The sequence below is a fragment of the Pseudomonas entomophila genome, assembly GCF_013523165.1.
GTDB classification, from domain to species: Bacteria; Pseudomonadota; Gammaproteobacteria; order Pseudomonadales; family Pseudomonadaceae; genus Aquipseudomonas; species Aquipseudomonas entomophila_A.
Genome location: NZ_JAAMQI010000010.1, coordinates 57,672 through 163,850 on the forward strand (window position 1 = coordinate 57,672; position 106,179 = coordinate 163,850).

The 106,179-nt window shown below is 64.7% G+C and carries 104 protein-coding genes and 1 riboswitch (1 of these 105 cut by a window edge); of the genes, 63 read left to right on the top strand and 41 right to left on the bottom strand.

The window, feature by feature from the left end; genetic code table 11:
- The 9 genes from G7Z99_RS10355 to G7Z99_RS10395 all read left to right on the top strand — a co-directional run.
- Window positions 1-182, top strand: the final stretch of a protein-coding gene (locus G7Z99_RS10355) for an electron transfer flavoprotein subunit beta/FixA family protein (RefSeq protein ID WP_181093612.1). The gene continues 568 nt to the left of window position 1, outside the view; the window shows 182 of its 750 coding nt (coding positions 569-750); its start codon lies off the left edge, out of view; it ends in the stop codon at window positions 180-182.
- 1 nt (window position 183) lies between these two features.
- A complete protein-coding gene (locus tag G7Z99_RS10360) occupies window positions 184-1,113 on the top strand; it encodes an electron transfer flavoprotein subunit alpha/FixB family protein (RefSeq protein WP_181093613.1) in 930 nt (309 codons plus the stop codon).
- A 98-nt stretch (window positions 1,114-1,211) separates the two neighbouring features.
- Entirely contained in the window at window positions 1,212-2,021 is an 810-nt protein-coding gene (locus G7Z99_RS10365) for a transporter substrate-binding domain-containing protein (protein ID WP_181093614.1), read from the top strand.
- 160 nt (window positions 2,022-2,181) lie between these two features.
- Entirely contained in the window at window positions 2,182-2,535 is a 354-nt protein-coding gene (locus tag G7Z99_RS10370; RefSeq protein WP_181093702.1) for a DUF4398 domain-containing protein, read from the top strand.
- A complete protein-coding gene (locus tag G7Z99_RS10375; protein ID WP_181093703.1) occupies window positions 2,535-3,347 on the top strand; it encodes an OmpA family protein in 813 nt (270 codons plus the stop codon). Before G7Z99_RS10370 ends, G7Z99_RS10375 begins: the two co-directional genes overlap by 1 nt.
- 176 nt (window positions 3,348-3,523) lie before the next feature.
- Window positions 3,524-4,966, top strand: coding sequence for an aminotransferase-like domain-containing protein (locus G7Z99_RS10380; protein WP_181093615.1), 1,443 nt, complete (start codon window positions 3,524-3,526; stop codon window positions 4,964-4,966).
- Window positions 4,967-5,027: 61 nt separating this feature from the next.
- Window positions 5,028-5,525 (top strand): hypothetical protein, encoded by a 498-nt coding sequence (locus G7Z99_RS10385; protein ID WP_181093616.1) that lies wholly within the window; start codon window positions 5,028-5,030, stop codon window positions 5,523-5,525.
- Between the two features lie 112 nt (window positions 5,526-5,637).
- Window positions 5,638-5,892 (top strand): YkgJ family cysteine cluster protein, encoded by a 255-nt coding sequence (locus G7Z99_RS10390; RefSeq protein WP_181093617.1) that lies wholly within the window; start codon window positions 5,638-5,640, stop codon window positions 5,890-5,892.
- 32 nt (window positions 5,893-5,924) lie between these two features.
- Window positions 5,925-6,530: an START domain-containing protein gene (locus G7Z99_RS10395; RefSeq protein WP_181093618.1), complete on the top strand. Its 606-nt coding sequence runs from the start codon at window positions 5,925-5,927 to the stop codon at window positions 6,528-6,530.
- 8 nt (window positions 6,531-6,538) lie between these two features.
- Here the strand turns inward: G7Z99_RS10395 and asnB are convergent, their stop codons facing one another.
- On the bottom strand, window positions 6,539-8,533 hold the full coding sequence (asnB, locus tag G7Z99_RS10400; protein ID WP_181093619.1) for an asparagine synthase (glutamine-hydrolyzing): 1,995 nt from the start codon (window positions 8,531-8,533) through the stop codon (window positions 6,539-6,541).
- Window positions 8,534-8,575: 42 nt separating this feature from the next.
- The gene (locus G7Z99_RS10405) at window positions 8,576-9,574 is read right to left on the bottom strand and encodes an aromatic ring-hydroxylating oxygenase subunit alpha (RefSeq protein ID WP_258197003.1); all 999 of its coding nucleotides are present in this window, start codon (window positions 9,572-9,574) and stop codon (window positions 8,576-8,578) included.
- 383 nt (window positions 9,575-9,957) lie between these two features.
- Between G7Z99_RS10405 and G7Z99_RS10410 the strand changes: the two genes are divergently transcribed.
- The 13 genes from G7Z99_RS10410 to G7Z99_RS10470 all read left to right on the top strand — a co-directional run bounded on the left by G7Z99_RS10410 (window position 9,958) and on the right by G7Z99_RS10470 (window position 22,266).
- Window positions 9,958-10,206, top strand: a complete 249-nt coding sequence (locus G7Z99_RS10410; protein ID WP_181093621.1) for an acyl carrier protein — start codon at window positions 9,958-9,960, stop codon at window positions 10,204-10,206.
- Entirely contained in the window at window positions 10,199-10,990 is a 792-nt protein-coding gene (locus tag G7Z99_RS10415; RefSeq protein WP_181093622.1) for an alpha/beta hydrolase, read from the top strand. Before G7Z99_RS10410 ends, G7Z99_RS10415 begins: the two co-directional genes overlap by 8 nt.
- Complete coding sequence (locus G7Z99_RS10420) at window positions 10,987-11,289, top strand: phosphopantetheine-binding protein (RefSeq protein WP_181093623.1); 303 nt, start codon at window positions 10,987-10,989, stop codon at window positions 11,287-11,289. Before G7Z99_RS10415 ends, G7Z99_RS10420 begins: the two co-directional genes overlap by 4 nt.
- Window positions 11,286-11,738, top strand: a complete 453-nt coding sequence (locus G7Z99_RS10425; RefSeq protein ID WP_181093624.1) for a 3-hydroxyacyl-ACP dehydratase FabZ family protein — start codon at window positions 11,286-11,288, stop codon at window positions 11,736-11,738. The genes G7Z99_RS10420 and G7Z99_RS10425 overlap by 4 nt, the downstream gene beginning before the upstream one ends.
- On the top strand, window positions 11,735-12,718 hold the full coding sequence (locus tag G7Z99_RS10430) for a beta-ketoacyl synthase N-terminal-like domain-containing protein (RefSeq protein ID WP_181093625.1): 984 nt from the start codon (window positions 11,735-11,737) through the stop codon (window positions 12,716-12,718). Before G7Z99_RS10425 ends, G7Z99_RS10430 begins: the two co-directional genes overlap by 4 nt.
- Window positions 12,719-12,722: 4 nt before the next feature.
- Window positions 12,723-13,715 carry a Rieske 2Fe-2S domain-containing protein gene (locus G7Z99_RS10435; protein ID WP_181093626.1) on the top strand — a complete coding sequence of 331 codons (993 nt, stop codon included), beginning with the start codon at window positions 12,723-12,725 and terminating at the stop codon, window positions 13,713-13,715.
- A gap of 61 nt (window positions 13,716-13,776) precedes the next feature.
- A complete protein-coding gene (locus G7Z99_RS10440; RefSeq protein WP_181093627.1) occupies window positions 13,777-14,088 on the top strand; it encodes an isochorismate lyase in 312 nt (103 codons plus the stop codon).
- The gene (locus G7Z99_RS10445) at window positions 14,085-15,515 is read left to right on the top strand and encodes an isochorismate synthase (RefSeq protein WP_181093628.1); all 1,431 of its coding nucleotides are present in this window, start codon (window positions 14,085-14,087) and stop codon (window positions 15,513-15,515) included. The genes G7Z99_RS10440 and G7Z99_RS10445 overlap by 4 nt, the downstream gene beginning before the upstream one ends.
- Window positions 15,516-15,552: 37 nt before the next feature.
- Window positions 15,553-16,401, top strand: a complete 849-nt coding sequence (locus G7Z99_RS10450; protein WP_181093629.1) for a metal-dependent hydrolase — start codon at window positions 15,553-15,555, stop codon at window positions 16,399-16,401.
- Between the two features lie 28 nt (window positions 16,402-16,429).
- A complete protein-coding gene (locus G7Z99_RS10455) occupies window positions 16,430-18,220 on the top strand; it encodes a non-ribosomal peptide synthetase (RefSeq protein ID WP_181093630.1) in 1,791 nt (596 codons plus the stop codon).
- Entirely contained in the window at window positions 18,201-19,430 is a 1,230-nt protein-coding gene (locus tag G7Z99_RS10460) for a beta-ketoacyl-[acyl-carrier-protein] synthase family protein (RefSeq protein WP_181093631.1), read from the top strand. Before G7Z99_RS10455 ends, G7Z99_RS10460 begins: the two co-directional genes overlap by 20 nt.
- A complete protein-coding gene (locus G7Z99_RS10465) occupies window positions 19,427-20,692 on the top strand; it encodes an acyltransferase (RefSeq protein WP_181093632.1) in 1,266 nt (421 codons plus the stop codon). The genes G7Z99_RS10460 and G7Z99_RS10465 overlap by 4 nt, the downstream gene beginning before the upstream one ends.
- Window positions 20,689-22,266, top strand: coding sequence for a (2,3-dihydroxybenzoyl)adenylate synthase (locus G7Z99_RS10470; protein WP_181093633.1), 1,578 nt, complete (start codon window positions 20,689-20,691; stop codon window positions 22,264-22,266). Before G7Z99_RS10465 ends, G7Z99_RS10470 begins: the two co-directional genes overlap by 4 nt.
- 84 nt (window positions 22,267-22,350) lie before the next feature.
- Here G7Z99_RS10470 and gltA read toward each other — a convergent pair whose 3' ends face one another.
- On the bottom strand, window positions 22,351-23,643 hold the full coding sequence (gene gltA / locus G7Z99_RS10475) for a citrate synthase (RefSeq protein WP_181093634.1): 1,293 nt from the start codon (window positions 23,641-23,643) through the stop codon (window positions 22,351-22,353).
- A gap of 363 nt (window positions 23,644-24,006) precedes the next feature.
- Between gltA and sdhC the strand changes: the two genes are divergently transcribed.
- The 11 genes from sdhC (at window position 24,007) to G7Z99_RS10530 (ending at window position 37,921) form a co-directional block, all read left to right on the top strand.
- On the top strand, window positions 24,007-24,381 hold the full coding sequence (gene sdhC / locus G7Z99_RS10480; RefSeq protein ID WP_181093704.1) for a succinate dehydrogenase, cytochrome b556 subunit: 375 nt from the start codon (window positions 24,007-24,009) through the stop codon (window positions 24,379-24,381).
- Window positions 24,375-24,743, top strand: coding sequence for a succinate dehydrogenase, hydrophobic membrane anchor protein (sdhD, locus tag G7Z99_RS10485; RefSeq protein WP_181093635.1), 369 nt, complete (start codon window positions 24,375-24,377; stop codon window positions 24,741-24,743). The genes sdhC and sdhD overlap by 7 nt, the downstream gene beginning before the upstream one ends.
- A 3-nt stretch (window positions 24,744-24,746) precedes the next feature.
- Window positions 24,747-26,519, top strand: coding sequence for a succinate dehydrogenase flavoprotein subunit (gene sdhA / locus G7Z99_RS10490; protein ID WP_181093636.1), 1,773 nt, complete (start codon window positions 24,747-24,749; stop codon window positions 26,517-26,519).
- Window positions 26,520-26,530: 11 nt separating this feature from the next.
- A complete protein-coding gene (locus G7Z99_RS10495; RefSeq protein WP_060394215.1) occupies window positions 26,531-27,235 on the top strand; it encodes a succinate dehydrogenase iron-sulfur subunit in 705 nt (234 codons plus the stop codon).
- Between the two features lie 242 nt (window positions 27,236-27,477).
- Window positions 27,478-30,309 (top strand): 2-oxoglutarate dehydrogenase E1 component, encoded by a 2,832-nt coding sequence (locus tag G7Z99_RS10500; RefSeq protein WP_181093637.1) that lies wholly within the window; start codon window positions 27,478-27,480, stop codon window positions 30,307-30,309.
- 38 nt (window positions 30,310-30,347) lie between these two features.
- The gene (gene odhB, locus G7Z99_RS10505) at window positions 30,348-31,571 is read left to right on the top strand and encodes a 2-oxoglutarate dehydrogenase complex dihydrolipoyllysine-residue succinyltransferase (protein WP_181093638.1); all 1,224 of its coding nucleotides are present in this window, start codon (window positions 30,348-30,350) and stop codon (window positions 31,569-31,571) included.
- 109 nt (window positions 31,572-31,680) lie between these two features.
- Window positions 31,681-33,117, top strand: coding sequence for a dihydrolipoyl dehydrogenase (gene lpdA / locus G7Z99_RS10510; RefSeq protein WP_181093639.1), 1,437 nt, complete (start codon window positions 31,681-31,683; stop codon window positions 33,115-33,117).
- 171 nt (window positions 33,118-33,288) lie between these two features.
- Window positions 33,289-34,455, top strand: a complete 1,167-nt coding sequence (gene sucC / locus G7Z99_RS10515; protein ID WP_181093640.1) for an ADP-forming succinate--CoA ligase subunit beta — start codon at window positions 33,289-33,291, stop codon at window positions 34,453-34,455.
- Window positions 34,455-35,339 (top strand): succinate--CoA ligase subunit alpha, encoded by an 885-nt coding sequence (sucD, locus tag G7Z99_RS10520; RefSeq protein WP_181093641.1) that lies wholly within the window; start codon window positions 34,455-34,457, stop codon window positions 35,337-35,339. Before sucC ends, sucD begins: the two co-directional genes overlap by 1 nt.
- A 353-nt stretch (window positions 35,340-35,692) precedes the next feature.
- Window positions 35,693-37,006 (top strand): branched-chain amino acid transport system II carrier protein, encoded by a 1,314-nt coding sequence (gene brnQ / locus G7Z99_RS10525; RefSeq protein ID WP_181093642.1) that lies wholly within the window; start codon window positions 35,693-35,695, stop codon window positions 37,004-37,006.
- 171 nt (window positions 37,007-37,177) lie between these two features.
- Complete coding sequence (locus G7Z99_RS10530) at window positions 37,178-37,921, top strand: DUF599 domain-containing protein (protein WP_181093643.1); 744 nt, start codon at window positions 37,178-37,180, stop codon at window positions 37,919-37,921.
- Window positions 37,922-37,996: 75 nt separating this feature from the next.
- On the opposite strand, the gene G7Z99_RS10535 is transcribed toward G7Z99_RS10530, so the two are convergent.
- Window positions 37,997-38,272, bottom strand: coding sequence for a hypothetical protein (locus G7Z99_RS10535; protein WP_060394207.1), 276 nt, complete (start codon window positions 38,270-38,272; stop codon window positions 37,997-37,999).
- A gap of 295 nt (window positions 38,273-38,567) precedes the next feature.
- Between G7Z99_RS10535 and htpG the strand changes: the two genes are divergently transcribed.
- A complete protein-coding gene (gene htpG, locus G7Z99_RS10540; RefSeq protein WP_181093644.1) occupies window positions 38,568-40,475 on the top strand; it encodes a molecular chaperone HtpG in 1,908 nt (635 codons plus the stop codon).
- An 87-nt stretch (window positions 40,476-40,562) separates the two neighbouring features.
- A complete protein-coding gene (locus G7Z99_RS10545; RefSeq protein ID WP_181093645.1) occupies window positions 40,563-41,288 on the top strand; it encodes a dienelactone hydrolase family protein in 726 nt (241 codons plus the stop codon).
- A 223-nt stretch (window positions 41,289-41,511) separates the two neighbouring features.
- On the opposite strand, the gene G7Z99_RS10550 is transcribed toward G7Z99_RS10545, so the two are convergent.
- The 3 genes from G7Z99_RS10550 to mfd are packed head-to-tail and all read right to left on the bottom strand — an operon-like array spanning window position 41,512 to window position 48,856.
- Window positions 41,512-44,823, bottom strand: a complete 3,312-nt coding sequence (locus tag G7Z99_RS10550; RefSeq protein ID WP_181093646.1) for a DEAD/DEAH box helicase — start codon at window positions 44,821-44,823, stop codon at window positions 41,512-41,514.
- A 1-nt stretch (window position 44,824) separates the two neighbouring features.
- Window positions 44,825-45,397, bottom strand: a complete 573-nt coding sequence (locus G7Z99_RS10555; RefSeq protein WP_181093647.1) for a CsiV family protein — start codon at window positions 45,395-45,397, stop codon at window positions 44,825-44,827.
- Window positions 45,398-45,406: 9 nt separating this feature from the next.
- Window positions 45,407-48,856 carry a transcription-repair coupling factor gene (mfd, locus tag G7Z99_RS10560; protein ID WP_181093648.1) on the bottom strand — a complete coding sequence of 1,150 codons (3,450 nt, stop codon included), beginning with the start codon at window positions 48,854-48,856 and terminating at the stop codon, window positions 45,407-45,409.
- 167 nt (window positions 48,857-49,023) lie between these two features.
- Between mfd and G7Z99_RS10565 the strand changes: the two genes are divergently transcribed.
- Window positions 49,024-50,487, top strand: coding sequence for a glyceraldehyde-3-phosphate dehydrogenase (locus G7Z99_RS10565; protein ID WP_060394203.1), 1,464 nt, complete (start codon window positions 49,024-49,026; stop codon window positions 50,485-50,487).
- Window positions 50,488-50,799: 312 nt separating this feature from the next.
- On the top strand, window positions 50,800-52,194 hold the full coding sequence (gene sthA, locus G7Z99_RS10570; protein WP_060394202.1) for a Si-specific NAD(P)(+) transhydrogenase: 1,395 nt from the start codon (window positions 50,800-50,802) through the stop codon (window positions 52,192-52,194).
- A 42-nt stretch (window positions 52,195-52,236) separates the two neighbouring features.
- On the opposite strand, the gene G7Z99_RS10575 is transcribed toward sthA, so the two are convergent.
- Together G7Z99_RS10575 and G7Z99_RS10580 are read right to left on the bottom strand one after the other, a co-directional pair.
- Window positions 52,237-52,959, bottom strand: a complete 723-nt coding sequence (locus G7Z99_RS10575; protein WP_181093649.1) for a glycerophosphodiester phosphodiesterase — start codon at window positions 52,957-52,959, stop codon at window positions 52,237-52,239.
- Window positions 52,960-52,993: 34 nt separating this feature from the next.
- Window positions 52,994-53,581 (bottom strand): PilZ domain-containing protein, encoded by a 588-nt coding sequence (locus tag G7Z99_RS10580; protein WP_181093650.1) that lies wholly within the window; start codon window positions 53,579-53,581, stop codon window positions 52,994-52,996.
- A gap of 94 nt (window positions 53,582-53,675) precedes the next feature.
- On the opposite strand from G7Z99_RS10580, the gene G7Z99_RS10585 reads away from it, so the two are divergent.
- From G7Z99_RS10585 to G7Z99_RS10600, 4 genes are all read left to right on the top strand, one after another.
- Entirely contained in the window at window positions 53,676-54,926 is a 1,251-nt protein-coding gene (locus G7Z99_RS10585; protein WP_060394200.1) for a lipoprotein-releasing ABC transporter permease subunit, read from the top strand.
- A 7-nt stretch (window positions 54,927-54,933) separates the two neighbouring features.
- Entirely contained in the window at window positions 54,934-55,617 is a 684-nt protein-coding gene (lolD, locus tag G7Z99_RS10590; protein WP_172798464.1) for a lipoprotein-releasing ABC transporter ATP-binding protein LolD, read from the top strand.
- 72 nt (window positions 55,618-55,689) lie between these two features.
- Window positions 55,690-56,934: a lipoprotein-releasing ABC transporter permease subunit gene (locus G7Z99_RS10595; RefSeq protein WP_181093651.1), complete on the top strand. Its 1,245-nt coding sequence runs from the start codon at window positions 55,690-55,692 to the stop codon at window positions 56,932-56,934.
- A gap of 336 nt (window positions 56,935-57,270) precedes the next feature.
- Complete coding sequence (locus G7Z99_RS10600; RefSeq protein ID WP_181093652.1) at window positions 57,271-58,353, top strand: aldo/keto reductase; 1,083 nt, start codon at window positions 57,271-57,273, stop codon at window positions 58,351-58,353.
- 58 nt (window positions 58,354-58,411) lie between these two features.
- Here G7Z99_RS10600 and G7Z99_RS10605 read toward each other — a convergent pair whose 3' ends face one another.
- Window positions 58,412-59,170: a class I SAM-dependent methyltransferase gene (locus tag G7Z99_RS10605; RefSeq protein WP_181093653.1), complete on the bottom strand. Its 759-nt coding sequence runs from the start codon at window positions 59,168-59,170 to the stop codon at window positions 58,412-58,414.
- Window positions 59,171-59,314: 144 nt separating this feature from the next.
- Between G7Z99_RS10605 and bla the strand changes: the two genes are divergently transcribed.
- The 3 genes from bla to G7Z99_RS10620 all read left to right on the top strand — a co-directional run bounded on the left by bla (window position 59,315) and on the right by G7Z99_RS10620 (window position 63,300).
- Window positions 59,315-60,187: a class A beta-lactamase gene (bla, locus tag G7Z99_RS10610; protein ID WP_181093654.1), complete on the top strand. Its 873-nt coding sequence runs from the start codon at window positions 59,315-59,317 to the stop codon at window positions 60,185-60,187.
- Window positions 60,188-60,702: 515 nt separating this feature from the next.
- Window positions 60,703-62,556, top strand: a complete 1,854-nt coding sequence (locus G7Z99_RS10615; RefSeq protein WP_181093655.1) for an ABC transporter ATP-binding protein — start codon at window positions 60,703-60,705, stop codon at window positions 62,554-62,556.
- A gap of 237 nt (window positions 62,557-62,793) precedes the next feature.
- The gene (locus tag G7Z99_RS10620; protein WP_375139146.1) at window positions 62,794-63,300 is read left to right on the top strand and encodes a cell division protein; all 507 of its coding nucleotides are present in this window, start codon (window positions 62,794-62,796) and stop codon (window positions 63,298-63,300) included.
- 145 nt (window positions 63,301-63,445) lie between these two features.
- On the opposite strand, the gene G7Z99_RS10625 is transcribed toward G7Z99_RS10620, so the two are convergent.
- From G7Z99_RS10625 to G7Z99_RS10640, 4 genes are all read right to left on the bottom strand, one after another.
- Entirely contained in the window at window positions 63,446-64,363 is a 918-nt protein-coding gene (locus G7Z99_RS10625; RefSeq protein ID WP_181093706.1) for an alpha/beta hydrolase, read from the bottom strand.
- A gap of 126 nt (window positions 64,364-64,489) precedes the next feature.
- Window positions 64,490-65,797 (bottom strand): APC family permease, encoded by a 1,308-nt coding sequence (locus tag G7Z99_RS10630; RefSeq protein WP_181093656.1) that lies wholly within the window; start codon window positions 65,795-65,797, stop codon window positions 64,490-64,492.
- 85 nt (window positions 65,798-65,882) lie between these two features.
- Entirely contained in the window at window positions 65,883-66,404 is a 522-nt protein-coding gene (locus G7Z99_RS10635) for a DUF4142 domain-containing protein (RefSeq protein ID WP_181093657.1), read from the bottom strand.
- A gap of 128 nt (window positions 66,405-66,532) precedes the next feature.
- Window positions 66,533-67,192: a DUF2238 domain-containing protein gene (locus G7Z99_RS10640; RefSeq protein ID WP_181093658.1), complete on the bottom strand. Its 660-nt coding sequence runs from the start codon at window positions 67,190-67,192 to the stop codon at window positions 66,533-66,535.
- Between the two features lie 222 nt (window positions 67,193-67,414).
- Between G7Z99_RS10640 and G7Z99_RS10645 the strand changes: the two genes are divergently transcribed.
- Window positions 67,415-68,161 carry a hypothetical protein gene (locus G7Z99_RS10645; protein ID WP_181093659.1) on the top strand — a complete coding sequence of 249 codons (747 nt, stop codon included), beginning with the start codon at window positions 67,415-67,417 and terminating at the stop codon, window positions 68,159-68,161.
- 46 nt (window positions 68,162-68,207) lie between these two features.
- Here the strand turns inward: G7Z99_RS10645 and G7Z99_RS10650 are convergent, their stop codons facing one another.
- The 5 genes from G7Z99_RS10650 to G7Z99_RS10670 form a co-directional block, all read right to left on the bottom strand.
- Window positions 68,208-68,384, bottom strand: coding sequence for a hypothetical protein (locus tag G7Z99_RS10650; RefSeq protein ID WP_181093660.1), 177 nt, complete (start codon window positions 68,382-68,384; stop codon window positions 68,208-68,210).
- A 560-nt stretch (window positions 68,385-68,944) separates the two neighbouring features.
- Window positions 68,945-69,859: a DUF3618 domain-containing protein gene (locus G7Z99_RS10655; protein WP_181093661.1), complete on the bottom strand. Its 915-nt coding sequence runs from the start codon at window positions 69,857-69,859 to the stop codon at window positions 68,945-68,947.
- Entirely contained in the window at window positions 69,856-70,284 is a 429-nt protein-coding gene (locus tag G7Z99_RS10660; protein WP_181093662.1) for a phage holin family protein, read from the bottom strand. Before G7Z99_RS10660 ends, G7Z99_RS10655 begins: the two co-directional genes overlap by 4 nt.
- Window positions 70,284-70,925: a hypothetical protein gene (locus tag G7Z99_RS10665; protein WP_181093663.1), complete on the bottom strand. Its 642-nt coding sequence runs from the start codon at window positions 70,923-70,925 to the stop codon at window positions 70,284-70,286. The genes G7Z99_RS10660 and G7Z99_RS10665 overlap by 1 nt, the downstream gene beginning before the upstream one ends.
- A gap of 194 nt (window positions 70,926-71,119) precedes the next feature.
- Entirely contained in the window at window positions 71,120-71,680 is a 561-nt protein-coding gene (locus G7Z99_RS10670; protein ID WP_181093664.1) for a WYL domain-containing protein, read from the bottom strand.
- A gap of 170 nt (window positions 71,681-71,850) precedes the next feature.
- Window positions 71,851-71,956: riboswitch (TPP riboswitch) on the top strand.
- A 79-nt stretch (window positions 71,957-72,035) separates the two neighbouring features.
- On the opposite strand from G7Z99_RS10670, the gene G7Z99_RS10675 reads away from it, so the two are divergent.
- Window positions 72,036-72,683: a TenA family protein gene (locus G7Z99_RS10675; RefSeq protein WP_181093665.1), complete on the top strand. Its 648-nt coding sequence runs from the start codon at window positions 72,036-72,038 to the stop codon at window positions 72,681-72,683.
- Between the two features lie 3 nt (window positions 72,684-72,686).
- Window positions 72,687-73,340 (top strand): TenA family protein, encoded by a 654-nt coding sequence (locus G7Z99_RS10680; RefSeq protein WP_181093666.1) that lies wholly within the window; start codon window positions 72,687-72,689, stop codon window positions 73,338-73,340.
- A 306-nt stretch (window positions 73,341-73,646) separates the two neighbouring features.
- Here the strand turns inward: G7Z99_RS10680 and G7Z99_RS10685 are convergent, their stop codons facing one another.
- Complete coding sequence (locus G7Z99_RS10685) at window positions 73,647-75,068, bottom strand: aminotransferase-like domain-containing protein (protein ID WP_181093667.1); 1,422 nt, start codon at window positions 75,066-75,068, stop codon at window positions 73,647-73,649.
- A gap of 454 nt (window positions 75,069-75,522) precedes the next feature.
- Between G7Z99_RS10685 and G7Z99_RS10690 the strand changes: the two genes are divergently transcribed.
- Together G7Z99_RS10690 and chrA are read left to right on the top strand one after the other, a co-directional pair.
- Window positions 75,523-76,935 carry an amino acid permease gene (locus tag G7Z99_RS10690; protein ID WP_181093668.1) on the top strand — a complete coding sequence of 471 codons (1,413 nt, stop codon included), beginning with the start codon at window positions 75,523-75,525 and terminating at the stop codon, window positions 76,933-76,935.
- Between the two features lie 182 nt (window positions 76,936-77,117).
- Window positions 77,118-78,329, top strand: coding sequence for a chromate efflux transporter (gene chrA, locus G7Z99_RS10695; protein WP_181093669.1), 1,212 nt, complete (start codon window positions 77,118-77,120; stop codon window positions 78,327-78,329).
- 114 nt (window positions 78,330-78,443) lie between these two features.
- Here chrA and G7Z99_RS10700 read toward each other — a convergent pair whose 3' ends face one another.
- Window positions 78,444-79,766, bottom strand: coding sequence for an APC family permease (locus G7Z99_RS10700; RefSeq protein WP_181093670.1), 1,323 nt, complete (start codon window positions 79,764-79,766; stop codon window positions 78,444-78,446).
- A gap of 94 nt (window positions 79,767-79,860) precedes the next feature.
- Window positions 79,861-80,685 carry a carbon-nitrogen hydrolase family protein gene (locus G7Z99_RS10705; RefSeq protein WP_181093671.1) on the bottom strand — a complete coding sequence of 275 codons (825 nt, stop codon included), beginning with the start codon at window positions 80,683-80,685 and terminating at the stop codon, window positions 79,861-79,863.
- A gap of 184 nt (window positions 80,686-80,869) precedes the next feature.
- On the opposite strand from G7Z99_RS10705, the gene G7Z99_RS10710 reads away from it, so the two are divergent.
- A complete protein-coding gene (locus G7Z99_RS10710) occupies window positions 80,870-81,649 on the top strand; it encodes a helix-turn-helix transcriptional regulator (protein ID WP_181093672.1) in 780 nt (259 codons plus the stop codon).
- A gap of 120 nt (window positions 81,650-81,769) precedes the next feature.
- On the top strand, window positions 81,770-82,003 hold the full coding sequence (locus G7Z99_RS10715; protein ID WP_181093673.1) for a hypothetical protein: 234 nt from the start codon (window positions 81,770-81,772) through the stop codon (window positions 82,001-82,003).
- Window positions 82,004-82,051: 48 nt separating this feature from the next.
- Here the strand turns inward: G7Z99_RS10715 and G7Z99_RS10720 are convergent, their stop codons facing one another.
- A complete protein-coding gene (locus G7Z99_RS10720; RefSeq protein WP_181093674.1) occupies window positions 82,052-83,266 on the bottom strand; it encodes an aldose 1-epimerase family protein in 1,215 nt (404 codons plus the stop codon).
- Between the two features lie 292 nt (window positions 83,267-83,558).
- Between G7Z99_RS10720 and G7Z99_RS10725 the strand changes: the two genes are divergently transcribed.
- From G7Z99_RS10725 to G7Z99_RS10740, 5 genes are all read left to right on the top strand, one after another.
- Window positions 83,559-83,813 carry an AbrB/MazE/SpoVT family DNA-binding domain-containing protein gene (locus tag G7Z99_RS10725; RefSeq protein ID WP_144938890.1) on the top strand — a complete coding sequence of 85 codons (255 nt, stop codon included), beginning with the start codon at window positions 83,559-83,561 and terminating at the stop codon, window positions 83,811-83,813.
- Complete coding sequence (locus G7Z99_RS10730) at window positions 83,810-84,157, top strand: type II toxin-antitoxin system ChpB family toxin (protein ID WP_181093675.1); 348 nt, start codon at window positions 83,810-83,812, stop codon at window positions 84,155-84,157. Before G7Z99_RS10725 ends, G7Z99_RS10730 begins: the two co-directional genes overlap by 4 nt.
- Before the next feature lie 108 nt (window positions 84,158-84,265).
- Window positions 84,266-84,679: an alternative ribosome rescue aminoacyl-tRNA hydrolase ArfB gene (gene arfB, locus G7Z99_RS10735; protein ID WP_181093676.1), complete on the top strand. Its 414-nt coding sequence runs from the start codon at window positions 84,266-84,268 to the stop codon at window positions 84,677-84,679.
- A gap of 268 nt (window positions 84,680-84,947) precedes the next feature.
- Window positions 84,948-85,256, top strand: coding sequence for a hypothetical protein (locus G7Z99_RS19870; RefSeq protein WP_258197004.1), 309 nt, complete (start codon window positions 84,948-84,950; stop codon window positions 85,254-85,256).
- Window positions 85,257-85,277: 21 nt separating this feature from the next.
- Window positions 85,278-85,775, top strand: a complete 498-nt coding sequence (locus G7Z99_RS10740) for a helix-turn-helix transcriptional regulator (RefSeq protein ID WP_181093677.1) — start codon at window positions 85,278-85,280, stop codon at window positions 85,773-85,775.
- Window positions 85,776-86,001: 226 nt separating this feature from the next.
- Here the strand turns inward: G7Z99_RS10740 and pncB are convergent, their stop codons facing one another.
- Both pncB and G7Z99_RS10750 read right to left on the bottom strand, forming a co-directional pair.
- Complete coding sequence (gene pncB, locus G7Z99_RS10745; protein WP_181093678.1) at window positions 86,002-87,201, bottom strand: nicotinate phosphoribosyltransferase; 1,200 nt, start codon at window positions 87,199-87,201, stop codon at window positions 86,002-86,004.
- Window positions 87,198-87,848 carry a nicotinamidase gene (locus G7Z99_RS10750; protein ID WP_181093679.1) on the bottom strand — a complete coding sequence of 217 codons (651 nt, stop codon included), beginning with the start codon at window positions 87,846-87,848 and terminating at the stop codon, window positions 87,198-87,200. Before G7Z99_RS10750 ends, pncB begins: the two co-directional genes overlap by 4 nt.
- A 131-nt stretch (window positions 87,849-87,979) precedes the next feature.
- Between G7Z99_RS10750 and G7Z99_RS10755 the strand changes: the two genes are divergently transcribed.
- Window positions 87,980-88,690: an NUDIX hydrolase gene (locus G7Z99_RS10755; RefSeq protein ID WP_181093680.1), complete on the top strand. Its 711-nt coding sequence runs from the start codon at window positions 87,980-87,982 to the stop codon at window positions 88,688-88,690.
- Between the two features lie 93 nt (window positions 88,691-88,783).
- Entirely contained in the window at window positions 88,784-89,710 is a 927-nt protein-coding gene (locus G7Z99_RS10760) for a bestrophin family protein (protein ID WP_181093681.1), read from the top strand.
- A 287-nt stretch (window positions 89,711-89,997) separates the two neighbouring features.
- Here the strand turns inward: G7Z99_RS10760 and csgH are convergent, their stop codons facing one another.
- The 6 genes from csgH to G7Z99_RS10790 form a co-directional block, all read right to left on the bottom strand.
- On the bottom strand, window positions 89,998-90,300 hold the full coding sequence (gene csgH / locus G7Z99_RS10765; RefSeq protein ID WP_219854167.1) for a curli-like amyloid fiber formation chaperone CsgH: 303 nt from the start codon (window positions 90,298-90,300) through the stop codon (window positions 89,998-90,000).
- Window positions 90,297-90,806 carry a curlin-associated protein gene (locus G7Z99_RS10770; RefSeq protein WP_181093682.1) on the bottom strand — a complete coding sequence of 170 codons (510 nt, stop codon included), beginning with the start codon at window positions 90,804-90,806 and terminating at the stop codon, window positions 90,297-90,299. The genes csgH and G7Z99_RS10770 overlap by 4 nt, the downstream gene beginning before the upstream one ends.
- A gap of 16 nt (window positions 90,807-90,822) precedes the next feature.
- Window positions 90,823-91,692: a CsgG/HfaB family protein gene (locus G7Z99_RS10775; RefSeq protein WP_181093683.1), complete on the bottom strand. Its 870-nt coding sequence runs from the start codon at window positions 91,690-91,692 to the stop codon at window positions 90,823-90,825.
- A 70-nt stretch (window positions 91,693-91,762) separates the two neighbouring features.
- The gene (locus tag G7Z99_RS10780; RefSeq protein ID WP_181093684.1) at window positions 91,763-92,911 is read right to left on the bottom strand and encodes a hypothetical protein; all 1,149 of its coding nucleotides are present in this window, start codon (window positions 92,909-92,911) and stop codon (window positions 91,763-91,765) included.
- Between the two features lie 121 nt (window positions 92,912-93,032).
- Complete coding sequence (locus G7Z99_RS10785) at window positions 93,033-93,461, bottom strand: curli assembly protein CsgF (RefSeq protein WP_181093685.1); 429 nt, start codon at window positions 93,459-93,461, stop codon at window positions 93,033-93,035.
- 11 nt (window positions 93,462-93,472) lie between these two features.
- Window positions 93,473-93,916, bottom strand: coding sequence for a CsgE family curli-type amyloid fiber assembly protein (locus G7Z99_RS10790; protein ID WP_181093686.1), 444 nt, complete (start codon window positions 93,914-93,916; stop codon window positions 93,473-93,475).
- A 308-nt stretch (window positions 93,917-94,224) separates the two neighbouring features.
- On the opposite strand from G7Z99_RS10790, the gene G7Z99_RS10795 reads away from it, so the two are divergent.
- The 5 genes from G7Z99_RS10795 to G7Z99_RS10815 all read left to right on the top strand — a co-directional run bounded on the left by G7Z99_RS10795 (window position 94,225) and on the right by G7Z99_RS10815 (window position 97,427).
- Window positions 94,225-94,629, top strand: coding sequence for a hypothetical protein (locus G7Z99_RS10795; protein WP_181093687.1), 405 nt, complete (start codon window positions 94,225-94,227; stop codon window positions 94,627-94,629).
- Between the two features lie 122 nt (window positions 94,630-94,751).
- Window positions 94,752-94,976 carry an MbtH family protein gene (locus G7Z99_RS10800; protein WP_181093688.1) on the top strand — a complete coding sequence of 75 codons (225 nt, stop codon included), beginning with the start codon at window positions 94,752-94,754 and terminating at the stop codon, window positions 94,974-94,976.
- A 5-nt stretch (window positions 94,977-94,981) separates the two neighbouring features.
- Window positions 94,982-95,701, top strand: coding sequence for a thioesterase II family protein (locus G7Z99_RS10805; RefSeq protein WP_181093708.1), 720 nt, complete (start codon window positions 94,982-94,984; stop codon window positions 95,699-95,701).
- A 95-nt stretch (window positions 95,702-95,796) separates the two neighbouring features.
- Window positions 95,797-96,348 (top strand): hydrolase, encoded by a 552-nt coding sequence (locus tag G7Z99_RS10810; protein WP_181093689.1) that lies wholly within the window; start codon window positions 95,797-95,799, stop codon window positions 96,346-96,348.
- A 20-nt stretch (window positions 96,349-96,368) separates the two neighbouring features.
- Window positions 96,369-97,427: a DUF1615 domain-containing protein gene (locus tag G7Z99_RS10815; protein WP_258197009.1), complete on the top strand. Its 1,059-nt coding sequence runs from the start codon at window positions 96,369-96,371 to the stop codon at window positions 97,425-97,427.
- Between the two features lie 537 nt (window positions 97,428-97,964).
- Here G7Z99_RS10815 and G7Z99_RS10820 read toward each other — a convergent pair.
- The 10 genes from G7Z99_RS10820 to G7Z99_RS10865 all read right to left on the bottom strand — a co-directional run.
- Entirely contained in the window at window positions 97,965-98,867 is a 903-nt protein-coding gene (locus tag G7Z99_RS10820; protein ID WP_181093691.1) for a metal ABC transporter substrate-binding protein, read from the bottom strand.
- On the bottom strand, window positions 98,864-99,763 hold the full coding sequence (locus G7Z99_RS10825; protein ID WP_181093692.1) for a metal ABC transporter permease: 900 nt from the start codon (window positions 99,761-99,763) through the stop codon (window positions 98,864-98,866). The genes G7Z99_RS10820 and G7Z99_RS10825 overlap by 4 nt, the downstream gene beginning before the upstream one ends.
- Window positions 99,763-100,521, bottom strand: coding sequence for a metal ABC transporter ATP-binding protein (locus G7Z99_RS10830; protein WP_181093693.1), 759 nt, complete (start codon window positions 100,519-100,521; stop codon window positions 99,763-99,765). Before G7Z99_RS10830 ends, G7Z99_RS10825 begins: the two co-directional genes overlap by 1 nt.
- A complete protein-coding gene (locus tag G7Z99_RS10835) occupies window positions 100,518-101,435 on the bottom strand; it encodes a metal ABC transporter substrate-binding protein (protein ID WP_181093694.1) in 918 nt (305 codons plus the stop codon). The genes G7Z99_RS10830 and G7Z99_RS10835 overlap by 4 nt, the downstream gene beginning before the upstream one ends.
- 15 nt (window positions 101,436-101,450) lie before the next feature.
- On the bottom strand, window positions 101,451-102,020 hold the full coding sequence (locus tag G7Z99_RS10840) for a DUF6162 family protein (protein WP_181093695.1): 570 nt from the start codon (window positions 102,018-102,020) through the stop codon (window positions 101,451-101,453).
- Window positions 102,017-102,337 (bottom strand): hypothetical protein, encoded by a 321-nt coding sequence (locus G7Z99_RS10845; RefSeq protein WP_181093696.1) that lies wholly within the window; start codon window positions 102,335-102,337, stop codon window positions 102,017-102,019. The genes G7Z99_RS10840 and G7Z99_RS10845 overlap by 4 nt, the downstream gene beginning before the upstream one ends.
- Window positions 102,334-102,873 carry a thiamine pyrophosphate-binding protein gene (locus G7Z99_RS10850; protein ID WP_181093697.1) on the bottom strand — a complete coding sequence of 180 codons (540 nt, stop codon included), beginning with the start codon at window positions 102,871-102,873 and terminating at the stop codon, window positions 102,334-102,336. Before G7Z99_RS10850 ends, G7Z99_RS10845 begins: the two co-directional genes overlap by 4 nt.
- Entirely contained in the window at window positions 102,870-104,060 is a 1,191-nt protein-coding gene (locus G7Z99_RS10855; RefSeq protein ID WP_181093698.1) for a PepSY-associated TM helix domain-containing protein, read from the bottom strand. The genes G7Z99_RS10850 and G7Z99_RS10855 overlap by 4 nt, the downstream gene beginning before the upstream one ends.
- Window positions 104,061-104,560: 500 nt before the next feature.
- Window positions 104,561-105,490 (bottom strand): D-alanyl-D-alanine endopeptidase, encoded by a 930-nt coding sequence (gene pbpG / locus G7Z99_RS10860; protein ID WP_181093699.1) that lies wholly within the window; start codon window positions 105,488-105,490, stop codon window positions 104,561-104,563.
- 372 nt (window positions 105,491-105,862) lie between these two features.
- Window positions 105,863-106,179, bottom strand: a 317-nt coding sequence (locus G7Z99_RS10865; protein WP_181091894.1) for a transposase, incomplete at its 5' end; no start/stop codon positions are given.

The window sequence follows — 106,179 nt, forward strand, 5'->3', positions numbered from 1 at the left end:
ACATCATGAAGGCCAAGAAGAAGCCGCTGGACACCGTCACGCCCGACGCGCTCGGCGTGTCCATCGCCTCGACCACCCAGACCCTCAAGGTCGAAGCCCCGGCCGCCCGTGGCGCCGGCATCATGGTCAAGTCGGTGGAAGAGCTGGTCGAGAAACTGAAGAACGAGGCGAAGGTAATCTGAAATGACAGTCCTGATCATCGCTGAACACGAAAACGGCATCCTCGCGCCGTCCACGCTCAACACCGTGGCGGCTGCCGCCAAGATCGGGGGCGAGGCGCACGTGCTGGTCGCCGGCCAGAACGTCGGCGCCGTCGCCGAAGCCGCTGCCAAGATCGTTGGTGTCGCCAAGGTGCTGGTCGCCGACAACGCCGCCTACGGTCACGCCCTGCCGGAAAACGTCGCGCCGCTGATCAAGGAGCTGGCCGCCGGCTACAGCCACGTGCTCGCGCCTGCCACCACCAACGGCAAGAACATCCTGCCACGCGTCGCCGCGCTGCTGGACGTCGACCAGATCTCCGAGATCATCTCGGTCGAGTCGGCCGACACCTTCAAGCGTCCGATCTACGCCGGCAACGCCATCGCCACCGTGCAATCCAGCGCGGCAGTGAAGGTCATCACCGTGCGTGCCACCGGTTTCGATGCCGTGGCGGCCGAAGGGGGTTCGGCCACCGTCGAAGCGGTCGGCGCCGCCCATGACGCCGGTCTTTCGTCGTTCGTCGGCGAAGAGCTGGCCAAGTCCGACCGTCCTGAGCTGACCGCCGCCAAGGTGGTGATCTCCGGGGGGCGTGGCATGGGCAACGGCGACAACTTCAGCCACCTGTACAGCCTGGCCGACAAGCTCGGCGCTGCCGTCGGCGCCTCGCGCGCGGCGGTCGATGCCGGCTTCGTGCCCAACGACATGCAGGTCGGCCAGACCGGCAAGATCGTCGCGCCGCAGCTGTACATCGCCGTCGGCATTTCCGGGGCGATCCAGCACTTGGCGGGCATGAAGGACTCCAAGGTGATCGTCGCGATCAACAAGGACGAAGAGGCGCCAATCTTCCAGGTCGCCGACTACGGCCTGGTCGCGGACCTGTTCGAAGCGGTGCCGGCGCTGGAAAAGCTGGTCTGATTCGTTCGCGTCACTTATAAAGAGGCCCGGCGTTCCCACGAACGCCGGGCTTTTTTGTCAGTGCGAAGGAGACCGGGATGGCGGGGTTGGGCCGAATCATGATCGTGACTGCCCTGTGGGGCCTGGCGCTGTCGCCCACGGCCGGGGCGGCGGGGCGATGCGAGCGTCTGGTGGCCACGGGCAGCCCTGACAACCCGCCCTACGTCTGGCAGGACCCGCTTCATCCCGGCCGCCTGATCGGCGCCGACGTCGACCTGCTGGAACAGATCGCCCGCGACATCGGCGTGAGCGTCCGCGTGCTCTCGGCCGGGACGCGCGAGCAGGCCCTCGACGAGGTACGCAGCGGGCGCATGGACCTGTTGCTGGACGTGCCCCCCGAGGCCCTGTACCTGACCGCATTCGACACTGTGCACCCGGCGCTGCACGTCGAGGGTCATTACGTCTGGACGCGCCACGACGCAGCGATTGCCTACGCATCGCTCGATCAATTGCAGCCGCTGAAGGGCAGCCTGGTCGACGCTGGCAGTGCACCTGAAGCCGCTCAATGGTGGGATGAGGCAGGGCTCGACCTCACGCGTGCCCAGACGCCGGTGGAGGCCTTCCAGCGCCTGGCACTGGGGCAGCTGGACTACGTCATCGCCAACCGCTTCGTCGGCATGGCGACGGTGCAGCGATTGGGGCTGAGCGCCGACGTGATCGCCAGTGGCGTGCCCGCGCACCGTGCAGAGCGCTACCTGGCGATCTCGCACAACTCGGCCTGCAACGAGGCCTGGTTGCAGGACGCGCTGTCGCGACGCCTGCTCGACGGTGCCTTCGAGCCAGCCCGGCAACGTGCCTTGCAGCGCAATCTGCACCGCTGGCAGGCGCAGACAGCGACGGCGGCCGATACCCGTGATGGGGTCGAATGATTGGCCGGCACCTGTGCTCGTCGGCGCGCAAAGCGGGTTACTATGCGCGACCTGCGGTGCGCCACCGCTTCGCGACCCCGTGTCGCCCACCGCTTACCCGTCAGGAGCTGAAGCCGTTTTGAACAGATTGGATTTGACCGTGGCCCGGCGCGTGACGCGCGTGCCTGTGCGTGCACTGGGCCTGGCCCTGATGCTCGGCGTCATGGCCGGTTGCGCCACGGACCCCGCCCCCCATGAGCAGATGCGCCTGGCCGAGCAGGCCCTCGAGCAGGCCAAGTCGGTCGGTGCGACCGACCAGCAGCCAGCGCTCACGCTGGCCGAAGACAAGCTGGCCCGTGCCCGTGCGGACATGTCGGCCGGTCAACACCGCGAAGCGCGGATGCGTGCCGAGCAGGCCGAGCTGGATGCACGCCTGGCCGAAGCCCAGGTGCTGACGCAAAAGCGCGATGAGCAGGTGCAGGCGCTGCAGGCGCGCATCCAGCGCTTGCGCAAGCAATTGGAGGCTCGCCCATGATGCGTGTGTCGAACCCTTGGCGGGTGGCAGTGCTGCTGGCCTCGATCGGTGGCCTGCACGGTTGCGCCAGCCAACGCAGCGAAGCGGCGCTCGACCAGGCGTCCGCCGCGTTCCAGCAGGTCAAGGACGATGCCGACGTGCTGCGCAGCGCGCCACGTGACGTGATTCGTGCCGGCGAGTCCCTTGGCCGTGCCGAGCGCCTGGCCACCTACGTGGGCAGCGGCAGCGACGTGCGCCAGTACGCCTACCTCAGCCAGCGTTACAGCGAGATCGCCCGCGAGCACACGCGCCTGGCCCTGAGCGAAGAGCGGCTGGTCAAGCTCGACCTCAAGCGCCAGCAACTGCAACTGGCCCTGCGTGAGGCCAAGCTGGCCAGCGTTCAGCAGCAGGGCAAATGGCTGGAGGCGGAAATCGCCGCCCTGGCGTCGGAAGACAGCGACCGCGGTCTGGTCCTGACCCTGGGCGACGTTCTGTTCGACACCGGCCGGGCCGAGCTGAAGAACTCGGCCAGCCGTACCGTGCTCAAGCTGGTGCAGTTCCTCCAGCTCAACCCTCGGCGGGTGATCCGCATCGAAGGCTACACCGACAGCACCGGCGCGACCGAAGACAACCTGCAGCTGTCGCGTGATCGCGCGCAGTCGGTGGCCGACATGCTGATCGACCTGGGCGTCGAGGAAAAACGCGTCCAGGTCATGGGCTATGGTGACCAGTACCCGGTCGAGGCCAACGCATCCGAGCGGGGCAGGGCCAAGAACCGTCGCGTGGAAGTGGTGTTCTCGGACGACAAGGGTCGGCTGGCACCCTTGCGCTGACCCGCGTGCGCCAACGCAAGGCCCGGCGCACTGACCGGCCTTGCGTGGCGTGGCGCGGCGGTGTGCTGTACGGTCGATGAATCGACGATCTGTATCAGTACACTTCGCGACTGTTACGGTATTCTGCGTCTCTGAGCTACATAAGAACAATGAAGCCTGCGCATCGAGACATTGCCATGACCAACCTGCTGCTCTACCAGCGCATCGCCCAGCAACTGGCGGACGACATCCGCCGTGGTGTCTACCGTCCAGGCGAGCGGGTGCCGTCGGTGCGCAAGATGAGCGCGCAGCTCAACGTCAGCCATGCCACGGTGCTCCAGGCGTACGCCAACCTCGAGGACCAGGGGTTGATCCGGGCCCGCCCGCAGTCGGGCTACTACGTGCACCAGACGCCGGCGCTGACTGCCCCCACCCCGGACATCGCCCGGGTCGAGCGCCCTGGGCTGGTGACGCGCGCCAGCATCATCCAGCAGGTGCTGGCCGAGGCGCGCCGCGACGGCGTCTTCGCCTTCGGCGCCGCCGTGCCTCACGTGGATTACCTGCCGGTGCGTGCCCTGCACCAGCAACTGGCCAAGGTCACGCGGTTCCACAGCCCGCGCGCCTTCAGCTACATGTTCAGCCCCGGTTACGAACCGCTGCGCCGGCAGATCGCCATTCGCATGCGCGATGCCGGGGTGCTGGTCGATCCACGGGAGATCGTGGTGACCCATGGGTGCGTCGACGCCTTGCAGATGTCGCTGCGGGTGCTGACCAAGCCGGGCGACCTGATCGCAGCCGAATCCCCGACCTACTATGGCCTGTTGCAGCTGGCGGACCTCCTGGGCCTGAAGGTCATCGAGATCCCCAGCGACCCGTCCACCGGCATCAGCCTCGAGGCCTTGCAGCTGGCGGCCAATCAATGGTCGATCAAGGCCCTGGTGCTGACCGCGCGCCTGAGCAATCCCCTGGGCGGCACCATCCCCGAAGAGCGGCAGAAGCAGCTGCTGCGCCTGGCCTCGGACTTCGACATCCAGATCGTCGAGGACGATATCTATGGCGAACTGATGTTCGAGCAGGGGCGCAGCAAGGCGCTCAAGGCCTACGACCGGCTCGACCGGGTCATCTACTGCTCGAGCTTCTCCAAGACGTTGTCGCCCGGTGTGCGCGTGGGCTGGATGGTGCCTGGCCGCTATCAGGACGACATCCAGCGCTTGCAGACCTTCACCACGCACTCGGCCTGCAGCGTGACCCAGATGGGGGTGGCGGCCTACCTCGAGAACGGCGGCTACGACCGGCACCTGCGCTACATCCGCCAGGAATACCGCAAGAACCTCAGCGCCTACCAGCTCGCCGTTCAGCAGTACTTCCCCGAAGGCACGCAGATGACCCGGCCCACCGGTGGGTTCATCCTCTGGGTGAGCCTGCCGGGGCGGGTCAACACCCAGGAGCTGCACGTGCGGGCGCTGGAGCAGGGCATCAGCATCGCGCCAGGGCTGATCTTCAGTAATACTGAACAATTCAATCACTGCATCCGTCTGAACTGCGGTATTCCCTGGAACCGCGAGGCGGAACGCGCGCTCGTGACATTGGGGATGCTGGCCCGACAACTGTGTACAGAGCCCACGGCACTGGCGTTTTAGCCTTGCCAGGCGTGCGACAAACGGCCAGCATCCAGATTTAGGCAAAGACGTTGTGGTGCCCATGAAACGTATTCGGTTGTTCGCGCTGGTGGTGGGGCTGGCCTGCGGGTTGGGTGCGGTGAGCGTGACTCAAGCTGCGCAGGCCGGTGCTGCCCCGCGTGCCGAAGGCAAGCAGGGCCAGACCCAGAAGGCGCCTGCTCAGTCTTCCAAACAGGCTGCCGCCAAGTCCAGCAAGGCCAGTGTGGCGGCCAAGAGGGCGCGCGAGAAAAAGGCCAGGCGCAAGGCGCTGCAAAGCAAGGCGGTCGCCACGCCGGTGGCCAAGGCGCCTCTGGACCTGAGCATCCCCAGGGAAATGGTCAAGGAGCTCGAGCCGGCCGTGGGCAACAACACGCCCAAGCACAAGACGCTGCTGCCGGCGATGTTCCCGGAGAACCCCTCCCAGGACAGTGCGTTTCAGCTCAACGGGCGCCTGATCAGCAACGAAATGCAGCTACAATTGCGCAACGACAGTCAGCGCGACGTCGAAGGCGCGGCCATCGAATTCCAGTTCCGCCAGTGAACTGCAACTGACTGCTCGGTCATTCCCTTTTTCCCGGTGCGGGCAATGTCAAACGCCCGTTTCGCCGGTTACTATCCCAGGACGTCCCGTCCCGCTCCAGGAGTCGTGTTTCATGATCTGCCGTCAAGGCTGTGGTGCCTGCTGCATCGCACCCTCCATCAGCTCGCCCATTCCTGGCATGCCGCAGGGCAAGCCGGCGGGCGAGCGCTGCCTGCACCTGTCGCCCGAGAACCTCTGTGGCCTGTTCGGTCGGCCCGAACGGCCGGCGGTGTGCGGCGGGTTCAAGGCCGAGGCCGAGGTCTGTGGCAGCGACCGTGAGGAGGCGATCAGGATCATCAGCTGGCTGGAGCGCATGACGGCGGCGTGAACCCTTGGATCTTCGATAAAAGGAACAACACGATGAGATCTTACACGCGAGTCGCGCTGGTGGTTGCCCTGGGGCTGTCGATGGCGCCCAGCGCCTGGGCCGAAGACTGGAAAGTGGCCAAGGACGAAGACGGCATCCAGGTGTCGCTGAGCGAGGTGCCAGGCTCCAAGTACAAGGCCTACCGCGGTGTGACCCTGATCAAGGCGCCGTTGGCCAAGGTGCGTGCACTGCAGGAAGACGTGGCAGGCGCCTGCGCCTGGATACACGAATGCCAGTCGCAGAAGCTGCTCAAGCACGAAGGCGACCAGAGCTGGACCTACAGCCGCTTCAATACCCCGTGGCCGGTCACGCCGCGTGATTCGGTGGTGCATGTGGTCAGCACCCAGGGCGCCGATGGCAGCCTGACCCGCACGCTGACGGGCGAGCCAGGCTACGTTCCGCCAGAGCAGGGGTATGTGCGGGTAGCCGAAGTGAAAGGGTTCTGGAAGCTGGTGCCCAAGGGCGAGGCGACCGAGGTCACCTACCAGGTGCACACCGAGCCAGGCGGTAGCGTGCCATCGTGGCTAGCCAACAAGTTCGTGGTCGAAGCGCCGTTCAATACCTTGAAGCACCTCAGGGCGCGTGCCGAGCGCCCTTGAGGGCTAGGTCAGGAGACGTTCAAGGCGTGGGCGGCTGTGTCGACAGCGCTCGTGCCTGGCTCGGGGCCGGGCCGGGCCGCCTGACGCCGGGCCTGTAGATGGTGATCGAATTGCTGCACGTATTGTTTCTCCAGAATTTGCACGCTCAGGATGAACAGCAGCAAGTTGTTGAATTTTTCGCGCAGCCTACCTGGGATCAGGCCGGTCCTGACGGCCAGCAGCATCACCCGTACGATTCCCGGCGCGAACAGGCCGGACGCTGTCAACGCCTCTTTGCTCAGGTAGGTTTCGATCAAGCCGGCCATGGCCGCGCCTGATCGCTTGCGTACCCACAGCGGTGGTGTGATGTAAGGCCATTTTCGGCGGCTGTACACTTCTTCGGGGATGATGTCCTTCACGGCTTCACGCAGCAGGTATTTCTCCACGTCACCCCGTAACTTCCACTCGTTCGGGAGTTTGGCCAGCCACTCGAAAAGTCGATGATCGAGGAAAGGCGTACGGCCTTCGATCGAGTGCGCCATCTCCTGACGGTCGCCCAGATTCGCCAGGATGAATGGACTGAGCAGGCCACGGATGCTGAACGTCTGCAGCTTGTTGAGCAGCGGCAAACGATCGAGTTCGGCTCGGTTCAAGCGGCGGCGCAACGCATGCAGGGGCGAGGTGAGGCCCAGGTGTCGACGGTGGCGAGAGGCGAACAGCCGGTTGAGCGTATTCTGGGCGGGCGAGGTGAACAGCTCGGCCATTTCCGGCTGCGGAACGAACCCGAAGGCCTCCTCCAATTCGATGGCGCCGCTGGGGCGTGTCGAACGTGTCCGCTCAGCATGGCGCCCATAGGCGTGACTGGACAAGCCCTGTCCTTCAGCCTTGAAGTAGCCATACCCCAGCAGCGCCTCGTCCGCGCCTTCGCCGGTGAGTACGCAGGTGACGTGCTGACGGGCGAGCCTGGAGAGCAGGAACTTGCCCACTCCGTTGTAGTTGACGGCGGGGGTCTCGGAGAACCAGAGACTGTCTTCCAGGTGGGTCAGCAGGTCCTCGCGCGTGCACTCGATCTTGTGAAAGCGCGCGCCCAGATGGCGTGCGGTACGTTCGGCGATCAGGGCTTCGTCGAACTCGGCGTGATCGCTGAACGAGATGCAAAACGCGTCGATTGGCTGATCACGCAACTGCGAGGCGACGGCCGCCACGGCGGTGGAGTCCAGGCCCCCGCTCAAGTAGACACCAACGGGCACATCGGCTTGCAATCGCAGCGCTACGGCTTCTTCCAGATGAGCGCGCATCGTCTGGCATAGGTCGGACTCGCTGCAGTGTGCTGGCAGTGGCTCGGGCAACAGGTCGAGCGGCCAGTAAGGAATCGATTCGCTCTCCAGAGTCTCGATGTCCACCACCAGGCAGTGACCTGGCGCGACGGCACTGACGTGCTCGAACGGGCTGTCCATGGGCACGAAGCTGAGCATGTCGCGCAGCTTGACCGGATCGATCGAGGCTGCGGCCAGCCCACTGGCAAAGAGGGCCTTGGCTTCGCTGGCGAACATCAGCCCACCGGGACGATCAGGCGCCTGGTGCAGGAACAACGGTTTGATACCGAAGCGGTCACGGCAAGCGATCACGCGGCGCAGGCGTCGGTCCAGCAGCACGAACGCGAACTCGCCGCGCAGTTGACGGGTGAAATCCAGGCCATCACGCTCGTACAGGGACAGGATGAGTTCCGAATCCGATCCCGTCGCGAAGGTGAAGCCATCGGCCATGAGTTCAGCGCGCAGACGGGCGTGGTCGTAGATTTCGCCGTTGCACACCAGTACGTTCTGCCCGTCCTGACTGAACAGGGGTTGCGCGCCTGTGGCCAAATCGATGATCGAAAGCCGGGTATGCCCCAATACCACCGCGTGTTCGGGATCGCGATACCCTGCGTGTCCATCCGGTCCACGGTGAGTCAATGCCGTCAGCGCGGCCTCCAGGTCGACCTGCTCGGGGTCATGGCCGACAGATGCGAAAATTCCGCACATCCTGTGCTCCTCATGGGGTAGTGGCGAACGAAACTGCAGGCGTCAGGCGTCGCCGAGATAGATCTGCTCAAGCATCTTGCGGTGCACGACCAGTGGCTTGTCGTACTTGCCCAGCCGAGTGCCGTTCAAGGCGTACGGCAGGTGCGCGAGCTGGCTGGAAAACGCACCATCCGCCTCGAATTCCTTCTTGATGAAACGCAGCATGAACGAGCGGAAATGCTTCTGGAAAAACGCCGACTTGCGATCGCTGGCTTGCGCGTAGACGAAGCTGTACAGCGTGGTCCGGTTGGCGGCGTTGGGTACGAAGAAGATTGTGGTCTTGACGTGCCCGCCGATACTGGTCTGTCGCGTCTTGCACGTGACCCAGGACTCGTAGGTGCTGCGCACCGGGTTGAACAGCGTGTGGAAGCGGTTGTGCGAGATGTCGCCAGGCTTGACGCCGGTCAGGAACATGAACGGAAATTTGCGGATGGGGCCCCGGTAGTAGTTCAGGGTGCTGTGGTCATCCTGTTCGAACTCGTACTCGACGTGCTTGGCGCCCTCGCGGTCCCAGCCGAAGGTCTGGTGCACATAAGGGAAGTGCTCGTCCTCGGAGAAATTGTCCAAGGCCACGTGCAGCGGGCAGTCGAAGACTACCGGGAACTGGCCCATGAACGTATAGGCAGGGTCGGCGAAGTCGTCGAGCGGCTCGGCGTCAGCGCCGCCCACCCAGATCACGCCATGGCGAGTGAAGGTCTTGAGGACCTCGATCTTGCACTTGCGCGACTCGGGCATGGTCGGGATATGCCCCTGGCCCTGTGCATCGAAACTCCAGCCGTGGTAGGGACATTCGATGTGCCCCTGCTCGTTCACACGACCCATCGACAACGGCGTGAAGCGGTGAGGGCAGCGGTCCGGCATGGCCACGAGACGGCGCGCCTGATCGCGAAACAAAACGATCTTGAAACCACCGATTTCCACACTGATCGGGGTATCGCGCACTGTTTCTTCTGCGCAAACAGGATGAAAGAAACGTGAAATCTTAGTCCAGCCAAAGTCCATGGCACGCGCATCCTTGAATAGTGTTTTTAATAACCCGTTCCATCGGGAGTTCTATTTCGAGCGGGCCAGCCTAGTGGATACACTCGCTCAGCGCAACGTACGTTTCATGAAGTTTGTGTGGGGGGAGACTGGCGCCGGTGTTCGACTTCGGGAGCACTTGACAGGACTTTGTAAATGCTGCTGAAGTAAAAAAAGATCGTACACAGCACTTCAGGACGAAGCGCTCGTTCCCCGTCGACAGGATGTCGGTTCATTGCAGTCTGACGTGGCACGCCGCCTTTTCCCAAGTGCTCCAGCCCAATTATCGGGCGGACCGCGCGCAGGGTTGCGAATGCCTGGACATTCGACGCGCCGGCACGTCTCGCTTGCAGGAGCCACACGTCATGGATGAATCTTCAGTGCGCCTGAAACTCAGGTCGCTGTGGGGTGCTCTGTTGCCGGACGAACCCTTCGACGATGCCACGGCGTTTCACCAGGCCGGTGGAAATTCGCTGACCTTGATGCGATTGTTCATGCAGTGTACAGGTGCCTTCGGTGTGCGACTGGACATGGCACGCTACCCGGAGTTGCAGACCATCGAGCAGCAGGCACGTTTCATCGTGACGACTCGTGCGGAGGCGTCGCATGCCTGACGTGGCGTCCCAAGCCTTCTCGCGACCTTCGCCCATGCGTGTGCCGCGTGCCTATGCGTCGCTGTTCGAGCAGGCCGAGACCGACCATTTCGTGGTGGGCGACCTGGAGGTGCGCACGCATGTCTGGACAGGCCCGGCCTCGGTCCTGTGCGTGCATGGCGCCAATGGTAGCTCGACACAGTTCGGCGCGCTGATCGAGCGTCTGCGTGATGCCGGTCGTGGCGTCATGGCCGTAGACATCCCCTCGCACGATCCGAACGGACGTTTCATTCCATCACGCCATATCTGGCAAGCCCTGGTGGACGTGCAGCGTTACGCCGTGCCTGCTGCGGTGGTCGCCCACTCCATGGCCTGTGGCTGGGCGATGAAGGCGCTCGTCGCAGGATTGCCTGCGCAGCAACTGGTGTGTCTGTCGCCAGCCGCTACGCAGGACTATGTCTTCAAGCGATTTCTCGAGCTGCAGCAGGTCCAGGGACTGACGCTGGATGCATTGGCGCAGGACATCGACGAAGCGTTCGGCAGCACGTGGCGCCAGGCGTACTCACCCATCGAATTGTGCAAAACCTTGACGTTGCCCGTATTGATTCACCACGACGAAGACGATCCGGTGATCGAGTGGGAGGCGGGCGGCAAGGTGCTGCATGACGCCTGGCCATGTTCGCGTTATGTGCAAACCCAAGGACTCGGCCATGCCGGCATCTTTCGAAATCAACCCATGCTCGAATGCCTCATGGCATTTCTCGCCGGTTCCATGACTGATTTATCACAAGGAGTAGTTCAATGAGCCAACCCACCGTGCAACAGGTACGCGATACCGTCGAAAAGATCATCTTGCAGTATTGCGACGTGACCGACCTGGGTATCGAACGCTTGCAAGATGATACAAGCCTGACCCAGGACTTGGGCATCGACAGTGTCGATTTTCTCGACATCGTCTTTGAAATCGAAGACACCTACAAGATTCAGTTCCCCTTGGAACAATGGTCGGCCAGTGCGCCAAATGGAGAAAAGAACCGACATACCTTGAGTGATTTCGTGGCGGCCATTCATCGTATCGTCGTCGGTGCGCCTGTCAGCGCATGAACATCGAACAGAACCTGCTGGTCGACGAGGTCGTGGCGTGGGAGCCCTGGACGTCGCTGCACAGTATCAGCCACGTCCCGGCTGCGGCACCGGTCTTCGAAGGGCACTTTCCCGGCCATCCCATCCTGCCCGGCGTGCTGATGGTCGAGCTCATGGCCCAGGCCAGCGGGTTCTTGTACCTGTTGTCGTCGGACTTCGCGGGCATGGCGTTCTTGATCAGTGTGAAACAGGCCAAGTTCACCGGCTTCGTCGCGCCAGACGATCGATTGAGCTGCGACGTGCGCATCGTTCACCGTGCCGAGGGCTACCTGGTCTGCGAGGGCGTGCTCACGCGCGATCAGGTGGTGGCCAAGGCGCAATGGATGCTGCGGCTCATGCCCTTTCCCAACGACATCCTTCGTCAATCGCTCCAGCGCACCGTGCTGGCGCGCATCGAGAGGCACGCATGATCAACACCTGTTACGTGAAGGGCATGGGCATCGTCCACAGCAGCGGCGCGATGATGCTGCGCGACGCGCATTCACTGCCCCCCAAGGCACCGGTGGTACGGGGCAAGGTTTTGCTGCCCGCATTTCCTCTGGAGCGCTTCGTGACCAAGGTCCGCGACCTCAACGCCATGGGCAATGGGCAGAAGATGCTGGTCTGCGCTGCGGGGTTGGCCCTCGAAGAATCGGGGTTGACCGCCGCTGAGCGGCAGCGCTGCGACCTGTACATGGCTGCCAAGATCGGAGAGCGCAACGAGGCGGTGGATGCGGCGATCCTCGAGGGCGCCGAGCGCGCGTCGTTCGACATCAATCAGGAGCTGGCGCGCCTGCGTCCGACGCATTTCCTGGCAGAGTTGCCCAACCTCTATGCAGCCAACATCGCCATGCTGCTGGCGCTCAAGGGTGAGAGCCTGACGTTTGTCGGCGAGGCCGCTGCCTCTGCTCAGGCCATGATCCATGCGTTGGAGAAACTCGCCACCGAACGCACCTCTAGCGTCTTGGTCGGTGGTGTCTTCAATGGTGATCAGTCGATGCACGATGAATACCTGGCCGGCCCTGATGCACAAGCACTGGGTGTGTTCGGCACGGCTGCCTGCTGTCTGGTGCTCGAGCGCGACCCAGCCAACGCGATCGCCAGCCTGACCAGGACCGGCCCGGTCACCCGTGACCAGCTGGCCGATCGGTTGGTCAGTTGCGAGGCGAGCCTGCTGGTCAGCCATGGTTTTGCGGCTGGGCGGGGGTGGGCGCAATCACTGGCCGTGGACGTGCCCGTGCTGGACGTCGAACAGCTGATGGGCCAGTTGCACGAAGCGACCGTGTCGGTCCAGGCCTACCTCGCTGCGGTGGCGCTGCGCGCCGAACCGGCAGTGGGGCCGCGCCGCGCGCTGCTGCTCACGCAGATCGGGGTGGACCGTTACGAGACCTTCGTGCTCGAGGTGTTCTGACGCTATGAACACACCGATCATTCCATCCGCCGTGCCTGTCGCACAGGTCATGCAGACAGAGCGGTTCCCGTTCAGTGCATCCCCGCAAGGCTGGTATGCCGTGGCATGGGTCGATCATCTCGAGCCAGCTTCCATCACGCCGGCACGGCTGTGCGACCGCGATATCGTCATCGTCCGCACGGCCTCCGGAAAGCTGGCGGTCTATGACGCGCACTGTCCTCATCTGGGCGCACACCTGGGCTACGGCGGCGTCGTCGAAGGCGAGCATGTGCGCTGCCCGTTCCATGGCTGGGAATACGACGGACGCGGGCGCTGCAGCAAGATTCCGTTCGTGGACGGGCCGATGAAGGTCGGCCTGCGCGAATGGCCCACGCTCGTGCGAGGCGGCATGTTGCAAGCCTGGTTCGACGCCCAGGGCAATCCGCCTGTATGGACTCCGCTGGAGGCCGATCACCAGGGGTGGACGTCGCCCGTGCATGGCCCGGACTGCGCCTGGAACCTGAGGGCCCATGCCCAGGACATCGCGGAAAACGGCGTCGACGTCGCTCACTTCACGACGGTGCATGGGGCTCAGGCCATTGGTGAACTGAGCGATGTCCGGTTCGAGGGCGCCCTGGCACGGTGGACATCGATCAGCGCCAGCGAGCTGAGTGGCAAACCCTCCATCGCCGTGGCGCAGGTGGTGCTTGATGCGTTGGGGTTGCACCGTGTGCAGGTGGAGATCGACGACGGCAAGCTGGCGTTTCGCAGCTTCCTGTACGTGACGCCGGTGGCCGCAGGACGGATCGACATCCGCATGACTGTCTCGGTGAAACACACCGGCGATGTACGCAAGGACCGGATGCTCGTCAAATACCTGGTGCCGCGGCTGACCAGCGAGCTGGCCAAGGATTTCGACATCTGGGAGCACAAGGTCTACATCGAGCGTCCGCCGCTGAGCCGCGTCGATGGTCCGATACGTCATTTCCGGACATGGGCGCGCCAGTTCTACGCGTAGGCCCGTTTTTCAATCATCGACCGCCCCATGGCGGATCGTCGTTCAAGGATGAAAACGAACAATGAAAACCCCTAGTGAGTGCCAAGGGCTCGCGGACGTTCGCGTCGGCATCGACACCCTCGATCAGCAGATCATCGAGCGCCTTGGGCAGCGCATGCAATACGTCAAGGCCGCATCGCGCTTCAAGCCCGATCTGGAAAGCATTCCGGCGCCGGATCGCGTCGCCCGCATGCTGCCGCAGCGGCGCGAATGGGCTGTCGAAGCAGGGCTGGATCCTGATTATGTCGAGCAGCTTTTCAGCGGTCTGATCGATTGGTACATCGGTCAGCAGATGGCGTATTGGCGGGCGCAGCGACACGGGTCGGCATCATGATGCCGATTGACGACCAAGGCTGGCGAGCTTGGCGCCGCGTACTCGTACAGGCACGGCAACGCGCCGCCTTGCGAGGCCAGCCGGTGTTGGCGAGCCTGGCGCTGCCGACCTCGAGGATCGATGCGTTTGCCTGCGTCGCCAGAGCGGAGGCCTCGACACTGGCCTATGCCTTGCTCGATACGCGAGCGCCTGATCGTCTGCTGTTCGGTGTAGGGTGCGCTGCCGAGCTGCGTGAGCGGCCTGAGACTGCCCTGGGGGCCATGGCTGAGCAATGGCAGCATTGGCTGGAGGACAGGGTGCAGGAGGGCGAAGTCGGACCGCTGCTGATGGGAGGTGCACGCTTTGACCCGCTGTCACGGCGTGCACCCCATTGGGAGGACTTCCCGGCCGCTGTCATGACCCTGCATGCCGTGCAATGGTCTTGTCAGGCCGAGGGCGCTTGGCTGCTGCTGCAAGCCCGGGTCGCCCAGGGCAGTGACATCGAAAGGGTGATCGATGAGCGTCGGGCCATACTGGCCTGTTTGAGCGCGCCTGCGCCTGCGCCTGCGGCGTCGTCCAGTGCCCTCCTGGCGCTGGACGCTGACTGCGATTCGATACCACGTCGGGCGTGGGAGGCCATGGCAGGCGATGCAGTGCGCTGCATTCGCGCGGGTGAAATGCGCAAGGTAGTGCTGGCACGCCATGTCCAGCGCACGCATACCGCACCTGTCGACGTGGCCAGCGTACTGCGCCGACTGCGGACACGCGACACCGATGCCCATGTGTTCGCCGTGCGCCGGGGTGGCAGCTGTTTTCTCGGTGCGACGCCAGAGCGTCTGGCGCACCTGGAACAGGGGAGGGTCCACACCCATGCCTTGGCAGGCACGGCCGCTCGCGGTGGCGATGCGCAGGTCGATCGGCAGCTCGGGCAAACCCTGATGAATTCGCCAAAGGAGCGCGAAGAACACGATCTGGTCGTGCGCACGATTGCCGACGGCCTGGCACGCCTGGGCGGGCAGGCCATGGCGGCGGACTGCCCCCAGTTGCGCAAGCTCGCCACCTTGCAGCACCTGACGACCCCGCTGTGGGCAGACGTAGGCGAACACATCGGTGTGCTGGACGTGGTCGAGCAGTTGCATCCCACGCCTGCAGTGGCAGGCCTGGCGCTGGCACAGGCGTTGTCGTTCATTCGTGAGCATGAAGGGCTGGATCGCGGTTGGTATGCGGGACCGGTGGGCTGGATGGACACGCGTGCGCAAGGTGATTTCGTCGTCGCCTTGCGCTCGATGCTGGTACGCGCCCATGACACTTATCTGTTCGCAGGCTGCGGCGTGGTGGCCGACTCCGATCCCAAGGCCGAGTTTCAGGAAACCCAACTGAAGTTGTCGGGCATGTTCAAGGCGCTGCAATCGTTACCGCACCCCATGCCCCATGCCACCCCTGCATGATGACCCGCCCGAGCCCCGCGCCAAGAGGACACCTTTGATGCACACGGACCCTACGGTGAGCGCGCATCGCCACCGATCCCCCCTGATCGTTCGCCGCTATCCGTTCGACTTGAAGTCGGCGTTGGCTGGCAACTGGTACGGCGGCGATCGCTTCCGCACGATCATCGCCAATGCCCTGTCGATACCTCTGCCCAGCGGGGAGCGCATGTTCATCAAGGCGCTGCGTCACTACCTCGACCAGCTCGACGACCCGGCCCTGCGCAACGACGTGAAGGTATTCTTCAAGCAGGAATCCTCTCATACGCAGGAGCACGTCAAATACAACCGATGGGTGTGCGAGCACCGGGGCTATCAGCTCGAACCGATCGAGGCGACCTACAAGGACCATAACGACGACCTGTGCGAGCACGGCGATCCGCGCGTGTTGCTGGCCACCACGGTGTGCATGGAGCACCTCACTGCAGTGGTCTCGCACCTGTTGATCAGCGATCCACGCTGGCTGCTGCATGCCGACCCGGTAGTGCGCGATTTCTGGCTGTGGCACTCGGTCGAGGAGGTCGAGCACAAGGCGGTGGCGTTCGATGTGTACATGCGCACCTGCGCCGACAAGGCGTTTCTCGATCAGGTCATGCGGAGCACGGTCATGCAGTTGGCCAAGAACCTGGAGTTCACGGCCTGCCAGATGTACCGAATGGAAGGTGGGCGGCCACGCGAGATCCGCCAGTGGTTGCGCGAAACCCCATTCCTGCATGGGGATCAGGGGCTGCTCACGGCGATCATGGTGCATGTCGAAGACTTCTATCGACCCGATTTTCACCCGTGGGATCACGATAACGAAGCCTTGATCGCCCAAGCGTCCAGCCATCTCGAACAGGCCTTCACCTGACAGCCTACGTGGCAAGGAGCCCGTCATCATGAACATGTTGCAAGCAGGTCGCGACCTGGCCGCCTATCTGCGCATCCAGGCGCAGCGTACGCCACAGGCGCCGGCCTTGATCGCGGAAGGGGAGCGCTGGTGCTACGAAACGCTGGATCAGCGCGTCGAGCACTTGGCCGCAGATCTCGTCAGTCGGTTGGGCACAGGCTCCTGGCGGGTCGGCGTGCAGGTCGGCGAACGGCACTGGGGTGTGCTGGCTATGCTGGCCATCTTCCGTGCCGGCATGGTCTATGTCCCGTTGGACCCGACGCTGCCGGCGGCGCGTCGTCGCTACATGATCGACGACTGTGCGATGGCCTGTGTGCTGGTCGATGGCCAAAGCGAGGCCGATGACGTGTTCCAGGGCGAGCGTCCGTTGCCCGTGTGGCGGATCGAGGGCGAACGCTCCACACAGAACATGCCTGCGCCGCAGACCGTGCTCGACGAGGCGGCCCCTGCCTATCTGTTGTACACCTCTGGCTCCACGGGGCAGCCCAAGGGTGTCGAGATGACGCGGCGTGCCGTGTGCAACTTGATCGACCATCAGCTCGAAAGCGGTGGCGCCTTCACCCAACCGTTGAAGACCCTGCTGTTCGCCTCGCCGGGTTTCGATGTATCGGTTCAGGAAGTCCTGAGTTCGGTGGCCTGTGGTGGCGCACTGCAAACGGTGCCGGCCGACGTGCGGCAAGACTTGTCCCGGCTCTACCGGTTCATCCAGAGCCATGACGTCCAGCGCTGTTTCCTGCCGTACTCGGTGCTGCAGGCGCTGGCCATTGCGCATGAGCGGCGACAGGGTGACGAGGCCCGTGTGTCCCACGTCATCTCGGCGGGCGAGGCGCTTCAGTTGACACCGCAGATCACCGATTGGCTACAGGCGTGTGGATGCGAACTGGTCAATCACTACGGCCCGACCGAAACGCATGTGGTCACGCAGTATCACAGCGCACGCCCCTTGAGCGAATGGCCGATTCGTGTGCCGATCGGTCGGCCCATCGGCAACGTACGGGCCTTCGTGCTCGATGCGCAGTTGCAGGCGGTGCCCGAACATGAGGAGGGCGAGCTGTGCCTGGCGGGCGTGTGCCTGGCCAATGGTTACGTTGGCCGTGCGGAAGAAACCGCACGTCGCTTCCCTGTCTGGCGATCGCCTGATGGTGAATGCCTGAGGCTCTACCGTACGGGCGATCGGGTGGTGCGCGATGCATCGGGCGATCTGCTGTACCTGGGGCGAATGGACACGCAGGTCAAGATCAATGGGCAGCGTGTCGAGCTGGCGGAAATCGAGGCTCACCTCAAGCGTGATCCTGCGGTGCGTGAAGCGGTGGTGCTGGCCGACTCATTGACGGGGCACGCCGACGGCCAACTGCTGGTAGCGTTCATGCTGTACGCACCGGACTTCGGTCACGCGCCTGGCCTGGCGCCCACGGTGCGCATCGAGCCTTGGGTCGAGACGCTGCCAGCGTACATGAGGCCTCAACGGGTGGTGGTGATCGATCGCCTGCCCCTGACCACCAACGGCAAGGTCGACCAGCGCGCGCTCCTGGCGTTGGCACAGACGCCAAGCACGGTGCAGGTGACCTTGTCCGCCGAACAGGCACGCGTGGCGCAGTTATTCGCTCGGCTGTTGAAAGTGACCGTGACCGATGCCGACATGGATTTCTTCGCCCACGGCGGCAACTCGTTGCTCGCCATCCGCTTCGTGCAACTGGTCGAGCGCGAGTGTGGCGTACGCCTGGACATGACCGCGTTTCTCAGCCAGCCGACCATCGCCCATGTGGCTACCTATCTCTGATATCGAGGACTTTATGAACACACATCGCGTGGTTGTCACCGGGCTGGGCCTGAGCACGTCGCTCGGACGGGGTACGCACACCAATTGGCAGGCGCTGTTGGCTGGCGCCTGCCACATCAAGCACAGCGCACGATTGGCGCCAGGCTCGATCCGAACGCGCTTTGCCGCGGTGGACGAGCGGTTCGAGCACGAATCGAACCCGCGGGCGGTCATCGAAACCTACCTGCGCGAGGTGGTGGCAGAGGCGACCACCAACAGCGGGCAGACGGCTTTCGACCGGATGTATTACAGCCTGCCCAATGGCATGTACTACTGGTCGCAGCGCCTGCGTGACCAGACGCATCCGCGCACCGACAACGCGTTCTTCGCGCTTTCCTCAGAGGAGGCGCTCAGCAGCGAATTTGCCCGCACCTACCAGCTGTCCGAGTACCCGGCCGTCGTCGCCACGGCTTGCGCCTCCTCGGCTTCGGCGTTGCAGCTCGGTTACGAGGCGATTGCCCATGGGCTGGCCGAGCGAGTGATCGTGGCGGCCTCCGACAGCTCGATCTATGACGAAACCGTGACCAAGTTCAACAACCTGTCCGCATTATCCACACGCAACGAATCACCCGAGGCGGCCTGTCGGCCGTTCAGCGAGGACCGCGATGGTTTCGTGATCGGCGAAGGCGGTGCTTGCCTGATCCTGGAAAGTGAAGCCAGTGCCGCGGCACGCTCGGCGCAGGTTCTGGCTCGCTTCTCAGGCTGTGCCAGCACGACCGACAACGTTCACCGTACCAAGGGCGACCCGACAGGCAGTGGCATGCGCGACTGCATGCGCCTCGCCGTAGAGCGCGCTGGGCTGCGACTGGACGACATAGACTGCATCAATGCCCATGGCACCAGCACCCCAGAAAATGATCGCATGGAGGCGCTGGTGATCGCCGAGCTGTTCACGCACCGACCTTGGGTGACATCGGTCAAGTCCATGGTTGGCCACACTGTGCACGCTGCAGGGGTCGTGGAGGCTGCGGTCTCGGTCCTGAGTCTCGTTCACGGGGCCGTGACGCCGACTCTGCATTACGATGGCAGCCTGGATGCGCAGGGCGTGCGTGTCGCCGGCCAGACACAGAGCGGGGTCCCGCTGACCCATGTGTTGTCCAATTCCTTTGGTTTCGGCGGGCAGAACGTATCGCTGGTGTTTTCCGGCGTCGAGCCCGGAGTCGGCGCATGACGGCGCAGGTGTTCGAGGTGCGCGGGCATTGCCAGCGTGAGCCATGGCGCCTCAGCGGTCTTGACAGGATGGTCGAGTCCTGGGCCGACTACCTGCTCGTGTACGCCTACAGCATCGAAGGCGGCGTCTTCGCCGAGCATGTGGCCAAGGCCTTGGACCTCAACCCCTATTTCGCCGGACGCAAGATGACCCTCGATCAGGGCATGGTCGTCAGCGGTGCGAACGAAGGCGTGCGTCTGGAGCATGTTCGAGTTCCAGGCGCCATGCCTGTGGAGGTCCTGGAGGGGCAGTACCAGCGCCTCGATCCTTTCTGCGATCGGACCCGTCGTGAGCAGCACCGACGTTCGAAGACCAGCTTGAAGCAGCCGCTGCTGCAGATTCGCTTGAGTGTCTTCGACGATGCGACCGTGGTCGGTTTCAGCGTGTGGCATGGCCTGAGCGATGGAACGACCTTCTTCGAGTTCCTCGAGCGGCTGGCCGAGTGTTGTCAGGGTCGGGACGTGCCAGCGCGCCTGCCGGTGTTCGAGCCGTTCCAGGCCGTTCCGGGTGCAGTGCCGGAGGGAGCGCTGGTCGATCGTTGGCAGTACCCTGATGCCGTGCAGCAATCGCCTCCTTTTGCCGAGGCGGCCTTCACCTTGCACGCGGCAGACATCGACCGTCTGCTGGAGGACTGCGTGTGTCCAGGCTTCATGCGCCAGGATTACCTGATCAGCTACGTGTGGCGCCTGATCGTCATGACCGACGCGCTCGATGCAGGTGAGCGTGCAGCGCTCTACCCGGTTTACGACGCTCGGCAACTGATGGACATGAGCCCGGCGCGCATGGGCAACCTGCTCTGCTATCCCACCGTGGCGCTGAGCGCGGGGCAGGTGTGCGAGGCTGGTCTGGCCGAGCTGGCCAATCATGTTCGTGAAGCGGCGACGCTTCGCGTGCTCGACAGCGACACGCTGCAAGACGAGTTGCAGGCCATCTGCGCGCAAGTGGAAGCAGGCGAGCCGGGACGTTACTTGCTGCGGCCGCTCTACGAAAGTCTGTATGGCCATGCGGTGCTGTTCAACAACCTGACAGGCATGCCTTGGCAGCGGTTCGACCTGGGGCAGGGCGCGCCCGTGCATGTCGATGCGCCGATGCACGACCCGTTGCGCTTTGTGCAGTTCTTCCCTTGCCTGTCCCACCCGGGCGCCGTGACCGTCAAGGTCAATCTCGCCCAATCGCACCTGTCCCGCTTCTGCGAGCGTTTCAATCAGGAACTCCAACCATGAAATCCCATGTCGATCCCGTCGCTTTCGAGCGTTACCTGGAATCAGGTGCGCTACCGGCGACCACGTTGCTCGACTGCCTCACGCAGTGGAAGGCGGACTATGGCGACCGCATCGCCCTAAAGGATGAACACGCCACCTTGACCTATGCCCAGCTCTCGGAGCGCTCCGATGTCCTGGCGAGCGACCTGCAGGCACGCGGTCTGCGCGCCGAGGATACGGTGATCGTGCAACTGCCCAATAGCATCGGCTTCTTCGTGACCTTGTTCGCCGTCATGAAGGTGGGCGCGGTGGCCGTCCTGGCACTGCCGGGGCATCGTCAGTACGAGCTGCTAGGGCTTCAGGAAATCGCTCAGGCCAGGATGTACATTGCTCAGCGCCAGTTGGGAGACTTCGCGTATACGATGCTGGCCGACGCCCTGTGCGAAAACGGACTGCCCGAGAGCGGCGTGCTCTACCTCGACGACATTCCCGACGCCAGCTGGCAGTCACCAGAACGGCCGCCGGCGGCCGTCAAGCCAGCGCCGGACGACGTGGCTTTCCTGTTGCTGTCAGGGGGCACTACCCAGGTGCCCAAGCTGATTCCGCGCACGCACGCCGACTATGCCTATAACATCTCGGCCATGGCGCAGGCGTGTGGCCTGACTGGCGACAGTCGCTACCTCTGCGTGGTGCCGGCGGCACACAACTTTGCCCTGGGGTGCCCGGGTGTGCTGGGTGTCCTGACGGCCGGTGGGCAGGTCCACTTGCAGGCGCAGCCCGATATCCTGCAGTTGTGCGATGTGCTGCACCAGGAACGCATCACGGTGACTTCCCTGGTACCTTCGCTGGCCGAGCTGCTCATCGAATACCTGGACATCACGGGACAGCGCTTCGATGCCCTCTCGCTGGTGCAGGTGGGCGCAGCACGGTTCTCGAAAACGTCGGCGCAACGCTTGAAGGCGCTGCTCGACTGTGAGCTGCAGCACATCTACGGCATGGCTGAAGGCCTGCTGTGCTTCAACCGACGCGAGGACGATGAGCACGCCAAGCGCGATACCCAAGGCCGCCCCTTGTCGCCTTTCGACGAGCTGCGGGTCGTGAACGAGCAGGGCGGCCAGGTAGCGCCAGGCACCGTTGGCGAGCTTCATGTGCGAGGGCCCTATACCATCCGGGGGTACCATGCGCGGCCTGAAGTGAATGCCGCGGCATTCGACGAGCAAGGCTTCTACCGCACGGGTGATCTGGTCCGCCTGGACGAGGCGGGCAACGTGACGGTGGTGGGACGGGTCAAGGAGCAGATCAACCGCGGTGGGGAGAAATATTCGCCGTCCGACATGGAAAAGCTGATGGTCGATTGGGCGCGGATCGGCGAATGCGCCGTGGTCGGGTTCGAGGACCGACAGCTGGGCGAGCGGGTCGTCTATTTCATTCGACCCTTGGGCGAGCCGCCTACCCGCCGAGAGGTCTGTGACTACCTGCGAACGCGGGGGCTTGCCGATTTCAAGTACCCCGATGCCGTCGTGGTGCTGGAGCAGATGCCGCTGACGGCGGTTGGCAAGATCGACAAGAAACACTTGGCGCTGACCTACGCCTGAAGGGCGCGCCTGTCCAGAGGCTACAGACAGAAAAAAGGCCCGCACGGTTACCTGTGCGGGCCTTTTCGAGGGCGTGCGTGGCGATCAGCCCTTGCGCTGTTCCAGCGGCAGGATGTCACGCTGCGCTTCGCCCGTGTAGAGCTGGCGCGGGCGCCCGATCTTGTAGGGGCTCGAAAGCATTTCCTTCCAGTGCGAGATCCAGCCGACGGTGCGCGCCAGGGCGAAGATCACCGTGAACATGCTGGTCGGGATGCCGATCGCCTTGAGGATGATGCCGGAGTAGAAGTCGACGTTCGGGTACAGCGAGCGCTCGATGAAGTACGGATCGGTCAGGGCGATCTCTTCCAGGCGCATTGCCAGTTCCAGCTGCGGGTCGTTCTTGATGCCCAGCTCGCCCAGGACTTCGTCGCAGGTCTGCTTCATCACGGTGGCGCGCGGGTCGCGGTTCTTGTAGACCCGGTGGCCGAAGCCCATCAGCTTGAACGGATCGTTCTTGTCCTTGGCCTTGGCGATGAAGGTGTCGATGTTCGAGACATCGCCGATTTCATCGAGCATGGTCAGTACCGCTTCGTTGGCGCCGCCGTGTGCCGGGCCCCACAGCGCGGCGATGCCGGCGGCGATGCAGGCGAACGGGTTGGCACCGGACGAACCGGCCAGGCGGACCGTGGAGGTGGAGGCGTTCTGCTCATGGTCGGCATGGAGGATGAAGATCCGGTCCATCGCCTTGGCCAGCACCGGGCTGATCGGTTTGATCTCGCACGGGGTGTTGAACATCATGTGCAGGAAGTTTTCCGCGTAGGTCAGGTCGTTGCGCGGGTACATCATGGGCTGGCCCATGGAGTACTTGTAGACCATCGCCGCCAGGGTCGGCATCTTGGCGACCAGGCGCACCGCAGAGATTTCGCGGTGTTGCGGGTTATTGATGTCTAGCGAGTCATGGTAGAACGCCGACAGGGCGCCGACCACGCCGCACATCACGGCCATCGGGTGGGCGTCGCGACGGAAGCCGTTGAAGAAGGTCTTCAGCTGCTCGTGCACCATGGTGTGGTTCTTCACCGTGCTGACGAACTGGGCCTTCTGCTCGGCGTTCGGCAGTTCACCGTTGAGCAGCAGGTAGCAGGTCTCGAGGTAGTCGGACTTCTCGGCCAGTTGCTCGATCGGGTAGCCGCGGTGCAGCAGGATGCCCTTGTCACCGTCGATGTAGGTGATCTTCGATTCGCACGACGCCGTCGCCATGAAGCCCGGGTCGAAGGTGAAGTGACCCGTCGCCCCCAACCCGCGGACGTCGATGACATCGGGACCAACGGTGCCGGTTAAAATGGGCAGTTCGACGGGGGCTGCGCCCTCGATGACCAACTGCGCTTTTTTGTCAGCCATGCGGCCTCCTATTCAATGCTTGAAATCATCAGACAGCCCCCCACGCAGGGCCCGCATCACTATAGAGAGATAAATCCGATTGTCAATTTGCCTAAAGACAGGTTGAAACCCTTGTGCGGCGAGGTTTTTTCACGAAATTGCCAGCCATTTACGCCATTTATCCAGTAAAGGCAATGCGCTCTTCGGGCTAGGCCGCCACGTTGTCATTAGTAGCCTAACTGTCTATACTCGACAGCCGACCGCCAGGGGCTAGCAAGCCCGTTCCGCTGGGGGTCGCCGTTCCCTGGGTGGTGGGTACCTGACCAGTACACTTACCAACAACCTTGCCCTGTTAGCTAGGGGCTCTTCAGTGTGAAAAAAGCCGTGAAAAGCCAACGACCTGTAAACCTAGACCTAAGGACCATCACAGTCCCGATCACTGCTGTAACCTCATTTCTTCACCGCGTCTCCGGCATCATCGTCTTCCTGGGCCTCGGCTTCATGCTCTTCGCGTTGAGCACGTCGCTGCAGTCGGAAGAAGGCTTCGCCGAGGTGAAGGGTTACCTGAACAGCCCTCTGGCCAAGTTCATCGCATGGGGCCTGCTGTCCGCCTTGCTGTATCACCTGGTGGCCGGCATTCGCCACCTGATCATGGACATGGGCGTTGGCGAAACGCTCGAGGGTGGCCGACTGGGCTCCAAGCTCATCGTCGCCATCTCCCTGGTATTGTGCGTATTGGCGGGAGTCTGGATATGGTAACCAACGTCACCAACCTGTCGCGTTCGGGCCTCTATGACTGGATGGCGCAACGCGTTTCGGCGGTCGTTCTCGCGGCTTACTTCATTTTTCTGTTCGGCTACCTGGTCACGCACCCTGGGCTCGAATACGCCCAGTGGCACGCGCTGTTCTCAGGCAACCTGATGCGCATCTTCAGTCTGCTTGCCTTCGTGGCCCTGGGCGCGCACGCCTGGGTCGGCATGTGGACCGTCACCACCGACTACCTGACGCCGCTGGCGATCGGCAAGTCGGCAACGGCGGTGCGTTTCCTGGCCCAGGCCATCTGTGGTATCGCGATGTTCGCGTACTTCGTCTGGGGCGTACAGATTCTCTGGGGTATCTGATTCATGGCTAGTCTTCCAACCATTTCCTTCGACGCCATCATCATCGGTGGCGGCGGCGCCGGCATGCGCGCGGCGCTGCAACTGGCCCAAGGCGGACACAAGACCGCCGTGGTCACCAAGGTCTTCCCGACCCGTTCGCACACCGTGTCCGCCCAGGGCGGCATCACCTGCGCGATCGCCTCGGCCGACCCGAACGACGACTGGCGCTGGCACATGTACGACACCGTCAAGGGCTCCGACTACATCGGCGACCAGGACGCGATCGAATACATGTGCCAGGAAGGCCCGGCTGCGGTCTTCGAGCTGGACCACATGGGCCTGCCGTTCTCGCGCACCGAGACCGGCCGCATCTACCAGCGTCCGTTCGGCGGTCAGTCCAAGGACTTCGGCAAGGGCGGTCAGGCCGCACGGACCTGCGCAGCTTCCGACCGTACCGGTCACGCGCTGCTGCACACCCTGTACCAGGGCAACCTGAAGGCCGGCACCACCTTCCTCAACGAGTACTACGCGGTCGATCTGGTGAAGAACCAGGACGGTGCGTTCGTCGGTGTGATCGCGATCTGCATCGAAACCGGCGAGACCATGTACATCAAGGCCAAGGCTACCGTCCTGGCCACCGGCGGCGCCGGGCGTATCTTCGCTTCGACCACCAACGCCCTGATCAACACCGGCGACGGTGTCGGCATGGCGCTGCGCGCAGGTGTGCCGGTACAGGACATCGAAATGTGGCAGTTCCACCCGACCGGTATCGCCGGCGCCGGGGTACTGGTCACCGAAGGCTGCCGTGGTGAAGGCGGCTACCTGATCAACAAGCACGGCGAACGCTTCATGGAGCGTTACGCGCCGAACGCCAAGGACCTCGCCGGTCGCGACGTCGTGGCCCGCTCGATGGTCAAGGAAATCATCGCCGGCAACGGCTGTGGCCCGGATGGCGACCACGTCATGCTCAAGCTCGACCACCTGGGTGAGGAAGTGCTGCACAGCCGCCTGCCAGGCATCTGCGAGCTGTCCAAGACCTTCGCCCACGTCGACCCTGTCGTCGCGCCGGTTCCGGTCGTTCCGACCTGCCACTACATGATGGGCGGCGTCGCCACCAACATCCATGGCCAGGCGATCACCATGGACGCCAATGGCGTCGACCAGATCATCCCGGGCCTGTTCGCCGTCGGCGAAGTGGCGTGCGTGTCGGTTCACGGTGCCAACCGCCTGGGCGGCAACTCGCTGCTCGACCTGGTGGTCTTCGGTCGTGCCGCGGGTCTGCACCTGGAAAAAGCCCTGAGCGAAGGCGTGCAGTACCGTGACGCCAGCGACACCGACGTCGACGTGGCGCTGAACCGTCTGGCCAAGCTGAACGAGCGCACCACCGGCGAAGACGTCGCCAGCCTCAAGCGCGAGCTGCAGAGCTGCATGCAGAACTACTTCGGCGTGTTCCGCACCGGCGAGTACATGCAGAAGGGTATCGCCCAGCTGCAAGGCCTGCGCGAGCGCATCTCGAACGTCAAGATCAACGACAAGTCGCAGGCGTTCAACACCGCCCGCATCGAAGCGTTGGAACTGCAGAACCTTCTGGAAGTCGCAGAAGCTACCGCCATCGCGGCCGAAACCCGTAAGGAGTCCCGCGGCGCTCACGCCCGTGAAGACTTCGAAGACCGTGACGACGAAAACTGGCTGTGCCATACCCTGTACTTCCCCGGGGAGAAGCGGGTTGCCAAGCGTGCAGTCAACTTTGCGCCGAAGACCGTTCCGGCCTTCGAACCTAAAGTCCGGACTTACTAAGGGTGGCTACCATGTTGAAAGTCGAAGTTTATCGTTACAACCCGGATACCGACACCGCGCCCAAGACGCAGGTGTTCGACGTCGACACTGGCGGCAAGGACCTGATGGTGTTGGACGTACTGGCGCTGATCAAGGAACAGGACGAAGGGTTCTCCTACCGTCGCTCCTGCCGTGAAGGCGTCTGTGGCTCCGACGGCATGAACATCAACGGCAAGAACGGCCTGGCCTGCATCACGCCGCTGTCGGCCGTGGTCAAGGGCAACAAGCTCGTGCTGCGTCCGCTGCCCGGTCTGCCAGTGATCCGCGACCTGGTCGTGGACATGAGTATCTTCTACAAGCAGTACGAGAAGGTGAAGCCGTTCCTGCAGAACGACACGCCAGCGCCTGCCATCGAGCGTCTTCAGTCGCCCGAAGAGCGCGAGAAGCTGGACGGTCTGTACGAGTGCATCCTGTGCGCCTGCTGCTCGACCTCGTGCCCCTCGTTCTGGTGGAACCCGGACAAGTTCCTCGGCCCTGCCGCGCTGCTGCAAGCCTACCGCTTCCTGGCCGACAGCCGTGACACCAAGACCCAGGAGCGTCTGGCTTCGCTCGACGACCCCTTCAGCGTGTTCCGCTGCCGCGGCATCATGAACTGCGTGAACGTCTGCCCCAAGGGTCTGAACCCGACCAAGGCAATCGGCCACGTGCGTAACATGCTGCTGCAAAGCGGTACCTGATCGATCCGCAGTACCTGCAAGACACCGACGCGCGGGGAATCACCCCGCGCCGAGGTGAAACCCGGGCATGGGCTCATAAGGCCCCGCTCATTACCCATGAAGCTATGAGACCAGCAGGGGCTTCCGGGCTGGTACCCGGAAATCTGCAGGATCCTCGGTGGCATGATTGAGCCGCTGTATTCGGGCTTTTTCAGGCGCTCCCTGGCTCTTGTCGATCGTCCCCTAACCGAGGGTGACCAAGCATGCAAGAAAGCGTGATGCAGCGCATGTGGGAAAGCGCCCACCTTTCAGGTGGTAACGCTGCATATGTGGAAGAGCTCTACGAGCTTTACCTGCACGACCCTAACGCCGTGCCAGAAGAGTGGCGCACTTACTTCCAGAAGTTGCCCGCCGAAGGCAGCACCGCTACCGATGTTCCGCACTCCGCGATCCGTGATCATTTTGTGCTGCTGGCGAAGAACCAGCGCCGCGCCCAGCCGGTGTCTGCCGGGAGCGTGAGCAGTGAGCACGAGAAGAAGCAGGTCGAGGTGCTGCGACTGATCCAGGCCTTCCGCATGCGCGGCCATCAGGCTGCAAAACTCGACCCGCTGGGGTTGTGGCAGCGTCCTGCGCCTGTTGACCTGTCGATCAATCACTACGGCTTGACCAATGCCGACCTTGATACGACCTTCCGTGCCGGCGACCTGTACATCGGCAAAGAGGAGGCGAGCCTACGCGAAATCCTCGAGACCCTCGAGAAGACATATTGTCGCACCATTGGCGCCGAGTTCACCCACATCGTCGATTCCGAGCAGCGCAGCTGGTTCCAGCAGCGCCTGGAAAGCGTCCGTGGTCGTCCTGATTACTCCGCCGAGGTGCAAAGCCACCTGCTCGAGCGCGTGACCGCCGCCGAGGGCCTGGAAAAGTACCTGGGCACCAAGTACCCCGGTACCAAGCGTTTCGGCCTCGAGGGCGGCGAAAGCCTGATCCCGATGCTCGACGAGATGATCCAGCGTTCCGGTTCCTACGGCACCAAGGAAGTGGTCATCGGCATGGCCCACCGTGGCCGCCTCAACGTGCTGGTCAACACCTTCGGCAAGAGCCCGCGCGAGCTGTTCGACGAGTTCGAAGGCAAGAAGATGAACGAGCTGGGCTCCGGTGACGTGAAATACCACCAGGGCTTCTCCTCCAACGTGATGACCACCGGTGGCGAAGTCCACCTGGCCATGGCCTTCAACCCTTCCCACCTGGAGATCGTCTCGCCTGTGGTCGAAGGGTCGGTTCGTGCCCGCCAGGACCGCCGCAACGACCGCGTCGGTGACAAGGTCCTGCCGATCACCATCCACGGCGACGCCGCGGTAGCCGGGCAGGGCGTGGTCATGGAAACCTTCCAGATGTCGCAGACCCGCGGTTTCAAGACCGGCGGCACCGTGCGCATCGTGATCAACAACCAGGTCGGTTTCACCATCAGCAACCCGCTGGACTCGCGTTCCACCGAGTACTGCACCGACGTCGCCAAGATGATCCAGGCGCCGATCCTGCACGTGAACGGCGACGACCCCGAAGCGGTGCTGTTCGTCACCCAGCTGGCCATCGATTACCGCATGCAGTTCAAGCGTGACGTGGTCATCGACCTGGTCTGCTACCGCCGTCGCGGCCACAACGAGGCTGACGAACCCAACGGCACGCAGCCACTGATGTATCAGCAGATCGGCAAGCAACGCACCACCCGCGAGCTCTACGCCGAAGCGCTGATCGCTGCAGGTCGCATCGAAGCCGAGCGCGCTCAGGCCAAGATCGACGATTACCGCAACGCGCTGGACAACGGCCTGCACGTGGTCAAGAGCCTGGTCAAGGAGCCGAACCGCGAGCTGTTCGTCGACTGGCGCCCGTACCTGGGCCACACCTGGACCGCCCGCCACGACACGCGCTTCGACCTCAAGACCTTGCAGGACCTCTCCGGCAAGCTGCTGACGCTGCCCGACGGCTTCGTCGTCCAGCGCCAGGTCTCGAAGATCTACGAAGATCGCCAGAAGATGCAGGCCGGTGGCCTGTCGATCAACTGGGGCTACGCCGAGACCATGGCCTACGCGACCTTGCTGTTCGAAGGCCACCAGGTACGCATCACCGGTCAGGACGTGGGCCGCGGCACCTTCTCGCACCGCCATGCCGCGCTGCACAACCAGAAGGACGCCAGCACCTACCTGCCGCTGCAGAACCTCTTCCCGGGCCAGCCGAGCTTCGAGCTGTACGACTCGTTCCTGTCCGAAGAAGCGGTCCTGGCCTTCGAATACGGCTACTCGACCACCACGCCGAACGCGCTGGTGATCTGGGAAGCGCAGTTCGGCGACTTCGCCAACGGCGCTCAGGTGGTGATCGACCAGTTCATCACCAGTGGCGAGCACAAGTGGGGTCGCCTGTGCGGCCTGACCATGCTGCTGCCGCACGGCTATGAAGGGCAGGGGCCGGAGCACTCCTCCGCGCGCCTGGAGCGCTACCTGCAGCTGTGCGCCGAGCACAACATCCAGGTCTGCGTACCGACCACGCCTGCGCAGATCTACCACCTGCTGCGTCGTCAGGTCATCCGCCCGCTGCGCAAGCCGCTGGTGGTGCTCACGCCCAAGTCGCTGCTGCGTCACAAGCTGGCGGTCTCGACCCTCGAAGACCTCGCCGAAGGCTCGTTCCAGACGGTGATTCCGGAAGTCGACACCCTCGACCCGGCCAAGGTCGAGCGCCTGGTGCTGTGCAGCGGCAAGGTCTACTACGACCTGCTGGAAAAACGTCGTGCCGAAGGTCGTGAAGACACGGTTATCCTGCGTATCGAACAGCTGTACCCGTTCCCCGAGGACGACCTGGTCGAGATTCTTTCGTCCTACACCCAGCTCAAGCATGCGGTGTGGTGCCAGGAAGAACCGATGAACCAGGGCGCCTGGTACAGCAGCCAGCACCACATGCGCCGTATCCTGAACCGCCTCGATCCGTCGCTGGTTCTGGAGTACGCCGGCCGCGACGCGTCCGCCGCGCCTGCCTGTGGTTACGCGTCGATGCACGCCGAGCAGCAGGAACGCCTGTTGCAAGCCGCCTTCACTGTCTGATGCTTCGCACAAGAAACCGTATTTAAGGAAACCTGAGAATGGCTATCGAGATCAAAGCCCCAACCTTCCCGGAATCGGTCGCCGACGGCACCGTTGCCACCTGGCACAAGCAGCCGGGCGAAGCGGTCAAGCGCGACGAACTGATCGTCGACATCGAGACCGACAAGGTGGTGCTGGAAGTCCTGGCAACTGCCGATGGTGTGCTGGGTGACATCGTCAAGGGCGAGGGCGACACCGTCCTGTCCGACGAAGTCCTGGGCTCGATCGTGGAGGGCGGCGCTGCCGCCGCCCCTTCGGCTGCACCGGCCGCTGCCCCTGCTGCTGCCGCGCCGAGCGCCGCAGCCGAGGCGGGCGAAGACGACCCGATCGCAGCACCGGCCGCCCGCAAGCTGGCCGAAGAGAACGGCATCGACCTGGCGACCGTGAGCGGTACCGGCAAAGGCGGTCGCGTGACCAAGGAAGACATGGTCGCGGCCATCGCCAACAAGAAGTCGGCTCCGGCGCCTGCCGCCAAGCCTGCCGCGCCTGCGTCGGCACCGGTGGTCACCAGCGGTGGCGACCGTACCGAGAAACGCGTGCCGATGACCCGTCTGCGCGCCAAGATCGCCGAGCGCCTGGTCGAAGCCCAGTCGAACATGGCCATGCTGACCACCTTCAACGAAGTCGACATGACCGAAGTCATGGCGCTGCGTTCGAAGTACAAGGACCTGTTCGAGAAGACCCACAACGGCGTACGCCTGGGCTTCATGTCGTTCTTCGTCAAGGCAGCCACCGAGGCGCTCAAGCGCTTCCCGGCGGTCAACGCCTCGATCGATGGCAACGACATCGTCTACCACGGTTATGCCGACGTCGGCGTGGCCGTGTCCAGCGACCGTGGCCTGGTGGTACCGGTGCTGCGCAACGCCGAGCAGATGAGCCTGGCCGAAATCGAGAACGGCATCGCCACCTTCGGCAAGAAGGCCCGTGACGGCAAGCTGGCCATCGAAGAAATGACCGGTGGTACCTTCACCATCACCAACGGTGGTACATTCGGCTCGATGATGTCCACGCCGATCGTCAACCCGCCACAGGCGGCGATCCTGGGCATGCACAACATCCTCCAGCGTCCGATGGCGGTCAATGGCCAGGTGGTCATCCGTCCGATGATGTACCTGGCGCTGTCCTACGACCACCGCCTGATCGACGGCAAAGAGGCCGTGACCTTCCTGGTGACCATCAAGAACCTGCTGGAAGATCCGTCCCGCCTGCTGCTGGACATCTAATCACACAGCGGTGGGTTGCAAGCCTCAAGCGTCAAGCTTCACGTCGAAGCGGATCGTCTTGCAGCTTGCCGCTCACCGCTTGTAGCTTGTTGCTGAAAAGGAATCCCTTATGACCCAGAAATTCGATGTGGTAGTGATTGGTGCAGGTCCTGGCGGCTACGTGGCCGCCATCAAGGCCGCCCAACTCGGTCTGACCACTGCCTGTATCGAGAAGTACACCGACGCCGAGGGCAAGCAGGCGCTGGGCGGCACGTGCCTGAACGTGGGTTGCATTCCTTCCAAGGCCCTGCTGGACAGTTCCTGGAAGTACAAGGAAGCCAAAGAGAGCTTCAACGTACACGGGATCTCCACGGGTGAAGTGAAGATGGACGTACCGGCGATGGTCGGCCGCAAGGCCAACATCGTCAAGAACCTCACCGGCGGCGTTGCCACGCTGTTCAAGGCCAATGGCGTCACCTCGATCCAGGGCCACGGCAAGCTGCTGGCCGGCAAGAAGGTCGAAGTCACCAAGCCGGACGGCTCCACCGAGATCATCGAAGCGGAGAACGTGATCCTGGCCTCCGGCTCGCGTCCGATCGACATTCCACCGGCACCGGTCGACCAGAAGGTCATCGTCGACTCCACCGGCGCGCTGGAATTCCAGCAGGTGCCGCAGCGCCTGGGCGTGATCGGCGCTGGCGTCATCGGCCTGGAGCTGGGTTCGGTCTGGTCGCGCCTGGGTGCTCAGGTCACCGTGCTCGAAGCCCTGGACACCTTCCTGATGGCCGCTGACGCTGCCGTGTCCAAGGAAGCCCAGAAGATCCTCACCAAGCAGGGCCTGGACATCAAGCTCGGCGCCCGCGTGACCGGTTCCCAGGTCAACGGCGACGAAGTCGAAGTGACTTACACCGACGCCAACGGCGAGCAGAAGATCACCTTCGACCGTCTGATCGTGGCCGTCGGCCGCCGTCCGGTGACCACCGACCTGCTGGCCAGCGACAGCGGCGTGGACATCGACGAGCGTGGCTACATCTACGTCGACGACCAGTGCGCGACCAGCGTCCCGGGCGTGTTCGCCATCGGCGACGTGGTGCGTGGCCTGATGCTGGCGCACAAGGCCTCGGAAGAGGGCATCATGGTCGTCGAGCGCATCAAGGGCCACAAGGCTCAAATGAACTACGACCTCATCCCGTCCGTCATCTACACCCACCCGGAAATCGCCTGGGTCGGCAAGACCGAGCAGACCTTGAAGGCCGAAGGCGTTGAGGTTAACGTGGGCACCTTCCCGTTCGCGGCCAGTGGTCGTGCGATGGCGGCCAACGACACCGGTGGTTTCGTCAAGGTCATCGCCGACGCCAAGACCGACCGTGTCCTGGGCGTTCACGTGATCGGCCCATCGGCTGCAGAACTGGTGCAGCAGGGCGCGATCGCCATGGAATTCGGCACCAGCGCCGAGGACCTGGGCATGATGGTCTTCTCCCATCCGACCCTGTCCGAAGCGCTGCACGAAGCCGCGCTGGCGGTGAATGGCGGTGCCATTCACGTTGCCAACCGTAAGAAGCGTTAATCATAAGAAACCACGGCGGTCTGCCCGTCGTGAGTCTTGCGTGCACGACTCACCGCGGAATGTCCGCCGGACCGGGCCCGAGGGATCACCCGAGGGCAAGCGGTCACAGGTGGTGCGGCCCCAGCGATGGGGCAGCGCCGAAGCGCAGTACTAACGAAGACGGTAAAAAGCATGAATCTTCACGAGTATCAGGGCAAGCAGCTGTTCGCTGAATACGGCCTGCCAGTTTCCAAGGGTTTCGCAGTCGACACCCCTGAAGAAGCCGCAGAAGCCTGCGACAAGATCGGTGGCAGCGAGTGGGTCGTCAAGGCCCAGGTCCACGCCGGTGGTCGCGGCAAGGCGGGCGGCGTCAAGCTGGTCCGTAGCAAGGAAGACGCCAAGGCGTTCGCTGCACAGTGGCTGGGCAAGAACCTGGTGACCTACCAGACCGACGCCAACGGCCAGCCGGTATCCAAGATTCTGGTCGAATCCTGCACCGACATCGCCAAGGAACTGTACCTGGGCGCGGTCGTCGACCGTTCGAGCCGTCGCATCGTGTTCATGGCCTCCACCGAAGGTGGCGTGGACATCGAGAAAGTCGCGCACGACACGCCTGAGAAGATTCTCAAGGCCACCATCGATCCACTGGTCGGCGCTCAGCCGTTCCAGGGCCGCGAGCTGGCCTTCCAGCTGGGCCTGGAAGGCAAGCAGGTCACCCAGTTCGCCAAGATCTTCGTCGGTCTGGCCAAGCTGTTCAAGGATCACGACCTGGCCCTGCTGGAAGTGAACCCGCTGGTGATCAAGGCCGATGGCGACCTGCACTGCCTCGATGCCAAGATCAACATCGACGCCAACGCCATGTACCGTCAGCCCAAGCTGAAGACCTTCCACGACCCGTCGCAGGACGACGCCCGTGAAGCCCATGCCGCCAAGTTCGAACTGAACTACGTTGCCCTCGAAGGCAACATCGGCTGCATGGTCAACGGCGCTGGCCTGGCCATGGGCACCATGGACATCGTCAACCTGCATGGCGGCAAGCCGGCCAACTTCCTGGACGTCGGCGGCGGCGCCACCAAGGAACGTGTGACCGAGGCCTTCAAGATCATCCTGTCCGACAGCAATGTCGCGGCCGTGCTGGTCAACATCTTCGGCGGCATCGTTCGTTGCGACATGATTGCCGAAGGCATCATCGGCGCCGTGAAAGAAGTCGGCGTGAAGGTACCGGTGGTCGTCCGTCTGGAAGGCAACAATGCCGAACTGGGCGCTAAAGTACTGGCAGAAAGCGGTTTGAACATCATTGCTGCAACCAGCCTGACCGACGCTGCTCAACAAGTTGTCAAAGCTGCGGAGGGCAAGTAATGAGCGTCCTGATCAATAAAGACACCAAGGTCATCTGCCAGGGCTTCACCGGCTCGCAGGGCACCTTCCACTCCGAACAGGCCATTGCCTACGGCACCCAGATGGTCGGCGGCGTGACCCCGGGCAAGGGCGGCACCACTCACCTGGGCCTGCCGGTGTTCAACACCGTGAAAGAAGCCGTCGAAGCCACTGGCGCCGACGCTTCGGTCATCTACGTACCGGCTCCGTTCTGCAAGGACTCGATCCTGGAAGCGGCCCTGGGCGGCATCAAGCTGATCGTCTGCATCACCGAAGGCATCCCGACCCTGGACATGCTGGACGCCAAGGTCAAGTGCGACGAGCTAGGCGTGACCCTGATCGGCCCGAACTGCCCAGGCGTCATCACCCCGGGCGAGTGCAAGATCGGCATCATGCCAGGTCACATCCACTTGCCAGGCAAGGTCGGTATCGTGTCGCGTTCCGGCACTCTGACCTACGAAGCCGTCAAGCAGACCACCGACGCCGGCTTCGGCCAGTCGACCTGCGTCGGCATCGGCGGTGACCCGATCCCAGGCTCGAACTTCATCGACATCCTGAAGCTGTTCCAGGAAGACCCGAAGACCGAAGCGATCGTCATGATCGGTGAGATCGGCGGTTCGGCCGAAGAAGAAGCGGCGGCCTACATCAAGGCCCACGTGACCAAGCCAGTCGTGTCCTACATTGCCGGTGTGACTGCACCTGCCGGCAAGCGCATGGGCCACGCGGGCGCGATCATCTCCGGCGGCAAAGGCACTGCCGACGAGAAGTTCGCTGCCCTGCAGGACGCCGGTGTGAAAACCGTCCGTTCGCTGGCCGACATCGGCAAGGCTCTGGCCGAGCTGACGGGCTGGCAAGCCAAGCACTAAGCAGCACCCCCACGCAGTCGAGAGGCCACCTTCGGGTGGCCTTTTGCGTTCAGGGGTATTGGGTCTCTATCACCATGATAGGAATTTTCTGACAGACACTGCCGCCAAACACTCGATAATAGCCCCCATCGCCATCAGCACAGAGGGCGAGGGCGCTGTACGTGACGCACCCCGTCACTGTTTCAGTGCGTTCGGCCGGTAAATTCGGTACCCTACGCGCCACTCTGTGCCCGTCTCCCAAAAGGGGACGACACGCTAAACGGGTCTGGCTCAACCAAGCCGGGCAGCATTCCCGCTATCCCATGGGAATTCCCCTCTCGAACCCCGATTTCAGCAGTGTGGTACTTCTTTCGATGAAAGTCTTAAAAGGCCAGGACATCCTGGCACTTGGTTTCATGACGTTCGCGCTTTTCGTCGGTGCGGGCAACATCATCTTTCCGCCCATCGTCGGCCTGCAAGCCGGTCCGAACGTGTGGATGGCGGCGCTCGGCTTCCTGGTGACGGCCGTCGGCCTGCCCGTGATCACGGTGATCGCCCTGGCCAAGGTCGGTGGCGGCATGGACGCCCTGAGCAGCCCGATCGGCAAGTTCTTCGGCGGGCTGCTGGCGGCCGTGTGCTACCTGTCGGTCGGGCCGCTGTTCGCCACGCCGCGCACCGCGACCGTGTCCTTCGAAGTGGGCATCGCCCCACTGACCGGCGAAAGCCCGACGGCGCTGTTCATCTACAGCCTGGTCTACTTCCTGATCGTGCTGGCCGTGTCCATGTACCCCGGCAAGCTGCTCGACACCGTGGGCCGTTTCCTTGCGCCTTTGAAGATCGTCGCCCTGGCGGCCCTGGGCATTGCGGCCTTCATGCTGCCGGCAGGCAGCGTCGGTGAGGCGCAGCCGGAATACGTGGCGGCGCCGTTCTCCAACGGGTTCATCAACGGCTATCTGACGATGGACACCCTGGGCGCGCTGGTCTTCGGCATCGTCATCGTCAACGCGATCCGCTCGCGTGGCGTCGAGTCGCCCAAGCTGATCACCCGCTACGCCATCATTGCCGGCCTGATCGCCGGGGTCGGCCTGGCCCTGGTCTACGTCAGCCTGTTCCGCCTGGGGTCCGACAGCCATGCGATCGCTGCCGGTGCCAGCAATGGCGCGGCCGTCCTGCATGCCTATGTACAGCACACCTTCGGCTCGCTGGGCAGTGGTTTCCTGGCCGTGCTGATCGCCCTGGCGTGCCTGGTCACCGCCGTCGGCCTGACGTGCGCCTGCGCCGAGTACTTCAGCCAGGTGCTGCCGTTGTCCTACCGCACGCTGGTAGTCATCCTGGCAGGCTTTTCGCTGCTGGTCTCGAACCTGGGCCTGACCAAGCTGATCCTGTTCTCGGTGCCGGTACTGACGGCCATCTACCCGCCGTGCATCGTGGTGGTGGCCTTGAGCTTCTGCAAGGGCCTGTTCAAGTCGCCTGCGCGTATCTTCGGCCCGGTCATGCTGGTTTCGCTGGTCTTCGGCCTGATCGATGCGCTCAAGGGCACCGGCCTGAAAGTGTACCTGCCGGACATCGTGAATCAGCTGCCGCTGAGCGAGCAGAACCTGGCCTGGCTCGTCCCGTCGGTCGCGATGCTCGCCGTGGTGTGCGTCATCGACCTGATGCTCGGCAAGCCCCGGCACGTGCTGGTCTGATGGGTAGCCCGAACGGCGCGGGCCACAAGCCCTTTTGCGTACGTTCGTGAACCGATCCAACCCCGTCTCGTGCTGAGGCGGGGTTTTTTTATGTCCGTTGGGTGGCGTTCGCGACCTTCCCAGTGTCGAATGCCGACGCCACCACCTGCACCGAACACGCACGAGAACACCATGGACTACCTATACGACAACCTGGCCAACCTGCTCGCCGCCGGCTGGTTCATCGCCTGCTGGGCCGGCTATACCCGCTATGCCAGCTGGAAGGCCCGCGACACGGCCTGCCTGGCCAGTGTCCTGCATTTGTACCGGCACGACTGGATGCGCCGCATGCTGCTGCGCGAGAACCGCATCGCCGACGCCAGCGTGATCGGCAACTTGGAGCGTAACGCCTCGTTCTTCGCCTCAAGCACCCTGATCATCCTGGCCGGTATCCTGACCGTGCTCGGCGCTTCCGACCGCGCGCTGTCGTTGCTGGCCGATCTGCCGTTCGTTCAGCCCACCTCGCAAGGGGTGTCCGAACTCAAGCTGTTGTGCCTGGCGACCGTCTTCGTCTATGCCTTCTTCACCTTCAGCTGGTGCATGCGCCAATACAACTTCGCCGCCACCCTGGTCGGGTCGGCGCCGATGATCAGCGAGCGCAATGTCAGCGAACTCGAGCGCCAGGCCTTCGCCACCCGAGCCGCGCGTGTATTGTCCATGGCGGCCAACCAGTTCAACTTCGGCCTGCGCTCGTATTATTTCGGCATGGTGATGTTGAGCTGGTTCATCAGCCCGTGGTTGTTCATGGCGATGAGCATCGGTGTGGTCTTCATCCTGTATCGCCGGGAGTTCCATTCGGACGTCTTGTCGGTCATGGTCTTCACGCCGACGGAGATGCGTCTTTCCGAGCCTGGCAAAGAGCCTGTCTCACCCTGATCGGTGAACGAGGAGGGTAATGAGCGCCCATAAAAAAACCCGACAGTGTCGGGTTTTTTCGAACGGCGTGTCGGCTTACTGACGAGCAGGCTCGGCCGGAGCAGTCACCGGAGCGGTGGTGTTCGGCGAAGCTTCTTGAGCGGCCTTGCGGTTGGCTTCAGCCTGGTCTTTGGCGGCTTCGGCGTTTTCTTCAGCGGCGTCGTTCACTTTGTCCTGAGCGTCGTTCATTTTTTCTTGAGCATTTTCACGGTGCTCTTGTGCATCTTGCGCCTTGTTTTCGCTTGCCTTATCGCACGCGGCCAGGCCCATGGCAGCAGCCAGCATCAGAGCAAAAGCAAAAGGTTTACGCATGGGTGTTTCTCCTTGTTGAATAAGTGAGTTGTTCCTTCGAGCTTGGCCCTGTGGCATTAGTTCCACCGTGTCGAAAGATATCTGAGTGACCTGTTCGCGCTTTCTTTCGAGCGACGCTCGGCAGCCGTCGCACGCGGCTTTGCCGGCCTACATGGCCGATGATGCCGGTCCGGTTTTCGCACCTCGACACCGCGTGCACTTGAAAAGCCTTCGCCTGCCCCCATCTGAAAGTCATCGCGCCAACATGCAGCCCCTGCGTGTGGCGACATCTGCCATTGATCGGAGTTTGAAGACCATGAGTGTGGATACTCAAAAAGAAACCCTGGGCTTCCAGACCGAGGTGAAGCAGCTGCTGCACCTCATGATCCATTCCTTGTACTCGAACAAGGAAATCTTCCTGCGGGAACTGATCTCCAACGCCTCGGACGCCGCCGACAAGCTGCGCTTCGAAGCCCTGGCCAAGCCTGAGCTGCTCGAAGACGGCTCGGAGCTGAAGATCCGCGTCAGCTTCGACAAGGAGGCCGGCACGGTCACCCTGGAAGACAATGGCATCGGTATGAACCGCGATGACGTCATCGCGCACCTGGGCACCATCGCCAAGTCCGGCACCGCCGACTTCATGAAGAACCTGACCGGCGACCAGAAGAAGGACTCGCACCTGATCGGTCAGTTCGGCGTGGGCTTCTACTCCGCGTTCATCGTCGCCGACCAGGTCGACGTCTACACCCGCCGCGCCGGTACGCCTGCGTCCGAGGGTGTGCACTGGTCCTCCAAGGGCGAAGGCGAGTTCGAAGTCGCCACCATCGACAAGCCTGAGCGCGGTACCCGTATCGTCCTGCACCTGAAGAAGGACGAGCAGGACTTCGCCGATGGCTGGCGCCTGCGCAACGTGATCAAGAAGTACTCCGATCACATCGCGCTGCCGATCGAGCTGCCCAAGGAGCAGGCCGAAGCGGCCGAAGGCGAAGAGACGCCAGCCCAGGAATGGGAAACCGTCAACCGCGCCAGCGCCCTGTGGACCCGTCCGCGTACCGAGATCAAGGACGAGGAATACCAGGAGTTCTACAAGCACATCGGTCACGACTTCGAAAACCCGCTGGCCTGGAGCCACAACAAGGTCGAGGGCAAGCTCGAGTACAACTCGCTGCTCTACGTGCCGGCCCGTGCACCGTTCGACCTGTACCAGCGTGAAGCGCCCCGCGGCCTGAAGCTCTACGTGCAGCGCGTGTTCATCATGGACCAGGCCGAGTCCTTCCTGCCGCTGTACCTGCGCTTCATCAAAGGCGTGGTCGATTCCAACGACCTGTCGCTGAACGTCTCGCGCGAGATCCTGCAGAAAGACCCGATCATCGATTCGATGAAGTCGGCGCTGACCAAGCGCGTGCTGGACATGCTGGAGAAACTGGCCAAGAACGAACCCGAGCAGTACAAGGGCTTCTGGAAGAACTTCGGCCAGGTCCTCAAGGAAGGCCCGGCCGAAGACTTCGCCAACAAGGAGAAGATCGCCGGCCTGCTGCGCTTCGCCTCGACCCATGACGACAGCGGCGAGCAGAGCGTCTCCCTGGCCGACTACCTGGCGCGCGCCAAGGAAGGGCAGGACAAGCTCTATTACCTCACCGGCGAGTCCTACGCACAGGTCAAGAACAGCCCGCACCTGGAAGTCTTCCGCAAGAAAGGCATCGAAGTGCTGCTGCTGACCGACCGTATCGACGAGTGGCTGATGAGCTACCTGAGCGAATTCGACGGCAAGTCGTTCGTCGACGTGGCCCGTGGCGACCTGGACCTGGGTCAGCTGGATTCCGAGGAAGACAAGAAAGCCCAGGAAGAAGTCGCCAAGGACAAGGAAGGGCTGGTCGAGCGCCTGAAGGGCGCGCTGGGTGACAGCGTGGCCGAAGTGCGCGTCTCGCACCGCCTGACCGACTCGCCGGCGATCCTGGCCATCGGCGAACAGGACCTGGGGCTGCAGATGCGCCAGATCCTCGAGGCCAGCGGCCAGAAGGTACCGGAGTCCAAGCCGATCTTCGAATTCAACCCGACGCATCCGCTGATCGAGAAGCTCGATCACGAGCAGAGCGAAGACCGCTTCGCCGAGCTGTCGCACATCCTCTTCGACCAGGCTGCCCTGGCCGCAGGCGACAGCCTCAAGGATCCGGCCGCTTACGTGCGCCGCCTGAACAAGCTGTTGGTCGAGCTGTCTGCTTGAATTGACGTCTGACGTACGAGAGGCCCGCCTGGGTGACACGTTGCGTGTCGCCCAAGCGGGCCTTTTTCATGGATCAGGAGAAATGGTATGAGCAAGGTAATCATCGAATCGCTGAAGTACCACGTCGCCGGTCAGGCCTACGAAAGCCGTCTGGCCTATGAGCAGGATGGCGTACCCCGCCCGGCGTTGATCATGGCGCCGAACTGGATGGGGATCGGTGAAGGCGCCGAGCGTATAGCCCGGGAGGTCGCCGAGCAGGGCTATGTGGTCTTGATCGCCGACCTGTATGGGCAATCGGTGCGACCCTCCAATGCCGATGAGGCTGCGGCGGCCATGATGCCCCTGAAGGACGATCGTGCCGAGCTGCGCGCGCGCATGCAGGCGGCACTGGCGCAATTGCTCGGGCAGTCCCAGGCTGTGCTGGAGCCGGGTCAGGTCGCCGCCTTCGGCTTCTGCTTCGGTGGCTGCTGCGCGTTGGAACTGGCGCGTGCCGGTGCCGAGCTCAAGGCAGCGGTGTCGTTCCACGGTACGCTGGACACGCCCGACCCGTCCGATGCCCGACGTATCAAAGGTGCCGTGCTGGTGCTGCACGGGGCGGACGATCCGCTGGTTCCCAAGGAGCAGTTGCCGGCGTTCGAGCAGGAAATGAGCGCCGCCCATGTCGATTGGCAACTGGTCAGCTATGGTGGCGCGGTGCATTCGTTCACCGATCCGGAGGCCAACGTGCCCGGCAAGACCCAGTACGACCCCCGCACCTCGGCGCGGGCGTTCCGGGCCATGTATAACCTGCTGGATGAAGTGTTCCCGCTCTGAGTTCGGCGCCTGGCCGGTCGGTGCTGGGGGTGCATCAGGCGACCTCATCGCGGGCAAGCCCGCTCCCACAGGAGGGTGTGTAGCCTGTGCTTTCTGGCAGGCTGTAATGGCCCTGGTGGGCTGGCTTGCCAGCGATAGGGCCATGTCAGGCGCCGCCTGCATCGCGGGCAAGCCCACTCCCTCAGGCTGCATTCTCTACCGAGCCGATACGGTCGTCCGGCGCCTAGCGCGCCTTGGGCAGCGGAGCGAAGAGGGCCTCGATGTCGTCGTCGCCCAGCTTCCACTGGTTGGCCTCGCCACCCTCCAGCAGGCTGTTGGCCAACGCTGCCTTTTCCTGCTGCAGCGCGTGGATCTTCTCTTCGACGGTCCCGCGCGTGATCATCTTGTAGACGAACACCGGCTTGTCCTGGCCGATGCGGTAGGCGCGGTCGGTCGCCTGGTTCTCGCTGGCCGGGTTCCACCAGGGGTCGTAGTGGATCACCGTGTCGGCCGCCGTCAGGTTCAACCCCGTGCCGCCGGCCTTCAGGCTGATCAGGAACACGTCACGCTCGCCCTCCTGGAACAGCCGCACCGGCGTGCGTCGGTCCTGGGTGTCACCGGTCAGCAGGGTATAGCGCACCTGCCGCTCGATCAGCTCTGCTTCGATCAGCGCCAGCATCGAGGTGAACTGCGAGAACACCAGTACGCGGCGCCCTTCACCCAGCAGCTCGTCCAGCACCTGCAGGAAACTGCCCAGCTTGCCCTTGTCGGCCTGGTGGGGCGGTGCCTCGAGGCCCTTGACCAGGCGCAGGTCGCAGCACACCTGGCGCAGCTTGAGCAGCGCGTCGAGAATCACGATCTGGCTGCGTGCCGCGCCTTTGCGCGAGACCTCGTCGCGGACTTTCTTGTCCATGGCCACGCGTACGGTTTCGTAGGTGTCGCGCTGGGCGTCGCTGAGTTCGACCCAGTGCACCATCTCGGTCTTGGGGGGCAGCTCGCGGGCCACCTGCTCCTTGGTCCGCCGCAGCAGGAAGGGGCGAAGCCGGGCCACCAGGTGCGCCAGGCGCTCGCTGTCGCCATGCTTCTCGATCGGGTTGCGGTAGGCCTGGTTGAAGTGCTTCTGATCGCCCAGCCAGCCCGGCATGAGCAGGTGGAAGATCGACCACAGCTCGCCCAGGTTGTTTTCCATCGGCGTGCCCGTCAGGCAGAGGCGCTGTCCGGCGTGCAGTTCGCGGGCAGCCAGCGCGGCCTTGCTGCGGGCGTTCTTGATGTTCTGCGCTTCGTCGAGGATCAGCGCGTGCCAGGTCAGCGGCTTGAAGTGTGCCAGGTCGCGAGGCAGCAGTGCGTAGGTGGTCAGCACGATGTCGTGATCACGCAGCTGGTCGAACAGTTTGGCGCGGCCTGCACCCTGCACGGCCAGCACCTTCAGCTGCGGTGTGAAGCGCTGCGCTTCGTCCAGCCAGTTGGGGATCAGGCTGGTGGGCAGCACCACCAGCGCTGGCGTGGTCAAGCGCCCGGCCTGCTTGTCCAGCAGCAGGTGCGCGAGGGTCTGCAGCGTCTTGCCCAGCCCCATGTCGTCGCCCAGGATGCCGCCGATCTGCAGCTCGCGCAGGGCCTGCAGCCAATTGAGCCCTTCCAGCTGGTAGGGGCGCAGGGTGGCGTTCAGGCCCACCGGGGGCTGGACCTGCCGCTCGCGGGCCTGGCGAAGGCCAGTGGCCAGCGCACGGGTCTTCTCGCCACCTTGCCACTGCAGCGGCACGCCTTCGAGCGGATCGAGCCGTGAGGCGTCCGCGCGGTCCAGGCGGATGCTCGGCCCGTGAACGGCGTCTTCCATGTACAACCCGGTCAGGGTGCCCATCACGGCCTTGATCCGTCCGTAGGGCAGGGCGACGCGCAAGGGCGGGCTGTCGTGGCGCACACGGTTGAGGTCGATCAGCAAGTGTTCGTCATCGCTGCGCCTGGCCAGCTCGTGGGGCCGCAGCAGTTCGGGGTTGCTGCGCAGCAGGTGGAGCAGGATCGGCAGCAGGCTGTGCCGCTCGCCATCGACCACGATCCCCAGTTCCAGGTCGAACCACTCGCGCCCCTGGGCTTCGTCGATGTCCGCATACCAGTCCTGCACCGGGCGCAGGTCGAAGGCGAAGTCGCGTTGGGCGTGCACCTCCCAGCCGGCTTCGCGCAAGGCAGGCACGTCATCGCGGACGAAGCGCAGCCACGCTTCGTCGTCAGGCAGTTGCAGCATCTCGCCCGCCTGCGCTGGCAGTGCCTTGCTCTGGCGCATGGCGGGCGTGAAGCCCAGGGTCTTGAGCACCTGGCGCAGGCGCTTTTCTTCGGCAGGCTGGCGTGCGATGCGCTGGCTGACGTCGCCTTTGATGCGCGTCAGCGGCTGGTTGGCGTCGCCACTGGCTCGCGTGCCGTCGTAGAGAAACGCCAGCGCGGCCCGGTGCTGCATCTGCCGCTGCATGCGCCCGCTCTTGGGCGCATAGGCGCTGAACTCGACGCTGCCCAGGGCCAGGTAGGGGGTGGGCGCGATGCCGTCGAGCTGTTCGGTCTTGACCTGGGTCGGGGTCGGCACCTGGCGGTTCAGTTCGTTCAGGCGCAGGCTCAGCGGCACGATCAGGTGTTCGGGCACCCGCGGTGCGCGGGCCAGCTGGCTGGCGATGAACGGGTCGAAGTCGTGGCGCAGCTTGCCCAGGCGCTGGGTCGCGCTGTCGATGTAGTAGAGCGGATTGAGTGGCAACACCTGGTCGAACGCGCCCTCCACGGGATGCCAGGCGCCCTGGTAGCTGCCGTCGTCCTGGCGCACCCAGCGAAACTCCGCCGACTGTTCCTGGCCGGCCTGCAAGGTCAAGGGCTGCTCATCGTGCAGCAGGCGCCCGGTGGCCAGCGCATATTCGAGCAGCTCGGCGCCGGGTTTGCCGTCGAGGACGATGCCATCGGCGTGCCGGTGCTCGGCCCGTTGCGTTTCCATCAGGCGCAGCAGCCGCGCATCGTCTTCGGTGACGAACTTGGGCGGGTAGTAGATCAGGTCGACCAGCGAACCCTGGCGTGCCAGTTGCAGCTCGCCGGTACCCGTCCGCGTCCCCTTGCAGACCTGCAGCACGCACACGTCCTCGTCCATGCCGACGCGGTAGAACAGAGCGCGGCCTTTCTTGTCGACGCGTGCCGAAGGGTCGGCACCGGCCGAGGTAAAGGTCGACAACCAATGGTTGAGGCGTGGCGACAGTTGCACCGGGGCCTGTTCGGCGGGGGTGTCCTTGAAGGCGCCTTGGCGCAACGTGAACAGCGCGGCAGCGCAGTGCTTGCAATTGAGACCGACCGGACATGTGCAGGCGCCCATGATGGTGAAGTCGCGGCCGCTCGAGATCTCGATGGATTGCGTGTAGCGCTGGTCGGCGGACCCCTCGCAGGTGGCCTCGACGTGATGCGCTTGCACGCGGGTCAGGCTGACCCGGCCTTGCGAGGCGTAGTGTCGGGCGCGACCCAGGGTCGCGCGGTCGAAGGATCTGAACCAGGTATCGTGCTTGAGCAGGCGGCCTGACAGGTCGGTTTCGCTCACCTCAAGGCTCCAGCATCTGCTCGGCCGGCGCGGCCGGGGTGCGGGCGCCGACCGGAGCGATCTTCAGCAGCATGGCCAGGTGCCCGCCGTCGAGGTAGATCAGCTGGTTGTGCTTGATCGTGCGGTTGTCCTGCTGGAACAGCTCGCTCTGGACCACGCCGCCGTTGCCGTCCAGCTGGTTGACCCGTACACGCGCCTGCACCTCGACGAAACGCGCCTGGGCGATCGACAAGGTGCCCTCGATGGGGAAGCGCCCGAACTGCTCGTCACCGGCGCTGAGGGCCACGGTCACCGGCTCGGTGCCGACCGGTTGCTGCCAGGCGCGGTGCAACAGGACGCTGTAGTCGGTGTTGGTCGTCAGAGGTTCGATACGCTCGTCCAGGGTGGTGGGCCGGCTGTCGCGCTCGCCCAGGCGCAGCACATCGCTGCTCCAGCGCGGCGCGGCATACGGGCTGGTGACGGCCGGCACGGCGTTCTGGCGCAGCAGCACCATCTCCACGCGGTACAGCGTGTCGGCGAAGGCGGCAGGGGCGACGAGCGCCAGCAACGGGATCAGAAGACGCAAGGTTCGCATGACTCGTCCTTAGGCAGGCTGCGGGGTGAGGCGCTCGAACAGCGCCTCCAGGGTGTTGAAGCGCTCGTCCGGCCGTTCCATGGAGACCATGAAACGGAACTGCGTGGCCCCTTCGAGCTTGTACCGCTTGGGTTGCGACTGGATCAGCTTGATCAGCGTGATCGGCTCCACCGGCGTGTCGGGCTCGAAGTCGATCTTGCCGCCATTGGGGCCGGCGTCGACCTTCTTGATGCCGAGCGTTTCGGCCTGCAGCTTGAGCTGCGTCAGGCGGATCAGGTTCTTGGTCGGCTCGGGCAGCAGGCCGAAGCGGTCGATCATCTCTACCTGCAGGTCCTTGAGGCCTTCTTCGTCGGCGGCCGAAGCGATGCGCTTGTAGAGGATCAGGCGGGCGTGCACGTCAGGCAGGTAGTCTTCCGGAATCAGGGCCGGCAGGCGCAGGTTGATCTCCGGGCCGCCACCGAGCGGCTGTTCCAGGTTCGGCTGGGTGCCCTTGCGAATGGCCTTGACCGCGCGCTCGAGCATTTCCATGTACAGGGTGAAGCCCACTGCCTGGATCTGCCCGCTCTGGCCTTCGCCGAGCAGTTCGCCGGCGCCGCGGATTTCCAGGTCGTTGGTGGCCAGGACGAAGCCTGCGCCCAGGTCCTGGGTGTTGGCGATGGCTTCCAGGCGTTTCTCGGCGTCGGCACTGATGCCCTGGCGTGCCGGGGTCAGCAGGTAGGCGTAGGCCTGGTGGTGGCTGCGCCCGACCCGGCCACGCAGCTGGTGCAGCTGGGCCAGGCCGAACTTGTCGGCGCGCTCGATCACGATGGTGTTGGCGCTGGGCACGTCGATGCCGGTCTCGATGATGGTCGAGGCCACCAGCACGTTGAAACGCTTGTGGTAGAAGTCGCTCATCACCTGTTCGAGCTCGCGCTCGCGCATCTGCCCGTGGCCGATGCCGATGCGCGCCTCGGGCACCAGTTCGGCCAGGTCGGCAGCGCATTTCTCGATGGTCTTGACGTCGTTGTGCAGGTAGTACACCTGCCCGCCGCGCAACAGCTCGCGCAGCAGCGCTTCCTTGACCGTGCTGTTGTTCTGCTCCATGACGAAGGTCCGAACCGACAGGCGTCGTGCCGGGGGCGTGGCGATGATCGACAGGTCGCGCATGCCGGCCACGGCCATGTTCAAGGTGCGCGGAATCGGCGTGGCCGTCAGGGTGAGAATGTCCACTTCGCTGCGCAGGGCCTTGAGCTGCTCCTTCTGGCGCACGCCAAAGCGGTGCTCCTCGTCGATGATCACCAGGCCCAGGTCCTTGAAGGTGACGTCATCCTGCAACAGCTTGTGGGTGCCGATGAGGATGTCGATCTTGCCTTCGGCCAGGCTCGCGGCCGCAGCCGAGACTTCCTTGGCCGACTTGAAGCGGCTCATCACCTCGACCGTCACCGGCCAGTCGGCGAAGCGGTCGCGGAAGCTGTTGTAGTGCTGCTGGGCGAGCAGGGTGGTAGGCACCAGCACCGCCACCTGACGGCCGCTGTGCACGGCGATGAACGCGGCGCGCATGGCCACTTCGGTCTTGCCGAAGCCGACGTCGCCACACACCAGGCGGTCCATCGGCTTGCCGGCGAGCATGTCCAGGCGTACCGCCTCGATGGCGCTCTGCTGGTCGGGGGTTTCCTCGAACGGGAAGCCGGCGCTGAAGGTGGCGTAGTCGGCGGCCGGGTCGGCGAAGGCGTGCCCCTTGCGCGCCGCGCGCCGGGCATAGATGTCGAGCAGCTCGGCCGCCACGTCGCGCACCTGCTCGGCGGCCTTGCGCTTGGCTTTCTGCCAGGTCTCCGAACCCAGGCGGTGCAACGGCGCCAGGGCATCGTCGCTGCCGGTGTAGCGGGCGATCAGGTGCAGGTTGGCCACCGGCACGTACAGCTTGGCGCCCTCGGCGTACTCGAGGGTGAGGAATTCGGCCGCCTGGCCGTCGATCTCCAGCGTGGCCAGGCCCAGGTAGCGCCCGACGCCGTGGTCGATGTGCACCACCGGCGCGCCTTCGCGCAGCTCGGTGAGGTTCTTGATGACGGCATCGTTGGCCACCTCGCCGCGTTTCTCGCGGCGGCGGCGCTGCATCACGCGCTGGCCGAACAGCGGGCTTTCGGCCACCAGCGCGATGGCCGGGTCTTCCAGCAGCAGGCCGTCTTCCAGGGGCGCGATGGTGATCGCCAGGCGCTCCTCGCCGGTGACGAAGTCGACCCAGCCATCGACGGTGCGGGGGCGCAGCTTGAGGCGCTCGAGCAGTTCCAGCATCACCTCGCGGCGACCTGCCGATTCGGCCGTGAACAGCACGCGGCCCTCGAACTGATCGAGGAAATCCGCCAAGGCGGCCAGGGGCTGGTGGGCCTTGGCCTCGATCGCCAGGTTGGGCAGCGGGCGCGCCGGGAAGCGCTGGCGCCCGGCACCGCTGTCGAGGTCGTCGGCGCTGACCACCACCCGCGGCCATTGCTTGAGCCGGGCGAAGCAGTCTTCCACCGGCAGGAACAGCTCGGCCGGCGGCAGCAGCGGCCGGCTCAGGTCGCCGCGACGGTCCTCGTAGCGGCCGCGCACGTCATTCCAGAAATGCTCGGCGGCCTGTTCGACGCCGGGCAGGGAGAACACCTGGGTGTCGCTCGGCAAGTAGTCGAACAGCGTCGAGCTCTCTTCGAAGAACAACGGCAGGTAGTACTCGATGCCCGCCGGGATGATGCCGCTGGCCAGGTCCTGGAAGATGGCGCTGCGCCGGAAGTCGACGTCGAAGCGCTCGCGAAAGCGCGCCTTGAAGCGGGTCACTGCTTCCTTCTGCAAGGGGAATTCGCGCGCCGGCAGCAGGCGTACCGACTCGACCTTGTCGATCGAGCGCTGGGTCTCCGGGTCGAAGGTGCGCAGCGTCTCGATCTCGTCGTCGAACAGGTCGATGCGGTAGGGCTGGCGGCTGCCCATCGGGAACAGGTCGATCAGCGCGCCGCGCACGGCGAACTCGCCATGCTCGTAGACGGTGTCGACGCAGCGGTAGCCGCTCGCTTCCAGGCGGCTGCGCATCTGCTCGACGTCGAGGGTCTGGCCGACGTCCAGCACCAGGCTGCTGCCGAGCAGGAAGCTCGTCGGCGCCAGGCGGTGCAGGGCGGTGGTGATCGGCACCACGAGGATGCCGTGCTGCAGCTCCGGCAGGCGATAGAGGCTGGCGATGCGCTGGGAGATGATGTCCTGGTGCGGCGAGAACAGGTCGTAGGGCAGGGTTTCCCAATCGGGGAACGGCAGCACGGGCAGGTCGGGCGCGAAGAAACGCAGCTCCTGCTCGAGGCGGTCCGCGCTCTGGCTGTCGGCGGTCAGCAGCAGCGTGAAGCGCTTGGCGCTGCTGGCGGCCTCGGCGATGGCCAGGCTGAGGGAGGCTCCGGGGAGATTGCCCCAGGTTTGTTTGCCGGCCGTGGCCGACAGGTGCGGTAGGCGCAGAACTGACACGGTCTCTCGGACTCCCAGCGTTTGGGCAAAGAGGTCGATTGTACCGGTGCGCGGGCTCGCTGTCAGGTTCGTGCACGGTCGGCACGCTCGATTCACGACCCTGGCAGGGACGCATTGCCCGATGCAGCGCAGGGCGTCATAATGTAGCCCCTTTTTTCTGTCCCTACATGTGGAAGGTTACCGTGAATCAGAAGCCCGACCAGTGTCTTGGTGAATGGATCGACCGTGAAGCCCTGGCTGAAGCGATGATCCCGCTTATCGGTCAGCTCTACCGCAACAACAACGTGGTGAGCTCGATCTATGGCCGCAGCCTGATCAACCGTTCGGTGATCTCGATCCTCAAGGCCCACCGCTTCGCCCGTCACCGCCAGAGCGACGAAGCCGAGCTGTCGGTTCACGAGACGTTCCCGCTGCTCAAGGCCATGAGCGAGCTGAAGCTGGGCGCCGCCTCGGTCGACCTGGGCAAGCTGGCCAACAAGTTCAAGCGTGAAGGCAATGGCCGCAGCGCCGAGCAGTTCGTGCGCGAAGAGCTGGCCGATGTCGTGGGCCAGCAGAGCACCGCCGCGAGCAAGGGCACCGACGTGGTGCTGTACGGCTTCGGTCGCATCGGCCGCCTGCTGGCGCGCATCCTGATCGAGAAGACCGGCGGTGGCGACGGCCTGCGCCTGCGTGCGATCGTCGTGCGCAAGGGCGCCGACAACGACCTGGTCAAGCGTGCCAGCCTGCTGCGCCGTGACTCGGTGCATGGCCCGTTCGACGGCACCATCGTGGTCGACGAAGCCAACAACACCATCACCGCCAACGGCAACCTGATCCAGGTGATCTACTCCAACGACCCGACCACCGTGGACTACACCCAGTACGGCATCCAGAACGCCCTGCTGGTGGACAACACCGGCAAGTGGCGTGACGCCGAAGGCCTGGGCCAGCACCTCAAGTGCCCGGGCGTCGATCGCGTGATCCTCACCGCACCGGGCAAGGGCGCGCTGAAGAACATCGTGCACGGCATCAACCATGGCGAAATCACCGCTGACGACAAGATCGTCTCGGCGGCCTCCTGCACCACCAACGCCATCGTGCCGGTGCTCAAGGCGGTCAACGACCAGTACGGCATCGTCAACGGTCACGTCGAAACCGTTCACTCGTTCACCAACGACCAGAACCTGATCGACAACTTCCACAAGGGCAGCCGCCGTGGCCGCGCCGCGCCGCTGAACATGGTCATCACCGAGACCGGTGCCGCGACCGCCGCCGCCAAGGCCCTGCCCGTGCTCAAGGGCAAGCTGACCGGCAACGCCATTCGCGTGCCCACGCCGAACGTCTCGATGGCCATTCTCAACCTGAACCTCGAGAAGGCCACCACTCGCGAAGAGATCAACGAGTACCTGCGCCAGACGGCCATGCACTCGGAGCTGCACAAGCAGATCGACTACGTCAGCTCGCAGGAAGTGGTCTCCACCGACTTCGTCGGTTCTCGTTACGCCGGTGTGGTCGATGCCGAAGCCACCATCAGCAACGACAACCGTGTCGTGCTCTACGTCTGGTACGACAACGAGTTCGGCTACAGCTGCCAGGTCGTGCGCGTGATGGAAGACATGGCCGGGGTCAACCCGCCAGCGTTCCCGCGCTAAGCGATGCGTCCACGAGAAACGGGAGCCCATGGGCTCCCGTTTCTCGTTGGGCAGGCTGCAAGCTGGAAGGGGGGGTGCTCATCGATCCAGGCAAGGGCTGCCAGACGGTGCTCGCCGCTTGCAGCGGCCCTCTCGCAGCGCCCCCAGGAAAGATGTAGTGCAGCAGAAAATGGCCTACGACACGACCAAGGGTTAATGTGCACAGTGTCCGGTCTTGAGTAGACTGTACGCGAATTTTTTTCATGGCGCCGATGGCGGCATGAGCGAGTCCCGTGGCGACCGTGACCGCGGGCCAGTTCTGAAGGAGTACGCATGGCTGTCTACAACTACGACGTGGTGGTACTGGGTTCCGGCCCGGCCGGTGAAGGCGCGGCGATGAACGCCGCCAAGGCAGGACGCAAGGTCGCGATGGTCGACAGCCGCCGCCAGGTCGGCGGCAACTGCACCCACCTGGGCACCATCCCGTCCAAAGCGCTGCGCCATTCGGTTCGGCAGATCATGCGCTTCAACACCAACTCGATGTTCCGCGCCATCGGCGATCCGCGCTGGTTCTCCTTCCCCGATGTGCTCAAGAGCGCCGAGACGGTCATCGCCAAGCAGGTGGCGTCCCGCACCAGCTACTATGCGCGCAACCGGGTGGACGTGTTCTTCGGCACCGGCAGCTTCGCCGACGAGCAGACCATCGAAGTGGTCTGCCCCAACGGTGTGGTCGAAAAACTGGTGGCCAAGCACATCATCATCGCCACCGGCTCGCGCCCTTACCGCCCGGCGGACATCGACTTCAACCACCCGCGCATCTACGACAGCGACACCATCCTCAGCCTCGGGCACACGCCGCGCAAGCTGATCGTCTACGGTGCCGGGGTGATCGGCTGCGAGTACGCCTCGATCTTCAGCGGCCTGGGCGTGCTGATCGAGCTGATCGACAACCGCAGCCAGCTGTTGAGCTTCCTCGACTCGGAGATCTCCCAGGCGCTGAGCTACCACTTCAGCAACAACCACATCACCGTGCGCCACAACGAGGAATACGAGCGGGTCGAAGGCCTGGACAACGGGGTGATCCTGCACCTGAAGTCCGGCAAGAAGATCAAGGCCGACGCCTTGCTCTGGTGCAACGGCCGGACCGGCAACACCGATCGCCTGGGGCTGGAGAACATCGGCATCAAGCCTAACAGCCGTGGCCAGATCGAGGTCGACGAGACCTACAGCACCGGTGTCGCCAACGTCTACGGGGCCGGTGACGTGATCGGCTGGCCGAGCCTGGCCAGCGCTGCCCACGACCAGGGCCGTTCGGCCGCCGGCAGCATCGTCGACAATGGCAGCTGGCGCTTCGTCAACGACGTGCCGACCGGGATCTACACCATTCCCGAGATCAGCTCGATCGGCAAGAACGAGCAGGAGCTGACCCAGGCCAAGGTGCCCTACGAGGTCGGCAAGGCGTTCTTCAAGTCCATGGCCCGCGCGCAGATCGCCGGCGAGCCGCAGGGCATGCTGAAGATTCTCTTCCACCGCGAAACCTTGCAGATCCTCGGCGTGCACTGCTTCGGCTACCAGGCCTCGGAGATCGTGCACATCGGCCAGGCGATCATGGACCAGCCGGGCGAGCTCAACACGCTCAAGTACTTCGTCAACACCACCTTCAACTACCCGACCATGGCCGAGGCCTACCGGGTCGCGGCCTACGACGGCCTGAACCGGCTTTTTTGAGCGGCTCCGGCCGGCTGCCTGAGCCGGCCGGGGAGAGTGGCTTCAGTCCTTCCCAAGGGTGGTCTTGGCCAAACCGGGAAAGTCTGTGATCAGGCTGTCCACGCCAAAGTCGGCGAGCCTGCGCATCAGCGCCGGTTCGTTGACTGTCCACACCGACACGTGCAGCCCTTGCTTCTGCGCCTTGAGCAGGCGCTCGGGCGTGCACAGCGTCCAATTCAGTGCCAGCAACGTACAGCCATAGTTGCGCGCGACCTTGAGCGGGTCGAGCCAGGCGTATTCGGCCACCAGACCGCGTGCCAGGTCCGGCACCAGCTCCTGGGCAGCGCGCAGCACCGTGCGTGAGCTGGAGGTCACCGTGACCTTGTCCAGCAGGCCATGGCGCTCGGCCATCTCGCGGATCGCCAGGACCGTGCTGGCCGCCCGCGTGCGCGACGCGCTCTTGACCTCCAGTTGCCAATGGGTGAACGGGCACCGCTCGAACAGCTCCTCGAGCCGTGGCACAGGGCAGGGGCGAGGCCAGTGCGGGCCGCTGGCCCGGGCATCCAGGGCCATCAGTTCGTCGGCGGTGTGCTCGACCACCTTGCCACGACGCCCGGTGGTGCGCTTGAGCGTCGTGTCGTGAATCACCATCAACTGGTTGTCGGCCGACAGGTGCAGGTCGAGTTCGCACCGGTCGATGCCGTGGGAGAGGCATTGCTGGAAGCTGCTCAGGGTGTTCTCGGGGGCTTCGCCCTTGGCGCCGCGATGGCCGTAGATCAGGGTCACGTTTGTTCCTTCAGTCGAGGGGGATGGGGAGGGCTCAGTCGGTCTTGTCCGCGGGGCGGTCGAGCGCTTCTCGGCGTTGCTGCTGCTGGCGTTGCAGGACATGGCGCGCCAGCAGTTGGCGCTGGGCATCGCTGAGGTCGACGAACTCCACGCCGGCGTCGTACCGGCCCTGGGCGTTGGCCTGGCAATGCACCACGCGGCCCCGCAGCAGCAGGCCCAGGCCCTGTGGCATCAGGAGCATGCGCACCGCCACCCGGGCGTCGGCCTGCAGGGGCTGGGCCTGGGTGAACTCGATGCCGCCCTCGGACAGGATCACCCGCCGCGGCTCGCCCAGTTCGCCGAGCAGCGTCTGAGCCAGGACCGCGCCGAGCAGGTCGATGCGCTTGTTCTGCGCGCGCAGGAAGGCCGCCAGCGTGCGGTCCTTGTCGCTCAATTGGCGCAGCAGGTGCTGCGATTCGAATTCGGCCACGTGAAGCTCGCCCAGCAGATTGAACAGCGGCGACGCATCGCGCAACACATTCTCCGGGTCCGCCTGCGACGCGCTCAGCGGGCTGATTTGCAGTGCGACGTGGTCTTCGATGCGGTAGTATTCGCGGCGATCTGCTTCGTCTGTTGTCGTCATGGCGAACCCAAGGTGTCGGCGATGGTCCGAGTGTAAAGCTGCCTTGGGCGCCTCGCCACCAAGGACGTTCCCTTTCATCCGAACAAGCCCCCTCATGTTCAGACCTCTTTTCGTATTCATCGGCACGCGCTACACCCGTGCCAAGCGGCGCAACCATTTCGTCTCGTTCATTTCCCTGACCTCGATGATCGGCCTCGCCCTCGGCGTGGTGGTGATGATCGTGGTGCTTTCGGTCATGAACGGTTTCGACCACGAGATGCGTACCCGCGTCCTGGGCATGGTGCCCCATGCCACCCTGGAGACCGGCCAGGCCATCGACGACTGGCCGGCCCTGGCCAAGCAGGTCCAGCAGAACCCGCAGGTGACGGCGGTCGCGCCGTTCACCCAGATGCAGGGGCTGCTGACCAGCGACGGCAAGGTGCAGAAGGTGCTGCTCAACGGCATCGACCCGGCCCGCGAGCGGCAGGTCTCGATCATCGACCAGTTCGTGCGCCAGGGCAGCCTGGACCAGCTGGCGCCCGGCAGCTGGGGCATCATGATCGGCGACAAGGCCGCCGCCAAGCTGGGCGTGGGCGTCGGTGACAAGCTCACCTTCGTCGCCCCGGAAGTCAGCGTGACGCCTGCAGGGATGTTCCCGCGGATGAAGCGCTTCACCGTGGTCGGCATCTTCCACGTCGGGGCCGGCGAGATCGATGGCTACCTGGGGCTGACCAACCTGTCCGACCTGTCGCGGCTGCACCGCTGGAAGGCCGATCAGGTCCAGGGCCTGCGCCTGAAGTTCGACGACCTGTTCCAAGCGCCGCGCGTGGCCTACCAGATCGCCCAGCAGCTGGGCGAAGACCAGTACTACTCGCGCGACTGGACCCGCACCCACGGCAACCTGTACCAGGCCATCCGCATGGAGAAGGCGATGATCGGGCTGCTGTTGCTGCTGATCGTGGCAGTGGCGGCGTTCAACATCATTTCCACCCTGGTGATGGTGGTCAACGACAAGAAGGGCGACATCGCCATCTTGCGCACCCTGGGCGCCACGCCGGCGCAGATCATGGGCATCTTCATGGTCCAGGGCACCATCATCGGCGTGCTCGGCACCTTGATCGGCGGGGTGCTGGGCATTCTCGCCGCGCTCAACGTCAGCGCCGCCATCGCCGGCCTGGAGACGCTTATCGGCCACAAGTTCCTCAACGCCGACGTGTACTTCATCGATTACCTGCCGTCGCAGATCCTCGCCAGCGATGTGTGGATGGTCTGCGGCGCCGCCCTGATCCTGAGTTTCTTCGCCACCCTCTACCCGGCCTGGCGCGCTTCGCGCACGCAACCGGCGGAGGCGCTACGTTATGAGTGAGTCGCGCATGAGTGATAAAGCCGTACTGAGTTGCCGCAACCTGGGCAAGTCCTACGAGGAAGGGCCGGAGCGGGTGCAGGTGCTGTCCGGCCTGCAGCTGGAGCTCCAGCCGGGCGAGCGCGTGGCCATCGTCGGCAGTTCCGGCTCGGGCAAGAGCACCTTGCTCAACCTGCTGGGCGGTCTGGACACACCGACCGAGGGCAGCGTCTGGCTGGCCGGCGAGGAGCTGTCGGCGCTTGGTGAACGCGCCCGTGGCCTGCTGCGCAACCGCGCGCTGGGCTTTGTCTACCAGTTCCATCACCTGCTGCCGGAGTTCACCGCCCTGGAGAACGTCTGCATGCCGCTGCTGATCGGCAGCACGCCGATCCCCGAAGCCCGCGAACGGGCCCAGGCACTGCTCGAGCGCGTCGGCCTCGGCCACCGCCTGAGCCACAAGCCCGCCGAGCTGTCGGGTGGCGAGCGCCAGCGTGTGGCGATCGCCCGTGCCCTGGTCAACCGACCCGGCCTGGTGATGCTCGACGAGCCGACCGGCAACCTCGACCACCACACGGCCCAGGGCATTCAGGAACTGATGCGCGAACTGTCCGGCGCCTCGCGCACGGCGTTCCTGGTGGTCACCCACGACCTCAGCCTGGCTCGGCAGATGGACCGCGTGCTGCGCCTGGAAGATGGCCGCCTGGTGCCGATCTGAGTGGCCTCGATCTGAGTCGACCCCACGGGCCGCTGCACGGCCCGTCTACCCGTTCAACTGGTGTTCACGTACATGTTCAGACCCTTGCCCTTGTTCATCGGTGCGCGCTACACCCGTGCCAAGCGCCGCAACCATTTCATCTCGTTCATCTCCATGACCTCGATGATCGGCCTGGCGCTGGGCGTGCTGGCCATGATCGTCGTGCTGTCGGTGATGAATGGTTTCCAGCGCGAGATGAGTTCGCGCATCCTCGGGCTGGTGCCCCATGCCAGCCTGCTGGGCGAGCGCCCGCTCGACGACTGGCACCTGGCTGTCGACACCGCCCTGAAGAACCCGGCGGTGATGGCCGCCGCGCCGCTGACCGAGCTGGACGGGATGCTGTCGTACAAGGGCGCCATGCAGCCGATCCAGGTCAGTGGCATCGACCCGGCCGAGGAGGGCAAGGTGTCCATCGTCGGCCAGCACATCCTCAGGGGCAGCCTGCAGGACCTGCGGCCCGGTGAGTACGGTGTGGTTGTCGGCGAACTGACCGCGCGGCGCTTCGGCTTGCGCGGCGGCGACAAGCTGACCCTGATCGTGCCCGAGATCAGCAGCGCGCCGGGCGGGATCACTCCGCGCATGCAGCGCCTGACGGTGGTCGGCGTGTTCAAGGTCGGCGCCGAGCTGGACGGCTCCCAGGCCTACATCCATGTCGCCGATGCGGGCGAGATGCAGCGCTGGGCACCCGGCCAGGTGCAGGGCGTGCGCCTCAAGCTGCACGACTTGTATGCCGCGCCTCAGGTGTCCAAGGCCCTCGCGGCGCAGCTGGGCGAGGGCTACCGGGCCGATGACTGGTCGCATACCCAAGGCAGCCTGTTCAGCGCCATGAAGATGGAAAAGACCATGATCGGCCTGTTGTTGCTGATGATCATCGCCGTGGCGGCGTTCAACATCATCGCCACGCTGGTGATGGTGGTGAACGACAAGGGCGCCGACATCGCCATCCTGCGCACGATCGGTGCCACGCCTGCACAGATCATGGGCACCTTCATGGTCCAGGGCAGCCTGATCGGCATCGTCGGCACGCTGATCGGCGGGGTGCTCGGGGTCATCGCCGCGCTCAACGTCAGCGCGATCGTCGGGGCACTGGAGCGGGCCACCGGGCAGCATATCTTCACTTCGGACGTGTATTTCGTCAGCAGCCTGCCTTCCGAGCTGCAATGGGGGGATGTCGGGTTGATCTGCTTCGCCGGGTTGGTGATGAGCTTCCTGGCGACCCTGTACCCGGCGTACCGGGCCTCGCAGGTCGAGCCGGCGTATGCGTTGCGGTATGAGTGAGGGTGTGCAGCCGATGGCTTTCCGGTTGGGGCCGTTCCACCTGTAGGCACACGTCGGTGAGTCAGGCTATCGGGGTCCTGTAAGCGACCCCCGTACCGCGCCAGGACCCCGTCATGCGCCGCCTGCATCGCGGGCAAACCCGCTCCCACAGGGCTCCGTGGGAGTCTGACTTGTCGTGGTATGGCTACGGGTGTGGCTGGCTTGCCAGCGATAGGGCCCGATCAGGCGCCGCCCGTATCCAGTTGAACGTTCCTTCCTCCATTGCCGTCCGTACCTGTGAAGGCCGCCATGCCCTACCGGCCGCCTTCACGACTCAACGGCAACCAGGAGGCTTCAATGAAATACCGTGCGTTCGGCAATACCGGCCTGTTCGTGTCCGAGCTCGTCATCGGCAGCGTCCCCTTTGGCGGGCGTGGTGCCTTCGAGAAGACCGGCAGTGTGGACGTCGGTCAAGCCACCCGCATGTTCGACCTGGCCTTCGAGGCGGGTGTGAACCTGGTGGACACGGCCGACCTGTACTCCCACGGCCTGGCCGAGGAAATCGTCGGCAAGGCCCTCGGCGCGCGTCGCCAGTCGATCATCCTCGCCTCCAAGGCGCGCAGCCCGATGGGTGACAACCCCAACGACAGCGGCGCCTCGCGTTATCACCTGATCCGCGCCTGCGAAGCCAGCCTCAAGCGCCTGGGCACCGATCACATCGACCTGTACCAGCTGCACAACTGGGACGGCGTCACGCCGATCGAAGAAACCTTGGCCGCGTTGGATCACCTGGTGCAGAGCGGCAAGATCCGCTACTTCGGCACCTCCAACTACACCGCCTGGCAAATGATGAAGACCCTCGGCAGTGCGCGCCTGCACGGGTGGCAGCAACCGGTGTCGCAACAGATCTACTACACCCCCGAGGCCCGCGAGGCCGAATACGAGCTGCTGCCGATGGCCCTCGATCAGGGCTTCGCGACACTGGTCTGGGGCCCGTTGGGTGAAGGTCTGCTGACCGGCAAGGTCCGTCGTGGGCAGAAGACCCCACCCGGCACGCGCCAGGGTAACGACTGGCCGGAACCCTACGTGCACGACCGCGAGCGGGCCTACGACATCATCGAAACCCTGATCGAAGTCGGCAAGCGCCACGACTGCTCGCCGTCACGCGTCTGCCTGGCCTGGCTGAAGGACCGCCCCGGCATCACCAGCGTGATCACCGCCGGGCGCTCCGAAGAGCAGTTGCAGGACAACCTCAAGGCGGTCGAACTGGTGTTGCAGCCTGAAGACCTCGAGCAGATCGAGCGCGCGACCCGTCTGGCGCCCCAGTATCCCTACTGGCACCGCATCGCCGCCAAGATGGACCGCATCGACCCGGCCGAAGCCCCCTTCATCGAGCTGTACCGTCAGACCATGGCCGACAACACGTCCAAGAACGGCTGACGGCCCGTGCGACACAAAGGCTCGCCCCTTTGCGAGGCGAGTCTTTGGCGGTCTGGCCTCACACCTGGCCGATCCGCAGGTTGATCGGCCAACGGATCGACCGCTCGACCTGCGCTTGCCCCCAGCAGGTCGCCAGGTCGGCGGCGAACCGTTCGAGCAGGGCCTGTTCGCCTGCTTCCCGCGCATGGCGCACGGCCGACCAGGTCGAGACATAGCCCAGAAACGCCTCTAGATTCCAGCTCAACTCGATGCTCATCGTCGGTGCCTTGAACTCCGCGAACGGGAAATCCAGGGTGGCGTAGCCGCTGTCGACCTGCTGCCGCTCAGGCGGCCAGAAGGGACCGATCTCGTGATGGTAGAAGTGCATGAAACGTCCCTGCAGATCGTCCTCCAGACGCGGTACCCCATAGCTGATCAATGCCAGCACGGCGCCCGGCGCGGCCCGGGTGCGCACTTGGGCGTAGAAGGCCGGCAGGTCGAACCAGTGCGCAGCCTGGGCCACGGTGATCAGCTGGGCGCCCTGGGCCGACGCTGGCAAGGCCTCGGCCGGGGCGCAGGCGTAGTGGAGGTTGCTGCGTGCCTGGGCGTGGGCGATCTGGTCCTGGCTGGGGTCGAACCCCCACACGGTGTCGAAATGATCGGCCAGCAGCGTGGTCAGCTGGCCATTGCCGCACCCCACGTCGACGGCCAACCTGTGCTCGGTGACGGTGCTGGCCAGGTAGGCGGCCAGCGCGGCGGGGTAGTCGGGCCTGAAGCTGGCGTAGGCCTGACCACCTTGGTCGAACCAGTTTCGCGAGGCGGGGGCAGGGGTGCTCATTCGGCAGGGCTCCAGTGACGGGCAGGGTGCCGCTCACTGTAGCCCCTGTGTGCCTGCTCGTCAGCCTGGAGCGCGTGGGTCGCCCTTGGCTTTTGCGCGCCAAGGCTCTAGCCTCGACGCCCCCTGACACCTTGAGGAGAGACGATGCAACCTATCATCAGCCGCCGGCACCTGCTGGCCGGCGCCGTGGGTGGTGCGGCCGCCCTGACGCTACCGGCCTGGGCCGACGACGCCGTGCGACAGCGCCTGGCGCAGCTCGAGCAGGCCCACGACCGTACCCTCGGCCTCTGGGCGCTCGATACCGGTAGCGGCCAGCGCCTGGCCTACCGTGCGGACCAGCGCTTTGCGTTCTGCAGCGCGTTCAAGGTGGTCCTCGTGGGCGCGCTCTTGCACCGCAGCGAGGCCGAACCTGGCCTGCTGGCGCGTCACGTCCACTACGACGCCACCACCCTGGTCACCTATTCGCCGATCACCGAGCGCCACGTCGAGACGGGTCTGCGCGTCGCCGACCTGTGCGCCGCTGCGCTGCAATACAGCGACAACACGGCCGCCAACCTGCTGTTGGCGCAGGTCGGTGGTCCGGCCGGTGTGACCGCGTTCGCCCGACGCCTGGGCGATGCCGTGTTCCGCCTGGACCGCGACGAGCCGACGCTCAACACCGCGCTGCCCGATGACCCTCGCGACACCACCACGCCCCTGGCCATGGGCATGACGCTGCAGCGGCTGCTGCTCGGCGAGGCGCTGACCGTGGAGAACCGCCATCGATTGCAGACCTGGCTCGAAGGCAACACCACCGGAGCGAGTCGGATCCGTGCGGGCGTGCCTGGCGACTGGCGTGTCGGCGACAAGACCGGCACGGGCGACTACGGCGTGGCCAACGACGTGGCGATCGTCTGGCCCACCGGCCGCGCACCGTGGATCGTGGTGGCGTTCACTCGCGGGCCCCAGCCCTCGTCGCCGGGCGACAGCGCACTCCTTGCCGCGGCGATGCACGAGGTGGTGAAGGCGTGGGGATGACTGACGGGGATAGGCCAGAGCAGACAACCGCAGCGTCCGGCTCATGTCCTGTGGGTGTTCGACCGCCGCCCCGGCGCCGCGCTGTCGCGCAGAGAACATGGCGATAGCTGGCAGTGCTCAGATGCTGTGTCGCTGATCGATTTCTGGGACCGCTTTGCGGTCCATCGCGGCCGGTCCGGCGCCCCGGCAGGGGCCGCTCCTACACCCGCCGCAGTGGCACAGGCAATCGCGGTCCCATGTGCGGCCCCTGTGCCGCGATTGGGCCCGCAGGGCCCACAAAATCCTGAAATTATTCCTTTTAAAATCAACAAGATATTTTATGTTCTATGAGAGCCGGCTTGCCGGCGATAGGGCCAGAGACGACAACCGCGCCCTCGATGTCGAACACCGGTTCACGCCAACGGGACACACACCGCCCCGCATGGTCCTACCTTCAGGCGACAGTGGCCTACCCGGACGGCATTCCAACCATTCGGTGGCACAATGCCTTTGACTCGATCGTTTTGGAGACCCCCATGTTGCGTGCATTTGAGCAACGGCTCGACCCTTTCCCGCCCGATGAGGCACCGCCACCGCCCGCCGGCCTGGCGCGGTTCCTCTGGGCCTGCACCCGCGGCGCACGCCGGTACATCCTGGCCTTTGCGGTGCTCAGCGCCGGTGTGTCGATCTACGAAGCCTGGCTGTTCGCCTTCCTCGGGCAGGTCGTCGACCTGTTGACCACCTGGCAGGCCGGTGGCGACGCGACAGGCCAGGAGCAGCGTGTGCTCTGGGGCATCGGCATCGTGCTGGTGGCCAGCGTCGGGCTGGTGGCGCTGCGCACCATGGTCCAGCACCAGATCCTGGCGATCAACCTGCCGCTGCGGCTGCGCTGGGACTTTCACCGGTTGATGCTGCGCCAGAGCCTGTCGTTCTTCTCCGACGAGTTTTCCGGGCGGGTCACCACCAAGGTGATGCAGACCGCGCTGTCGGTGCGTGAGGTGCTGTTCACGCTGGTGGAGATCATCCCGGGGATCGGCGTCTACTTCGTGGCGATCGTCGCCCTGGCCGGCGGCTTCGCGCTCAAGCTGATGCTGCCGTTCCTGGCCTGGATCGTGCTCTTCGGCCTGGCCATGGCGTACTTCGTGCCGCGCCTGGGCAAGGTCGGGCAGGAGCAGGCGCACGCGCGGTCGTCGATGACCGGGCGGGTGTCGGACGCCTACACCAACATCACCACCGTCAAGCTGTTCTCCCATTCCAAGCGCGAGGCCCATTTCGCCCGCGCGGCCATGGAAGACTTCAAGCAGACCGGGTTCCGCCAGATGCGCCTGGTCAGCCAGTTCGAGATCGTCAACCAGGCGCTGGTGGTCGGGTTGATCATGGGCGCCGGGGGCTACGCCCTGTGGCTGTGGCACCAGGGCGACGTCGGCACTGGCGCCGTGGCCGCGATCACCGCCATGGCCCTGCGCATCAACGGCATGTCGCACTGGATCATGTGGCAGATGACCTCGCTGTTCGAGAACATCGGTACCGTGCAGGACGGCATGGACACGCTCACCCGCGGCCCCAAGGTGCAGGACGCGCCCGACGCGGGCACCCTGGTGACCACCGGTGGGGCAGTGACCTTCGACAACGTCAGCTTCAACTACAGCGGCGAGCGCCAGGTCCTGCAAGGCCTGAACCTGGACATCCGCCCCGGCGAGAAGATCGGCCTGGTCGGGCGCTCCGGGGCCGGCAAGTCGACGCTGATCAACCTGCTGCTGCGCTTCTACGACGTCGACAGTGGCCAGATTCGCATCGACGGGCAGGACATCGCCCAGGTGACCCAGGACAGCCTGCGCAGCGCCATCGGCATGGTCACCCAGGACACCTCGTTGCTGCACCGCTCGATTCGCGACAACATCGCCTATGGACGCCCCGACGCCACCGAAGCGCAGATCCGTGAGGCGGCGGTCAACGCCCAGGCCGACGGATTCATCAGCCAGCTCAGCGATCGCCAGGGCGGCACCGGCTACGACACCCTGGTCGGCGAGCGCGGCATCAAGCTGTCCGGCGGGCAGCGCCAACGGGTCGCCATCGCCCGGGTGATGCTCAAGAACGCGCCGATCCTGCTGCTCGACGAAGCCACCAGTGCGCTGGACTCGGAGGTCGAGGTGGCCATCCAGGAAAGCCTCGACGAGATGATGCAGGGCAAGACCGTGATCGCCATCGCCCACCGGCTCTCGACCATTGCGGCCATGGACCGCCTGATCGTGATGGACGCCGGGCGGATCATCGAGCAGGGCACCCATGCCGAGCTGCTGCGCAAGAACGGTACCTATGCGCGGCTCTGGCAGCACCAGAGCGGCGGCTTCCTGGGCGAGGACCAGGGCGTGCTCGAAGACGTGGAATGAACCCGGCGATCAGGGTGTCGAGACCGTCTCGTCAGACGAGGCACCTGACGCACTCCTGAGGCGCTGAACGGCATCGTCGGCGCTTCCAGGCGCCTGATGATCCATGCCGACACCGTGCTGCTGCCCTACGACCTGATCGCGTCCCTGTCTAAAAGGGACAGCGATCGGCGGCCATGTGATTTGCGGGCCGGCCTCAGGGTCATGTAACGTCGCCGCGCACGGTCTCCAGGAGCCTCCATGATGCCTTCTCCCACTGTTCCCGACCGGCCTCGACAGCGACGCATCCGCTGGCTGCAGGCCATGGCGCTGGCGCACCTGTTTGGTGGCCTGGTGCTGACCTGGGCCGGGCATGCGCCCTGGTTCGACAGCTACTTCGCCAGCATCGAGCAGGTCTTCTGGGCGCAGGCTGTGCCCGTCGCCGCGCGTGAGCAGCAGGTCTGGTGGATGGCGCTGTTCGCCGCCACCGTGCAGAGCTACGCGCTGTACATGCTGGCGTTGATCCAGCTCGGCGACCGCTTTGCCGATCACCGCGTCTGGGGCTGGCTGATGGCTGGGCTGCTGCTGTGGGCGCCGCAGGACCTCTGGCTGTCGCTGCGGGTGGGGCTGTGGTCCCACGGGGTAATCGACGGCCTGGCGTTGCTGGTGTTGGTGCCGCCCCTGGTCTGGTTGTATTGGCATGACCGCCGGCAGACCATGGCCGGAGCCTCGCCCACGCGTGGAGTGTCCCGAGGAGTCGACCGTTGATGTACTGGCTGACCGGCAATGGCAGCACGCCTCCCAGGTGAACGACGCCTGGCTTGGGCGCGAGGTGCAGTATCGAGGCAGGGGGCTGCGGTTGGCGCAGGTCGAGCGTAATGCCAAGGCCCGTTGCTCGACCGCGCCGGGTACCTCAACCGGCCAGGCGCTGGTTCATCCAGGCATGACTGTGGGCCTGCACCTGCTGGGCCAGCGGCACCGGAAAGTGGAGAAAGCCATGGGGCGCGGCGGGCAGCAGGTGCGTCTCGACCGCTGCCACCTGGGACCAGCGTTCGGCCATCAGCTGCGTGTCATCGCGCAGGGGGTCGAGTTCGCCAGCGAACAGCAGGGCTGGCGGCAGGCCGTCGAGTTCCCCGTACAGGGGCGACAGCGGTGGGTTGCGGCGCTGCTGGTCGCTCATGTCGGGGGTCAGGCGCCGCAACGCCTCGACCATGCCGGGGCCGTCGAGCACCAAGGTGTCGGGGCCGGCGCTGCGCACGCTGGGCGTGCCGGTGAGGTCGTAGACGCCGTAATAGAGCACCGTCCCCTGGATGCGCGCCAGCAGGTCAGGCCAGGCCTTGAGCGACAGCAGGGTCGCCGCGGCCAGGTGCGCGCCGGCCGACTCGCCGATGAGGATCACCGGCAGGCCGGCGAAGGCGTCGTCGTCGCTTTCGAGCAACCAGCGCGCGGCCGACAAGCAGTCGTCCAGCAGCCCCTGGAGCGGCGTCGTGGTCGCCAGTCGATAGTCCACCGACACCACGGTCACGTTGCAAGCCTTGACCCGCGCCGCGTTGACGTCGTCGTTCATCTGCGCGTTGCCGATGACCCAGCCCCCGCCGTGGATGTCCAGCACGATGCCTCTGGAGGGGCCGGCCGGGCGGATGATGCGCACCGGGACCGGCGTGTCCGGCAGCCCGCCCAGGCGCATACGGGCCTGCAGGCCATGCTTGGCCAGGTCCCGCATCCCGGCGAACTGGCCGGCACGCAGCAGGGCCTGGAGCGCGGTCGGGGCCAGGCGGTTGCGCATGCGGAACCGCGGCAGCCAGGCCAGCGTGCGGTTGAAGCGTTGCATCTGCGCGAGGGTGTCTGCAGAGCGCCAGGGGGCTTGAGTGGTCACGATCACAGGTCCTCGTTCGGCCGGCGCGTGCACCGGCAGGTCTTGAAGGGGCGCCTTCGACGCGTCGGGTCAACGAGGCGTTCAGTGCGCGACCGCACGCGTGCCGTAACGGCGCGCCAGCGCATGCAGGCCGACACCGACTGCCAGCAGGATGCCGGCCCGCAACCAGTTCCCGGCCGGTTGCTGGGTCAGCAGCACCAGGCACGAGAGGATGCCCAGTACCGGCACGATCGGGTGAATGCTGAAGTGGGGCTCCTCGATCTTGTCCTTCTTCAGCACCAGCACGGCCAGGTTGGTGCTCAGGAACACGAACAGCAACAGCAGCACCACGGTCTCGGCCAGCACTTCGAGAGTACCGGTAAGCGTCAGCAGCGCGGCCAGTGCGGTGGTCGCCAGGATGGCCGGTGCCGGGGTACGTCGGTTCGGCAGCACCTGGCCCAGCCAGGCCGGCAGCAGGCCTTCACGGGCCATGCCCAGGGTCAGGCGGCTGGCCATGATCATGGTCAGCAGCGCGCCGTTGGCGACCGCGACCAGAGCGATCACGGCGAACCAGCTGCGACGGATGCCCAGGCCTGAATCGCCGACGATGTCCATCAATGGGGCCTTGGCGGCGATCAGCGCATCGGCGGGCATCACCAGCGCGGCCCCGGCACCGACGGCCAGGTAGACCAGGCCGGCGATCAGCAGGGCCATGAAGAGGGCCTTGGGGTAGGTACGGCGCACGTCACGCACTTCTTCGGCCAGGTTGGCGGACGTTTCGAAACCGACATAGGAATAGAACGCCAGTAGCGCTGCACCGAGAATCGCGCCGGCCGGTGCGTGGCCGCCGAAGTCCAGCAGCCGCGAAGGCTCGGCGCGGCCTTGTCCGCACAAGGCGGCCACGGCGACGATCACCAGCACCAGGCCACTGAGTTCGATCACGGTCATCACCAGGTTGGCGCTCAGAGATTCCTTGATGCCGCGCAGGTTGAGCGCAGCGATCAGTAACAAGAACAGCGGGGCCAGTATGTGGGTCGGCCAGTCCAGGAAAACGCGCAGGTACTCCCCGGAGAAGGCCAGCGCCAGGCCGGCCACACTGGTGATGCCGGCCGCCAGCATGGCGAAGCCGACCAGAAACGAAAGCAGAGGCGAGCCGAAGGCACGCTGGGCGAAGACCGACGCGCCCCCGGCGCGGGGGTACTTGCTGACCAGTTCGGCGTACGACGCGGCCGTGAACAGGGCGAACAGCAACCCCACCGCCAGCGGGGCCCAGATCGCGCCCCCGGCCCGGTCGGCGATGGCGCCGGCCAAGGCATAGACGCCGGCACCCAGTACGTCGCCCAGGATGAAGAACACCAGCAGCGGCAGGGTGACGACACGTTTGAGGGCACGAGCAGGCGGTGGATTCATCGAGAGGCGTCCTGGCGAAAGCAATGAACAATGAAAAAAGGCGCCGGATCGTGATCACGGCGCCTCGTCGACCAACCCTTGCGTCTTACTGGGTCTTGTCGTGCGCAGCGTCGCCACCGTGGGCGGCGGCCAGTTTCTTGGCCTGGGTCAGGTGAGCTTCGAGTTTAGGCAGGGTGTCGGCTGCGAATTTCTTCACGTCCGCGTCCTTGCCGTCCTTGACCTCTTCCTTGAAGAGTTCGATGGTCTGCTCGTGCGCCTTGACCTGGTTGTTGGCATAGGAGCGATCGAACGATTCGTCACGAATGTCCAGGATCAGCTTCTTGGCCTTGTCCATCAGTTCGGCGTCGGTCGCGACCTTGATGTTCTTGGTCTGGGCGATGCCTTTGAGTTGTTCGTTGGCCTTGGTGTGGTCGTCGACCATCATCTGGGCGAAGGTCTTCACGTCTGCGGACTGGCTCTTTTCCAGGGCCAGCTTGCCGGCTTCGATTTCGGCGATGCCCTTGGCAGAGGCTTCATCGACGAAATCGGCAGGTTCGGCAGCCATGACGGCCTGAGCGGCGAAGGCGAAGAGAACGCTGCAGATACCAGCTTGAAGTTTCTTGTTCATGGGCCATAGCTCCTTAAGTCATATCCATGTGGCGGTGGGGTCCGCATTCGTGTGACTGGAGGCATGCGCGCGAGGTTCAGAAAAATGTTCGATCCTTGTCTTCGGGCGATTTGCAGGCGACAGAATCATCAGGTAGGTCGCTGAAAATGCTGGGCCAGTGCAGAGGCCTTGGCACGAATGTGTCGGCCCCGCAGCATCAGCACCACGAGGCTGCCGACCGTGGCCAGCGCCATGTCCTTCTGCGCATCCCAGAAGTCACCCTGGGCCCCGACGAACGAGGAATCGCCTCCGCCCAGGTAGGCGCCACCGATCCACTCCATCAGTTCATAGAGCAAGGAGGTGGCCAGGATGAAGGACCAGGCGACCAGGGACGCCCAGGCGCCCTGCAACCCACAGCGCGCCACCAGCAGCTCGCGAAAGGGCAGGGCCAGCAGCAGGCCGTACGCCAAGTGCACCAGCCGGTCGTACTGGTTGCGTTGCCAGCCGAACGTCTGGTCGAGGCTGACGTTCAGCCACTGCAGCGACAGGGCGTCGTAGGGGACCCTGGGGTAGGTGAAGTGCGTGCCGATCTCGTGCAAGCAGAGGAAAGCCACGATCAGTGCCCAGGCCTGGGTGGACAACGCGAAGCGATCTCGGTAGAGCCAGGCCAGTGCACCGCCGACCAGGACCAGGCCGTTCTCCACGAGCCAGGTGGTGCGGTCGAGGGGATCCCAGCCGCAGGCGACGAAGACCAGCGCAAAGCCCACGAACAGGCCCTGTCTGCAGGTGATGGCGGTCTTGGACGGCATGCAGGCTCCTTGGGGTTGCGCGGCGAAGGCTCTGACACTATGGAGTGCTGTGCGAGCCGGCCTGTTCCGTCACGGTCTGGCCTGCCTGTTACGGCGCATTGCGACGAAGACGCAGGGTTTTCGTACAGGATGCAAGTCTGTGCTTGCCCAGGCGCGCCGAAGTTGGCACGCTTTGCGCGCAATCGACCACCCCCAAGCCGTTCTAGAGAAGGGAGCGTACCGTTGAGTTGGGAAAAAGTTGGAAAATCCCTCGTGGGCGTCCTGGCCGTGCTGGCCCTCGTGATCGTGGGGTTCGTGCTTACGCGGGGCGACGCCCGGCTGCAAGCCTACCTGACGTACGACAGCCTGACCTATCCCACCCAGTTCAGCGCACGGATCAGTGCCGCCAGCGAACAGCTCAAGTACGACGTCCTGTCACGGCAGGTGCAGCGCATCGGCGCTGGCGCGCTCGACCAGGATCAAGTCGCTCAGTTGGTCGAAGTGTCCCAGGCGCCGTTCCGGCAGATGTTTGCCAAGCCCTTCGAAGCCGGGCTGGTGGATCACCGCACTGCCTTGTACATCGACTTGAACAACACCAGCGAGCGACCCGTCAAGGACATCCATATTCGTTTGCCGGCCAAGGGCCTGGTGCAGGTGCGCAACGATGCCGGTGATGACGAGGTTCACGAACAGCCGGCCAGCGCGGTGGACATCCCTGAGATCACCCCAGGGGGCAGCGCGAAGGTCTGGGTCTACTTCGACAGCGACTACAGCGAGATACGCCAAGGCAGCATTTCGATCCGAGACGCTGAAGGCAAGGCCGACCTGCATGCCTACCGCGCTTTCACGGGGCTCGATGCAGACGTCGCGCAGTACCGGATGCCACTGCTGTGGCTGCTGGGCTGCTCGCTGGCAGGCGTGCTTGGCCTGACCTTCGTGTGCCTGTCGCAACGGCGGCGTCTTCGCCCCTCCGTGGGGCGCACGGCCTGACAGGCCTGCGCCTGCTTGCCGTCACTGACTGCTCCGACAATGGGCATCAGTGCAACGACAAGGCGGGCGTCGCTCGATTCGTCATTCGTTTCTCGCGTTCGACGGGCGCTGCGGCCACCGGACCTTGATGCCGTCTGGCAATTCGCAATACACCCCACAACATCGCCAGCGCAATCGCCATCCATGCACTGATCAGGCTGAAAAGTATCATCGCAAGGCTCATGAAATACCCCCTGTGCTTTGGTCACTTCTCTTGCATGTAATCAGCTGACTGCCCCCGCAACGGCGAAATTCCATGAAATGTGCCTTGGGAAGATGATTGGCGCGCTGCTTGCTTGTGACAGGCGATGAGCGGTCATGGGGAGGCGGGGGAAAGAGAGGGGTGCGATTGCTGTTTCTGGGTCCGCTGTGCTGGCCTGGGGGAGGCTGGCTTGCCAGCGATAGCGTTCGATCAATCACCGCCTGCATCGCGGGCAAGCCCGCTCCCACAGGAAGGTGTTCAGCTCGGCTTCTTGACAGGCTGTACCGGCCTAAGTGGAGCTTGTCGGCTATGGCATTCGATCAATCACCGCCTGCATCGCGGGCAAGTCCGCTCTCACAGGAAGGTGTTCGGCTTCGGCTTATTGGCAGGCTGCATTGGCCCGAGTGGGAGCTGGCTTGCCAGCGATGAGGGCAATGACCGCCCCACCGACCTCCTGACAAGCCCACTCTACTTGCGCGATTGGTCTCGCATTGCGTCATGGCCTGCTGTCGGCCCAGGCCTTGAACGCAAGCGGCGTGGCCTCACACCTTGTCGTTGTCAGGCGTGAAGCCCAGGCCCGAGGACAGATCGGTTCCTGGCTGCGTGGACGATGTGTGCGCCCCTGGGCCAGTGCTCATAGGCTTGGTGGCGTCATGCGTAGCGTGCGCATCCTGCTCGGCAACGCTCTGTTTCACCGTGTCCTTGGCTTCCTGGTAGGCTTGCTCGCCCTTGGCCTTGACGGTGTCGGTCAGGCGGTCGCTGACACTGCCCATCAATTGGTCTTCCTTGCGCGTCGACGGCAGTGCGGCACCGATGGCGGCACCCAGGGCGATCCCGATGGCGGCCAGCACCAGGGGTTGCTCCTTGAGCAAGGTGTCGAACTGACCTTTCACCACGTCCGTCTGCTGCTTGATCTGGTCCCGTGCATCGTGGGCCGTCCGGCGCAGCGAGTCGGTGGTGTCATGGGCGGTGCGACGCAGCGAGTCAGCCGTGTCGCCAGCCGAATGGCGAGTGCTCTCGCTCATGTCGCTGGCCTTGTCACGCAGGTCGTGGGCCTTGGCCCGGACACTGTCGCCTGCGTCGTGCAGCTTGTCGCCTGCCTGGGCAAAGGCGCCCTTGACCGTGTCGACCATGTCGCCCAGCTTGTCACCCAGCCCAGGTCCGTGGGTCGCCGGCCCTGGATTGAACGGCTTGTTCTGGTTGAGTGCCAGCCAGCTCAGGCCGATGGCCGTCAGGGTGGTGGGCAGCGGGTTGTTCTTCAAGGTCACCGCCAGGTTGTGGCAGAACTCGCCACCGTTGCCCTTGGTGTAGGACAGCGCCTGGTCGAACAACTGGCCAGGGGTCATGCGTTGCTCGATGGCATCGACCAGGTGGCTGATGTGCTCGCGCTTGGCGTTGATTTCCTGTTCCAGCTGGTCAGGGTTCTTGTGCGACTCGTGTTCGAACGACGGGCTCATGGCAATTTCCTCTTGATCGCTTCCTTGTCCTGGTGCATGGCGTTGAGCGTGCGGTCCGGCGTCAGATGCGAAGGCTCGAACTGCTTCTTGCCCGACTGCAGCATGATGAAGCCGATGATCACGGTGATGGCGCCGACGATCAGCGCGGCCAGCCAGGGCGCCACCACGGTGGCCAAGGCATAGACAGCTGCCAGCAACAGGATGATGAAGCCTGCCAGCAGCACGATCGCCCCAGCCGCCACGGCCGCGGTGCCGGCCTTCAAGGTGTTGAGGTTGTGCTGCAGCTCGGACTTGGCCAGGGCCAGTTCCTTGGTGAACAGGGCCGGGACTTCATGCATCAGCTGACGCAGCAGGCCACCGATGCCCACCGAGTCTTCCGCATGGGGCGTGACGGGCGGGGTAGGGTTGAGCGGATCGTGGTTCATCACAGGCCTCCTTTGAGCGGGTCGTTGTCACGGCTCGAGCCAGTGATCGGGCTGACGTGGGTCGCACCGATCGGGTCGACCGGCGCTGCGCTGCCTTGGGCATCGACGGGCGTGTAAGGCTTGTGCGTGGACACATCGCTGGAGCGATCGGGCGTCGGTGGCGCGCTGTGGAAGGGTTCGCTGGCGCCGTAGGCAGCGGGCGGATGATTGCCGGACGGCTCGCTGTGGCCATGTTCGCTGGCGCGAAGGAAACGTGACAGACCGAACCCGATCGCGACACTGCCGGCGATGAACAGCGCTGGGTTGTCCTTGGCCAGGCGCGAACCCTTCTGCAGCAATTCCTCGGCGCTCTGATGGCGTACCTGCTCGGCGAAGTTGCCCAGGTAGCCGGCCAGTTGGCCCAGGTACTGCGACAGCCCGAGGGTGTCATTGCCCTGTAGCGCCTCGGCGGCGGACTGCGCCCCTTGCTTGAGGGTTTCCAGTTGCTCGGCGGCCGTGTCGCGGTACTGCTCGTAGTGCTCGGTACCTTGAGTCTTGGCTTCGTTGAGCAAGGAGCCTGCCTCGTCGGCGATGGCGTGCACGTGATCTTGCGTACTCCCGGCAGACGCCGAGGCGGCTGGATCGCGATCGGTCTTGTCCATGATGATCTCCCTTCGATGAGTGGTCCCGGCATACAGCCGGTTCAAGTGCCGCTACAAAGGGTGACGAGGCGTCGACGAAAGAAGTTCAGTCCAATGGCGCAGCGTGCGTGCGCCTACGGACAAGCGGCAGGAAGGAGGCGCTAGACGTATCAGCGTGTTTCAAATTACGGGCAAGACGCCACGATGAGCGGCTTTCACTGCTCGTGCAGTTCCAGGCCCTTGCGCAGCCGTGCCAGCATGGCCTCGCGCAACGCGGCAGGCGCCTGCACGCGCAAGGAGCCCGCTTGGGACAGCAGCCAGTGCAGCAGCATCGGCGTGTCCTCCAGCGTCGCACAGGCGAGGGTGTCGCCTTCTGGCGTCGGCTCGAGGGTCAGGTCCGAGACGCCGAAGGTCTGGGCGAAATCCTGCGTCAGCCTTGGCTCGGCCTTGAAGGCCACCCGAATGTGCCGGGGTTCGATGGCCGTGGGGCGTGGTTGTTCAGGCAGGGCGATGGGGTCGGCAGGGCACGTCGAGACGGGTTTGCAACCTGGCTGCCAGGACCAGCTGTACGGCAGGCTCTGGTCTTCGCAACGTAAGGGGAAGACCTTCGACAGCTCCAGCAGATCACGTTCCACCGTGCGCTTGCTGGTGTCGTGACCAACCCCCAGCAACAGCTGCTGCAGCACGCGGGCATTCAGGCCAGGCCCTGTATCGGGCAGCAGGGTGAGAATGGCCCATTGGCGGGCGAGGGTCTGACGTGTGGAGTGGCTGGGCAAGGCGAGGTCTCGACAAGGCATGGGTGTAGATGATGGCCTATAGCTATCGCGCAGCTTACCCTGCGCGGGGATAGGATCCAAGTTCTACGTCCGATGCATCTGTATCAATGCACGACAAGCGACCACGGGCCATTCGTGCATGACGCCAGCGTCGACCTGCTGTATACAAGGCCTGTACCAAGGGGAGCCCTGCAAAGGGCTGAGAAACCGCTGGCGCGGTGACCCTTCGAACCTGATCCGGATCATGCCGGCGAAGGGATGGGCGCAAGCACCTGCCTTTCTGCCGGCCTCATTGCGAGGCCAACTCCATGTCGACCTGCCACGGCCTCGCTGTCACCTGCACGAGGACAGCCCGATGACCGAACGTTTCACCGATACCTTGCGCCACCAGAACGCGCCCGCCTGGACCGCTGCCGTCGAGCACCGCTTCGTCACCGAACTGTGCGAGGGCCGGGTGGCCGATACGGTCATGGCCCGCTACCTGATCCAGGACCACCGCTTCCTCGACGGTTTCCTGGGCTTGCTCGGGGCGGCCATCGCCAGTGCCGACCACCTTGAGGCCCGGCTTCGGCTGGGGCGCTTCGTCGGGCTGATCGCCGGTGAGGAGAGCACCTATTTCCTGCGGGCATTCGAGGCGCTGGGCGTGGACGAGGCACAGCGCCAGTCGCCTGAGGACGCCGCGCCCACCGCAGGCTTCAAGGCGTTGATGCGCGAGGCAGCGCAGACCCGTTGCTATGCTGCGGTGCTGTCGGTGCTGGTGGTGGCCGAGTGGCTGTACCTGGACTGGGCCAGCCGTGCGCCTCGCCCATTGCCCGCACGTTACGAACATGCCGAATGGATCACCCTGCACGACAACCCGGCCTTTCGGGACGTCGTCGCCTTCCTGCGCGCCGAACTGGACCGCGTCGGGCCTGAACAGGCCGAGATCAGCCAGGGCTTCTTCCAGCGCGCAGTGGCGCTGGAGCGTGCGTTCTTCGAAGCTGCCTATGCCGAGGAGGCGTGACCCATGGACCTGTTCGATCGCCTCAAGGCTGCTGCGGCGCCAGACTGGGCCGCTTACGTCGATCACCGTTTCGTCCGGCAGATGGGTGAGGGCGTCCTGCCTGAGCCGGTGTTTCGTACCTACCTGGTGCAGGACTACCTGTTCCTGATCCAGTTCGCCCGTGCCTGGGCCCTGGCCGCCTACAAGAGCCGCCGCCCCGATGACATTCGCGCGGCGCAGGCAGGGTTGGCGGCCATACTCGACGAGACCGAGCTGCACCTGCGCCTGTGCGCACGCTGGGGGCTGTCCCGAGACGACGTCGAGCGTGCGCCCGAGCACCGCGCCACCGTGGCCTACAGCCGGTTCGTGCTCGACTGCGGCGCCGCGGGTGACCTGCTCGACCTGCACGTGGCCTTGGCGCCGTGCGTGATGGGCTACGCCGAGATCGGGCAGCGCCTGGCGCGCGACGTGCCGGATCTGGCCAGTCATCCGTACCGCGAGTGGGTGGGCGAATACGCCGGGGAGGCTTACCAGGGCGTCGCGGCTGCAGCCCGTGCCCATCTGGACGAACTGGCCCGCCGTGGCATGACCGAACAGCGTTTCGCCGAACTGGCCGCGACCTTCGCCCAGGCGTCCCGGTTGGAGGCCGACTTCTGGTCGATGGGGTACGGCGAGTAGTGCGCCTGGGGCATGGTCCTCCCGAGGTCGAACGACAGGCCCGCCTGGCTTCAGACGTGACTCGGCGTCGGGTGTGGCGACGGTTGCCCTGGCATCAGCCGCCCTGTGCGTCAGGCAACCCAGTGCCGGTATCACCCAGCCGGGGAGCAGCCTGCGATGAGCTGCAAGGCAGCCTTCGAGAGGAGCATGAGGCGGCTGCCGTCATCGCGGGCAAGCCCGCTCCCACAGGGTGGACTGCAGGCTTGCCCGTGATGAGCCGCACGGCATGCCTCGACCTGCACGCTCGTCCTCGACCAGGCCTCCCGGTTACCCCTCGCGGTGCACATGCCGCGCCAGCACGGGGTCCAGCGACCCCCACATCGCCGGATCCGTGCTGAATGCCACGTTGAAACGCATCCAGCCGCTGGCCTGGGCATTGACCATGAACAGCTGGCCTGGCCCCAGCATAATGCCGTGCTCCAGCGCATCGTCCAGCAGGGCGGCGCTGTCGGGCAGGTCAGGGTGACGCGCCCAGATGTACATGCCCTCGTCCGACTCGACGAACAGTTCGAAGCCACGGCGGTGCAACTGCTGGCCGACCTCCTGGTGCGCCTCGGCCAATCGCTGGCGCAGACGCTTGAGGTGCTTGCGCCAGCGCCCGTCGATGACCGCTGCGTACACCACCCGCTCCATCACCTGCGAGGTGGTCAGCCCCGAGCGCATCTTCAGCCGCAACAACTGCTGGATCGACTCGCCATTGGCCAGCAGGTAGCCGACCCGCACGTTCGGCGAAATGCTCTTGGAGTAGCTGCCGACGTACACCACCTGCTGCAGGTGATCCAGGCTGGCCAGGCAAGGCTGGGGCTCGGCCATCATGTCGGCGTAGAGGTTGTTCTCCACCAGCCGAAACCCATGCTGCGACGCCAGCTGCAAGAGCCGGTGCAGCTGTGCCAGGGGCGTGCGCGAGCAGGTCGGGCTGTGCAGGTGCGGCTGGGTGAAGAACACGGTCGGGCGATGTCGGGTCAGCAAGCGCTCGAGCTGGTCCAGGTCATACCCGGCCGGTGTACGAGGAACCCCCACCAGTGTCGCCCCCTGAAAGCGCAGGATGCTCATCAGGTTGGGGTAGCCCGGGTCATCCACCAGTACCACGTCGCCTGGCCGCACCAGGGTGCGCACCGCCAGGTCCAGCGCCTGGCTGGCGCCATGGGTCAGCAGCAACTGCGTCGGGTTGGCGACGATGCTCAACTCCTGCTGCAGGTTCTGCGCGGTCAAGGCCCGCAGCTCGGGCAGGCCCATCGGGTCGCCATAGCCCGACAGCTCCAGCGGGCTGCCTGCGACTTGACGCATGCCGCGACGCAGGCCGTCCTCGTACATCCAGTCGTTGGGCAACCAGCCGCAGCCTGGCTTGTAGGGCAGCTGGCGGGTCTCGAAGATCTGTTGCAGGTACCATTCCGAGTTGAAGCTCGGGCGGGGCGTGGCGGGCCGCTGCGCATGCTGCTCGAGCAGCTCGTTCACGGCACGATTGACGAAGAACCCCGCATTGCCCCGGCTCACCAGCAGACCCTGAGCCACCAGACGGTCATAGGCCTCCACCACGGTGAAGGTGCTGACCGAATAGGTCGCGGCGAAGGCACGGATCGATGGCACCTTGGCACCCGGCTTGAGGGTCTGATCGTCGATCCGCTCACGCAGCCCGTCGATGATCTGGTTGACCAGCGGGATGGGGGAGTCGGGGTGAAGTTCGAGCATGGGAGGTAGGCCTTCAGGGAGGGCATGGCGGCCAGGCGCCAGCAGGGTAGAGCAGGTGTATTGCATGGGCGGCCTGTACAGTGCAGTGAGGATTTCACCTGCCTGTGCATGGCTCATTGCGACAGACATTTTTACATTAGGTATCAGTTATCGCCACATCCAGCACGACAAAGCGTCATGAACGACAGCAAAGACACCGCCGCGGTACGGTCGAGGCCCGCCTTGCGTCCTGTTTCAGGCCAGGCATGACGGAGTCTAGCCGTCATTCGGCCGTCGCACGGTTCAGTTCGTCCGAGGATCGCTCCTCGGGCACGTAGGCAGGCCGCCATGGAAGGCCTGCGTGTGCGTTGTGCACGCCCTCCTGCTCGCTAGCACTGATGTACGGGTGAAACCGATAGCCATCGGGGTTTCACGGATCTTCCTTGGATAAAAAGAAACACGGGGTACACAACTGATGGACGCAACATCCTCCTCCACCCTCGCCGCGAACGGGGAGCACGAGAGCAAGCTCAGTGCCACCCTCAAGCCGCGCCACCTGACGATGATGTCGATCGCCGGTGTCATCGGCGGCGCCCTGTTCGTCGGCTCCGGCAGCGTGATCCACAGCGCTGGCCCGGCCGCCGTGCTGGCCTACCTGGCCGGCGGCATCCTGGTGGTGCTGATCATGCGCATGCTCGGCGAGATGGCGACCTCCTCGCCGGACACCGGCTCGTTCTCCACCTACGCCGACCGCGCCATCGGGCGCTGGGCCGGTTTCACCATCGGCTGGCTGTACTGGTGGTACTGGGTGATCCTGATGGCCTGGGAAGCCTACGTGGCGGGCAAGATCCTGCACGGCTTCTTCCCCGACGTGAGCGTCAACGTGTTCGTCCTGGCGACCACCTTGCTGCTGATCACGGTGAACTTCTTCAACGTCAAGCACTACGGTGAGTTCGAGTTCTGGTTCGCGTTGATCAAGGTCGTGGCGATCTGTTGCTTCCTGATCGTGTGCACCGCCGCCGTCATGAACATCTGGCAGTTCGGCGAAGTGCGCGGCATGACCCACCTGACCACCGAAGGCTTCATGCCCAATGGCGTGACCACGGTGGTCGGTGCGTTGCTGGGCGTGATGTTCGCCTTCCTGGGCGCCGAGATCGTCACCATCGCCGCCTCCGAGTCCAAGGACCCGGCCCGTCAGATCGTCAAGGCCACCAACTCCGTGGTCTGGCGCGTGTGCCTGTTCTACGTCGGTTCGATCTTCCTGATCGTCTGCCTGGTGCCGTGGAACGACCCGCACCTGGGTGTCTCCGGTTATGGCGCCTACCGCCGTACCCTGGAGCTGCTGGGCGTGCCGTACGCCGAGCTGCTGATGAACTTCGTGGTCCTGACCTCGGTGAGCAGCTGCCTGATCTCCGGCCACTACACCGCCTCGCGCATGCTGTTCTCCCTGGCCAAGCGTGGCGACGCGCCGTCGATCTTCAAGCGCACCCGCGCCGCTTCCGGCGTGCCGGTGTTCGCCATCGTCGGCTCGTGCCTGGTCGCGGTGTTCTGCGCCCTGATCAACTTCAGCGAGACCTTGCGTCCCCAGGACGTGCTGGAAACCCTGATGAACACCACCGGCATGATCGCCCTGCTGGTGTACCTGGTGATCGCCTTCTCGCAGCTGCGCATGCGCCGCAAGCTGATCGCCGAGGGCAAGGAGATCCAGCTCAAGATGTGGCTGTTCCCCTGGCTGACCTACCTGGTGATCGCGTTCATCGTGGTCTGCTTGGTGGTGATGGCCTTCCTGCCTGATTACCAGATCCTGGTGATCTCCACCGGCGCTGCGGCGGCCGTGGTGGTGGCCATGGGCGTGGTGCACCAGATCCGTAGCGCCAAGCGCGTCTGATCCTGGAGCGATGAAAAGCCCGCGCTGGCCTGGGGAGGTCAGCGCGGGCTTTTTCATGGGCGCTGCGCAGCCAGGCCTGTCGTTGCCGCAGCGCTGCCGGTGCTGTCCGCAACGCGGAGGCATTGCACCGCGTTGAAAACGTGCTAACAATCGCCAACCTGCGTTTTCAAGCCGCCTTTTGAATGAATACGACCCATCGTGCCGAAAACGACCGTAGCCGCTGGGCCGTTTTCCTGATCTTTCTGCGCTTGGGCCTGACGTCGTTCGGTGGGCCAATCGCCCACCTGGGCTACTTCCGGGACGCCTTCGTCGTGCGACGCCGCTGGTTGAGCGAACGCCAGTATGCGGACCTGGTCGGTCTGTGCCAGCTGCTGCCTGGGCCTGCCAGCAGCCAGGTCGGTATCGCCCTCGGGCTGTCGCGTGCCGGGTATGGCGGGGCACTGGCAGCCTGGCTGGGGTTCACCCTGCCGTCCGCGACAGCCTTGATCGTCTTCGCGCTGGGCATCACGCGTCATGCCCAGGCCTTGCCTGCCAGCGTGCTGCACGGTCTGAAGGTCGTGGCCGTGGCGGTGGTCGCCCAGGCGGTCTGGGGCATGGCGCGCACGCTGTGCCCCGATGCGCGACGGCGCCTGCTCATGGTCGCGTCATCCTTGTTCGTGCTGGCCGTCCCGTCCGTGCTGGGGCAGATGGGCGCGCTCGCAATCGCCGCGCTCATTGGTGTGCTGGCGTTCACGCCCGAACCGGCGGGTACCCATGAGCCCCTGGCGATCGGCATTCGACGTCGCGCGGGCCTGTGTTGGCTGGGGTTGTTTATGCTGCTGCTGGTGGGGCTGCCGCTCGTGGCGGCCTGGTGGCCGAGCACCACGCTGTCGAGGGTGGCCGCGTTCTACCGAGCAGGTGCGCTGGTCTTCGGCGGCGGGCACGTGGTGCTGCCGCTGCTGCAGGCTGAAGTCGTGCCCTCTGGCTGGGTGAGCAACGATCTCTTCCTGGCCGGCTACGGGGCAGCGCAGGCGGTCCCCGGGCCGCTTTTCACGGTTGCGGCCTTCCTGGGCGCAGCGATGAACCAGGCGCCCACGGGGTGGCTGGGTGGCGTGATCTGCCTGCTGGCGATCTTCGCGCCTGCCTTCTTGCTGGTGCTGGGTGCTTTGCCGTTCTGGGAGCGCCTGCGCGGTGAGGTACGCCTGCAAGCCGCCTTGCAGGGCCTCAATGCGGCCGTGGTGGGGCTGCTGCTGGCGGCCTTGTACGATCCTCTGTGGACGAGCACGATCCAGACCTGGCAAGACATGGGCCTGATGCTCCTGGCTTTGGTGGCTCTGATGAAATGGAAATGGCCGTCATGGTGGGTGGTGCTGGGAAGCGGCGCCGTGTGCTGGCTAGGGGCGTCGGGCTCGTGAGGCTGCCAAGGGTTTCGCCAAGGTGCACGCTACGATGCGCCGGATTCGAGACGCCCGCCTGTGTTCGACATGACCCCGCCAGGGCAGGGTCGTCAGCGCATCCAGGCCCCTGGATCACGCCTCGTCGAACTGCATTTCCGGCGGCTGGCGACGCAGGCCACCGGTCAGTACCAGCAGATAGACCACACCGATGACCAGCCAAGCCCCACCCAGGTAGAGGGCCATGGGGTCCAGGCTGGCCATCAGCCAAAGATCGGCGACCAGGCCGATCAGCGGGAAGAGCAGGTAGAGCACCACTGCCTTGGCGCCACGCGCGCCCTGACCGATCCAGTAGTGGAAGACCACCGACAGGTTCACCAGGCTGAAGGCCAGGAAGGCGCCGAAGTTGATGAACGAGGTGGACGTGGTGACGTCCATGCGCAAGGCCAGCAGCGCCACGACGCCGCACAGGACGAGGCTGATCACCGGGGTGCCGAACCGTTCGCTCAGGCGCCCGAACAGCCGCTTGGGCAGCACGCCGTCCCGGCCCATGGCGAACAGCAGCCGTGAGGCGCTGGCCTGGGCGGACAGGCCCGAGGTGAATTGCCCCACGATCAAGCCGATCAGGAAGACACTGACGAACACGTCGCCGCCGATGTTCCGAGCGATTTCATACGCCGCCGAATCGGCGTTGGCGAATTCGGAAGAGGGGTGGGCCAACTGAACCACGTAGCTGACGGCAATGAACAGCACACCCCCCAGCAGAGTGATCAACAGGATCGCCCGGGGGATGGTCTTGCGTGGCTCGTGGGTTTCCTCGGTCAGGGTGCTGACCGCATCGAACCCCAGGAACGAATAGCAGGCGATGGCAGCGCCGCTCATGACCAGCGGCAGCTGGAACCCTTCCTGGTAGAACGGTGCGAGCGACCAGAACGGCTGGTGCAGGTCGCCCGTGGCGTAGTGGGCGGCCAGCCCGACGAAGGCTGCCAGGACCAGGAACTGCAGCAGCATCAGCACGCCGTTCACCGTCTTGGCCAGTTGCAGGCCGACGATGTTGATCGCCGTGGTGACGGCGATGAAGGCGATCACCCAGACCGGCTGAGGCACGTTCGGGAACGCCGAATGCAGGTAGGCCGCGCCGATCAGCCAGATCGCCATGGGCAGGAACAGGTAGTCGAGCAGCACCGCCCAGCCGGCGAGAAAGCCGAGCTTGGGGCTGATGGACTTGCGCACATAGGTGTAGGCCGAGCCGGCCACCGGGAAGGCCTTCGCCATCTTGCCGTAACTCAGGGCGGTGAACAGCATGGCGATGGCGGCGGCCAGGTAGGCGGCAGGTACGGCGCCGCCGGTGGTGTCGGCCAGGATACCGAACGTGCCCAGGACGATGATGGGTGTCATGTAGGCGATGCCGAACAGCGTAACCGCACCCAGCGAAAGGGTTCGCTTCAATTGGGCCATGTGCGTGACTCCGGATTGTGTTTGTTATGGAGTGGGGGCGCCAAGGGCCAGCCATGACCTTGGCGTGTGGATCCGAGGGGCAAGGCGCTGGCGATCAGTTCGCCGGGATGAGCCACTCCTGTCGGCCATCGGCATGCGCGACGTGCTGGCCGGGCAGGGTGATGCGCCGTTCGGCGAGGTAGCTGTAGTCCTGGCGGGCGTCCAGCACGCGCGTCAGGTCGAGGGTCATCTGCAACCGGCACGGCTCCCGGCCGGCTTCGCAGAGCAGGTGGCCATAAGGGTCGACCACCGCACTGCCGCCGGCGAACACCAGGCCGCCATCGCCGTCGCCGACGCGGTTGACCATGACCGCATAGGCCTGGTTTTCCATCGCGCGTGCGCTGATGGCCGTGCGGTGCGTCGGGCCGTAGGGGTCCATGTTGCCGTTGGTGACCAGAATGACTTCGACCCCCAGCTGGCCCAGCGCCCTGGCGCTTTCGGGGAATTCGATGTCGAAGCAGACCAGCAGCCCGACCCGCACCCCCTTGAACAGCGCCGTGGCGTAGCGGTCGCCCGGGGTGAAGATGCCCTTGTCCGAGGCCCACAGGTGGGTCTTCCGGTAGGTCAGGGCGATGCCCTCGGGCGTGACCAGTACGGTCGTGTTGTAGAAGCGGCCGTCGCCGGCGGCTTCTGCCAGGCCGACCACCACGCCCAGGTTCTTTTGCCTGGCAGCCTGTGCCACGGCCGTGAGGGCCGGGCCATCGAGCGGCTCGGCGAGCCGGGCGATGTTCTGCGCCGTGGGGAAGCCCATCAGCTGCGTTTCCGGGAAGACCGCCAGGTCGGTGCCAGGCGCGCAGGCGTGGATCGCCTCGAGGGTGCGCGCCAGGTTGTAGGCCGTGTCGCCATCGCGACCGGCCAGTTGGATGAGTTCTACGTTCATGTCTGCTCCTGACAACGCGGCGAAGGCCGACGTCCTGACAGCGAAGGGGCCGGGCGAGGGGTCCCATGACCGTTTGAGGTAACATGGTCACGGCGCGCCTGGGGTCGGCCATGCCCGACCGAGTATGCCGCCGCCGCGCCAGCCGGGGTAATTACGCCCTTGTGGTAACCCATATGGGGTAGACATGAACCTTACACTGCAGGACATCGCCTGGCACCGCTCGGTCGGGCAGTTGATCGAGGTGCTGGACCAGCCCTCGTTCTGGCTGCGCCTGGTACGCGTGCTGGGGCAGTACGTCACGTTCGACAGTTGGGTGGCGCTGCTCTTCAGCGAGGGCCGGCCCCTGGTGTATGCCGAGTGCCCTGGAACGGACGGCGGCGAAGACCCGCTGTTCCAGGATTACCTCAAGGGCCTCTACCTGCTCGACCCGTTCTACATCGCCAGCCGGGAAGCACGGACCAATGGCCTGGTGCACCTGGTCGACGTGGCCCCAGAGTGCTTCGAGCGTACCGACTATTACCAGCGCTACTTTCGCCTCAACGTGGTCGCCGACGAGGTGCAGTACAATGCGCTGCTCGAGGACGGACGCACGCTGTGCCTGTCGTTGGGCAGCCGCTCGCCCTTCAGCGGGCCGCAGATCGCGCTGCTGCACCTGTTGCAGCCCTGGGTGCTGGCGTTGATGCGCCAGCGGTTGCGCTTCGAGAATGCTGTGCCCGAGGCGGCGCCTGCGCCGCAGTGGCAGCACCCGCTGGAGCAGGGCAGTGGCAGGCTCGAGGCACCGCTCACGGCTCGGGAATTGGAGGTCGGGCGCATGATGCTCAGTGGGTGTTCGAGCAAGGAGATCGGGCGCAAGCTGGCCATCTCGTCGGAAACGGTGCGGGTTCACCGCAAGCACATCTACAGCAAGCTGGGCATCAAGTCGCAGTCCGAGTTGTTCGCGTTGTTTCTCAAGGCGCAGGCCTGAGGCCATGGGTGCCCCAGTGCCGGGTCGAAGCGAGCCCGTGGTGAGGTATCCCGGTGGTAACTGGGTAGAAATCAAGCGTCATGCGCCGGTGGATGAGCCTGTCAATGATAAGGAGTGAGTGTGAAGACGTTGTACGTGCTGTACCTGTTCATCACCGTCTGCGCCGTGGTGCTGGCCTACAGGCTCGGCGCCGGGGAGCAGGGTATCGCGCAGCAAGCGGCGCGGTGCATGAAGCATGAACGCACCACTGCGCAGGACCAGTGCCTGAAAAAGCTCGAGACTGATGTGGGCGAGCTGTATCGGGCCGTCAAGGCGCTCTCCGAGCAACAGCGAAATCCAGCACCGACACCGTGACGCCTGGGGGCCGGCCCCAGACGATCACGTTGCGCGTTCAGGCAGGTGTCACTCCTGGGTCAGGTCCACCAAGGGCGTCTGCCGCACCTCGGTTTCACGCCCACTCTGAATGTCGCTCACCTGTTTCAAGGCGTTGTCCACAGCGGCCTTGTCCGCCAACAGGCTGTACTGGATGCGGAACTGCTTGTGTGCCTTCGGCTCGATGCTCGGCACCAGGTTCAGCGGCCGCTGATACCGTCGGTTGTAGGAAAAGCTCGTCCCCGGCTCCAGCCCCGTGACGTAACCCTGGCCTTGGGTGTCGGTGTTCTTCCACAGCGAGAACACCGGCAGCGTGCCGGTGTTGAAACCGACCGAAACGCCCAGGGTGCCCGCCTTGTTGTGCAGCACGGTCAGCGTGTCGCCCTTGGCATCGGCATACGGCACCACGTTGTAGACCGTCTCGTCGTAATCCGGGGTCGGCGCCCGGTAGGTCTGCCAGTCGGCCAGGTCGCCCTTGGCCTTGTCGTTGAACGGCGACACCTGCTTCACCGGCGCGGCGAAGCGCGCCCCCTGTTCCAGGAACGGGGCACCGAAGTTGCTGTGGTACAGCGCCTGGTATTCCTTGGCGTAGTCACCGTTGTTGGTCAGCGTGTCGTCCAGCGTGAAGGTCACGCTGCCGGGTTCGGTAACCAGCGCGGTCGCGACCGAGAAGTCGACCTTCTTGAACGCCTGCTCCTTCAGCTCGCCGCGCAAGGTGATGGCGTAGGGTGGCTTCTCGTCGATGTGCAGCGTCACCCTGCTCGCCGGGATGTTGGCTGCACGGCCATGCAGCGTCAACAGCTCGCCGTTGTCGATGCCAGGGTGGCCGACCCACTCGTACCCGCAGCGGGCGACCAGCTCGTTGAAGCCTTCCAGCCAGCCCAGGCCGTTACGGCCATTGAGTTCGATAAAGGACGGGTTGACCACCTCCTTGACCGGCGAATCCCACCCCATGCGCACGTCACCGACCGACGCCTGCAGCACGTTCATGCCGCGGGTCGGCACGACCGACAGTTTCATCGCGCCATTGTCGATGTCGACGATACTGACGCCTTCCTGCCGTCCACCGTGCAGGGTACGCAGGGTGACGCTGAAGGGCTTGTCGGTCTTGACGCCCAGTTGCGCGCTGGTGATCTGCCAGGGCTGGGCGGCCTTGTCGGTGTCGAGCAGGACGTAGTCCCAGGCCATGGCGTGGGAGGTGGCGGACAGGGCGGCGAGGGCAAGGGACAATCTGAGCAGGGTCATGGCGGGTGGCCTTTCTTGGGGTTGTGCCGTTTTATAGACTGGGGGAAACGTTTCAGCAAGCGGGGGGAAGGGGTCAGGCAGATCTAATAACGGTGACTTGAACGATCAATAGCAGGCGGTCGACTTGCTGCATGGGGTCTTCAGCGCTGTCATTTCGAGCCGAGGATTCGGGTAAGGCTGCAGGTGCTCGTAAAAGGCGAGAAGCTGCAATGTGGCATGAATGTGCAGTCATGGTAGTGCTTGCGGGCAGCGAAAGGCGTATCTACAATGTGTAAACAATACGGAGGTGCCTGTGGAAGTCAAAGTCCAACAATGGGGCAATAGCGCGGCGATTCGCTTGCCTGCGGCCGTGCTCAAACTCATGAAACTGGGCAGTGGTGATGTGCTGACGCTCGATGTATCAGCTGAAGTCATGACGCTCAAACCGGCGAAAGCCAAGCCGCGGTATCGACTGGCAGACCTGATGCAGCAATGTGATCTATCGGCACCGGAGCCGACAGAACTTGCCGCGTGGGATGATCTCAGGCCAGTGGGGCGCGAGGCGTGAGACGAACCAAATTCAACCGTGGCGACATTGTGCGTGTGAGTCTGAACCCTACCGAGGAACGAGAGCAGCAAGGCAACTTCCGGCCTGCACTGGTGTTGACCCCAGCCGCCTATAACGCGACCGGACTCGCCGTGATTGCACCTGTCACTCAAGGCGGCGACTTCGCGCGATACGCCGGCTTTGCGGTGACCTTGAGCGGTAGTGGTACCGAAACCCAAGGTGTCGTTCTGTGTAATCAAATTCGCACGGTCGATCTGGAAGCGCATAGTGCCAAACGCGTTGAATCGGTGCCTGCGGTCATCATGGATGATGTGCTGGCGCGCGTTCAAGCGCTTTTCGAATAGCGAGAGGGCGAGCAAAAGCGGGCAGGAGCGTGGTGTTGATACAGCGGGTTTTTGCTTCGAATAGGGACCGTGCACCACTTAATTCATACCGATGAACAAGGCCATGCCATGCTGACCATCTCCAATACCGTGCACCTGCCAGATGCCGACATCGAGCTGACCTACATTCGCGCGCAAGGCGCAGGCGGGCAGAACGTCAACAAGGTCTCCAGCGCGGTGCACCTGCGCTTCGACATTCCTGCCTCGTCGCTGCCCGCGTTCTACAAGGAGCGGCTGCTGGCGCTGCGCGACAGTCGCATCACCGGCGACGGCGTGCTGATCCTCAAGGCCCAGCAGTACCGTACCCAGGAGCAGAACCGGGCCGACGCGCTGGCGCGTCTTGCCGAGTTGATCACCGCGGCCGGCAAGACCGAGAAGAAACGCCGCCCGACCAAGCCGACCCTTGGCTCGAAGACGCGCCGCCTTGAGGGGAAGGCCAGGCGCGGTACTGTGAAGGCGGGGCGGGGGAAGGTGGAGTTCTAGCGTGCACGGGAGCATCGCCAGCACGTATCGATCCTCAAGAAGGGAACACCACCGATTCAATGCAAGAGCACCTGCTGACCCGATACGGTAAGCGCGACGCCCCCAAGCCCAGAGTCGCTCTCAAATTTCCTCAGTGACTCCACTCCACAGCCTCGACATATCCCGTACTAATAGAGAAGGCTGCTCATGCTTGTCCGAAAAAACAGGTCCTGGCATGGTTGTCGCTTGACAACCACAGGGTCCTGTTCTCAGACTGGAGACAAGTAGAATGAGGCGCACCAGACACCCAAAGAAGGACGTAGAGGAGGCCTTGGCGCATGCGGAATCACAGGGCTGGTTCGTCAGGCAAGGCGGTGGCCATGCGTGGGGTAAGCTTTATTGCCCTCATAACGATGACCAATGCCGTTGTGGTGAATTCTGCATCGTTTCCATCTGGAGCACGCCTAAGAACGCTACACACCATGCTGCTCAGCTGCGCCGTGTCATCGATAACTGCTCACGACAGTGCAAGGAGGAAAGCGTAGGAAAAGTCTGTACCGAGCATAAGCCTGTATCGAAGCAATCAGCTCAATCCTAATGATCGACGGAGCAAACGGAGATGGAATTTACTTTTACCCTTAAATACCAGCTACCTACCCATGATATCGACATGGATGCCTTGATCGAGCGCTTGGGCGAGGAAGGTTGTGAAGATGCGCTGGTAGGCGTTGGACAACCGGGAAGACTGGGCCTCACATTCACACGCGAAGCGGCGGGAGCACAGGACGCTATGGAAAGCGCATTGGTAGACGTTCGACGCGCAGTACCGCAGGCTAGATTGATCGAGGTAACGCCTGATCTCGTGGGGCTGACCGATGTGGCGGAGGTGATGGGCGTGACCCGGCAGAACATGCGCAAGTTGGCGGTGGCTTATCCCAGTTTTCCAACGCCGGTACATGAGGGCAGCGCTGCAATCTGGCACCTTGCCGAGGTGTTGAGTTGGATGCAGGACAAGGGGTATGAGCGCGTGCCTCGAGTTACGCACGATATTGCCCGTGTTGCCATGCGCGTCAACATCGCGAAAGAGAACGAGCGCCTGCGATCATGCACGGTTTGATGGACTTGCGCTTGGGCGTTGAGTGCGGGTACTTGCTTGCTTCGCAAGATAGGGAACGATGCGATCAGCACGAAAGGGAGAGGTGAGGCCAGGTGGCCGACAGCAGTCCGGAGTACTGCCGCGCGTCAGTCTCTGCTGCGCAAGGGGCAGCGCGTTCTTGAGAGCCACACTGCCACGGTCACCTGAGGTCACGCCCTACGGTACGCAGGTCCAGCGCAGCAGGCGCTCACCGCACCCCAAACACATGCCTCAAATACGCCACGAAGTTCTCGTCCCGACACTGCGTCTTCCCCGGGCTGTCCGAGATCTTCGCCACCGGCGCCCCGTTGCACGCCGTCATCTTGATCACCATGTTCATCGGCTTGACCCCCGGAATGTCGCACGTCAGGTTCGTCCCGATCCCGAAGCTCACGTGGATCCGCTCGTGCAACGCGCGGTACAGCTCCAGCGTCTTGGCGAAGTCCAGCCCGTCGGAGAAGATCAGCGTCTTGCTCGCCGGGTCGATGCCCAGCCGCTGGTAGTGGGCGATGGCCTTCTCGGCCCACACCAGTGGGTCGCCCGAGTCATGGCGCAGGCCGTCGAACAGCTTGGCGAAGTACAGATCGAAGTCGCGCATGAACGGGTCCATGCCGATGCAGTCGGTCAGCGCGATCCCGAGCAGGCCGCGGTATTCGCGTACCCAGCATTCCAGCGCGGCGACCTGGCTGTCGACCAGGCGGGGGCCGAGTTGCTGGTGGGCCATGAACCATTCGTGGGCCATGGTGCCGATGGGCCGCAGGTCGTACTCGCGGGCCAGGTGCACGTTGCTGGTGCCGACGAAGCGGCCAGGGAAGTCGCGGGTGAGGGTGTGCACGACCTCTTCCTGCACCGGGTAGGAAAAGCGCCGACGGGTGCCGAAGTCGGCCAGTTGCAGGCCGGCCAGCTCCTCGGGGCTGGCCTCGCGCCGTAGCCAGTCGAGCTTCTCGTAGAGGCGTTCGTTGACCTGGTCGAGGGTCACGTCGCGGTAGCGATACCGGTTGCGTACCTCCGAGACGATCGCCAGCAGCGGGATCTCGTAGAGGATCACGTGCAGCCAGGGGCCGCGCACGCGGATCGCCAGCTGGCCACTGTCGTCGAGGCCGATCTGCACGTAGCGCAGGTTGAAGCGGAACAGGCTCAGGAAGCGGATGAAGTCCGGCTTGATGAACGGGATCTTCTCCAGGTAGGCCAACTGGTCGTGGGTCACCGAGACCTCGGCGAGCTGCTCGACCTGGTAGCGGATCTCGGCCAGGTAGGGGGAGAGGTCTTCGTCGTTGCGGCAGCGGAACTCCCATTCCACCTCGGCGTTGGGGTAGTTGTGCAGCACCGCCTGCATCATGGTGATCTTGTAGAAGTCGGTGTCCAGCAGGTTCTGGACGATCCGGTCGCCAAAGACGCCTTCGCTCATGGTCGTGCCTCCTGATAATCGCTGATCGCCTGGTCCAACGCCGCTTCGTCTGCGCACAGGCGGATGCCGGCGTTGGCCAGCGTAGTGCAGGCGCCGTCGGCACCCGCTTCGCTCAAGGCGCGGCAGGCGGGCAGGAACAGCAGCACCTCGAAGCCGGCGTCGCGCAGTTGTCGGGCAGTGGTGCTGACGCAGTAGTCCAGGGCCAGGCCACCGACGATCACCAGGCCGACACCGTGGGCCTTGAGGTATTCGATGGCGCCGGTCGAGCGGCGTTCGGCCAGGTCGTGGTAGCAGGCGCCATAGGGGTGCAGGTCGGGTTCGACGCCTTTCCAGACGAAGTAGTCATAGTCGATCGGCGCCGGCAGACCTTCCAGCAGTTCGAACCCGTAGGTACCTGGCACGCAGTGGCTGACCCAGGTCAGGTCCGCGTTGGGCAGCGTCAGCGGCTGCAGCATCTGGGCGTGCTCGGGCACGACCCACACGGCGTTGCGTGGGTGGGCGTCCTTGCTGCCCAGGCGCAGGTTGGCGCGGCGGGCCATGGCATTGAGCGCCGGGGCGATCTCGTGGCCGCCGGGCACGGGCAGCTCGTCCGGGGCGTTACGGGTGAAGCCGTTCTGGGCGTCGACGTCGAAACTGGCGATCTTCATCGGGAAGCTCCTGTGCGGGAATGGCTATATATTTCACCTGGTGATATAAGTCTGTCAAGCCTTTGTGTGCCGGCTTGCCAAACTTTATGTTCCTGGTGGAATATGTCGGTCCGAATCGATGGGAGTGAACGATGAGCAGTGCCGAAGTCCTGGCCAGCGTGGATATCGTGGCGATGCGCAGGGTCGCTGGCGCCCCGGCCCTGGAAGTCTTGTTGCACCGGCGTGAGCGTGCGCCGTATGCCGGCCTGTGGGCGCTGCCAGGCGTGCTGGTCAACGGCCGCAGCGCCGATGCCAGCCTGGCGGCCGCGGCCGAGCGGGCCTTGCGTGAGAAGGCCCACGTCGTGCCGCGGCATGTCGAACAGGTCGGCACCGAAGGCAATGCCCAGCGCGACCCACGTGGCTGGTCGATGAGCACGTACTACCTGGCGCTGCTCGACCCTGATGTGCCGGTGGCAGGGGAAGGCCTGGCCTTCTTCGAGCTGGAGCGCATCCTCAGCGGTGAGCTGACGTTGCCGTTCGACCATGCCTTGCTGGTGCGCCTGGCCCGCGAGCGGCTGGCGAGCAAGACCGTCTACAGCAGCTTGCCGCTGTACCTGACGCCCACGCGCTTCACCGTGCTCGATGCGCTGCAGGCCACCCAGGCCTGCCTGGGCGCGCCGGTCAACAACACGTCGCTGCGCAAGCGGCTCGAGCGTCTGCGCGGGGCGGGCTGGATCCAGGCCACCGGCGAGACTCTGCAACCCAGGCTTGGCCGACCGCAACAGGTCTACGTGCATACCCCACCCGCAGAGGGGGTGTTCACCTTCGAGCGCAGCCTGTTGCCGGAAGGCGCCGCTGGCTGAAAATGAGATTAAGCTGCATTTAAGCATCGCGCCTTACGATGCCAGTCAGGAAGCCGGGACGCAGCGTCGCACGGTTCGGACAGGAGTGAGGCGATGGCAATCGCACTGGAAGACAAATGGAAGTGCCTGGTACGTACGCTCGGGTACGTTGGTTGGTCGTTGTTCTGGCTGCTGCTGTGGGACGTAGTGGTGACGGCCGAAGCCATGCTCGCCGAAGGCCTGGGCCTCGAACTGCCCCTGATGCCACTGACGCTGCTGTGTTCGGCGCTGGTGGTGCTGATCAGCTTCAGGAACTCCAGTGCCTACAACCGCTGGTGGGAAGCCCGCACGTTGTGGGGCGCGATGGTCAACAGCTCGCGCAGCTTCGGCCGGCAGGTACTGACCCTGATCGATGACGAGCGCACCACCCAGCCGCTCAAGGCCCGTCTGATCCAACGTCATGTGGCCTACCTGCATGCCTTGCGCCTGCACCTCAAGGGCGAACGCGACCCTTCGGCGCTGGTGGGAATGCTGGGCGAGCAGGAGCTGCGCCAGCTCGACGGGGCCAGCAACCTGCCCAACGACATCCTCAGCGGCTCGGCCGACCTGATCGCCCAGGCGTTCCAGGCCGGGCACCTGGACAGCGTGCGGCTGGCGCGCCTGGAGTCGACGCTGGTGGACGTGTCCAACTGGCAGGGTGGCATGGAGCGCATCGCCAACACGCCGCTGCCCTACCCGTATGTGTACTTCCCACGGCTGTTCAGCACGCTGTTCTGCGTGATCATGCCCTTGAGCCTGGTGCCCTCGCTGGGCTGGTTCACGCCGCTGGTGTCCACCGTGGTGGGCTGCATGCTGCTGGCCATGGAGCGCATCGGCACGGACTTGCAGGCACCCTTTGGCGACAGCCAGCACCGCATTCGCACCGAAGACCTGTGCCAGACCATCGAGCAGAACCTGCGCTCGATGTGCGATGGCGACCGCGAGCGTCGCGCCTCGCGTCTGGCCGGCAAGCGCGCCGTGGCGCGTCTGCGGCCGGCGTGAGCAGTAAATCCAGGGTCAAGGATCAAGGCCTGCTCCGGCCTCCAAGGGGCCGTCCACCTGGAGAAAGAGGGTGGCTTCACCGCTGGCAAGCCAGCTCCCACAGGCCTGCTGCGCTGCGCTGGCAGGTTGAGGTGCTGATCTGTGAGGGCCTGCAAGCTGTACGACAAAACCTGCTGCGCTGCGTCGGTAGCCTGGAATGCCGGCCTGTGGGAGCGGGCTTGCCCGCGATGAGGACGGTGCAGCCAACCTCGGAAAGTGCCCCGACAGCGCCAGACCCGTCCCCCCCCTCAGCGCACCGCGCAATCACGGTCGATCGCCGTGATCAGGGTCTGATCGGCGAACACTTCCAGATGCACCGAGCACGACCCCCCTTCAGCCAACCCCAGACGCACACTCGACGAAGCCTGCCCCGTCTGCAGCTGCCCCTGCTGGTTGATGCTCGACGTATTGCCATCGCTGTCCTGGCGAATGGTCATGCGGTAACCCAGGGTCAACGGCACCGGGTTGTCGATGCGCGGACGGATCAGCACGGCGTTGTCGCTGCGCTCGGTGTCGATGGTCACCGTCAGGTGCGAGTAGTCCATGATCATTGCTGGGTCACCGTGGCCGTGGAGTGGTTGCCGTACTGCGTGACCGAGACCGTGCCGCCGAAACCGCTCTGGGTGACGCTGGCCTGGTTGCCCTGACCGTACTGGCCGACGAACGCCTGGTTGTAGGCGCCGCTCTGCACCACGTTGGCCTGGTTGCGGGTCCCGGCCTGGACGATGGCGGCCTGGTTGTAGCTGCCGGACTGATCCAGGTTCAGGCTGTTGCCCAGGCCGACCTGGTAGGCCGCTGCCAGGTTGTGGGCACCGCTCTGGTCGATCCGGGCGACGTTGGCCAGGCCTGCCTGGGACTGCACCAGGCGCTGCGCCACCCCGGCCTGGTCGATGCGCGCGCGGTTGAAGCCACCGGCCTGCTCCAGTTCGACCCGGTTCCCGGCGCTCAGGCCGGCATAGCGGCCTTCGGCGACCAGGTCGCTTGCCTGACCCCATCCGGCGTACAGCAGTAATGCCGCCGCCAGGGCCCTGTAACGGTGTTGCCTGTGCTGCGCCATGGGAGCCTCCGTCACGTCATTGAGCCTGGGTCGGTGCGCCGACCGGTTGGGTCATGGTCTGTTCGTCGTAGCTGCTCAGGTACCCTTGCAGCAAGGGCTGCTTGAGCGCTTCGGGGTCACGCAGGCGCCAGCTGCCATCGCGGGCGCCCTGGGCGATCAGGTGGATCAGTGCGCTCTCGATCGCTTCGCGCACGCACTGCTGGACCGGTTCGTTGCGCGAGAAGCCGGTCTCCACCTCCAGCAGGTGCTTGAGCGAGACGAACTTGAACACGCCGAAGTCGACCTGGGTCGAGTACACGGTCTTGGTGGTGGTCACGCTCTGGATGATCTCGCCGCTGCGGATGTCGACCGCGCGCAGGTTGATGGTAACCTGGTCCTGGCGATACAGCTCCGAAGGGCCGATGCCCAGATAGCGCACGCCGATGCCGCCGGTGCGCACGTTGCTTTCATAGGCGACGATGGCGCCGCCGATCAGCAGGTTGGCCGGGCGCAACGACGGCAGCATGGCCTGGGCCTGATCCTGCGGTTGCTCCAGGGCACGGATGATCTTGCGCTCGGTGAGCACGTCCTGCAGGTTTTCACGCTCGACCGGTTTGAACCAGCGCGAGTCGCGTAGCGCGGTCACCAGCAGCGACGCGGCGCCTTGGGTGACCGAGGTGGAGAAAGAACTGTCCGGAGACGGTTTGTACTGGCCGGTCTGGTCGCGCAGACCGTACACCGCGACGGCGATCGGGCCGGCGGGTGCCGGAAGACGCGTCAGGTCACGGGTGCTGTGGGTCGGCGGTGAAATGCTGGCCGCCGAGGTCGTGCCAGCCGGGCGGGACGTGGCGCAGCCGCTGGCCAGGACCGCCGCGAAAATCATCAGTGAAAGGGTGCGGGCACGCATGGGTCTACTCCAGTGAAATCCCTGCCGCATGGCGCGGCAGGGAACAGCATCGTCGAGAACGGTGGGGCGATCAGCGCTGTACGACCACGGCGCTGTTGCTGGCACCACCGGCCTGGCTGACGGTGGCCGAGTGCAGGTTGCCGGTCTGGGTCACGCTCACGCTGTTGACCATGGACTGGCCGGCGCCGCCGAAGCCGCTCTGGGTGATGCTGGCGGTGTTGTTGCGGCCGCTCTGCAGCAGGGCTTCTTCGTTGTAGGCACCGGACTGGGTGACGTAGCCGGCGTTGTTGCTGCCCCAGCTCTGGGTCACGCTGGCGGTGTTGTTCAGGCCGCTCTGGTCGACCGAGGCGAAGCCCAGGCTGGCGCCTTCCTGCTTGACCGTGGCAGTGTGGTTGTGGCCGGTCTGGTCGGTGATGGCACGGTTGCCCAGGCCCGTCTGCGAGATGCTGGCGTTGAGGTTGTTGCCGTTGCGCTGGGTGGCGGTCGCTTCGCTGCCCCAGGCGTTCTGGGTGATGTCGGCGCTGCCGAAGTTGGTGCCGGTCTGCTCGACGTAGCCGTAGTTGCCATGGCCGGTCTGGCTGATGCTGGCATTCTTGAAGTCGGTGTCGGTCTGGGTGATCAGGCCTTTGTTGGCGAAGCCGTTCTGGTTCACCTTGACCGACTGGCTGTAGTAGCTGTCGTTCTGGTTGATTTGCGACTGGTTGAACTGACCCGACTGGTTGACGCTGGCCACGCCACCGACGGTCTGTTCCTGGTAGATGTAACCTTTGTTGGCGCTGCCGGCCTGGTCGACACGGGCCTGGGCATCGTCACGACCACCGACCTGGGTGATGCTCGCCTTGTTGAAGCTGCCGCCGCCCAGGGCCTGGTTGATGGTGGCGCTGACCTTGGAGGCGGTGGTGCCTTCCTGGCGGATCTTGGCATCGTTGTGATCGCCGCCCTGGTTCAGGCGTGCCGATTGCTCGACGCTGTCCTGCAGCGAGCCGCCGTTCTGGTTGACGCTGGCGCTGTTGCGGGCACCGTTCTGGTTGACGATCGAGTCGTTGCGTGCGCCGGTCTGGTTGACCGTGACGTTCGAGCCGTTGGCGTCGGCCTGCAGGACGTTGAGCAGGTTCTTGTCGCCGGTCTGCGAGGTATTGACCGAACCGCCGTCAGCGAAAGCCACGCCGGAGACAGCGACCAGAACAGCCATGGACAGGAGGGATTTACGTGCGTTCATGATTGACTTCCTATGTTTCGTATTCAAGTGAGTGTCGGTTTTTTTGCACAGGCGGGCCTGGCCGTCGATTGCACAGCACTACGCACCACACAACGGTACAGCGGGGGTTACAACGAACGTGTCACGGTTGATTGATTTGAAACTGTGTCGTTTGTCCGGTGGTTTTATCGGTCGTGACGATTTGCAACAGTCCGCCGGACAAGTTGGTGATGTTGATGGTGAAGTCGGTCGTTTCCACCGTGCCTGGTGTCAGGCGCCCATCGGCACCGACGATGCTGGACGTCACGGCCGACGACACGCGGCTGAGAATGGCGCTCTGCAACATGCTGTTGAATTGCGTCAGGGCGTTCTGCGCGGAGGCCGAGCCGGACGCCGATTTCTCGGTGAACTTGTTCTGCGCCGTGGCCTGGTTGAGCAGCACCGGGCCATTGAGCGGGTTGCCGCCGAACGATGGGTTGTTGGGCACGTAGACCAGCTCGCTGGCCTGGGTCACACCGCCGATCGTCAGGCTCAGCGCCAGGCCAAGCAGGGCAGGGGATAGACGAGACATTCGACCTCCTTTCACAGTTCGTCACGGGCCAGGTCGGGGTCGCCGAACACCTGGGCCACTTGGTAATCGAGAATCGCCTGGAACACCTGCGCCGCGGCCTCTGCGCCGATGGCGGGAATCAGCGCACGGTTGGGCGGAATGAACATCTGCAACAGCCGGCGATTGCCGTAGTCGACGAACACCTGGCTGCCCAGGCGAGCGGTCGGCCGTTCGCTGATGGCCACGTTGAACCGACCCGGCTCGTCCAGCTCCTGCCAGGCGGCGGCGAAGCTGTCATAGAACGCACGGCCTGCCAGCGTCACCGTCTGCCCCACCACCAGGCCGCCAAAATGCTCGCGGTTCAGCGTGCGCTGATCGGTCAGGCTGCCGGTGGCATCAAGTGCGGTCTGCGCTTGTGCAACAGGCACCGCACACAGGTGCAACGCGATCACAGTGGTCAGGGCGGCGATGTTCATGAGCGGCAGTAGTTCCGTGAAGTTGGAACCACTGTATGCGAGAAAATGGCAATGCGCCATTAATCGTGTAATGTTTTATTTACACTATTTTGACGCCAGTAAAGTTGATGAGACGTGCCTGTTTAATGGCGTCAATTAGACTGAAAAACAACGGTAAAGAGCGGTAACAGTGTCGGTACATGAACCGTGAATGAGTAAACACGGTCTTATTGACGTCAATAATAAGTTATTGGAAGAAAACGAAGTAAAACTCGCCTTGACTTCAAGGGCTCACCCCGAGGGATTCGAATCACGCTATGCTCACTGCCATGACGTCTTCCATGCCCCTGCGCCCCTCCTGCCCGGCCGGTGTCTGCGATTGCGGCCGTGAGTTGCTTCCCCAGGCCTCGAGCGAGGCCTGTCGGGTGCTGCTGCTGACGCGGCAGGAAGAAAAGCGCCTGATCGAACGGCTCGAGCACCTGCGTGACTTCGATGACCTCCAGCGCCTGCAGCGTCGGTTGCACGACCAGCTGGGCATTGACGTACGGATCGCACCGGGTGCGAACGAGGTGCGCAGCATGCGCGGCATCGTCATCGAACTCGCGCCGCAGCCGGGCCTGTGCCGGCGTACCCGGCAGGCGATTCCCGCTGCGATCCGGCGAGGGCTTGAGCGCAACCCGGAGGTCGCGTTCCGGCTGCTCGACGCGCACGACCTGCTGGGTGGCCTGAGCTGACGGCAGGCCCCTGCCACGGGCACCTGGGCGAGCAGGGTAAATTTCCGGCCGCCAGGCTCGTCTTTCCCCTTAGCCGCCGAACGCCAACCGTTCCGCGCACCCCACCCTCGAGGAGACCGGCAATGACCTTCGTATTCGACTGCCACGACTTCCTGTGCCAAGGCGTGGTCAGTCACGCAGAGCCGTATGCCCCCTGGCCCGACGACCAGAAGACCACCGACGGCCAGCGCGCGGTCGGCACGCATGACCTGAAACGGGACAGCCTGGTCTGCAGCGAAGCGCTCTGGGCCGACAGACGCCCACTGAGCCTGCGCCAGACGATGGCCGAACCGGCCAGCGCACCATGACTGCGGTGACCGCCCTGAACCTGTTGTGCCTGCCGTATTCCGGCGCCAGCGCGATGGTCTACAGCCGTTGGCGCCGCACGTTGCCCGCCTGGATACGGGTGATGCCCGTGGAGTTGCCAGGGCGTGGTGCACGGCTGGGCGAACCCTTGCAGACCGACCTGTCGGCGCTGGCCTGGCAGTTGGCCGAGGAGCTCCGCCCCCAGGCCCAGGCGCCCTATGCCGTGTTCGGGCACAGCCTCGGGGCCCTGTTGGCGTTCGAGCTGGTGCATGCCTTGCGTGCACTGGGGTGCCCGCCGCCGGTGGTCCTGTTCGCCAGCGGCACCGCCGCGCCGACACGCCGTGAAGGCTATGACGGCGCCAACTGGCGCGAACCCAGGTCCGACGCCGAGCTGATCGATGAGTTGCGCGCCCTGCAAGGCACGCCCGAAGAGGTGCTGGCCAACGAGGAACTGATGAGCCTGACCTTGCCGGTCCTGCGCGCCGACTTCCTGCTGTGCGGGCGCTACGTCTACCGTCGACGGCCACCGCTGCAGTGCCCGGTGCACGTGTTCGGCGGCGAACAGGACAAGGCCAGCGAGGCACAATTGCTGGCCTGGGGTCAGGAGAGCGCAGGTGAGTTTTGCTTGAGCCTGTTCCCGGGGGGGCACTTCTTCATCCATCAACAGGAAGCCCGCGTACTGAGTACGCTCACGGCCTCGCTGGAGCCAGTGCGGCAGCGCGCCTGAGCCTGGGGAACTTCTGCTGCCGCCAACGGTTGGATTGACGCCAGCCCCTGGGCGGGTGGACGCTTGGCGGCACCGTTTTCAGGCAAGGACCGCACATGCTGATCGATCCCACGCAGGCCACGTTGCTGGTCGTCGACATCCAGGAAAAACTCATCGGCTCCATGAGCGACCCGGACGGCCTGCTGGCGCGCACGCGCTGGCTGCTGGCAGCCTGCACGGACCTGGCCCTGCCCATGGTCATTTCCGAGCAGTACCCCCAGGGCCTGGGGCCGACCGTCGCGTCATTGAAGGCCGTGGCACCCCAGGCCGAGGTGGTCGAGAAGGTGCACTTCTCCTGCGTCGCCGGTGACTGCCTGCCCGCCACATTGCTGGCGCGCCAGCACGTCATCGTGTGCGGCATGGAGACCCACGTCTGCGTGCTGCAGACGGTGATGGACCTGCTGGCCCTGGGCAAGACCGTGTTCGTCGTCGAGGACGCCTGCGACAGCCGGCGGATGGAAAACAAGCAACTGGGCCTGGCGCGCATGCGCCATGCCGGCGCGCAGATCGTCACCCGCGAGATGGTGCTGTTCGAGGTGCTGGGCAGCTCGGCGCACCCGGCGTTTCGCTACATCAGCAAGACCTACCTGGTCGGAGAACAGCCCTGAACCGCCGGGCCCTGGGTGGGCTGCTGGTGGCCCTGGCACTGCTGCAAGGGTGTGCCGGGCGCCAGGAGCGGACGCCACAGGCCGACCCGGCCGAGGTACGCCAGACAGTGTTGCGCCTGCTGCCGGCCACCGTGAAGGACCGCGCAGGCTGGGCGCAGGACATCCAGGTGGCCTTCACGGCTCAGCGTCTGGAGCCGAGCCAGGACAACCTGTGCGCCGTGCTGGCGGTGGCCGAGCAGGAGTCCACGTTCAATGCCGACCCCCAGGTACCAGGCCTGGGGCGCATCGCCCGCGCCGAGATCGAGCGACGGGCCAAACGGGTGCTGATCCCGGGCGCGCTGGTGGATGCCGCTTTGCGCACCCGTTCGAACAACGGCAAGACCTACGAGGAGCGGTTGCAGGCGGTGCGCAGCGAGAAGCAGCTCAGCGCGCTGTACGACGACGTGATCAGTGGCCTGCCCCTGGGCAACACGCTGCTTGGTGGCCTCAACCCGGTCCACACCGGTGGCCCGATGCAGGTCAGCGTGGCGTTCGCCGAGCACCATGCCCAGGACTACCCCTACGGCGTGCCGGGCACGATTCGCCAGGAAGTGTTCACCCGACGAGGCGGCTTGTATTTCGGGATCGCGCATTTGCTGGGGTACCCGGTCGACTACCCGCGCCCGCTGTACCGCTTCGCCGATTTCAACGCAGGCTGGTACGCCAGCCGCAACGCGGCGTTCCAGGCGGCCTTGAGCCAGGTGACCGGCGTGCCGCTGGCACTGGACGGCGACCTGATCGCGCCTGGCTCATTGTTGCCAGGCACGACCGAAAAGGCAGCCCGCCTGCTGGGGCGGCAATTGGGGCTGCGCAACCCGCAGATTCGCAGCCAGCTGGAACAGGGCAACGCGCTGGACTTCGAGCGTACGGTGATCCACGAACGGGTGTTCGCCCTGGCCGATGCCAAGGCCGGCAAACCCGTGCCCAGGGCGATCCTGCCAGGCATCGAGCTGAAGAGCCCGAAGATCACCCGCAAGCTAACCACTGCCTGGTTCGCCAAACGAGTAGATGAGCGCTACCAGCGGTGCATGGCGCGGTAGACGCTGTGCACCGTGACCTTTCGGCCTGGTCGAGCTGCAGGCATTCCGGGCCGATCAGGGTTGGACCAGCGCTTTGGCCCGCCACCTCGGTTGATCTCAACACGGGTTTGTCAGGCCAGCACAACTTCTCTGTGGCTTGCTTGCGATACGGGCGGTGACGGACCGGACGCTATCGCGGGCAAGCCCGCTCCCACAGGGTGCTTGCACAGCCATGCCTACATCGATGGGCTGAAGAGATCTGAGTGGGAGCTGGCTTGCCAGCGATAGGGCCCTGTCAGGCGCCATCTGCATCGCGGGCAAGCCCGCTCCACAGGGTGCTTGCACAGCCATGCCTACATCGATGGGCTGAAGAGGTCTGAGTGGGAGCTGGCTTGCCAGCGATAGGACCCTGTCAGGCGCCATCTGCATCGCGGGCAAGCCCGCTCACACAGGTTAAGCTCCAAGCGCGCATTGGTTCGATAGTCTTCATCGACCGAGCAGCCCGTGACGGCAGCGCCTGGAGCTCTCGGATGATCAAGGCCAGCCCCGCGTATGCAGTCAGCCTTCTGCCAGCGCCTTCACCACGTGTTCCACGGCCGCCTTGTACCCTGCCAGCGTGTCCTGTGCATCGCTGTCCACCACCACCAGGCGCGCGCCGCCGGCCTCGACCGCGCTCACCACTGCCGGTGCCGGTTGCCGGTGATGCAGCACCAGTGCCACGTCCTGCGCCTTGAGCTGCTCGCTCAGCGTCTTGAGCGATGTGTCGTCCCACGCCTCATCGGCCGGCAAGGGCTGCTCGACCACGTCCAGGTTCAGCCCGCTGGCCAGGTAACCCAGGCGTTCGGACAGGCTCATCACACTGAGGTTGTCGACCTGGGCCAATCGCGTCTGGCTGGTGGCGGTCAATGTCAGCAGCTCACGCTTGAGGCCTGCCAGGTTGGCCTGGATCGTCGCCTTGTCGGCCGGCGCCAGGCGCTCCAGGTCATTGGCCAGCACGTCGGCCATGCGTCCGAGGTTGGTCGGGTGCAGCCAGGGGTAGTGGTCGAAAGCGTTCTCGCCCTGCACGGCGATGCCAGGCAAGGCGCCATCGACGGGGCGGGCCGCGTCGATCTCGACGATGCGCAGGTTGCTGCGCCGGGCCATGGGGTACAGTGGGTCGTCATGCCAGATCGAGCGCAGCCCGATGGCTGCGTCCGCCTGCTGGGCGGCCTTGACCAGGCTGGCACCCCCGCGCCCTTCGAAATAGGACGGTTGGCGACTGGCTGGCAGGGTGGCGGGTGCCGCACGCTCCACGCGCACCGAGGTCCCGGCAAGCAGGGCACTGGCCAGGCTGTGGGTGACGGGCAGGGTGGTCAGCACGCTGATCGCTTCGTGACCGGGTGCAGGCGTGGCCGCCAGCGCCATGCCGGGGCCGAGCGATAAGGCCAGGGCCAGGGTCAAGGGCTTGAGGTCGAAGGTCATGCCGGGTTTCCTTGCAGGCGAGGGACGAGGGCGCGGGCCAGGGCGGCCAGGGCGAAGCAGGTGCCGGCCACCAGAATGATCGCGGCGCCCGAGGGGACGGGCAGGTCGAACATGATTGGCAGCAGGATGCCCAGCAAGGTGCTCACGGTGGCGATCAGCACCGACAGCCAGAAGAAGCCCTTGAGCGACTGGCTGACCAGGCGCGCAGCGGCCGCCGGGATCACCAGCAGCGCACCCACCAGGATCGCCCCGATGACCTTGACCGCCGCCACCGTGACCAGGGTCACCAGCACCACGAACAGGTAGTCCAGACGCTTCACTGCCACGCCCCGTACCGCTGCGAGCTGAGGGTTGAAGCTGGCCAGGATGATGCGGTTGTACAACGGCAGTGCCAGGCCCAGCACCAGCAGCGCGACGATGCCCAGCACCAGCAGGTCCTGACCGCTGACGGTCAGCACCGAGCCGAACAGTACGTTTTCCAGGATATGCACGTTGATCTTGCCCGCCAGCATCAGCAGCAGGCTCGCTCCCAGGGCCAGGGAGACCGACAGGAAGACGCCGATCAGGGTGTCAGGGGACAGCCCGGTGCGGTTGCGCAAGTAGTTGAGCAGCAGGCCGAACAGCAGGCAGTAGCCGAACAGGCTGCCGTAGGGGCCGGTATACGGCTCGCCCAGCAGGATGCCGATGGCGACACCGGTCAGCGCCGCATGGCCCACCGCTTCGGAAAAGAAGGCGAAGCGCTTGACCACCACCAGTGTCCCGAGGCCGCCCAGTACCGGGCCGATCATCAGGCCGGCGAGCAGGGCATTGACCACGAACCCGTAGGCCAGTGCCTCGGGCAGCCAGCCGGCCTGCGCCCAGCCCTGGATCAGCTGGCGAAATGCATCAAGGTTCATCAGGCCACGCCCTCGTTGCGGGGGTGGACGGAAAACAGCGTCAGCAGACGCTCGGGCGTCAAGGCCTGCGCGGGCGCTGCGTCGAACAGTACCTGGCGGTTCAGCCCGGTGACCCGGTCGGCCAGGCGCAGGACGGCCTGCAGGTCGTGCTCGATCCACACTACCGTGGTGCCTGCGCGGCGCCAGCCTTCGAGCAGGTGCTCGAACACCTGGATACCGGCTTCGTCCAGGGCCGACATCGGCTCGTCCAGCACCAGCAGCTGGGGCGCGGGCACCAGCCCCTGGGCCAGCAGCACGCGCTGACGCTCGCCACCGGACAGCGCGCCCATGCGGCGCGTGCGCTTGTCGAGCATGCCGACGCGCGCCAGGGCGTCGTCGATCGGTGCCCGTACCCGTCGGGACAGCCCCAGGAAGGCCGGGCGACGCTGGCACAGGGCGCCCATGAAATCGTCCACCGTCATCGGCAGGCCGCGATCGAATTCCAGGGCCTGGGGCACGTAGCCGATCACCTGCGCGTCGCCCGGCCACTCCAGCGTCAACCGACCGCGGTGCGGCATCTGCCCGAGCAACGTCTTGATCAGCGAACTCTTGCCGCCGCCGTTGGGGCCGACGATCGCATGCACACTGCCAGGCGCGACACTGAAACGCACGTGGTCCAGGATGCGGGTGCGCCCGAGCGTCAGGTCGATCCCGTCGAAGTCGATGCGCGGACCACAGGCGATGCCGGCACGTCCGGCGATCTGGCAGGCGGCGGTCATGTGCGCTGCTCCTCGATGGCGCGTACCACGGTGTCCATATTGCGCTTCATCTCCACCTCGTACTTGTCCGCGGTGTACTCGCCGTAGGAGATGTGGGTGAGCGGGTAGAGGCGCACGCCCGACTCGCGCTGGATGGTCTCGACATAGGCGGAAGGGAAGTCCATCTCCGAGAAGATCACCTTCACGTCCAGGGCCTTGAGCTGGTCGATGGTCTTCTTCAGCTGGGCCGGGCTCGGCTCGATGCCGTGGGCCGGCTCGACCACCGCCGTGACCTCCAGCCCGAAGTCACGCACCAGGTAATCGTAGGCGGCGTGGATGGTGGCCACGCGGAACGTCGCATCCGGGGCCTGGGACACCTTGGCCAGTGCCTCGGCGCGCAGCGCCCGCAGGCGCTTGGCATAGGCGCGGGCATTCTGGGTGTAGTAGCGGGCGTTGTCCGGGTCCAGCTTGCCCAGTTCACGGGCGATGTTGTTGACCTGGGCGATGGTCGCGCTGATCGACAGGAAGGTGTGCGGGTTGACCACCTTGCCCGCCCCGCGCGCGGCGATCCCCGTGGCCGCGAGCAGTGGTACGTTGGCGTTGGCCTCGATGGTCTTGACGTCGGGCGTCTCGCTGGCGGCGATCATGCGGTCGGCGAAGTCGTCATGGCCGACGCCGTTGAGCACGATGACGTCGAGCGTGCCGATGCGCTTGATGTCCTCGGCGCGGGGCTCGTAGGCGTGGGGGTTGAAGCCGGCCGGGATCAGCGGCACCACCTCGGCCTTGTCGCCGACGATGTTGCTCACGTAGCTGTAGTAAGGGTGCAACGTGATGCCGATGCGCAGCGGCTTGGCACCGTCGGCCACGGCCAGGGCGGGCAGGGCACAGGCCAGGAACAGGCCGAGCAGGCGGCGAGCGAAGGCGGAGCGGAGCATGGGGAGTCCTTGGGTTCAGTGACGGTGTTGACGGGTGACCCCGGCGTCGTAGTGCGTGGTGATTTGGCGCCAGCCCTGGGCGGCGAGCGCCTGGGGCGTCAGCGCACCGGGCAGCGAGCCACCGGTCTCGCGCAGCAGCCAGACGTCGGCCGAGGCCTCGAGCGCTCCAGGCGACAGCATCAGCAGGTCGCCCGCGACCTGGCGGTCCTGGCTGCGCCCCAGATAGGCCCCTGTGTCGAGCCGCGTCCAACGATGGCCGCCACGGCTGGCACTGCTGGCGTCGGCCACGAACGGGGGCAGGCCCGCGTCGGCGAGTTGCGCGACGTCGGGCAGATGGCCTTCTTCCGCGTGCAGCAGACGAATCTCGTCGAAAGCCACGTGCAGGTCGGTGAACAGGCCTTGCTCGGCCGGGCTCAGGTCGCGTCGCGCGTCGACCTGGTGCGCGGCGAAGCGCACCTCGTCTTCACGCTCGCCGCGCAGCGCCACCACCGTGCCGGCCACGGCCACGATCAGCAGCGCGACCAGCAGGACGTACAACGACTCATGCCCGGCACCGGCCGGGCGCACGACCTGGGTACGGCTCATGGCTCACCGATGTCGGCGTGGTCGACTTCCACCACGTGGCCGGGGCCGGCATCGAACAGCACGTAGAACTCGCCCTCAGGGCGCTTGAAGGTCAGGCTCGAGTCGTCGCCCAGCTTGCCGCCGGCCAGCACCTGTTCGTCGTAGCCGATCACATCGAGGGTCACCCCCGGTGCGCCGCTGCCGTCGGAAAAACCGCCGGTGCACTTGATCTGGCCGGCGTCCACCGGCGCGCACTCGCACATCGGGTTGTGCGCCAGGGCGGGCGTTGCGGCCAGCAGCAGGAGCGGCAGGGTGAAAAAGCGCACTGCAGGGGTCATTTCTTGGCTCCTTGTTGGTTCAGCCAGGCAACGGTGGCCGGCGAGGCCTGGGCCAGCGGGACCGAGGCCTGGTGCAGGCTGCCGTCCCAGCCTTCGATGCTGATCCAGACCTCGGCGTCGGGCCGGGTACGTGGCGGGATGGGCAATGAGGTGATCATGCGGTACGGCGGGCCGAAGAAGATCGTCCCGGCCGCGCGCAGGCTGCGCGGCTTGCCGATGCGCAGGTAGACGGCCTTGGCGCCGTCGATGCAGGTCGAGCACAGGGCAGCGTTGAACAGCTTGAAATGCCCGGCCGGGCCATCGGCCTGGGGCGCTTCGTCCCGAAACTCGGCCAGGTCGATGCGGTAGGGCCCCACCTGGATGTCCTTGACGAGGTTCGCCCCCAGGCCACCTTCGCCGCGAAACAGCTTGGCGTCGGCGAAGTACTTGGGCATGAAGCCCAGAGGGATCAGGATCAGCAGGATGTTCAGGTGAAAGCGCCATTTCAGCCAGAACTGGCGCACGGGGCTGGGGTGCAGGGTCTGGGCCTGGCTCATGGTTGCGCCTCCACGGCGGTGTCGAGGTGCTGGCTGCGCGGACGGACGCCACGCTCGCTCCGCTTGAGCACGGCGGCGGTGGCCTGGGCGGTGCGCTTGGTCCAGATCAGCAGCCCGCTGAGGACCATCAGCGTCAGCACCAGGCCGAAGAAGAACCAGATCAGCTTGATCGGCAGGCCGCCGAAGTCGCCGGTGTGCAAGGGGCGCATGGACTCGGTGACGAATTCCAGGGCCGAGCGGTCCTCGAGCAGGAACTGGCTGTCCACGCGGCGGGTGTAGGGGTTGACGTCGGCGCTCTGGAACATCAGCGGGTACCAGCCGCGCCCGCCCAGGCTCACGTGGCTGTAGGCGGTGGCGGGCAGGGCGACGAAGCTGATGTCCAGGCCAGGGATCTGCGCGCTGGCGATGCGTGCCGCCTCGTCCAGGTCGATACGCGGCGCAGGCAGGCCGTCGGCGGTGCGCGGTACGTCCTCGCGGGCGATCACGGGCACCACCGGCTCGCTGGAGATCGTGATGTGGTTGTCGCCGAGGATCGCCTGGATCAGGAACCACGTGCCGGTGATCGAGATGACCGCGACGAACCAGATCGACCAGACCCCGGCCAGGCGGTGCACGTCGCCCCAGAAGATGCGCGAACCATGTCCGGTGCGCACCGGCTTGAAGAAGCCGCGCCAGAACTTCTTGTACACCACCAGCCCGGTGACCAGCGAGGCGAGCATCGGCAGGCCGAGCAGCGACACCAGGTACCAGCCCCAGCTGTAGCCGTTGGTGAACGGCACCAGCCACCAGCCATGCAGCGCCCGGGTGAACTGCTCGAAGCTGAAGTCCGGGCTCTTGCCTTGGATCGCGCCGGTGTAGGGGTTCACGTACAGCGTCGGGGCGGTGCCATCGGGGAAGGTGACTGCGGCATTGAGTGCGAAGTGCGAGCCATCCGGTTGGCCAAGCGAACGCACGGCCATGGCCGGCTCTGCCTTGTGCAGGGCATCGAGGATCTGCTGGTAGCTCAGGCGCTCGGCCTCGTCGCTCGGCTTGCTGGCGCGCACGTCCGGGTTGGCCAGCCAGACGATCTCCTGGCTCACCACTGCCAGCATGCCGGTGAAGCAGACGATCAGCACGAAGAACCAGATGGGCAGCGCCAGCCAGCTGTGGACCAGGAACCAGAGTTTCGAGCGTGATTTTTTGGACATGGTGAGCAGGCAACCTGGATGTCGCGGTGTCGATGGGGGCTTGGCGTACCGCGCTCAGGGGAAAACCACACCCTGGGCGAAGCCTGGGGATTTAACCCTAAAGACGAACGAGAATCGAAACTCCTCGCAACTTATGTGCAAGTAAATGTTTCTGATGTGGAAAGGTTGGAGGGGGTACGGCTGCTTTCTTTGCTCGGGCATGCGCCATTGCACACGCGACGCAGGACGCCGCCAGGACCTGTTCCCTGGCAGGTTTTCAGTGATCGTGTGCGGGGCTTGCCGGCGATAGAACCTGCGTAGGAGTGAGGTGATCGCTGCCATGGCGGGCACGCTCGAGTCGTGCCTGGCGCAGGGAATGGATGGTTTCATGGGCGCTGGAGGCCCAAGCGCGGCCGGCGCGGCATCCCAGCCCGGTCATGGTCGTACCGCCGTGGTTCAGGCTGGCGCGTGTGGACCCGCAGGGCCCACGAGGTCAGCCCCACCTGCTCGTTGCGTGCCCCTTAGTCTGCCGCCAACCCATTACGCGCATGACGGTCGGCCTTGTATTGCAGGGCAGAGGCCGGAGCAGGCTTGGCGCTGCCGGTTTCCAGCCACTGGCGCAGGCGGCTGGCATCGGCGAAATGGGTGTACTTGCCGAAGGCGTCGAGGATGACCATGGCGACCGGGCGATTGTCCATGCGTGTCAACAGCACCAGGCAGTGGCCTGCTTCGTTGGTGAAGCCGGTCTTTGTCAGCTTGATGTCCCAGTTGCTCTTGTTGACCAGGTGGTCGGTGTTGCGAAAGCCCAGGGTGTAGTTGGGCTTGCGGAAGGCCACGGTCTTCTCCCGCGTGGTCGACAGCTCGCTGAGCAAGGGGTAGTTGCGCGCGGCCAGCAGCAGCTTGCTGAGGTCACGGGCCGTGGAGACGTTCTGGGTCGACAGCCCCGTGGGCTCGACGTAGCGCGTATGGCTCATGCCCAGGCTGCGGGCCTTGGCGTTCATGGCCTTGATGAACGCGGCATAGCCCCCGGGATAATGGTTGGCCAGGGTGTTGGCCGCGCGGTTTTCCGAGGACATCAAGGTGATCAGCAAGGTTTCGCGACGGTCCAGCTCGCTGCCCAGGCGCACGCGCGAATACACCCCCTTCATGTCGGGGTTGTTGGCGATCGTCATGGTCAGCATCTCGTCCATCGGCTGCTTGGCGTCCAGCACGACCATGGCGGTCATCAGCTTGGTCACCGAGGCGATGGGAGCGACCCGGTCGGCATGGCTGGCGTACAGCTCCTTGCGCGTATTCAGGTCGATCAGCAGGGCACTGCCCGAAGCCAGGTGCAGCGCGCTCGGATCGCGTTGGGTGGCCGCCGCTGGCTGAGCGGCAAGCGCCGTGCCGGGCAGCAGGGTCGAGGTCGTGAGCAACGCAAGCAGGCTGAGCAAAGGAAGGGCGGTTTTCACATCGAAGCTCACTAGAAAAGGGTCTGTCATTGGCCGGCCAGGGAGTCCCGCTGACGAGGCGCTGGCATTCTGGAGGATGGCCGTGAGGCTGTCGATTGCCGTGTGAGGGAAGTGGAGTAGATGAACGAAAGTTAATCGAGGCAGGAGGCGGCAGGCATCGAGCCGCACGCTGCAAGCCAGCCTCCACAAGCCTTCATTCCAATCGACTAGCTGTCATCAGCCTACTGACTGACCACCCTGTGTGGAGCGGGCCTGCCCGCAATGCAGGCGGCGCCTGAACAGGCCTAATCGCGGCACAGGGGCCGCACAGATGACCGCGATAGCCTCCAATTCCGCGCGGTGGGGCTACGGGTGTAGATACCGTCTTGATCCTCACATCGCAAGTGCGATCTGAGGGTCGAATGGTTTGTCGGATTTCACCACGCCATACACCAGGTGCAGCAGCTTGCGCATGGCCGCACAGACGATCTGTTTGTACGCCTTGCGTCGATTGCCAAGCCGCTCGGCCATTGCCTTGATGACCGGGTTGAAGCGCATCGAAACCGTTCCAGCCATGAACAAGCCTGCCCGCAGCCTGGACGAGCCAACGCGCGAGATGGTCGTTTGGCCAACCTTATCTCCTGACTGATGAACCATCGGGTTCAGCCCAGCGAACGCAACGATGGCAGAGGGACTTTCGTACTTCAGCG

What these genes read in the sequence shown, in the direction of transcription:
- G7Z99_RS10840 (WP_181093695.1), bottom strand. Translation starts at nt 102,020, where the DNA reads ATGAGCCGTACCCAGGTCGTGCGCCCGGCCGGTGCCGGGCATGAGTCG.
- G7Z99_RS10580 (WP_181093650.1), bottom strand. Translation starts at nt 53,581, where the DNA reads ATGACGACAACAGACGAAGCAGATCGCCGCGAATACTACCGCATCGAA.
- G7Z99_RS10385 (WP_181093616.1), top strand. Translation starts at nt 5,028, where the DNA reads ATGAAACGTATTCGGTTGTTCGCGCTGGTGGTGGGGCTGGCCTGCGGG.
- G7Z99_RS10845 (WP_181093696.1), bottom strand. Translation starts at nt 102,337, where the DNA reads ATGACCCCTGCAGTGCGCTTTTTCACCCTGCCGCTCCTGCTGCTGGCC.
- G7Z99_RS10655 (WP_181093661.1), bottom strand. Translation starts at nt 69,859, where the DNA reads ATGAGCCCGTCGTTCGAACACGAGTCGCACAAGAACCCTGACCAGCTG.
- sdhA (WP_181093636.1), top strand. Translation starts at nt 24,747, where the DNA reads ATGGCTAGTCTTCCAACCATTTCCTTCGACGCCATCATCATCGGTGGC.
- G7Z99_RS10820 (WP_181093691.1), bottom strand. Translation starts at nt 98,867, where the DNA reads ATGACCTTCGACCTCAAGCCCTTGACCCTGGCCCTGGCCTTATCGCTC.
- G7Z99_RS10545 (WP_181093645.1), top strand. Translation starts at nt 40,563, where the DNA reads ATGAGCAAGGTAATCATCGAATCGCTGAAGTACCACGTCGCCGGTCAG.
- bla (WP_181093654.1), top strand. Translation starts at nt 59,315, where the DNA reads ATGCAACCTATCATCAGCCGCCGGCACCTGCTGGCCGGCGCCGTGGGT.
- G7Z99_RS10415 (WP_181093622.1), top strand. Translation starts at nt 10,199, where the DNA reads ATGCCTGACGTGGCGTCCCAAGCCTTCTCGCGACCTTCGCCCATGCGT.
- G7Z99_RS10455 (WP_181093630.1), top strand. Translation starts at nt 16,430, where the DNA reads ATGAACATGTTGCAAGCAGGTCGCGACCTGGCCGCCTATCTGCGCATC.
- G7Z99_RS10615 (WP_181093655.1), top strand. Translation starts at nt 60,703, where the DNA reads ATGTTGCGTGCATTTGAGCAACGGCTCGACCCTTTCCCGCCCGATGAG.
- G7Z99_RS10710 (WP_181093672.1), top strand. Translation starts at nt 80,870, where the DNA reads ATGAACCTTACACTGCAGGACATCGCCTGGCACCGCTCGGTCGGGCAG.
- G7Z99_RS10405 (WP_258197003.1), bottom strand. Translation starts at nt 9,574, where the DNA reads ATGGACTTTGGCTGGACTAAGATTTCACGTTTCTTTCATCCTGTTTGC.
- G7Z99_RS10470 (WP_181093633.1), top strand. Translation starts at nt 20,689, where the DNA reads ATGAAATCCCATGTCGATCCCGTCGCTTTCGAGCGTTACCTGGAATCA.
- G7Z99_RS10830 (WP_181093693.1), bottom strand. Translation starts at nt 100,521, where the DNA reads ATGACCGCCGCCTGCCAGATCGCCGGACGTGCCGGCATCGCCTGTGGT.
- G7Z99_RS19870 (WP_258197004.1), top strand. Translation starts at nt 84,948, where the DNA reads ATGAGGCGCACCAGACACCCAAAGAAGGACGTAGAGGAGGCCTTGGCG.
- G7Z99_RS10720 (WP_181093674.1), bottom strand. Translation starts at nt 83,266, where the DNA reads ATGACCCTGCTCAGATTGTCCCTTGCCCTCGCCGCCCTGTCCGCCACC.
- G7Z99_RS10780 (WP_181093684.1), bottom strand. Translation starts at nt 92,911, where the DNA reads ATGAACGCACGTAAATCCCTCCTGTCCATGGCTGTTCTGGTCGCTGTC.
- G7Z99_RS10790 (WP_181093686.1), bottom strand. Translation starts at nt 93,916, where the DNA reads ATGAACATCGCCGCCCTGACCACTGTGATCGCGTTGCACCTGTGTGCG.
- pncB (WP_181093678.1), bottom strand. Translation starts at nt 87,201, where the DNA reads ATGAGCGAAGGCGTCTTTGGCGACCGGATCGTCCAGAACCTGCTGGAC.
- G7Z99_RS10460 (WP_181093631.1), top strand. Translation starts at nt 18,201, where the DNA reads ATGTGGCTACCTATCTCTGATATCGAGGACTTTATGAACACACATCGC.
- G7Z99_RS10380 (WP_181093615.1), top strand. Translation starts at nt 3,524, where the DNA reads ATGACCAACCTGCTGCTCTACCAGCGCATCGCCCAGCAACTGGCGGAC.
- G7Z99_RS10495 (WP_060394215.1), top strand. Translation starts at nt 26,531, where the DNA reads ATGTTGAAAGTCGAAGTTTATCGTTACAACCCGGATACCGACACCGCG.
- G7Z99_RS10755 (WP_181093680.1), top strand. Translation starts at nt 87,980, where the DNA reads ATGAGCAGTGCCGAAGTCCTGGCCAGCGTGGATATCGTGGCGATGCGC.
- G7Z99_RS10665 (WP_181093663.1), bottom strand. Translation starts at nt 70,925, where the DNA reads ATGGACAAGACCGATCGCGATCCAGCCGCCTCGGCGTCTGCCGGGAGT.
- brnQ (WP_181093642.1), top strand. Translation starts at nt 35,693, where the DNA reads ATGAAAGTCTTAAAAGGCCAGGACATCCTGGCACTTGGTTTCATGACG.
- G7Z99_RS10585 (WP_060394200.1), top strand. Translation starts at nt 53,676, where the DNA reads ATGTTCAGACCTCTTTTCGTATTCATCGGCACGCGCTACACCCGTGCC.
- G7Z99_RS10835 (WP_181093694.1), bottom strand. Translation starts at nt 101,435, where the DNA reads ATGCTCCGCTCCGCCTTCGCTCGCCGCCTGCTCGGCCTGTTCCTGGCC.
- G7Z99_RS10810 (WP_181093689.1), top strand. Translation starts at nt 95,797, where the DNA reads ATGCTGATCGATCCCACGCAGGCCACGTTGCTGGTCGTCGACATCCAG.
- G7Z99_RS10775 (WP_181093683.1), bottom strand. Translation starts at nt 91,692, where the DNA reads ATGCGTGCCCGCACCCTTTCACTGATGATTTTCGCGGCGGTCCTGGCC.
- G7Z99_RS10685 (WP_181093667.1), bottom strand. Translation starts at nt 75,068, where the DNA reads ATGCTCGAACTTCACCCCGACTCCCCCATCCCGCTGGTCAACCAGATC.
- G7Z99_RS10375 (WP_181093703.1), top strand. Translation starts at nt 2,535, where the DNA reads ATGCGTGTGTCGAACCCTTGGCGGGTGGCAGTGCTGCTGGCCTCGATC.
- G7Z99_RS10420 (WP_181093623.1), top strand. Translation starts at nt 10,987, where the DNA reads ATGAGCCAACCCACCGTGCAACAGGTACGCGATACCGTCGAAAAGATC.
- G7Z99_RS10650 (WP_181093660.1), bottom strand. Translation starts at nt 68,384, where the DNA reads ATGAGCCTTGCGATGATACTTTTCAGCCTGATCAGTGCATGGATGGCG.
- lpdA (WP_181093639.1), top strand. Translation starts at nt 31,681, where the DNA reads ATGACCCAGAAATTCGATGTGGTAGTGATTGGTGCAGGTCCTGGCGGC.
- G7Z99_RS10620 (WP_375139146.1), top strand. Translation starts at nt 62,794, where the DNA reads ATGATGCCTTCTCCCACTGTTCCCGACCGGCCTCGACAGCGACGCATC.
- sthA (WP_060394202.1), top strand. Translation starts at nt 50,800, where the DNA reads ATGGCTGTCTACAACTACGACGTGGTGGTACTGGGTTCCGGCCCGGCC.
- G7Z99_RS10565 (WP_060394203.1), top strand. Translation starts at nt 49,024, where the DNA reads ATGTGGAAGGTTACCGTGAATCAGAAGCCCGACCAGTGTCTTGGTGAA.
- G7Z99_RS10700 (WP_181093670.1), bottom strand. Translation starts at nt 79,766, where the DNA reads ATGGCCCAATTGAAGCGAACCCTTTCGCTGGGTGCGGTTACGCTGTTC.
- G7Z99_RS10530 (WP_181093643.1), top strand. Translation starts at nt 37,178, where the DNA reads ATGGACTACCTATACGACAACCTGGCCAACCTGCTCGCCGCCGGCTGG.
- G7Z99_RS10430 (WP_181093625.1), top strand. Translation starts at nt 11,735, where the DNA reads ATGATCAACACCTGTTACGTGAAGGGCATGGGCATCGTCCACAGCAGC.
- G7Z99_RS10760 (WP_181093681.1), top strand. Translation starts at nt 88,784, where the DNA reads ATGGCAATCGCACTGGAAGACAAATGGAAGTGCCTGGTACGTACGCTC.
- G7Z99_RS10395 (WP_181093618.1), top strand. Translation starts at nt 5,925, where the DNA reads ATGAGATCTTACACGCGAGTCGCGCTGGTGGTTGCCCTGGGGCTGTCG.
- G7Z99_RS10795 (WP_181093687.1), top strand. Translation starts at nt 94,225, where the DNA reads ATGACGTCTTCCATGCCCCTGCGCCCCTCCTGCCCGGCCGGTGTCTGC.
- G7Z99_RS10740 (WP_181093677.1), top strand. Translation starts at nt 85,278, where the DNA reads ATGGAATTTACTTTTACCCTTAAATACCAGCTACCTACCCATGATATC.
- sdhD (WP_181093635.1), top strand. Translation starts at nt 24,375, where the DNA reads ATGGTAACCAACGTCACCAACCTGTCGCGTTCGGGCCTCTATGACTGG.
- G7Z99_RS10660 (WP_181093662.1), bottom strand. Translation starts at nt 70,284, where the DNA reads ATGAACCACGATCCGCTCAACCCTACCCCGCCCGTCACGCCCCATGCG.
- G7Z99_RS10640 (WP_181093658.1), bottom strand. Translation starts at nt 67,192, where the DNA reads ATGCCGTCCAAGACCGCCATCACCTGCAGACAGGGCCTGTTCGTGGGC.
- G7Z99_RS10785 (WP_181093685.1), bottom strand. Translation starts at nt 93,461, where the DNA reads ATGTCTCGTCTATCCCCTGCCCTGCTTGGCCTGGCGCTGAGCCTGACG.
- G7Z99_RS10390 (WP_181093617.1), top strand. Translation starts at nt 5,638, where the DNA reads ATGATCTGCCGTCAAGGCTGTGGTGCCTGCTGCATCGCACCCTCCATC.
- G7Z99_RS10425 (WP_181093624.1), top strand. Translation starts at nt 11,286, where the DNA reads ATGAACATCGAACAGAACCTGCTGGTCGACGAGGTCGTGGCGTGGGAG.
- G7Z99_RS10675 (WP_181093665.1), top strand. Translation starts at nt 72,036, where the DNA reads ATGACCGAACGTTTCACCGATACCTTGCGCCACCAGAACGCGCCCGCC.
- G7Z99_RS10500 (WP_181093637.1), top strand. Translation starts at nt 27,478, where the DNA reads ATGCAAGAAAGCGTGATGCAGCGCATGTGGGAAAGCGCCCACCTTTCA.
- gltA (WP_181093634.1), bottom strand. Translation starts at nt 23,643, where the DNA reads ATGGCTGACAAAAAAGCGCAGTTGGTCATCGAGGGCGCAGCCCCCGTC.
- G7Z99_RS10410 (WP_181093621.1), top strand. Translation starts at nt 9,958, where the DNA reads ATGGATGAATCTTCAGTGCGCCTGAAACTCAGGTCGCTGTGGGGTGCT.
- G7Z99_RS10705 (WP_181093671.1), bottom strand. Translation starts at nt 80,685, where the DNA reads ATGAACGTAGAACTCATCCAACTGGCCGGTCGCGATGGCGACACGGCC.
- G7Z99_RS10555 (WP_181093647.1), bottom strand. Translation starts at nt 45,397, where the DNA reads ATGCGAACCTTGCGTCTTCTGATCCCGTTGCTGGCGCTCGTCGCCCCT.
- sucD (WP_181093641.1), top strand. Translation starts at nt 34,455, where the DNA reads ATGAGCGTCCTGATCAATAAAGACACCAAGGTCATCTGCCAGGGCTTC.
- G7Z99_RS10365 (WP_181093614.1), top strand. Translation starts at nt 1,212, where the DNA reads ATGATCGTGACTGCCCTGTGGGGCCTGGCGCTGTCGCCCACGGCCGGG.
- G7Z99_RS10600 (WP_181093652.1), top strand. Translation starts at nt 57,271, where the DNA reads ATGAAATACCGTGCGTTCGGCAATACCGGCCTGTTCGTGTCCGAGCTC.
- G7Z99_RS10535 (WP_060394207.1), bottom strand. Translation starts at nt 38,272, where the DNA reads ATGCGTAAACCTTTTGCTTTTGCTCTGATGCTGGCTGCTGCCATGGGC.
- G7Z99_RS10440 (WP_181093627.1), top strand. Translation starts at nt 13,777, where the DNA reads ATGAAAACCCCTAGTGAGTGCCAAGGGCTCGCGGACGTTCGCGTCGGC.
- csgH (WP_219854167.1), bottom strand. Translation starts at nt 90,300, where the DNA reads ATGATCATGGACTACTCGCACCTGACGGTGACCATCGACACCGAGCGC.
- asnB (WP_181093619.1), bottom strand. Translation starts at nt 8,533, where the DNA reads ATGTGCGGAATTTTCGCATCTGTCGGCCATGACCCCGAGCAGGTCGAC.
- chrA (WP_181093669.1), top strand. Translation starts at nt 77,118, where the DNA reads ATGAATACGACCCATCGTGCCGAAAACGACCGTAGCCGCTGGGCCGTT.
- htpG (WP_181093644.1), top strand. Translation starts at nt 38,568, where the DNA reads ATGAGTGTGGATACTCAAAAAGAAACCCTGGGCTTCCAGACCGAGGTG.
- G7Z99_RS10750 (WP_181093679.1), bottom strand. Translation starts at nt 87,848, where the DNA reads ATGAAGATCGCCAGTTTCGACGTCGACGCCCAGAACGGCTTCACCCGT.
- lolD (WP_172798464.1), top strand. Translation starts at nt 54,934, where the DNA reads ATGAGTGATAAAGCCGTACTGAGTTGCCGCAACCTGGGCAAGTCCTAC.
- G7Z99_RS10770 (WP_181093682.1), bottom strand. Translation starts at nt 90,806, where the DNA reads ATGGCGCAGCACAGGCAACACCGTTACAGGGCCCTGGCGGCGGCATTA.
- G7Z99_RS10690 (WP_181093668.1), top strand. Translation starts at nt 75,523, where the DNA reads ATGGACGCAACATCCTCCTCCACCCTCGCCGCGAACGGGGAGCACGAG.
- G7Z99_RS10595 (WP_181093651.1), top strand. Translation starts at nt 55,690, where the DNA reads ATGTTCAGACCCTTGCCCTTGTTCATCGGTGCGCGCTACACCCGTGCC.
- odhB (WP_181093638.1), top strand. Translation starts at nt 30,348, where the DNA reads ATGGCTATCGAGATCAAAGCCCCAACCTTCCCGGAATCGGTCGCCGAC.
- arfB (WP_181093676.1), top strand. Translation starts at nt 84,266, where the DNA reads ATGCTGACCATCTCCAATACCGTGCACCTGCCAGATGCCGACATCGAG.
- G7Z99_RS10465 (WP_181093632.1), top strand. Translation starts at nt 19,427, where the DNA reads ATGACGGCGCAGGTGTTCGAGGTGCGCGGGCATTGCCAGCGTGAGCCA.
- G7Z99_RS10800 (WP_181093688.1), top strand. Translation starts at nt 94,752, where the DNA reads ATGACCTTCGTATTCGACTGCCACGACTTCCTGTGCCAAGGCGTGGTC.
- G7Z99_RS10435 (WP_181093626.1), top strand. Translation starts at nt 12,723, where the DNA reads ATGAACACACCGATCATTCCATCCGCCGTGCCTGTCGCACAGGTCATG.
- G7Z99_RS10450 (WP_181093629.1), top strand. Translation starts at nt 15,553, where the DNA reads ATGCACACGGACCCTACGGTGAGCGCGCATCGCCACCGATCCCCCCTG.
- G7Z99_RS10630 (WP_181093656.1), bottom strand. Translation starts at nt 65,797, where the DNA reads ATGAATCCACCGCCTGCTCGTGCCCTCAAACGTGTCGTCACCCTGCCG.
- G7Z99_RS10850 (WP_181093697.1), bottom strand. Translation starts at nt 102,873, where the DNA reads ATGAGCCAGGCCCAGACCCTGCACCCCAGCCCCGTGCGCCAGTTCTGG.
- sucC (WP_181093640.1), top strand. Translation starts at nt 33,289, where the DNA reads ATGAATCTTCACGAGTATCAGGGCAAGCAGCTGTTCGCTGAATACGGC.
- G7Z99_RS10625 (WP_181093706.1), bottom strand. Translation starts at nt 64,363, where the DNA reads ATGCAACGCTTCAACCGCACGCTGGCCTGGCTGCCGCGGTTCCGCATG.
- G7Z99_RS10605 (WP_181093653.1), bottom strand. Translation starts at nt 59,170, where the DNA reads ATGAGCACCCCTGCCCCCGCCTCGCGAAACTGGTTCGACCAAGGTGGT.
- G7Z99_RS10635 (WP_181093657.1), bottom strand. Translation starts at nt 66,404, where the DNA reads ATGAACAAGAAACTTCAAGCTGGTATCTGCAGCGTTCTCTTCGCCTTC.
- G7Z99_RS10680 (WP_181093666.1), top strand. Translation starts at nt 72,687, where the DNA reads ATGGACCTGTTCGATCGCCTCAAGGCTGCTGCGGCGCCAGACTGGGCC.
- G7Z99_RS10360 (WP_181093613.1), top strand. Translation starts at nt 184, where the DNA reads ATGACAGTCCTGATCATCGCTGAACACGAAAACGGCATCCTCGCGCCG.
- G7Z99_RS10825 (WP_181093692.1), bottom strand. Translation starts at nt 99,763, where the DNA reads ATGAACCTTGATGCATTTCGCCAGCTGATCCAGGGCTGGGCGCAGGCC.
- G7Z99_RS10855 (WP_181093698.1), bottom strand. Translation starts at nt 104,060, where the DNA reads ATGTCCAAAAAATCACGCTCGAAACTCTGGTTCCTGGTCCACAGCTGG.
- G7Z99_RS10445 (WP_181093628.1), top strand. Translation starts at nt 14,085, where the DNA reads ATGATGCCGATTGACGACCAAGGCTGGCGAGCTTGGCGCCGCGTACTC.